Genomic DNA, 115,343 nt, shown 5'->3' on the forward strand with positions numbered 1-115,343 from the left:
GCGGCGGTGACCAGTGCGGCCGAACCGGTGGCCAGTTCGGGGTCGCGCCCCTGGTAGGCACCGAGGAAGAGCCGGTCCGGGGCGGAGTCGTTGACGGGGTAGCCGTCCAGCGTGACCAGCGGGTGCCCGACGCTCTTTGCGGCCTCGGCGAACTGACCACCCGTGATCTTCGCCGGGATCACCGACCCACCGCTCCAGGCCAGTTGGACGTCCTTCGGCAGCCCGGCGGCCAGTGCGGTCCGGTACGGCGAGGCGGCCGCCTTCTGGTAGTCCGTCGGGACCACCGTGAGCGGGATCCTCCCCTTGGTCAGCCGCTCCCTGACCTTGCCGACCAGGGCGGCCTGCGCCCGGCCGGCCGCCTCGGGGCCGGTGCCGAAGCTGCGGCGGTCGGTGGAGCAGTGCCACTCGTCGTAGCTGACGTCCAGGAACTCCAGCTGGAACGCCTCGAAACCCAGCTTCCGCAGCCCGTCCAGCTTGCCCAGCAGGGCGTCCAGGTCCTTGGCGGAGCTGTAGCAGAACGACTGGCCGGGGTCGATCGAGTAGCCGAGGGTGACGTGGTTCTGCCGGGCCCGGTCGGCCAGTTCGCGCAGCTCGGCGGCCTGCGGCTCGGGGTAGGCGTCGCGCCAGCGGGACAGCCGGTACGGGTCGCCGCCGGGCGCGTAGAGGTAGAAGTTCTGCTTGGTCCGGCCGAGGAAGTCGACCTGGGCCAGCCGCTGTTCGGCGCTCCAGGGGGTGCCCTGGAAGGACTCGGCGATGCCCCGGACGGTCGCGCCACTCGGCCAGTCCCGGACCGCCACGCCCGGGAAGCCGAGCGCGCCCGCGCCCTGCCCCTGGCCGGGCTGGACGGGCGCCAGCAGCTGCCGCAGGCTCTGCGCGGCGTTGAACGTCCCGGCGGCGTCCACCCCGGCCAGCACCACCGCGCCGTACGTGCCGCCGGTGGTCGGCAGCTGGCCGGCCGCCAGCAGGTAGCCCCCGGCGGGCAGTTCGTCGAACGAGAGCTGCTGCCCGGTCGCCGTCGCGAGGCCGCGCAGGGCCCGGTCGACCGCCCCGCCGGCCGCCTCGGTGGGCCCGCCGACGTACACCGTCAGGCTGCCCGGGGCCGGCTCGGCCGGCAGGTCGGGCAGCGAGGTGACCAGGGTCGCCCCGGCCGTCCCGAGCAGCTCCCGGACCGCGTCCAGGGCGGGCCCGTCGGCCTGGTCCGCGCTCACCAGGTTGACCGTGGGCGGCACGCTGACCGGGCGGCCGACGGTGGTCAGCTGCTGCGGCCTGGGGTACACCTGCGGGTCGGCCAGCGTGCCGAGCGGCGTCCGGGGAGCACTGCTGACGGTCCGTCCGAGCGGCGTCCCGGCGTAGGCCGCACCCGGGATCCCGACCATCAGACCGCCGACCACGGCGGCCGCCGAGAGCGTCGCGGCCAGCTGCAGCGCGGCCCGTCGCGGGCCCTGCCGACGCTCGGCCCGGACCGACGCGAGCAGCGGTTCGGTGCCCTTGAGATCCGCGATCAGCCGGTCCGCCACCTTGGGCGCCAACTGCCGGGCCGTCCGCGCCGTGGCCCGCCGGGCGGCCAGTGCGGCCGGGTGCCAGAGCACCTCACGGAGGGCCGCGCTCTGCTCGATCTGCTGCCTGAGCCGCCGTCCGGCAGCCACTGACACCCGAGCCTGCACAGGACCCTCCTCAACCTGAAAAACGTCCGGTCCAAGCCCCCGCGCCACAGCCCATCAGCAAGCCGTGCGGGTGTCAACGCCCATGCACGGATTGCCCGTTATGCCGGAAAATCCCCTATGTGTGGATTCGGTGCGCGTACCGCCGCGCGGGGCGGCGACACCTCCGTTCGGGTGACTCCGCCGCGCGGGCGCCGGGGTCGGGCGGGGTGGGCGCGGGTAGGACTGGGGAGTCCCGTACGGCTTCACTGACCCGCAGGAGCCCAAGAGTGGCCGCATACCTCGATCGTGCAACCGGCAGTCCGCAGGCCCCCGCCGAGGATCCGCCGCCGTCTCCCGAGCTGGTGGCGCTGGCCCACGCGCACGGGGTGGACAGTACGTACGACCCGGGCTCGGGGCCGGTGCCGGTGGCGCCGCACACCTTGGTGGCGGTGCTGGCCACGCTGGGGGTGGACGCGGGGAGCCCGGCGGCGGTGCGGGACGCGATCGAGCGGCACCGGGCGGAGCAGGCGGCCCGGTTGCTGCCGCCGTGCCTGGTGGTCCGGGCCGGGCGGCGGACGGCGTTGGACGTGCCGGCCGAGGCGCGGCTGGCCGTGGAGCTGGAGGACGGCGGGACCTGGAGCCTGCCGGCGGGGCGTTCGCACTGGCTGCCGGCCGACCTCCCGCTCGGCCGGCACCGGCTGACGGCCCGGATCGGCGACCGGGACGAGTCGGCCCCGTTGATCGTGGCGCCGCAGCGGCTGCCGGAGCTCGGGCAGCGGTCCTGGGGATTCCTGGCCCAGCTCTACTCGGTGCTCTCGGAGCGGTCCTGGGGGATGGGCGACCTCGGCGACCTGGCCGAGCTGGCGCAGTGGGCCGGGCACGGGCTGGGGGCGGGCTTCCTGCAGATCAACCCGCTGCACGTGGCGCTGCCCGGGGCGCCGTCCGACCCGTCGCCGTACCGCCCGTCCTCCCGCCGGTTCGCCGACCCGGTGCACCTGCGGGTCGAGGCGGTGGCCGAGTACGCCTACGCCGACCTGGGTGAACTGCCTGAGCGTGGGCGGAGGTTGAGCCAGGAGGTGCTGGCCCACGACGGGCTGGTGGACCGGGACGCGGTGCGCGCGGTCAAGCTGGAGGCGCTGGAGATCCTGCACCGGGTGCCCCGCGGCCCCGGCCGGGAGGCGGCGTACCGGGCGTTCGTCGAGCGGGAGGGCCGCTGGCTGGAGCAGTACGCGGTCTGGTCCGCGCTGGCCGAGCAGCACGGCGACAACTGGCGGCAGTGGCCCAAGGGCCTGCGCCACCCGGACAGCCCGCACGTCACCAAGGCCGCCCAGGACCTGGCCGAGCGGGTGGAGTTCCACCGCTGGCTGGCCTGGCTGACGGACCAGCAGCTCGGCACCGCCCAGCAGGCCGCCAAGGAGGCCGGGATGCCGGTCGGCCTGATCCACGACCTGGCGGTCGGCGCGCACCCGGACGGCGCGGACGCCTGGGTGCTCCAGGAGGTGCTGGCCGAGGGCATCTCGGTGGGCGCCCCGCCGGACGCCTTCAACGCGCACGGCCAGGACTGGGGCCTGCCGCCCTGGCGCCCGGACGCGCTGGCCGCCGCCGGGTACGCCCCGTACGCGGAGCTGCTGCGGGCCGCGCTGCGGCACACCGGGGCGCTCCGGATCGACCACGTGATGGGCCTGTTCCGGCTCTGGTGGGTGCCGGCCGGGCACCCGCCGACCCAGGGCGCGTACGTCCGCTACGACGCGGAGGCGATGCTCGGGGTGCTGGCGCTGGAGGCGCACCGGGCCGGCGGGTACGTGATCGGCGAGGACCTGGGCACGGTGGAGCCGGGCGTGCGGGAGGAGCTGACGGCGCGTGGGGTGCTCGGCACCTCGGTGCTCTGGTTCGAGCGGGACTGGCGGGCGGACGGCGCGGTCCTGCCACCGGAGCGCTGGCGGGCGGCCTGCCTGGCCACCCTGACCACCCACGACCTGCCGAGCACCGCGGCCCGGCTCTCCGGCGAGCACGTCGAGCTGCGGCACCGGCTCGGCCTGCTGGCCCGTCCGCTGGCCGAGGAGCAGGCCGAGGCGGCCGCCGAACTCACCGACTGGCGGACCGAACTGACCCGGGCCGGCCTGCTGCCCGAGGGCGCCGAGCTGACCGCGGAGGCGCTGTACGCCTTCCTGCTGGCCACCCCCGCCGAGCTGGTCGGGGTCTGGCTGCCCGACACGGTCGGCGACCCGCGCCCGCAGAACCTGCCCGGCACCTGGGACCAGTACCCCAACTGGCGGCTGCCGGTGGCCGACCGGACCGGACGCCCCGTCACCCTGGAGGCGCTGGCCGCGGCGGAGGGGACCGCGCGGCTCGGCGCGCTGCTCGGAAGGCGGACCCCGGGGAGCGCCGATCGGTAGGCGGCCGGTACCTTGGGAAACGTGGACAAGAGGAACGCTTTGCGAGTCGGCGCGGTCTCCGCGGTGGCGACGCTGATGATGCTGATGACGTCGCCCGCCGCCCTGGCGGCCACCCGGGACGACGGCGACGACCCGGGCAAGGGCCTGAGCACCGTCGACACCCTGGCCCTGTACGTGGCGGCCCCGCTGGTGCTGTTCGCGATCATCGCCGGCCTGGTCATGCTCCCCTCGCTCGGCAAGGGCAAGAAGAGCTGACCCGCTGACGGCACGCGCGCCGGACCCGCCGACGGCGCGCGCCACCGACACGACGAAGGACCGCCGTCCGGCTCCGAGCCGGACGGCGGTCCTTCGCGTGTTTCACCGGCGGGTCAGTGACCCAGCTCCCTGGCACCGGCCGCCCGGTCGGCGGCCTGGGCCCGGATCGCGCGCTCGACGGCCGCACGGGCCTCGACCACCATCCGGCGCAGTGCCGGGGCGGGCTCGGCCGAGGCCAGCCAGGCGTCGGTGGCGTCCAGGGTGGCCTGGCCGACCTGGCGGGCCGGGTAGAGGCCGACCACGATCTGCTGCGAGATCTCGTGGCTGCGGGTCTCGTAGATGCCCTTGATCGCGGCGAAGTACTTCGCCACGTAGGGGGCCAGCAGCTCCTGCTGGTCGGGCTGACCGAAGCCGCTGATCACGGCCTCCTGGACGTAGTTGGTCAGCTCGTCCGACTCCACCACGGAGGCCCAGGCCGCAGCCTTGGCCTCGGCGGTCGGCCGGGCCGCGCGGCAGGCGGCCGCGTGCTCCTGGCCGGCCGCGGTGTTGTCCCGCTCCAGCTCGGCGTCGATCGCCGTGGCGTCGGCCCGGCCGGTGGCCGCCAGCCGGGCCAGCAGCACCCAGCGCAGCTCGGTGTCGACGGCCAGGCCCTCGATCACCTCGGTGCCGTCCAGCAGACCGGCCAGCAGCGCGAGCTGACCGTCCGTCCGGGCCACCGCGGCGAGCGTGCGGGCCCAGGCCAGCTGGTGGTCGCTGCCGGGGGCCGCGGCGCGCAGCCGCTCCTCGGCGGCGGCGGCCCAACGCTGCAGGCCCTGCTCGCGCCAGGCCGGGTCGGTGTAGACGTCGAGCGCCAGCTTGACCTGCCGCTGGATCGACTGGACCACGCCGATCTCGCTCTCCCGGGCCAGGCCGGAGAGCGCCAGCGCCAGGTAGTCGCGGGTGGCCAGCTCGCCGTCGCGGGTCATGTCCCAGGCGGAGGCCCAGCACAGCGCGCGCGGGAGCGAGGCGGTGAAGCCGCCGAGGTGCTCGGTGACCACGGCCAGCGAGTCCTCGTCCAGGCGGACCTTGGCGTAGGACAGGTCGTCGTCGTTGAGCAGCAGCACGGCCGGGCGCTGACGGCCGGTCAGCTGCGGCACCGGGGTCTCGGCGCCGTCCACGTCCAGCTCGATCCGCTCGGTGCGGACCAGCTGACCGTCCTTCAGGTCGTAGCAGCCGATGGCGATCCGGTGCGGCCGCAGCACGGCCTCGCCCTTGGCGCCCGCGGGCAGCGCCGGGGCCTCCTGGAGCACCGAGAAGGCGGCCACGGTGCCGTCCTCGGCCAGCGTGACCGAGGGGCGCAGCACGTTGATGCCGGCCGTCTCCAGCCAGGCGCTCGACCAGGTCTTCAGGTCGCGGCCACTGGTCTTCTCCAGCGCGCCGAGCAGGTCGCTCAGCCGGGTGTTGCCCCAGGCGTGGGCCTTGAAGTACGCCTGCACGCCCTTGAAGAACTCGTCCTGGCCGACGTACGCCACCAGCTGCTTGAGCACCGAGGCGCCCTTGGCGTAGGTGATGCCGTCGAAGTTGACCATGACGTCCTCGAGATCGTTGATCTCGGCCATGATCGGGTGGGTGGACGGCAGCTGGTCCTGCCGGTACGCCCAGGTCTTCATCTCGTTGGCAAAGGTGGTCCAGGAGTCCGGCCACTGCGAGCCGGGCGCCTCGGCCAGGCAGACCGCCTCGGCGTAGGTGGCGAACGACTCGTTCAGCCAGAGGTCGTTCCACCACTCCATGGTGACCAGGTTGCCGAACCACATGTGGGCCAGCTCGTGCAGGATGGTGGCGGCCCGCGACTCGTACGCGGCGTCGGTGACCTTGGACCGGAAGACGTACTGGTCCCGGAAGGTGACCGCGCCCGCGTTCTCCATCGCCCCGGCGTTGAACTCCGGCACGAAGAGCTGGTCGTACTTCTCGAACGGGTAGGCGCAGTCGAACTTCTCCTGGAAGAAGTCGAAGCCCTGCCGGGTGATCGCGAAGATCGCGTCGGCGTCCAGGAACTCGCGCAGCGAGGGGCGGCAGTAGACGCCGAGCGGGACGACCTGGTCGCCGCTGCGGTACTCGTCGAAGACGCCCACGTACGGGCCGGCGATCAGCGCGGTGATGTAGGTGGAGATCCGGCCGGTCGGGGTGAACCGCCAGACCTGGGTCTCCCCGTCGCCGACCGGCGCCGGGGTGGGGGAGTTCGAGACCACGACCCAGCCCTTGGGAGCGGTCACCGTGAAGGTGAAGGACGCCTTGAGGTCGGGCTGCTCGAAGGAGGCGAACACCCGGCGGGCGTCCGGCACCTCGAACTGGGTGTAGAGGTAGGTCTCGCCGTCGACCGGGTCGACGAAGCGGTGCAGGCCCTCGCCGGTGTTGGTGTACGCGCAGTCGGCGACGACCTTCAGCTCGTTCTCGCCGGCCAGGTCCGGCAGCGCGATGCGGCTGTCCGCGAAGCTGTCGAGCGGCAGCGGGACGCCGTTCAGCACCAGCTCGGACACGCTCGGCGCGACCAGGTCGATGAAGCTCGCGCTGCCCGGAGCGGTGGCGCCGAACCGGACCACCGTGGTGGAACGGAAGGTACCGCCGTCGCGGGCCGAGCTCAGGTCGAGCTCGATGTCGTACGACTCCACGTGCAGGAGCGCGGCCCTGGTGCGGGCCTCCTCACGGGTCAAGTTGGTGCCAGGCACTCGCAGGACTCCTTCGTCAGGCATGGATGCCTGGCATCCTCCCACGCGGCAGGTCCGGAGCGCCCGGGGCATATCAGGTGTGCGGGGTACGCCCGGGCAACGATTCGCGTTCGATCTCCGTTCAGCGCCGGTTGGCCCTTGACGCGAGCGCGGACGGGGTGCCGACCATAGAGTTCAGAAGTTGAAGGTGGGCATTTGCGCACCGCCGCAACGGCGCGGCCCGCGCGGGGCGGTCGAGTCCCCGCGCCCAGGAAGGGTGAATCATGTCGATGGACACACCGGGATCGCAGTCCTCGCTGCACCGGGCCAATCTCGAACGGGTGTTGCGGGCGGTCCGGATGGCGGGCTCGCTGACCCAGGCGGAGATCGCCCGGTCCACCGGACTCTCCGCGGCCACGGTGTCCAACATCGTCCGGGAACTGAAGGAGGTCGGCACCGTCGTGGTGGCCGACACCTCGTCAGGCGGCCGCCGGGCGCGCTCGGTCTCGCTCAGCGGGGACGCCGGCATCGTGGTCGGGGTCGACTTCGGCCACACCCACCTGCGGGTGGCGGTGGGCAACCTGGCGCACCGGGTGCTGGCCGAGGAGAGCGAGCCGATCGACGTGGACGTCTCGGCCAAGCAGGGCTTCGACCGCGCCGAGGCGCTGGTGGAGCGGCTGTTGGCGCAGGCCGGGTTCAAGGCGGACAAGGTGGTCGGCGTCGGCCTCGGTGTGCCGGGCCCGATCGACCAGGAGACCGGCGCGCTGGGCTCCACCGCGATCCTGCCGGGCTGGACCGGCATCGCGCCCGGGCGCGAGCTCGCGCAGCGGCTGGGCATGGACGTGCACGTGGACAACGACGCCAACCTGGGCGCGCTGGGCGAGTTGGTCTGGGGCGCCGGCCGGGGGTTGACCGACCTGGCCTACATCAAGGTGGCCAGCGGCGTCGGCGCCGGTCTGGTGATCAACGGTCAGATCTACCGGGGCCCCGGCGGCACCGCGGGCGAGATCGGCCACATCACGCTGGACGAGGCAGGTCCGGTCTGCCGCTGCGGCAACCGGGGGTGCCTGGAGACCTTCGTCGGCTCCCGGTACCTGCTCAATCTCTTGAACGCCAACCACCCGGGGGAGCTCACCCTGACCAAGGTGGTGCAGCTGGCCCAGCAGGGCGATCTCGGCTGCCGCCGGGTGATCGCGGACGCCGGCCGCCAGATCGGCAGCGGGGTGGCCACCCTGTGCAACCTGCTGAACCCCCGTCGGGTGATCCTCGGCGGAGACCTCGCCGAGGCCGGTGAGCTGGTGCTTTCCCCGATCCGGGACTCCGTGGCGCGGTACGCCATCCCGTCCGCGGCACGCCAGCTCTCGGTGGTCCCGGGCACCCTGGGCGGCCGGGCCGAGGTGCTCGGGGCGCTCGCCCTGGTGATGAGCGAGATGGGCGAATCCGGCGCAATCCGGCAGACCTCCTCGGTCGGCGCCTGACACCGGAAATCGCTCTCCGGCGTCCGGAAAAGGCGAAGCCGAGGCCTTTTGGTCTCGGCTTCGCCTTCAGGAAGATAACGAAAGGGTTCGGATCGGCGTTCAACTGGTTTTACTTATTGACGACAAGTGAGCCCCGAGGGTTGACTCCACCTCACCTCGCCGCAACGTTGCGGCTCCGTCAGGGAGGCACCCCCACCATGAACGCAATGATGCGTCGCGCAGTCATCGGCACCGCTGCGATCACCATGGCCATCTCGATGGCAGCCTGTGGCAAGGCCGGTGACGACAAGAAGGACGGCGCCGCGTCCGGTGACACCAAGTCGATCGGTCTGCTGCTCCCGGAGAACGCTTCCTCCACCCGGTACGAGTCCTTCGACAAGCCGTTCATCGAGGCCAAGGTCAAGGCGCTGTGCGGTGACTGCAACGTCAAGTACAGCAACGCCGAGGGCTCCGCGTCGAAGCAGAAGCAGCAGTTCGACACCCTGATCGCGCAGGGCGTCAAGGTGATCATCCTGGACGCCTTCGACGCGACCTCGACCGAGTCCTGGGTCAAGGAGGCGGCGGCCAAGGGTGTCAAGGTCGTCGCGTACGACCGCCTGGCCACCGGCCCGGTCTCCGCCTACGTCTCGTTCGACAACGAGAAGGTCGGCGAGCTCCAGGGCGAGGCGCTGGTCACCGCGCTGGGCGCCAAGGCCGCCGACGCCAACGTGGTCATGATCAACGGTGACGAGGCCGACCCGAACGCCGCGTACTTCAAGTCCGGCGCGAAGAAGGCCCTCGAGGGCAAGGTCAAGAAGATCGTCTACGAGGCCTCCGGTGAGTGGAAGCCCACCGTGGCCGGCCAGAAGATCGGCACCGCGATCACCAGCCTGGGCAAGGACGGCTTCCAGGCCGTCTACTCCGCCAACGACGGCATGGCCGCCGCCATCATCACCCAGCTGAAGGCCGCCGGGATCAACGTCCCGGTCGGTGGCCAGGACGCCGGCGTGGACGCCATCCAGCGGATCGTCGCGGGCGACCAGGCGTACACCATCTACAAGGCGTACAAGCCGCTGGCCGACTCGGCCGCCGAGCTCGCGGTCAACCTGCTCCAGGGCAAGGACGTCAAGGCCGTCGCCTCGGCGACCGTCGACAGCCCGACCGACAAGGGCATCCCGGCCAAGCTGCTGTCCCCGAAGGTCGTCACCAAGGCGAACATCCAGGACACCGTGATCGCCGACGGCCTCTACAAGGCGGCCGACATCTGCACCGCCGACTACGCCGCCGCCTGCACCGCGGCCGGCCTGAAGTAAGTCGGTCACGGGCCGGCGCTCCTGACGGGGCGTCGGCCCCCGCGGCGTGTTCTCGCACCGCCGCCCCTCATCGTTCTCGTACTACCCCTTCGCGCCCCGGGTCGGCGCGCGGCAGGCCGTGTCCGCCCTCGTCAGGAGTCGGTGGCACGGAATGAAGGAGATGGTTCACGTGACAGGCGCACCCGTACTGGCGTTGCGCGGAGTCTCCAAGCGCTTCGGTGCCGTCCAGGCGCTCACCGACGTCCACTTGGAGGTCCACGCGGGCGAGGTGGTCGCCCTGGTCGGCGACAACGGCGCCGGCAAGTCGACGCTGGTGAAGACCATCGCCGGCGTCCACCCGATCGACGAGGGCGTGATCGAGTGGGAGGGCCGCGAGGTCCGGATCAACCGCCCGCAGGACGCCCAGGGCCTGGGCGTCGCGACCGTCTACCAGGACCTCGCGCTCTGCGACAACCTCGACGTGGTGGGCAACCTCTTCCTCGGCCGTGAGCTGAAGAAGTACGGCACGCTCGACGAGGTCGCGATGGAGAAGCGCGCCAAGGAGCTGCTCGACACCCTGTCGATCCGGATCCCCAGCGTGCGGATCCCGATCGCCTCGCTCTCCGGCGGCCAGCGCCAGGTGGTCGCGATCGCCCGCGCCCTGGTCGGCGACCCGAAGATCGTCATCCTGGACGAGCCCACCGCCGCGCTCGGCGTCGAGCAGACCGCCCAGGTGCTCGACCTGGTCGAGCGGCTCCGCGAGCGGGGCCTCGGGGTCATCCTGATCAGCCACAACATGGCGGACGTCCGGGCCGTCGCGGACACCGTCGCGGTGCTCCGCCTGGGCCGCAACAACGGCTCCTTCCCGGTGGCGGGCACCAGCCACGAAGAGATCATCTCCGCCATCACCGGAGCCACCGAGAACGCCGTGACCCGGCGTCAGGCACGCATCGCGGAGGAAGCGAAGTGAGCACCAACCAGACCACCGAGGCCCCCGCGCCCGCGATCGACCCCCGACTGCTGGTCCGCGAGCAGGGCTTCGCCGGCTACCTCGGCGAGTTCAAGCGGAAGATGAAGACCGGCGAACTGGGCTCCGTCCCCGTGGTGCTCGGCCTGGTCCTGATCGTGGCCATCTTCCAGGGCCTGACCGGCGACTTCCTGAACGCCGACAACCTCACCAACATCACGCTCTGGATCGCGGGCCCCGGCCTGATCGCGGTCGGCATCGTGTTCGTGCTGCTGCTCGGTGAGATCGACCTCTCGCTCGGCTCGATCGCCGGTGTCTCGGCGGCCATCGCCGGTGTGCTGTCGGCCCGGTCCGGCGTGAACGAGTGGCTGTCGATCCTGATCGCGCTGGCCGCCGGTGTCGCGATGGGCGCCCTGCACGGCTTCTTCTTCGCCAAGATCGGCGTGCCGGCCTTCGTGGTCACGCTGGCCGGTCTGCTGGCCTGGAGCGGTCTGCAGCAGTTCGTGCTCGGGGACAAGGGCACCGCCAACGTGCTCAACAACGGCGTGATCGCCGACCTCGACCACTACTTCATCGGTGACGGCGACATCGCCGCCACCTGGATCTTCGCGCTGGCCGGCGTCGGCCTCTTCCTGGCCGGTCAGCTGCTGGACAGCCGCCGCCGGGCGGCCGCCGGGCTGCCGTCCCGCCCGGTCAGCGAGATCGCCCTGCGCACCGGTGTGATCGCCGTGATCGCGATCGCCGCCGCGTACACCCTGAACCAGAGCCAGGGCCTGCCGCTGCCGCTGGTGATCTTCCTCGGCATCGTGGTGGTCACCGACTTCGTGCTCCGCCGCACCGCCTACGGCCGGCAGATCTTCGCCGTCGGCGGCGGTATCGAGGCGGCCCGCCGGGCCGGCATCAACGTCGCCTGGGTGCGGATCTCGGTCTTCATGATCTCGGCCGGCATGGCCGCGCTCGGCGGACTGTTCATCATGAGCCAGCAGGGTTCCGCCGACAAGGCGCTCGGCAGCGGCAACGTGCTGATGAACTCGATCGCCGCGGCGGTCATCGGCGGCACCAGCCTGTTCGGCGGCCGGGGCAAGACCTGGTCGGCGCTGCTCGGCATCCTGGTGATCCAGTCGATCATCACCGGCCTGGACCTGGTGCACGTGAACCAGTCGATCCAGTACATGATCACCGGCGCGGTGCTGCTGGCGGCCGTGGTCCTGGACTCGGTCTCCCGCCGGACCCAGAAGTCGTCCGGACGAGGTTGACCTCTTCCGCCCATGTGAGGCTCGGCACTCGAACCAATCGGGTGCCGAGCCTCGTCATGTCGGTCAACACCGGTCAACCCCAGGCGCGCTGCGCGGTGTCCGGCAGTCGGACATTAGACTCGGGCAGTCGAGCCCGACCGACCCAGGGCCGGAGCGGCTCGACACCAGGGGCAGCGAGGCCCGGCAGGCCGTCCGCGGCCCGAGAACTTTGAACAAGGAGGAACGGGTGGCGCTGCTGACCCGCATTCGGGGACCGCGCGATCTCGACCGGCTCACCCCGGCGCAGCTGACCGCGCTGGCCGAGGAGATCCGTACCTTCCTGGTCGAGGAGGTCTCCAAGACGGGCGGCCACCTCGGTCCGAACCTGGGCGTGGTCGAGCTGACCATCGCGCTGCACCGGGTCTTCGACTCGCCGCGCGACCGGATCCTCTTCGACACCGGCCACCAGAGCTACGTGCACAAGCTGCTCACCGGGCGGCAGGACTTCTCGCAGCTGCGGATGAAGGGCGGCCTGTCCGGCTACCCGTCCCGCGCCGAGTCCGAGCACGACGTGATCGAGAACTCGCACGCCTCCACCGTGCTCGGCTACGCGGACGGCCTGGCCAAGGCCAACCAGCTGCAGGGCCACCACGACCGTCCGGTGGTCGCGGTGATCGGCGACGGCGCGCTGACCGGCGGGATGGCCTGGGAGGCGCTGAACAACATCGCCGACGCCAAGGACCGCCCGCTGGTGATCGTGGTGAACGACAACGAGCGTTCCTACTCGCCGACCATCGGCGGCCTGGCCAACCACCTCGCCACCCTGCGCACCACCCAGGGTTACGAGCGCTTCCTGTCCTGGGGCAAGGAGGCGCTGCAGCGCACCCCCGTGGTCGGGCAGCAGCTGTTCGAGACCCTGCACGGCGCCAAGAAGGGCCTGAAGGACTTCATCGCGCCGCAGGGCATGTTCGAGGACCTCGGCCTCAAGTACATCGGCCCGATCGACGGCCACGACCTGACCGCGCTGGAGTCCGCCCTGACCAAGGCGCGCGGCTTCGGCGGCCCGGTGATCGTGCACTGCCTGACCGAGAAGGGCCGCGGCTACCACGCCGCCGAGAACAACGACGAGGACCGCTTCCACGCCGTCGGCGTGATCCACCCGGAGACCGGCCTGCCGATCAAGACCGCGGGCAAGGACTGGACCTCGGTCTTCGCCGAGGAGATGGTCGCCCTCGGCCGGGAGCGCAAGGACATCGTCGCCATCACCGCCGCGATGCTGCACCCGGTCGGCCTGGCCCCGTTCGCCAAGGTCTTCCCGGAGCGGACCTTCGACGTCGGCATCGCCGAGCAGCACGCGGTCACCAGCGCGGCCGGCCTGGCCACCAACGGCCTGCACCCGGTCTTCGCGGTCTACGCGACCTTCCTGAACCGGGCCTTCGACCAGGTCCTGATGGACGTCGCGCTGCACAGGCTCGGCGTCACCTTCGTGCTCGACCGCGCGGGCGTCACCGGGACCGACGGCGCCTCGCACAACGGCATGTGGGACATGTCGATCCTCCAGGTCGTCCCGGGCCTGCGGCTGGCCGCCCCGCGCGACGCCGACCAGCTCCGCGCCCAGCTGCGCGAGGCGGTCGAGGTGGACGACGCCCCGACCGTGGTCCGCTACTCCAAGGGCAGCGTCGGCCCCGCCGTCCCGGCGGTCGGCAAGGTCGGCGGCATGGACGTGCTGCGGGCCGCCCCCGAGGGTGAGGGCGAGGTGCTGATCGTCTCGGTCGGCGCGATGGCCACCACCTGCCTGGAGGTCGCCGACCTGCTCGCCGCCCAGGGCATCACCGCCACCGTGGTGGACCCGCGCTGGGTCAAGCCGGTCGACCCGGCGCTGCCCGGCCTGGCCGCCGAGCACCGGGTGGTCGTCACGGTCGAGGACAACGGCCGCGCGGGCGGCGTCGGTTCCGCCGTGGCCCAGGCCCTGCGGGACGCCGGGGTGGACCTGCCTCTGCGCGACTTCGGCATCCCCCAGGAGTTCCTGGACCACGCCACCCGGGACCAGATCCTGAACGAGATCGGCCTCACCGCCCCGGCCATCGCCGAGAAGGTCGCCAAGCTGGTGGCCCGGACGGCCGCGGCGCGGGTCTGAGAGGCGGTACCCCTGGGGGCGCGGGGCTCTGCACAGTTGCGGCTCCGCCACGGGGCGCGCAAATGTGCAGAGCCCCGCGCCCCCGGGGGTATCACGCTCCACCGAAAATAGGGTCGCGCCGGTGGCCGACGGCCCGTCACACTTCTGTCCGATCGTCACATCGAATGGCCGGACCCGGGCGTTGGCCCACGGCCCCGCCCGGTAGGTTGTCAACGTGCCCAACGCCGTCTCACGACCACTCGCCACCCTGACCGGGCGGCTGCCCGAGCGCGTCCGGACGGGGTACTGGACCAGAGTCGTGCCGGTGCTGGCGGTGCTCGCCACCGTCACCCACATCCCCTCCTTCCTCCGCCCGGTGTGGAGCCCCGACGAGGGCTACCTGGCCACCCAGGCGCGGATGCTGGCCGACGGCGGCGTGCTGTACGACACCGTGGTGGACCGCAAGCCCCCGCTGCTGCCCTGGCTGTACGAGGCGTGCTTCGCGCTGTTCGGCTCCACCTCGCTCTGGCCGCTGCGCACCCTGGCGATCGTGGCCCACCTGGCCACCGCGATCCTGCTGGCGTCGATCGCCCGGGGCCGCTGGGGCAACCGGGCGGGCGCGGTGGCCGGCGGGCTCTACCTGCTGGTCTCGATCGGGCTGTCCCCCGAGGACACCCAGGCGGCGACCTTCGAGGTCTTCATGCTGCCCGCGATGGTGGCGGCGTTCCGCTACGCCGAGCGCCGCCGCTGGCTGGCCGCCGGGATCGCGGTGGCGCTCTGCTCGCTGACCAAGCAGACCGGCGGCGCGGTGATGCTGCCGGTGCTCTGGATGCTGTTCCAGGACGCCCGGCTGCGCGGGGTGCGCTGGCAGCCCGCGCTGTTCAAGGTCGGCTTCGGCTTCGCGCTGCCGATAGCGCTGGTCGCGGTGATCCTCACCAAGCCCAAGGGCTTCCTGTTCTGGGTGGTCACCGGCAGCGGCGACTACGCCTCGATGGGCGGGGCCTGGCTGCAGATGTCCGGCCGGGCGCTGGGCAACTCGGCGATCCTGCTGGCGGCCTGTCTGGGCTTCCTGGCACCGCTGGGACACCGGCTCTGGCTGCGGCTGCGGCACGGCGCGCTGCCCACCGTCCGGGGCGAGGAGCACGGTGCCACCTCCGACCTCTGGGTCTGGCTGCTCTCCTCGGTGGTGGCGGTCAGCACCGGCTTCCACTTCTTCGGCCACTACTACCTCCAGCTGATGCCCCCGCTGGTGCTGCTCGGCGTCGGCGCGGTGACCACCTCCTCGATCCGCTGGCGGCCGGTGCTGGTGTACAGCACGGTCGCGGCGACGGCGTTCTGGGGCCTCGCGGTGTTCTGGCCGGGCCAGCGGCTGGACCACTCCAGCGAGGTGGCCAGCACGATCGCCGAGCAGACCACGGCCAAGGACACCGTGCTGGTCTGGGGCATGCACCCGGAGCTGTACTGGCTGTCCGACCGACGCCCGGTCACCCGCTACCTGACGGCCGGTTTCCTGACCAACTTCAGCGGCGGCAAGGACGGCAAGGACGTCGGCGAGCAGTTCAGCATGGCGAACGCCTGGCAGACCTTCGACCAGGAGCTGGCCGACAAGGGCTTCCCGGAGATCGTGGTGGACGACTCGGGCCTGGCCCCGTACCAGCCGGTGCACATCCCCCGGATAGAGAGCCTGCTGGAGACCCGCTACGAGGTGGTCGCGGTCAACGCGGACACCGTGATCTACCGGCTCAAGAAGTAACGTCCCGTCAGGACGCCGGAAGGCCGGTGGCCCGGACCCCTCGTGGGGGTCCGGGCCACCGGCCTTCCGGCTGACGGTCCGACTACTCCGGGACGGAGGCCAGGCCGGGAGCCAGGAACTTCTTGCCGTTCACCCGCTCCGAGACGCCCGCCCGGTCCAGGTACGGGGTGATCCCGCCGAGGTGGAAGGGCCAGCCCGCGCCCGTGATCATGCAGAGGTCGATGTCCTGGGCCTCGCCCACGACGCCCTCGGCCAGCATCAGGCCGATCTCCTGGGCCACCGCGTCGAGCGAGCGGTCCAGCACCTGCTGCTCGGTCAGCACGCTGTCGCCGAAGGTCAGCAGCGCCAGCACCTCGGGGTCGAGGACCTGCTGGCCGTCCACCCAGACGTAGAAGCCGCGCTTGCCGGCCTTGACCACCTTGCCGAGGTTCTCGGAGACGCCGAAGCGCTCCGGGAAGGCCCGGTTCAGGGTCTCCGAGACGTGCTGCGCGATGGCCGGGCCGACCAGTTCGAGCAGGACGATCGGGGACATCGGCAGGCCGAGCGGCAGCACGCCCTTCTCGACCGTCTCGATCGGGGTGCCCTCGTCGATGATCGCCTGGATCTCGCCCATGAAGCGGGTCAGGATCCGGTTGACCACGAACGCCGGGGCGTCCTTGACCAGCACGGCGGTCTTCTTGAGCTTCCTGGCCACGCCGAAGGCGGTGGCCAGCGAGGCGTCGTCGGTCTGCTCGCCGCGGACGATCTCCAGCAGCGGCAGGATGGCGACCGGGTTGAAGAAGTGGAAGCCGACGACCCGCTCGGGGTGCTGGAGCTTCGAGGCCATCTCGGTGACCGAGAGGGAGGAGGTGTTGGTCGCCAGCACGCAGGTCGGCGAGACCACGGCCTCCAGGTCCGCGAAGACGGTCTGCTTGACGCCCATCTCCTCGAACACCGCCTCGATCACGAAGTCGGCGTCGCCGAAGGCCGCGGCCTTGTCCAGCGAACCGGTGACCAGGGCCTTCAGGCGGTTGGCGTTGTCCGGGTTGACCCGGCCCTTGGCCAGCAGCTTGTCGATCTCGGCGTGCACGTAGCCGACGCCCTTGTCGATCCGCTCCTGGTCGATGTCGGTGAGCACCACCGGCACCTGGAGCCGACGGGCGAACAGCAGCGCCAGCTGGGAGGCCATCAGGCCCGCGCCGACGACGCCGACCTTGGTGACCGGACGGGCCAGCGCCTTGTCCGGCGCACCGAACGGACGCTTGGCCCGGCGCTGCACCAGGTTGAAGGCGTACAGGCCCGCGCGCAGCTCGCCGGTCATGATCAGGTCGGCCAGCGCCACGTCCTCGGCGTCGAAGCCCGCCTGGAGGTCCTGGTCCTTGACCTGCTCGATGATGTCGAGCGCCTTGTACGCGGCCGGAGCGGCCCCGTGCACCTTGGCGTCGGCGACCAGCCGGCCCCAGGCGACGGCGTCGTCCCAGGCCTTGCCCCGGTCGATCTCCTCGCGCTCCACCACGGTCGCGCCGGTGAGCACCTTGGCGGCCCACAGGATCGACTGCTCCAGGAAGTCGGCCGGCTCGAAGATCGCGTCGGCGATCCCCAGGTCGAACACCTCCTGGCCCTTGAGCTGCTTGTTCTGGCTCATCGAGTTCTCGATGATGACCTTGATCGCCTTCGAGGGGCCGATCAGGTTCGGCAGCAGGGTGCAGCCGCCCCAGCCGGGGACCAGGCCGAGGAAGACCTCGGGCAGCGAGAAGGCCGGGACACCGGAACTGACGGTGCGGTAGCTCGCGTGCAGGCCGACCTCGACGCCGCCGCCCATCGCCGCGCCGTTGTAGAAGGCGAAGGTCGGGACGGGCAGCGCGGCGATCCGCTTGAAGACGTCGTGGCCGCCCTTGCCGATGGCCAGCGCGTCGCTGTGCTCCTTGAGCACCTCGACGCCCTTGAGGTCGGCGCCGACCGCGAAGATGAACGGCTTGCCGGTGATCGCGGCGGCGACGATGTCACCCGCGGCGGCCTCGGCCTCGACCTGGTCCAGCGCCTCGGACAGCTTGGCCAGCGAACCCGGGCCGAAGGTGGTCGGCTTGGTGTGGTCGAAGCCGTTGTCCAGGGTGATCAGCGCCAGCTTGCCGGCGCCGAGCGGCAGGTCCAGGTGACGGACGTGCGCGGTGGTGACCACCTCGCCCGGGAACAGCTCGGCCGCGCGCTTCAGCAGCTCAGTGGTGCTCATGGTCACTTACCACCCTCGAAGTGCGGGTTCTCCCAGATGACGGTGGCGCCCATGCCGAAGCCGACACACATGGTGGTCAGGCCGTAGCGGACGTCGGTGCGCTGCTCGAAGCTGCGGGCCAGCTGGTTCATCAGGCGCACGCCCGAGGAGGCCAGCGGGTGACCGAAGGCGATCGCGCCACCGTACGGGTTCACGCGCGGGTCGTCGTCGGCGATGCCGTAGTGGTCGAGGAACGCGAGCACCTGGACCGCGAACGCCTCGTTGACCTCGAAGGCCTGGATGTCGTCGATCGTCAGACCGGCCTTGGCCAGCGCCTTCTCGGTCGCCGGGACGGGACCGATGCCCATCACCTCGGGCTCGACGCCGGCGAAGGCGTACGAGACCAGACGCATCTTGACCGGGAGACCGAGCTCCACGGCGACGTCCTCGGCGGCGAGCAGCGAGGCGGTCGCACCGTCGTTCAGACCGGCCGAGTTGCCCGCGGTGATGTTGCCGTGCGGGCGGAACGGGGTCTTCAGACCGGCCAGCGACTCCATCGAGGTGCCCGGGCGCATCGGCTCGTCCGAGGTGGCCAGACCCCAGCCGGTCTCGCCGGCCTCGGGGTTGGTGTTGCGGATCGTGATCGGCACCAGGTCCGGCTGGATGTCGCCGTTGGCGTACGCCTTGGCGGCCTTCTCCTGCGAGCGGACCGCGTACGCGTCGCAGCGCTCCTTGGTGATGTGCGGGAACCGGTCGTGCAGGTTCTCCGCGGTCATCCCCATGAACAGGGCGGACTCGTCGACCAGCTTCTCCGAGACGAAGCGCGGGTTCGGGTCCACGCCCTCGCCCATCGGGTGCCGGCCCATGTGCTCGACGCCACCGGCGACCACGACGTCGTACGCGCCGAAGGCGATGCCGCCCGCGGTCGCGGTGACGGCGGTCAGCGCACCGGCACACATCCGGTCGATGGAGTAGCCGGGGACGGACTTCGGCAGACCGGCCAGCAGGGCGGCGGTCCGGCCGATCGTCAGGCCCTGGTCGCCGATCTGGGTCGTGGCCGCGATGGCGACCTCGTCGATCCGGTCGGTCGGCAGGCTCGGGTTGCGGCGCACCAGTTCACGGATGCACTTGACGACCAGGTCGTCGGCGCGGGTCTCGTGGTAGATGCCCTTCGGGCCGGCCTTGCCGAACGGGGTGCGGACGCCGTCAACGAAGACGACGTCCCTCGAGGTACGAGGCACGGGGGCTCTCCTCCCAGGGGACATGACGTTGGGTGGCAGACCACGTCCCATGACGGAGCGGCTCTGCTTCACCGCCATGCTACCCGCCGGTAACTACCTTGCCCATAGCCGCCACCCCATGTGTCTCCGATCACTGCCGGTCAGGCATCGGCCGTCAGGGGCTCGGGGAACGGCGACGCCGACCCCAGGAACGTCACCCGTACGGAAGTGGGTCAGGTCCGCGCGTGTCTGAAGCTCAAGACACGCGCGGACCTGACCCACTTCCGTACGGGTGTCACCCCCGAGGCATTGCCTACTCGGCAGGGGCGGGCACCCGGGCGTTCACGAACGCGTCCGCGATCACCGGGGCGACCAGGTCGACCTGCCACTGGCGGGCGCCGAGCTTGCGCAGGGCGGCCCCGACCGACGCGGCGTCGGGCTCGGCCGGCGGCTCCCAGGAGACCCGGCGGACCAGGTCGGGGGTGATCAGGTTCTCGGCCGGCACGTTGTGCTGCTCGGCGAGCTCGGAGACGGCCGCCCGCGCGCCGGAGAGCCGGGCCGCCGCGATCGGGTCCTTCTCGGCCCAGGCGCGCGGCGGCGGCGGACCCTCGTGCGGCGCGGTGGACGGCGGCAGCTCGGCCTCCGGGATCTCCCGGGCCCGCTGCAACGCGGCCATCCACTGGTCGAGCTGACGGCGGTTCACCCGGGGGCCGAAGCCCTGGACGGCCTGCAGCGCGGGGACGTTCAACGGCATCGCCAGCGCGGCGTTCACGATCGCCACGTCGGAGAGCACCCGCCCGGGCGAGACGTCCCGCTCGCGGGCGATCCGGTCCCGGGCCAGCCAGAGCTCGCGGACCGCGGCCAGCTGCCGGCGTCGGCGGACCTTGTGCAGCTGGGAGGTCCGGCGCCACGGGTCGGTCCTGGGGGCGGGCTTGGGCGCCGCGACGATCGACGCGAACTCCTCCTTCGCCCAGCCGAGCTTGCCCTGGGCGTCCAGCTCCTGCTCGAGTGCGTCGCGCAGCTCGACCAGCACCTCGACGTCCAGGGCCGCGTAGCGCAGCCACGGCTCGGGCAGCGGGCGGGTGGACCAGTCCACCGCCGAGTGCTCCTTGGCCAGCGAGAGGCCGAGCACGTTCTCGGTCATCGGGCCCAGGCCGACCCGGGGGAAGCCCGCGATCCGCCCGGCCAGCTCGGTGTCGAACAGCTCCCGGGGCTTCATCCCGACCTCGGCCAGGCAGGGCAGGTCCTGGGACGCGGCGTGCACCACCCACTCCGCGTCGGCCAGTGCCTCGCCGAGCTCGGAGAGGTCCGGGCACGCGATCGGGTCGATCAGGGCGGTGCCCGCACCGGCCCTTCGGAGCTGGATGAGATAGGCGCGCTGGCCGTAGCGGTAGCCGGAGGCCCGCTCGGCGTCGACAGCGACCGGGCCGCTGCCCGCCGCGAAGGCGGCGATGGTCGCGGCGAGCGCGGTCTCGTCCACCACGACGGGCGGGAGCCCCTCCCTCGGTTCGAGGAGCGGGACCGGGGCTGTCTCTTCTGGGATGGCTACGGCGTCGGTCACCCACCAAGGGTACGACGGTACCCGCACACCGGAAGGTCCGCGGACTGGTCAGCCCCGCTCCAGACATATGCCATCCCCGGCCGGGCACCTGTACTCGGGCTCCGCCAGGCACCACCAGGGGCTCGGGGAACTGCGACGCCGGCCTCGGAAAAGGGCACGCGTGCGTAGCTGGTCAGGGACTTTCGCAGTGACCCGCACGCCAGATCTCCTCGCAGTTCCCCGAGCCCCTGGACCGTAGATGCTCGGGCGCCTGCCTATGGCGCAGCCCCGAGCCCCTGAGCGCGCGCCAAAGGCAGGGGCCCGGAGGAAACGTTCCTCCGGGCCACCACCTGCGGTGCTTCCGGGCCGTGGATCGGCTGACGGAGTGTCGGCTGACCAGGGATCAGTGGATGATGCCGGTCCGCAGCGCCACCGCCACCATGCCGGCCCGGTCGCCGGTGCCCAGCTTGCGGGCGATCCGGGCCAGGTGGCTCTTCACGGTGAGTGCGGAGAGGCCCATGGCCACGCCGATGGCCTTGTTGGACTGGCCTTCGGCCACCAGCCGGAGCACCTCGACCTCGCGGCCGGAGAGCTCCCGGTAGGTGGTGGGCTGGACGCCCGGAGCCCCGGGGGCACCGGGAGCGCCCGGAGCACCGGCCGCACCGGGCATCCCCGGCATGCCGGGACGCCGCATCCGGCCGGCCAGGCCACCGGCGCCGATCGGCAGACCGGGGCGGCCGGGCATGGCCACGTTGGTCCGGGTGCCGGTGACCACGTAGCCCTTGACGCCGCCGGCCAGTGCACTGCGCACCGCGCCGATGTCGTCGGCGGCCGACAGGGCCAGGCCGTTGGGCCAGCCCGCGGCCCTGGTCTCGGCCAGGATGGTCAGGCCGGAGCCGTCCGGGAGGTGGACGTCGGCGACGCAGATGTCACGCGGGGTCGAGACCCGGGGGCGGGCCTCGGCGATGGAGGAGACCTCGATGACGTCCCGGACACCGAGCGCCCAGAGGTGCCGGGTGACGGTGTTTCGGACGCGGGGATCAGCGATGACCACCATGGCGGTGGGCTTCGTCGGACGGTAGGCGACCACGCTTGCGGGGTGTTCGAGAAGGACCGACACCGTGCCTCCTGGGGGAGTGGCGGACGGAACCCCGATGGGGGCGGTCGGAGCGTTCCGCGTTTGGAAAGGGTCACAGACACCTTCGGCATCATCAGTGCCCGGCTTTAGCGAATGATCACGATCTGGTGAGTAACAATACGGACAAATCGCGCAGGTGACTGATACGACATGCCCTGGAATCGAACGAAATCGGTCGCGTTCGGAGCCGGAACGACCAGCTCCTGCCGATCAATTGACAGTCCGCGCAGTACAGGTCACGCCCTGTCAGCCCTGGGGGTGGTGTTCGGCCCGCTCGCGGACGAAACACTCCTGGAGGGGAGAGCGCGAGGTGTCAGTGGGAGCGCGGACGGCGCCGCGCGGGCATCGGGACCACTCCGCCGAGTGACGGCGCGTCGGCCAGCGAGAGCGGTGCCGGTGTGGTCGGCGGCAGCCCGGCGCAGACGCAGAGCAGGTCGGCCCAGGCGGCCAGGTGCCGGTCGAACCGGCCGTCGGCGGGGGTCCAGGAGGCCCGGATCTCGATCTCGGTGGACGGCTCCCGGTCGCCGAGGCCGCCGAAGTACTGCGAGGCGCACCTGGTCACGGTGCCGCTCGGCTCGACGTACCCGGCGCCGTGCGCGCCCAGCGCGTCGGTCAGCCAGGCCCAGCCGACGTCCGAGAGCATCGGGTCGCCCGCCATCTCCGGCTCCAACTCGGCCCGGGTCATCGAGACCAGCCGGAACTCGCCGTTCCAGGCGTCCTGCCCGGCCGGGTCGTAGAGCAGCACCAGCCGGCCGTCGGCCAGCTCCTCGCCGTCCACCTCGACCGTCGCGGTGAGCGCGTACGTGAAGGGGGCCATCCGCCGGGGTGCCGGAGCAGGGGAGAGCTCGATCTCGGGACGCAGCCGCGCCCCCGCCAGCGCCTCGACCGCATCGCGGAACTCGATCGGCGCCGACTCCTTGCCTGTTCCGCCACCTTGTGCGGGGTGCCCGCCGACCGCTGCCATGACCGAGAGCCTAGGTCGGCCGGGCCCGCAATCCGAGTAATTTCGGCCGGTGTGGCGTGACGGTTGTCCGATCGTGCCTTGGACCGCCCGGTAGTTGGGGCCGGCGAAGGGGGTCGAGGGCGGCTCCGCCGGTGCCCGTCCGGTCCTGGAGGAACCCACGAGCGGTTGGTGACGGCCGGGCCGGGGGCGCGTGCGAAGATTTGGGCGTGAGTGAGACAACCGCAGCCCAGTCCGGTCAGCAGCCCGCCGCGCGCCGTGGCGCCGCGCACGACTCCGCGTTCCTGCGCGCCGCCCGCCGGGAGCCGGTGCCGCACACCCCGGTCTGGTTCATGCGCCAGGCCGGCCGCTCCCTCCCCGAGTACCTCAAGGTGCGCGAGGGCATCCCGATGCTCGACTCCTGCATGCGGCCCGAGCTGGTCAAGGAGATCACCCTGCAGCCGGTCCGCCGGCACAAGGTGGACGCCGCGATCTTCTTCAGCGACATCGTGGTGCCGCTCAAGGCGGTCGGCATCGACGTGGACATCAAGCCCGGCGTCGGCCCGGTGATCGCGGACCCGATCCGCAGCTTCGCGGACCTGGAGCGGCTGCGCCCGCTGGAGCCGTCCGACATGCCGTACATCACCGAGGCGGTCGGCCTGCTGGTGGACGAGCTCGGCTCGACCCCGCTGATCGGCTTCGCCGGGGCCCCGTTCACGCTGGCCAGCTACCTGGTCGAGGGCGGCCCGTCGAAGAGCCACGAGAAGACCAAGGCGATGATGTACGGCGCCCCCGAGCTGTGGGCCGCGCTGGTCGACCGGCTCGCCGACATCACCTCGATGTTCCTGAAGATCCAGATCGAGGCGGGCGCCTCGGCGGTCCAGCTGTTCGACTCCTGGGTCGGCGCGCTCGCCCCGGCGGACTACCGCCGTTCGGTGATGCCCGCCAGCACCAAGGTGTTCGACGCGGTCGCCGGGTACGGCGTGCCCCGGATCCACTTCGGGGTCGGCACCGGTGAGCTGCTCGGTCTGCTCGGCGAGGCCGGCGCGGACGTGGTCGGCGTCGACTGGCGGGTGCCGCTGGACGTGGCCGCCGAGCGGGTCGGCCCCGGCAAGGCGCTGCAGGGCAACCTCGACCCGGCGGTGCTGTACGCGCCGACCGAGGTGGTGGAGGCCAAGGCCCGCGAGGTGCTGGACGCCGCCGCCGCGGTGGGCGACACCGGCCACATCTTCAACCTCGGCCACGGCGTGATGCCGAGCATGGACCCGGACGCGCTCAGCCGGCTGGTCGACTTCGTGCACCGCAGCTCGGCGCGCTGAGCCACCGGCCCGGCCGACGGTCCGTCACCTCGACGGACCGTCGGCCGGGCTCCGCTCACTCCGCCGGGTCGTGCTCCGGCCGCTCCGGGACGACCGGCGCGGTGGGTACGGCCGTGGTCCGGGTGCGGCGGCGCAGCCACCAGAGCAGCGCCCCGACCGGTCCGAGCACCAGCAGGAACGGCGCGACCGCCGCGACCGCCATCAGCAGGCCGCGGACGACCGCCACCAGCACGTGCCAGCCCCCGCTCAGCGCGCCGCCGACCGACGCCCAGAAGCCGTCCTTCCGCTCCGCCGCCTTCGGCGCCGGGCCGGACCCGGCGAACACCTGGAGCGTGATGGTGGACAGCGAGGTCCGCGCCGTGAGCCCCTGCCGGCGCTGCTGCAACGACTCCAACTCGGCCTCGCGGCGGCTCAGTTCGCTCTCCAGCGAGACCACCTCGGTCAGCGTCTTGGCCTCCGCCATCAGCTTCCGGACCCGGTCCACACTGGCCTGCTGGGTCTTCAGCCGGCTCTCCACGTCGGCCACCTGCTCGGTCAGGTCGTCCGCCTGGCTGCTCCGGGAGAGCACCTCGCCCATCCCGGCCAGCCGGTCCAGGCTCTGCTGGTAGGTCGCCGAGGGCACCTTGAGGGTCAGCCGGGCGTCCGTCGTCGCACCGTCCCCGCCCTTGCCGCCGAGCTGCTCGCCCGCGACGTAGCCACCGGCCGCCGTGGCCAGGTCCCGGGCCTCCGCCAGCGTCCTGGCCACCTCCTTGCTGCGCAGTGTGAGCTGGGCGGTGTACGCGATCAGCCGCGGGGCCACCGGGGCCTCGGTGGCCCCCGCCGGGGCGGCGGAAGCCGCGGCCGCCCCCGACTTGGCGTCGCCCGCGGTGGCGGGAGCCCCCGCGGCCGGTGCCGCGCCCTCGGCCATCTTCTGGGTCTGGGCCTGCGGCGCGGCGGCCGTGTCCGAACTGCTCCTGCTGTCCCCGTTCGCCCCGCACCCGCTGAGCAGGACCGTCACCGCCGTGGCCGCCCCCGCCAACGCCAGCCCGGCCCGCCGTCTTCCGTACCCCGTGCCCGCCATGGTCCGAATCCCTCCCTGGAACGACTCCGTCCCGCCTTGGACGCGGCCCGCCCCGACCGGGATCCGCCCCGGCGATCGCAACTCGGTCACGGCCCGGTCGCGTTGCGGTCAGGCGTCGCCGAACCGTGTCCGCTCAGCGGGCCACCTCGGCCGCCAGGTACTCCTCCCAGCTCCGCACCCCGTCCGCGTTCGGTGTGGTCAGCGCGCCGCTGCGGAAGCCGGCCCCGGCGCGTCCCGGCACCCGGACGGCCAGCACCCGCCGCCGCTTCCCGGCGGCCGCCAGCCAGCTCTCGGCCAGCCGTTCGGCCGGGTACACCGTCGGCCCGCCCAGTTCGGGCGCCTGCCCGACCGGTGCCCCCTGCGCCAACTCGACCAGTCGCTCGGCCACTTCGCGCTGGTCCACCGGCTGGCAGACCGTGCCGCTCGGCACCAGCAGCAGCCCCGGCAGCTTGGACAGCGCCCCGAAGGCGGAGTCCAGCAGGGTCGGGAACTGGGTGGCCCGCAGATTGCTCCACCCGATCCCGGAGTCCGCGAGCAGCCGCTCACCGGCGAGCTTGATCCGGTAGTAGAAGTACGGGATCCGGTCCACCCCGACGATCGAGATGTTCACGACGTGGCCCACCCCGGCGGTCCGGGCCGCCGCGAGCAGCCGCTCGAAGCCCGGCAGGTCGTTCTTCGGGTGCCGGATGTCGGTCGCGCAGTGGATCACCGTCCGCACCCCGGCGAACGCCGCCGCCAGCCCGTCCCCGGTCAACAGGTCCCCCCGCACCCACTCCACGCCCTCGCCCACCGGCAGCTCCGCCCGCCGGGTCAGCGCCCGCACCGGCATCCCCAGCGCCCGCGCCCGTGCCACCACCTCCCGCCCCAGCACCCCGGTCGCCCCGGTCACCAGCACCACGTCCGCCATGACTGCCTCCCTCGATCGACACTTCTGCGAGGAGGACGGAACAGCCCACGGGTTTGTGACAGCCTTGGGTCATGAGCGTGCTGCCCGAGTGGATGTACCCACCGCGTGAAGAGGGTTGGTGCGCGGAGGACCTCGACAGCCTGACCGAGGCACCCCCGCACACCGAACTGATCGACGGAGCACTGATCTTCATGATGTCTCCCCAGCGAGCTTGGCACGGACGGGTCGTGACGGCCCTGACGGTCACCTTGGATGCCATGGCGCCGCAGGGAGTCAGCGTCGAGCGGGAGGACGGTCTGCCGGTGGTGCACGTCTACGAGCTCGATGTGCCGACCGGCGGCTATGTGGCGACGGGGATCTTCCGGGGCGAGCTGACCCGGCCGGTGCCGTTCCCGGTCACCCTGGACCTGGCTGCTCTGCTGACCGGGCGACGTCCTGATTGACGGGATTTGCGGCGGCTCTGCGAGACTGCGGGACATGGCAGAGACGCGGGTCGTGGTGATCGGTGGCGGTATCGCGGGGCTGACCGCGGCGTGGCTGGCGAGTGGGACGGCGCAGGTCACGCTGCTGGAGGCGAGCGGGCGGTTCGGCGGGAAGCTGTGGGGCGGTGAGGTCGGCGGGGTCCGGGTGGACCTCGGGGCCGAGTCGATGCTCGCGCGGCGTCCTGAGGCGGTGGAGCTGGCCCGGGAGGTCGGGCTGGCGGGGGAGTTGGAGCCGCCGACCACGGCGAAGGCGGCGATCTGGACCAGAGGGGCGCTGCGGCCGCTGCCGGGCGGGCAGTTGATGGGCGTACCGGGGGATCTGACGGCGCTGGCGGCGTCCGGGGTGCTCACCGCCGAGGGGGTGGCGCGGGCCGGGCAGGAGGGTGCGGCCGAGGTCGGGGCGGACGTCTCGATCGGGTCGTACGTGGCCGCGAAGCTGGGCCGGGAGGTGGTGGACCGGCTGGTGGAGCCGCTGCTCGGCGGGGTGTACGCCGGGCACGCGGACGAGATCTCGCTGCGCGCGGCCGTCCCGGCGCTGCTGCCGATCGCCCAGCGGGGCGGTTCGCTGGCCGCCGGGGTGCGGGAGCTGATCGCCCGGCCGAGCAACGGCGGACCGGTGTTCCAGGGGCTGCGCGGCGGTCTCGGCACCCTCCCGGAGGCGGTCGCCGCAGCCTGCCGGAAGAACGGGGCCGAGCTGCGCACCGACAGCCCGGTGCAGGAGCTGCGCCGCACTCCCGAGGGCTGGCGGGTCGTCAGCAACGGCGAGGTGCTGCACGCCGACGCGGTGGTGCTGGCGGTGCCGGCCCCGCAGGCGGCGGCGCTGCTGGCGGCCGACGTCCCCGGTGCGGCGGCCGAGTTGACCACGGTGGAGTACGCGGGCATGGCGCTGGTGACGATGGCGTTCCGGCGGGCCGACCTGGACGCGGCGCCGGCCGGCAGCGGCTTCCTGGTGCCGCCGGTGGACGGCCGGCAGATCAAGGCGTCCACCTTCTCCTCGAACAAGTGGGGCTGGCTGGAACGTTCGGCTCCCGACAGCTTCCTGCTCCGCACCTCGCTCGGCCGGCACCGGGAGGAGGCCGCGCTCGGCCGGTCGGACCAGGAGCTGGTGGCCCGCTCGCTGGCCGACCTGGCCGAGGCGGTCGGCCTGCGGGCGAAGCCGTACGACAGCGCGGTGACCCGCTGGGCCGGCGGGCTGCCGCAGTACCCGGTCGGGCACCTGGACCGGGTGGCCCGGATCCGGGCGGCGGTGGCGGGGGTCGGCGGCCTGGCGGTGTGCGGGGCCGCGTACGACGGGGTGGGCATCCCGGCCTGTGTGGCCAGTGCCCGGCGCGCCGTCAACGAGGTGTTGACCCCGGGCGCCGGTGCGCCCGTCACGGAAGGGAGAATGGGCGCATGACTGAGTCCACTGAACAGCAGCCCGCGAAGAAGAAGGCCCGCGACCTCAACCAGGTCATCCGCTACACCATGTGGTCGGTGTTCAAGCTCAAGACCGAGCTGCCCGAGGACCGGACCGCGCTGGCCGCCGAGGTCGACGAGCTGTTCGCCCAGCTCGCCGCCAAGGACGTCACGGTGCGCGGCAGCTACGACGTCTCCGGCCTGCGGGCCGACGCGGACCTGATGATCTGGTGGCACGCCGAGGACTCGGACGACCTGCAGGAGGCGTACAACCGCTTCCGCCGCACCGCCCTGGGGCGCCGGCTGGAGCCGGTCTGGTCGAACATGGCGCTGCACCGCCCGGCCGAGTTCAACAAGTCGCACATCCCGGCGTTCCTCGCCGACGAGGAGCCGCGCGACTACGTCTGCGTGTACCCGTTCGTGCGCTCCTACGAGTGGTACCTGCTGCCGGACGACGAGCGCCGCGCGATGCTCGCCGAGCACGGCAAGATGGCCCGGGGCTACCCGGACGTGCGGGCCAACACGGTGGCCTCGTTCGCGCTCGGCGACTACGAGTGGCTGCTCGCCTTCGAGGCGGACGAGCTGCACCGGATCGTCGACCTGATGCGCGACCTGCGCCCGTCCCGGGCCCGGCTGCACGTCCGCGAGGAGGTCCCGTTCTACACCGGCCGTCGCAAGCCGATCGCGGACCTGCTCAACGGCCTGGCCTGACCGGTGCGAGCCGGGCCCGGGTGACCGGGCCCGGCTCACGGTGCGTCAGAACGCCTCAGAACGCCGAGGTGTAGGCGGTCAGGAACGGGGACGCGACCGGCGACCCGGTGGTGCTGAAGCAGATCGTCGAGAGCTTCACCGTGCCCGCGCTCCGGGTCCACGGCGTGGTGAGCCCGCACCAGCCCGGGCCGGAGCCGTACGCGGTGGCCTGCGCGGTGTCCGGGACGACGGCCACCCCGGGCAGGGTGACGGTGTACGGCGACGAGCCGGCCAGCGTGTTCACCGCGCCGCTGGAGTTGAAGTTGGTCGCCGCGGGCACCCCGCCGTTGAACCACAGGTAGCCGAAGGACTTCGGCGGGAACGCCGGTCCGTGCACCGCCCGTTTGAGCGAGTAACTCAGCGTCCACTGGGTGTCGTACGGGGCGTTGACCGCGTTGAAGCAGGTCACCACCACGGTCTGTCCGGTCGACCTGGGCACCCAGTCGGCCACCTTGCAGCGTGCACCCTGCACCGGGTCCATCGCGGTGACCTCGATGTTGCCGGCCTGGGTGGACAGCCCGAGGCCGGGCAGCCAGGCCTTCCAGATCCCGGTCGAGCCGTGGCTGACCGAGTTGACCCCGCCGGCCGAGTTGTACTGGGCGAGCACCGCGCCGCTGACCGCCGAGTAGGTGTAGCCGTAACTGCCACCGGCCGGTGCGGGCACCCCGCTGCTGGTCGTGTAGAGCACGGTGAACAGGCTGTTCACGGGGGCGCCGCCGAGCTTGTGGCAGTTCACCGCGACGTCCTGCCCGGTGCCCGCGGTGGACCAGCCCTTGATCTGGCACCAGTCACCGGTACGGCCGACCGCGGTCACGTGGGCGATGCCGCCCGGCCCGGCGATCAGCGGGAAGTGCACCACGTACTTGCCGACCGCGAGCTGGTCCACCTTGACCGGGTTGGCGGCGGGGGAGGGCCAACTGCCCCACTGCCTGGTCAGGTCGGGGACGTATCCCGGAGGTGGGGTCGGGTTGTCCAGGAACGCGAAGCCCCAGCGGTCCGGCACGGCGGCCCGGGCCACCCCCGCCGTGGGCAGGGCGGCGGCCAGTAACGCGGCCAGCACGGCCAGGACGAGCAGGACGGCGCGGACGGGTCTGACGGAGCGTACGGACGGTGCGACGGTGCGGCCGGGCATGGGCGTACTCCCTGGGGTGGTGAGGACGGGTCTGCGGCTCGCGCGGCCTGACGGCGCCTCACATCGTAGGAGCGCACATCCGTTCGGCCCAGGCCACCGGCACGATCCGGTGGGCGGTTGTCGGCCTTTGCGGAACCCGTCCCACCACCCCTGTGGGGACCCACCGGTCCCTCGGGCCCCGCCGCCCGCCCGTCGTCCGTCCCCGCCCGCCCCGGCGCTCGTCCGGCGCCCCTGCACTCCCCACCCCGGGGCGCGGGACGATGGCCGGAACGCAACTCCCGGCTCTGCTAACGGAGTTCGACGGCGCTGGTGCCGCCCCCGTAGCGGCTCAGCCGGATCAGCCGGGTGCCGTCGAGGTACGAGATGCCGGTCGGGCTGTAGTACCCGTACCGTCGCTTGGCCCGGACCTTGCCGGTGCCCAGGTCCAGCAGGGTCACCCGGGTGGGTGTCCCGGGCACGTGCGACGAACCGGGTTCCTGGGGTGTGGGCACGTAGGAGTGGAGTGCCAGCACCGAGTCGCCCGCCGGCAGCAGGCCGAGCAGCTCGCCGTCCGACTTCCAGTGCCACCGGACCGTGCCGTCCCGGTGGTCGAGCGCCGTCACGTGCAGGTCGCTCCCGTAGCTCGGCCGGGTCGGCACCAGCAGCAGGTCTCCCGCCCGGACCATCGGCAGCTCCTGCTCCAGCAGGCCGCTGTCGGTCAGGTGGAACTCGAACTTTTTCCCACGCAATGGGAGTTGAGTCGGTACCTCACCCTCGGAACCGAACAGGAACAGCGCGTCCTCCGGTGCGTGCACCCCGGCTCCGGTGACCGCCAGGACGAGTGGGGCGCCGTGCACCACCCGGGCCGATTCGACCTTGCCGCCGAACGGCACGGGAGTCTCCGCCAGCACCCCGCCCCGCTCCAGGTCGAGCCGGCGAACCGTGATCTCCCGCTCGGTGTGCGCGACCTGGAGCACGTCGGACCCGGAGGCCACCACCTCGAAGGAGGTGGAGTCGGGGTCCGCCCACGGCGGCTGCAGCGGCGTCCCGGTCCGCAGGTCCAGGGTGACCGCCCACCGGCCGGTCTGCAGCACGGCCCGCCCCGGGACCAACGCCGGCGCCCGCGCGGCGGGACCGCTCCAGCGGTACGGGGTGTTCGAGTAGGGATCGTCGACGGTCAGCCGGTACGACCAGAGCTCCTTGCCGGTGCCGACCTCGATGCCGACCGCCGTGGTGCGTTCCCGGTCGCTGCCCTCCTTCACCAGCACCGCCACCGCCACGCCGTCGACCACCTGGTCGCTCATCGCGCTGAGCTCGGCCCACTTCGGGGTCGGCCAGTTCCAGGCGACCTCGCCGTCGGTGGTCCGGACCGCCTGCAGCCCGGTGGCCAGTCCGCCGACCACCAGCCCGGGCACGGCCCAGCCACCGATCAGCCAGATCGCCCGGCCCGGTCGGGCGGTGGAGGTCCAGGCGGTCGGCAGCCGCCGGAACCGGCGGCGGCGGAGCAGGTCGGCGAGCGGCGGTGCGGTTTCCACGGGTGTCCTGTCGGGAGGTACGGGTGCTGGTCAGTTCCGCAGGGCGGCCCGGAGGCGGGCGTCCGGGAGTGCAGCCGGGCCCACCACGGCGACGGCGGTGAGGAGTTCGCGCTCGGCCGCGTCCGGCAGGCCCGGGGGCGGTTCGTCGGGGGCACCCGCCTGCTGCGGGAGGCGGGCGGCGGTCAGCAGCTCCTGGCCGGCCGGTGTGGCCCACCGGGTGTACGGGTGGACGTCCACCCGGGCCATCAGCAGGGTGCCGCTGGTCAGGATGATCGGCAGCGAGAACCAGGCCACCGCCGACCCGGCGTCACCGGTGCCGGGGGCCGCCACGGCCAGCGCGGCGCCGAGCAGGGCCACCGACAGCAGCAGTGCCTGTCGGACCTGACGGACCGCCAGCGAGGTGCTCTCCCGGACCGTCCGGGGGGTGGCCAGCCCGGCCTGGACCAGACGGCCGCCGATCTCCAGCACGATCGGATGGTTCGCCAGCCGGTCCCGGAGCTCGCCGGTGCGGCACTGGCCCTCGGGGCCGATCGCGGCGATCAGCGCGCGCTCCAGCCGGCTCCGGCCGTGCGGGTCGACCACCGAGGTCCACCCGGTGTGGGCCAGGTGCAGCCGCCCCCGGCCGGTCATCAGCACCAGGGCCAGCTCGACCACCCGGACCGGTCCGCCGGCCAGGTAGGCGGTCTCGTAGAGGCCCACCCCCACCGGCTCCACGGGGTGCGACCGGGCCGGTCCGGCCAGCGAGTCCGCGGTGGCTGCGGCCCGGACCAGCCGCAGGCAGGAGAGTACGGCCGCGAGCAGGGCAGGGACGAGCAGGAGCAACCACATGGCCTTGTTCTAGACCGGTACCTGCGCCGAGGGAAAGGGTTCCCGGACTGCGGTACCGAACTGTGACTGTCCGTCCGGTCCGGCGGCGGGGTCAGTCGCCGCCCCCGCCGGAACCGCAGCTCGAACCGCAGCCGTGGCCGCCGCTCGCGTACGCCGCCCCGCCGTCGCCGTAGGCCGTCCCGCCGGGGTCCGCCGACCAGTCGGCGGGGGCGGCGGCGGGGTCCTCGGCCAGCGTGCCGTAGAGGACCAGCTCGGCGATGGCCGAGCCGTGCTGCTCACCGGAGTTCGGGGCCGAGCCGAGCGTCGGGGTGCTGGGCCGGGCGGCCCGACGACGGGCCGCGGACGGCCCGGCGGCGGCCCGGTCGGAGCCCGGGCGGGCGGTGCCGGTGCGCAGGTGCTCCAGCTGCTCCCGGCCGGCCCGGGTCAGCCGCCCCCGGCCCGGGGCGGTCAGGTGCCGGTGCAGCAGCCCGGCCGGCAGCAGGACCAGGAAGGCGAGCAGCGGCAGCAGGCCGTCGCCGGGCGCGAGCAGCCGCCGGACCACGGCGGTCACCGCGAGCGCGGCCGCCAGACCGAGCGCGCCGATCAGCAGCCGGTGCGCTCGGCGGGAGGTCCGCAGCCGCCGGGGCTCGTGGAGCAGGCCCCGGTCGGTCAGCCGCTGGTCGATCCGCCCCAGCTGACGGCTGGTCAGCACCGCCCGCCGCAGGGTGGCCGGGTGCGCCCGACCGCTCGGGCCGACCACTCGGATCAGGTCGGCCTCGACCGGGTCGTGCGAGGTGCGGTCGGTCAGGGTGGCCTGGCCGAAGCTGGGGACGATCAGGCGCCCCTCCTGCTCCATCCGGGCCAGCACGGTGTCCGCGACCCGGACCGGCCCGCCGGCCAGGTAGGCCACCTCCAGCAGCGGCAGCCCGTTCTGCGGGGTGCGCTGCCGGTTCTTCGGGTGCTTCAGCCGTCGGTCGGCGACCGCGGCCCAGAGTCCCGTGACAGCCAGCAGGCTGATGGCGGTGACGAGTTCGGCGTACTGCATGTGGATCATCCCCCCGGTCGGTCGGCCCTGGGTCAGCTGCCGCAGCTGCTTCCACCACAGCTGCTCGACGAGCCACAGCTGGAGGAGCTCGACGAGCCGCAGCTGCTGGACGAGCTGGACGAACCGCAGCTGCTGGACGAGCCGCAGCTGGAGCCGCCGGAACCACAGCTGGACGAGTCGCCGGAGCTGCCCGGGTCACCCGAGGAGCACCAGGTGGTCGACCCGCTCGAGTCCGAGGAGCCGTTGGAGCCGGTGGTGGAGGCCGTGCGGGCCGCCATGGCCGCCCGCAGCTCCTCGTCCTCCAGGGCGCCCACGCCCTCCAGCGCCAGCGCGCCGACCACCACGGCGCCACCGACCATCGCCAGGTCGTGCGGCTGCCACGGGCGGGCGCCGGTCCGCATCAGCTCCAGCTGCCGCACCCCGGCCGGGGTGATCCGGCTCCGCTCGGGCCGGGTGGCGGCCAGCCAGAACAGGCCGACCAGCAGCAGGCCGAGGAACGGGAAGAACGGCGCGACCTCGGTGCCCTGCTCCAGCAGGGACGTCCCGAACCACTGGACCGCGGCCACCACCCCGAGGGCGAACACCAGGAAGGTGGCGAACCGCAGCAGGTTCCGGGCGGCCATCGCCTTCCGGTACAGCTCGGGGCGCCGCATCAGCCCCCGGGCGGCCAGGCCGTCGCCGATCCGCTGGACGTGCTCACTGCGGCTCACCGCCCGGCGCAGCGAGGACAGTTCGGCCCGGCCGGACCCACCGGCGGCGGCGATCAGCACCGCCTCGACGGCGTCCCGGGCGCTCCGGTCGGTCAGTGTGACCTGGCCCGACCGCGAGACGATCAGCCGGCCCTCCTGCTGCATCCGGACCACCACGGTGTCGACCACCCGGGCCGGGCCCCCCGACAGGAACGCGGTCTCCAGCAACGGCAGCCCCCGCCCCGGCAGACCCTGGGGCTGCGGGACGTGGCGCAGCCGGCGCAGGGCGCGGGACGCGTTGACGCCCGCCAGTAGCACGGCGCCTGCGGCGACGGCGTATTCGGTGTACCACATGGACTTTCCCCCGTGTCTTCGGTTCTCTGCTGCTCAACTTTTTGCAGGTGCTCGACCGCCTACGGCGCCAGGGGCTCGGGAACTGCGAGGAGGTCTGGTGCCGGGGTCACTGCGAGAGTGCCTGACCATTTACGGACGGATCACCTTGCAAGGGCCGGCGTCGCAGTTCCCCGAGCCCCTGGGCGGTGGACCCGGCGCGGTTCAGTTGCGGTGCCACCAGCGTTGGGACGGGCCCTTCGGGCGGAGGTGGCGTTCCAGGGCGGGACGCCAGGTCGCGGTGGGTTCGGCGGTGAGGGCCCACTCCGCGAAGGCGCGGGCGTCGGTGCGGTAGCCCCCGGCCATCGGGTGGGCGGTGGCGTACCGCAGGAAGAGCGGGCCGTACTCGTGACCGAGGATCAGTTCCAGGGTGGGATCGACCCGGGAGACCGTGTCGCGCCGCTTCGCGGCCAGACCGTGGATCTGAACCCGGACCCGCTGCTCGTCGAAGCCGGCCGGGATCGGTCCGCCGGCCACCAGTGCGGTGAGCAACTCGCCCTGGCGACGAGCCAGTTCGGCGCGGGCCAGCACCAGCTCCGGATCGCCGGTCCTGATCAGGTACTCGTCGTGCTCAGACATGGTGCGGCGCCCCTTCCAGGACCCGGCGGATCGCGTCCAGTTCACCCGCCAGCTCGGCGGGCGGCGGGAAGTTGTCGTCCCGCTCCAGCAGTACGCCGGGCGGTACCGCCCGGGCGCGGAGTTCGGCCAGTACGGCCAGCACCGGTTCGGTGACCGGGTGGGCGTGGGTGTCGTGCCAGACGCCGTCCCGTTCGACGCCGCCCGCGACGTGCACGTAGGCGAGCGCCTCCAGCGGGAGGCGGTCCAGTTCGGCGGCCACGTCCAGGCCGAGGTTGACCCGGTTGGTGTGCAGGTTGGCCACGTCGATCAGCAGTCGGACGCCGGTCCGTTCGACCAGCTCGGCCAGGAACTCGCCCTCGGTCAGCTCGTCCTCGGGCCAGCCGAAGTGGGCCGCGATGTTCTCCAGGGCGAGCGGCACCGGCAGCTCCTGCTGGGCGATCCGGACGTTCTCGGCGATCACCCGCAGCGCGTCCCGCGAGCGCGGGACGGGCAGCAGGTGCCCGGCCTCCAGGCCGCCGGCCCGGACGAACGCCAGGTGCTCGGTGACCAGCGGTGCGCCGAGCGCGGTGGCGGTCACCGCGAGCCGCTCCAGCCGGGCCCGGTCCGGGAGTTCGGCCCCGCCGAGGCCGAGCGCGACCCCGTGCGGGACCACCTGGACGCCGCGCTCGCGCAGCACCCGCAGCGACTCGGGCAGCAGGCCGGCCCGGAGCTCGTCCGGGCAGAGGTTCTCGGCGACCACCTCGACCCAGTCCAGGCCGGGCAGCCGCTCGACCAGGGTGTCGATCTCGGAGCGCCAGCCGAGGCCGACCCCCAGTGCGAGTGCGGTTGAAGTCATCCGACGCCCCCTTCGGAGGGCTCGCCGGAGAGTCCGGCGGAGTGTGGTCTCAGGGCGGAACCGGCGGCGTCCTCGCGCGCCGTCCCGTTGCTAGAGGGTGTATCCCCGGGGGCTCGGTGCCAACCCGGGAACGGCATTCTCAGAGCTGAACTTGAGCTTTCTTCAGCCCAGCCGAATATTCAGTGGCCGGGGGGCGGACGGCACCTTACGGTGAGCGTCCCATGACGCTGATCATCCGTGATTTCCGCCCCTCCGACGCCGAGGCCGCAGCGGCCTCCTACAGCGCCGGCCGCCCGCACCTGATGGTCACCCCGGCGGCCGTCCGCCACCAGGTCGCCAGTGCCGCGCCCGAGCAGCACTACCGTTTGCCGGTGGGCGAGTTGGACGGTGCGGTGGTCGGCTCCGGGCGGGTCGGCGTGCACGCGTCCAGCGGTGCCGAGGGGCAGGGCTTCGCCAATCTGAGCGTCCTGCCGGCAGCCCGGGGCAAGGGCGTCGCGACGGCCCTGCTGGCCGTCGCCGAGGAGCACCTGGCCGGGCACGGGGCGACCCGGATCCGGGCCTGGGTGGACGACGAGCCGACCGCCGTGGCCTTCGCCGAGAAGCACGGCTTCGAGCGCGGCCGCTGCGCCCACTTCGCCCACCTGGACCTGACCGCGCCGCTGCGCCCGGTACCGGAGCTGCCCGCCGGGGTCGAGCTGCGCACCGCCGCCGACTACCTCGACGACCCGCGCCCGCTCCACCTGGTCGACGTCGAGGGCTCCCAGGACGAGCCGGGTGACCTCGACCTGTCGGACCTGGGCTACGAGGAGTGGGTCGCCGAGGTCTGGGAGCGCCCGGACCTGGACCGCGAGCTCACCACCGTCGTGGTGGCGGACGGCCGGGCGGTCGCCTTCAGCGCGGTGCACAGCGACGGCGGTACCCGGTACTGGTCCGCCTTCACCACCGCCTCGGCCGGGTACCGGGGCCGGGGCCTGGCCAAGCTGGCCAAGACCGACTCGCTGCATCGGGCCCGGGCCCGTGGTCACACCGACGCGTACACCAACAACGACGCCACCAACGCACCGATGCTGGCCATCAACGACTGGCTCGGCTACCGGCGTTGCGCGAGCGAGTGGGTCTACCTCAAGCAGCTCCGAGCCGAGCAGCTCTGAGGCGGGTCAGCCGACGTCCACCCCGTGGGCGCGGGCCAGGCCCGCCAGGCCGTCCGACCAGCCCTGGCCGACCGCGCGGAGCTTCCAGCCGCCCCGGTGCCGGTAGAACTCGGCGACCAGCATCGCCGACACCTCCGGGTCGGCCGGCGGCCGGAAGGTCCAGGCCGAGCCGTCCGCCGCGCTCACCGACAGCCGGGCCGCCCGGAGTTCGCCGCAGGTCGCCGAACCGTCGGCGTCCATGTTGACCGAGACCGCCACCCGCTCGACCGCCGTGGGCAGCGCCGTCAGCCGCACCGTGGCGCTCTCGCCGTGCCCGTCCGGCCCGTCCTGCTCCTTCGGACCGAGCGTCACCGCGCCGTCGGCGGCGGACGGTTGGTGGTAGAAGACGAAATCCTGGTCGTCCCGCACGGTGCCGGCCGCGGTGAGCAGCAGCAGGGTCAGGTCGGTCTCGGGCCCGGCGGCGTCGAAGCGCACCGAGAGCTCGGCCGCCGCCGGCTCCGGCAGCGGCGCGTTCTGCCCGGGCAGCAGCTCGACCGGCTCCGGCCGCGGGAGCAGGACGGTCGGCTCCTGGCCAGGCAGTCCGAGCTCCTCCCGCGGCAGCAGCACGGTCGGGGCGGCCTGCCCCGCGTCCGGGGTGCCGCCGAGCCGGCCGGCCAGGCCGTGCTCCCGGAGCAGCCCGACCAGCATCGGCCCGTCCACCAGGGTCAGCGGTTTGCCCTCGACCCAGCGGTACGAGTCGGGGCCGAACCCGGAGGTGGTGACCAGGATGCCCTTGGTGGCGCCGTGGTGGACCCGGGTGGCGTCCAGATCGCGCACGGCGGTCGGGTCGACCGTCCGGCGGTAGCGCTTCGCCTGGATGACGATCTGACCGCCCGTCACCGGATCCGGGTCCTCGGCGATCACGTCGACGCCCTGGTCCCCGCTCCGGGCGGTGGTCCTGGTGCGGAAGCCGCGCCGCCGGAACAGCTCGGCGATCAGCTCCTCGAAGGCGATCGGGTCCAGCTCGAACAGATCGGGGTCGTCCTCGGCGTCCTGCCGGTGGTCGGCGTACCCGCCGGTGTCGGCGGCCAGCCGGTCGGTGGGTACCGGCTCCAGCTTCTCCGGCCGGGCCGACAGCCGGCCGCGCAGCCCGTCCAGCAGGCAGTCGACCGGGGCCACCCGGTCCAGCGCGACCGCCCGGAACTCCTCCCGACGGACCGTCACCGCGACCAGGTACCGCTGCTCGTCCCGCCCGCTGGCCGGATCGGTGCCCTCGACGTAGCCGTTCAGGACCACCGAGGCGAGCAGTTCACCCTGATCGGCCCGGAACAGCTCGGCGAGCACCCGCAGCGCGCACTGGGCCAGCAGCTCGCGGTAGAGCGCCTTGCGCTCACCGGCGGGCCTGGCGACCTCCGCCTCGCGGTCGTCGCTCTTCACGTAGCGCACCCGGGCGACCGCCGGGACGCAGTCGGGCCCCGGCAGTTCCCAGTCCACCACCAGCTGCCGGGCGGACGGGTCCCAGCCGAGCGCGCCGTCGCAGGGGAACTCCTCCGGCCAGTTCTCCCGGGCCCGCAGCACCGTCTCGAACAGCTCCACCACCGCGTCGGGCGCCCCGGCGGCCAGATCGGCGGTGAGCCGGGCGGCCTGCCGGGACCGGTCGGCGGCCAGCCGGTGGTTCTTCGCCACCCAGGCGTCGTACTGCGCCCGGTAGTCCGCCAGTCGGCGCAGCCGCTCGTCCTCGGCCTGCCTGGCGCCGTACCAGTCCTGCTCGAACCGCGCCCTGGCCTGGGCGGCCTGCTGGTCGTACTGCTGCCGGGCGACCGGGTTCAGCGCCTGCAGACCGGTCGGCTGGGGCACCAGGTAGTGGCTCTGGTCCGGCATCGCCACCGGCCGGCCGAGCGGCCCGGGGTCGAACGGCGGGGGCCGGAACGCGACCTGCGGCTCCGTCAGCCGGAACGGCCGGCCGGCCAGACCGGTGGCCAGCACCGACCGCAGCCGGGCCACCTGCTCGTCCAGCTCCGCCGTCCGCCGGGCGGCGTCGCCCTCCCGCCCCTGCTGGTACGCCCGCAGCGCCGCCCGCTCGCCCTGCGCGGCGGCACGCTGCGCCTCCCGCTGGGCCCGCTCGTACTGGCGCTGCGCGGCGGCCGCGGCCCGGTGCCTGGCCTCCTGCTCGCGGGCCTGTTGGCGCTGCGCCTCGGCGATCATGGCCAGTACCCCGTGGCTCCGCTGCCTGGCCATGACCGTCCCTTCCCCACCTGACTGTTGATCAAGTCTGGCACGGGCGGCGGACACGCAGAAGGCCCGGGGCTGTGCTGTTGTGCGGCTCCGCCGCGGGCGCACGTGGTGCACCACCAGGGGCCCGGGGCTGTGCTGTTGTGCGGCTCCGCCGCGTGGGCGACGCCGGCCTTTTGGCACGTGGTGCACCACCAGGGGCTCGGGGCTCTGCTGTTGTGCGGCTCCGCCGCGTGGGCGACGCCGACCTTTTGGCACGTGGTGCACCACCAGGGGCTCGGGGAACTGCGACGCCGGCCTCCGAAAAGGTCACCGTTGCGTAGGCGGTCAGGCACTTTCGCAGTGACCCGCACGCCAGATCTCCTCGCCCACGCGGCGGAGCCGCACATCAGCAGAGCCCCGAGCCCCTGGGTAGTCGACCGCTGAGCGCCTGCTTACAGCGCAGCCCCGAGCCCCTGGACCGTAGATGCCTGAGCACCTGCCAAAAGTGCGGCCCCGAGCCCTGGCCAGCGCTACTCCGTCGGACGGAGCGTCAGCGAGATGCTGTTGATGCAGTACCGCTGGTCGGTCGGGGTGTCGTAGCCCTCGCCCTCGAAGACGTGGCCCAAGTGACCGCCGCAGCGGGCGCACCGGACCTCGACCCGGCGGGTGCCGAGCGTGTTGTCCTCGATGTACTGGACCCGGTCCTCGGCCAGCGGCGAGTAGTAGGACGGCCAGCCGCAGTGGCTGTCGAACTTGGTCTCGCTGCTGAACAGCTCGGCCCCGCAGGCCCGGCAGCCGTACACGCCGACCGTCTTGGTGTCGGTGTACTCGCCGACGTACGGACGCTCCGTCCCGGCCTCGCGCAGTACGTGGTACTCGGCGGGGCTGAGCTGCTCGCGCCACTCGGCGTCGGTCTTCTCGATCTCGTAGCTCACGGTCGCTCCTCCAGATGGGTCAGGCAGAGGGTGCAACGCCCGCGAGGCACGCCACGATTTCCGGCCCCAGGTTCGTCACGTCGCCGGCGCCCATGGTGAGCAGCAGATCGCCGGGGCGGGCCAGTCCGGCCAGCACCCCGGGGGCGGCGGCGAAGGTGTGCTCGGCCCGCACGTCGGCGCCGGCCCGGCGGGCCGCGTCGATGATCAGCTCACTGGTGACGCCGGGGACCGGGTCCTCCCGGGCGGGGTAGATGTCCAGCACCACCGAGGCGTCGGCCAGCGCCAGCGCCTGCCCCATCTCCTCGGCCAGCTGCTGGGTCCGGCTGAACAGGTGCGGCTGGAAGACCACCAGCACCCGGCCCTCGGTGGCCTCCCGGATCGCCTCCAGGTCGGCCACCATCTCGGTCGGGTGGTGCGCGTAGGAGTCGATCACCTGGACCCCGCCGGCCTCGCCCTTGAGCTGCAGCCGCCGCCGGACCCCGGTGTACGCGCCGAGTGCCTTGGCCAGCTCGGCGGCCGGGACGCCCAGGGCGACCCCGGCGGCCAGCGCGGCCACCGCGTTGTGCGCGTAGTGCCGACCGGGCACCGAGACGGTGAAGGTCAGTTCGGCGCCGTCGATCAGCACGGTGACCTCGCTGGTCATCCCGTGCGGGCGGACCGCGAGCACCCGGACGTCGGCGTCCTCGGCCGCGCCGTAGGTCACCACCCGGAGCCCGCCCAGCCCGCGCACCCGGCCGGTCAGCTCCCGGGCGCCCTCCTGGTCGGCCGAGACCACCAGGGTGCCGCCGGGAACGATCCGGCCGACGAAGGTCTCGAACGACTCGTGGATCTCCTCCATCGAGGCGTAGTTGGCGTGGTGGTCCAGCTCCACGTTGAGGATGATCGCCACCTCGGGTGCGTACTTGTGGAAGCTGCGGTCGCTCTCGTCCGCCTCCGCCACGAAGATCTCGCCGGCCCCGTGGTGCGCGTTCGATCCCGGCGCGTCCAGGTCGCCGCCGATCGCGTACGAGGGCTCCAGGCCGAGCTCGGCCAGGCTGACCGCGAGCATCGAGGTGGTGGTGGTCTTGCCGTGCGTCCCGGCCACCGCGAGCGCCCGGCGGCCGCCCATCAGCGCGGCCAGCGCGTCCGAGCGGTGCACCACCGGGATGCCGCGCTCGCGGGCGGCGGCCAGCTCCGGGTTGTCGGCCCGGATCGCGCTGGAGACCACCACGCTGCTCACCCCGGCCGGGACGTTCTCGGCCGCGTGGCCGACCGCGACCCGGGCGCCGAGCTCCCGCAGCGCGAGCACGGTCTCGGACTCCTTGGCGTCGCTGCCGGAGACCCGGGCGCCGCGCACCGCGAGGATCTTCGCCAGTCCGGACATGCCCGCGCCACCGATGCCGATGAAGTGCGGGGCGTGCAGGTCGTGGGCGGCGTCGTTCAAGGAGGTCTCCGTACCTGGGGGGATTCGGGGCAAGGACGAATCGTCCTCGCGGGCGTTCCGCAAGGACGATTCTGCACTACCGACGGTGGGGCTCAGGAGTCGCTGGCGAACAGCTTGAGCACCGGGACGCCCACCTTGTGCCGGGCCCGGGAGGCCCAGTCGCGGTGGAAGAACTCCTCCACGAAGTGCGGCGAGGTCAGCACCAGCACCTCGTCCGCCCCGGTCTCCTCGACCACGGCGCGCACCTTGTCCAGCGGGTGCTCCTCGACCACCTCGCCGACCGCCTCGGCGCCCGCCGCCCGCAGGTGGCGCAGGCTGTGCTCCAGTGACTCGCCCGCCAGGGTGGGGTGTTCGCTCTCGTCGTGCTCGTGCACCGCCTTGTCGAGATGGCCGAGTGCCACGTCGTCGAGTGCGCGGAGCAGTTCGTCCTGCTTGCCGCGCGGTTGCATCAGGACGACGAAGGAGACCTTCTCCTCGCCGTGGAGCGTGGTGACCAGCTCCACGTCGGCGTCGGAGAGCGCCTTTTCGATCATCAGTACGGTCTTGAACACGTGAGTCCCTTCGCAGTTGCAGGCCCCCGGGTCCGGTGTCCCTTCCCATAGTGCCCGGAGGATGCTTTCCTCACGCTGCGCACGCGCCACATGGGCCACGTGCGAGTCGGATCACAGGGAAGAGCGGGATGGTCCGGTCGGCCGCAGGTAACGGGTGAAGAGGAAACCTTTCTGCTCGATCAATGAGACCAGCCGCATCGACTGCGTGTCAGACATTTCCGCATTGTGGAGGATTCGTGGTGCCTCGCCCCCCGTGAGCAACGGGGCCAGCGAGAGGCACAGCTCGTCCAGCAGCCCGGCCGCGGTGAGCTGCCCCAGCAGCCGGGGCCCACCCTCCGTCAACTGCCTGGTCCAGCCCCGCTCGGCGAGCGCCGCCAGTGCGGTCGGCAGGTCCACCGACTCCTCGCCCGCGACGATCAGGTCGGCCACCTTCGCCACCTCCCGGCGGGCCTCGGCGGGGGAGTCCTCGGTGGTGATCACCACCGTCCGGACCACCGGCTCGGTGAACAACGGCGTGCTCAGGGCCAGTCCGAGGCTCCGGCTGACCACCGCGATCGCCGGCGCGGGCGGCTGCCCGGCCGCCGCCCTGGCCGCCGCGAACCCGGCCCGCGCCCGCGCGGGCCGGTACCCCTCGGCCCGGACCGTCTCGGCCCCCACCAGCACCACGTCGCTGAGCGCCCGGAGCACCCCGAAGATCCGCTTGTCGGCATCCCCCGACAGCCCCTCGGAGAGCCCCTCCAGCCGGGCCCCGCCGTCCAGCCCGGACACCATGTTCGCCCGCAGCCACGGCCGCCCGTGGTTCACCTGGTCGGGGTACGCGTAGACCTCGGCGAGCGCCTCCAGGGAGTGGAGATCGTCACGCGGGTTGCCGGTGGGGCTGATCAGCTGCTGCATGAGTTCGAGTCTTCCACGGGCAGTACCCTCTACTAACGTGCCCGCTGCCTCCCGCCCCGATGCCATAACGACCGCGACGTCGTCCGCGACCCCGATCGCGCTCACCGACCGCCGACCGGTGGTCCCGGCCGAGCGCCTGGTCGCCGAGATGGTCCCGCCGCCGCGGTTCGCCGGTGTCAGCTTCGGCAGCTACCTGCCCGACCCGACCCAGCCCAGCCAGTACGAGGCGGTCCAGGTCCTGGAGGAGTTCGCGGCCGGCATCTCGGCCGCCGCCACCCCGGCCAAGAAGGGTTGGTTCCGCCGCGCGGCCCCCGCCCCGGCCGGCCCCGCCGGGGTCTACCTGGACGGCGGCTACGGCGTCGGCAAGACCCACCTGCTCGCCTCGCTCTGGCACGCCACTCCCGGGCCGAAGGCGTTCGGCACCTTCGTCGAGCTGACCAACCTGGTCGGTGCGCTCGGCTTCCAGCAGGCCGTCCAGACCCTCTCGGGCCACCGGCTGCTCTGCATCGACGAGTTCGAGCTCGACGACCCGGGCGACACGGTGCTGGTCTCCACCCTGCTCGGCCGCCTGGTGGAGAACGGCGTCAAGCTCTGCGCCACCTCCAACACGCTGCCCGAGAAGCTCGGCGAGGGCCGGTTCGCCTCCGCCGACTTCCTGCGCGAGATCCAGGGCCTGTCGGCCCACTTCCGCCCGCTCCGGATCGACGGCCAGGACTACCGCCACCGCGGCCTCCCCGCCGCCCCGCCGCCGTACACCGACGAGACCGTCACCGAGCGCGCCACCACCACCCCGGGGGCCTCCCTCGACGACTTCGACGCGCTGCTGGAGCACCTGAAGGCCGTCCACCCCAGCCGCTACGGCGCCCTGCTCGACGACGTCGGGGCGGTCTTCCTGCGCGGCGTCCACCAGGTCGACGACCAGTCCACCGCACTGCGCCTGGTGGTGCTCGCCGACCGGATGTACGACCGCGAGCTGCCGATCACCGCCTCCGGCCTGCCGTTCGACCAGGTCTTCCCGCCCGAACTGCTCAAGGGCGGCTACCGCAAGAAGTACCTCCGGGCGATCTCCCGCCTGGTCGCGCTGGCCCGCGACAGCGCCGCCTAGAGCCCTCCGGGCAGGTTGGCAGGGGCTCGGCCTTTGGCAGGTGCTCCGGATCTACGGTCCAGGGGCTCGGGGCTCTGCTGATGTGCGGCTCCGCCGCGTGGGCAACGCCGGCCCTTGCAAGGTGATCGTCGCGTAGGTGGTCAGGCACTTTCGCAGTGACCCGCACGCCAGATCTCCTCGCCCACGCGGCGGAGCCGCAGATCAGCAGAGCCCCGAGCCCCTGGGTGGCGGACCGCTGAGCGCCTGCCAAAGGTGCAGTCCCGAGCCCCTGTGACGCAGGTCACCCCGATGGAAGAACCCGCAGGCAGGATCGGGCGTCTGGCTGGTGTGAGAACACGCAGGAGAGCACTGGACGAGCTGGACGAGGAACGCCTCCTCCGGCTGGTCGCGAAAGGCGACCGAGCGGCGTTCGACGAGCTGTACCGGCGCACGTCCCCGTGGCTCGCCGTGCGGCTGCGCCGCCGCTGCGCGGACGAGCAGATCGTCGCCGAGGTGATGCAGGAGACCTACCTGGCGGTCTGGCGCGCGGCCGGCGCGTTCGCCGGAAGCGCGGTCGGCGGCTCCGCCGTCGGCTGGCTGTGGACGATCGCGGCCCGCCGCCTCGTCGACGCGTTCCGGCGCCGCGCCCACCACGCCGAACCGCCGGTCGCCGCCGCCGAGCGGGCCGTGGTGCCCGCGGCCGAGGACGAGGTGCTCGACGGGACGGTCGGCGGTGACGTCGGCGACGCCCTGCGGCGGCTGGCGCCGGAACTCCGGCAGGTGCTCCAGGCCACCGTGCTCGACGGGCTCTCCGTCCGGGAGACCGCCGTCCTGCTCAGACTGCCCGAAGGCACGGTCAAGACCCGTGCCCGCCGGGCCCGGATCGCTATGCGGGAGGCACTGGCATGAGCGCGGAGCATGCGTCGAAGCGCTTGATCGACGACTACGCGGGTGGGCGGACGGAACTGCCCGCGGACACGCTGTGGGCGCTGGAGGCCCATCTGGAGGGGTGCCCGGAGTGCCGGGGCCGCCTGGCGGCCTCGGTGGCCACCGAGGCACCCGGCCTGGCCGCCCTGGTCGACACCGTACGGGCCGGGCTTGAACCGCGGCTGGTCACGGTCGCCCGGGCACCGGCCTGGCGTCGGCGCCCGAGGTGGGTGTCGGCCTGGCTGACACCGGCGATGGCCCCGTGGCTGGCGATGACCGTCGCCGTCACGCTGGTCGCGCTGCTGCTGGACGAGGCCGGGCCGCTGGACTTCTTCGGCGGCACCCCGCTGCTGTCGCTGGTCGCCCCCGTGCTGCCGCTGTGCGCGGTCGCCGCCTCGTGGTCGCGTGCCCTGGACCCGGCGCACGAACTGACCGCCTCCACCGCCCGGGCCGGCCTGCCGCTGCTGCTCAGACGGACCGTCTCGGTCCTGGTGGTGGTCCTCCCGCTGCTCCTGGTGGTGGGCCGGCTGACCGGGACCATGACGGCCGCTCAGTGGCTGCTGCCCGCACTGGCGTTCACCTCCGCGGCCCTGGCACTGGGCAGCGTGATCGGGGTGACCCGGGCCGCCGCCGTGCTGGTGGCCGGCTGGGGCGCCGTGATCGCGGCGTCCACCTGGGCCACCGACGGCTCCCCGCTCGTCCTGCGGTCCGGGCAACTGCCCCTGTGGGGGCTGGCCCTCGCGCTCGGCTGCGGCGCCGTGATCGCCCGAAGAGGCGCGTACGCGGTGCCGCGCAACCATCGTTGACCCTCGAAAGGGACCCTCGCATGACACGCACGACGGGCGCGACCGACCTCGCGCCGAGGACCTACGCCTGGCAGATCCGAGCCGCCGGCCTGCAGGTACGGGCCGGCCGGACCAAGATGGCCGTCGACGGGCTCGACCTCTCGCTCGGCATCGGTGCCCACGGCCTGCTGGGCCCGAACGGGGCCGGCAAGACCACCCTGATCCGCGCCCTGGCCACCGTGCTGCGCCCGGCCGGCGGCGAGCTCGAACTGCTCGGCCACCCCATGGGCGGGCTGGGCGACCTCCGGGCGCTGCGCCGCCGGATCGGGTACCTGCCGCAGGAGTTCGGCTACTACAAGCGCTTCACGGTGCGTGAGTTCGTCGAGTACATGGCCTGGTTGAAGGAGGTCCCGAAGCGGGAGATCCCCGGAGCCGTCCAGCGCGCCGTCGAACGGGTCGGGCTGGCGGACCGCGCCGACCACCGGATGAAGACCCTGTCCGGCGGCATGGTCCGCCGGGCCGGCATCGCCCAGGCCATCGTCAACGACCCCGACCTGCTGCTGCTGGACGAGCCGACGGCCGGCCTGGACCCGGCCCAGCGGATGCGTTTCCGCGAGCTGCTCCAGGAGCTGGGCCGGGAGGCCTGTGTGGTGGTCTCCACCCACCTGGTCGAGGACGTCGCGGCCGCCTGCTCCGACGTGGTGCTGTTCGCCGACGGGCGCCTGGTCTACCAGGGCACCCCGGAGGTGCTGGCCGCGGCCGGTGGCCCCGAACACCCCGGCGACAGCCCGCTGGAGCGCGGCTACTCGGCGCTGCTCAGCCACTCCGAGCAGCCGGGAGGTTCCTGGTGAACGGACGTGTGCTGGGCATCGAACTGCGGCGCTCCGCCGCCCCGTGGGCCGGGATCCTGGTGTTGGCCGGCAGTCTGGCGATCTTCTGCCTGATCGACGCGGTCTGGTGGCGGGGCACCGCCGGGTGGACGGCCCAGTGGACCTCGATGGCCCTGTGGACCAGGAGCCTGCTGAGCTTCTGGTGGCCGCTGGTGGTGGGCCTCGGGGCGCTGTACGGGCTGCGCGACGCGCGCTCCCGGACGAGCGAACTGCTGACCACCACCCCGCGACCGGCCTGGCAACGGGCGGCACTGCCGGCCGGTGCGACGGCGCTCGCGCTGGCGGTGGGCTTCGGCCTGCTGGTCCTGGTCGGCGGGATCCTGGTGGCCGTCCACGGCACCGGCTACCTGCCGCTCGGCTGGCTGCCGATCTCACTGGTGGCGGCACTGGGTCTGGTGGCCGGTGCCCTGTTCGGGATGGGCGTGGCGCGGGTGCTGCCCTCCGTCCTCACCCCGCCGGCCCTGGCGGTGGGCGTCCTCGCGCTGACGGCCATGTTCCTGCGGCAGAACGCCGAGGGGGAAGTGCCGTCCGGCCTGGGGTCGAACCGGCTCGCCCAGCTGTCACCGGCGACGGTGGCACCCCGGGAGATGCTGCTGACCCTGTCCGGCTCGGTGCACCTAGGCCAGACGGTCTGGCTGCTCGGCCTGCTCGCCACCGGCTTCGCGCTGCTGGCGGCCGCGTCCCGCCGGGCCAGGCTGCTCGCGCTGACCCCCGTCCTGGCCGGTGCCGCACTGGCCCTGCTGGTCCTGCCGAGCGACCCGCGCGACACCTACGTGATCGACCGGACCGCCGCGAGCCTGGTCTGTGACGGCCCGGTCTGCGTGACCGAGGCGAACCGGTACCGCCTCGCCGAGCTCGCCCCCCGCGGCAAGGAGGCGCTGGCCGTCCTGCGGAACGTCCTGGGCGACCGGGCACCCGACGCGGTGCGGGAGGACACCGCGCTGCGCGCGCTCGGCGAGGACCGGCCCGTCACCGCCGGCGTGGTGCTGGTCGACTTCGACGAGACGGTGATCGCCAAGGCCACCGGCAACGACCTGACCCGGGCCCTGATCGCCCAGGGCCTGGCGCCGAACTGCCACGGTCACAGCCCCTGGGAGGGCGGTGGCACGGAGGACGTCGCCGTCCAGGGCCTCGCCGCCAGCTGGGCGCTCGGCGAGCCCCGCCCCGTCCCGCTGGAGCAGCCGGGCGACGACGAGTACGCCCGCCGGACCTGGTCCGAGGCCGAGGCCGCCTGGACGAAGCTGACGGCCGCGCCGTCCGCCGAGCAGCGCACCAGGATCGCCCAGGTGCGGGACGCCGCCGTCTCCTGCGAGCGGAACCTGCTGCTGCCGGTGCTGGCCGGGGAGGCGACCCGATGAGGTGGCTGACCCTGTACGCACGCTCCCGCCAACTGTCGCTCTCGGCCGCCCTGGTCCTGTTCGGCGCCCTGCTGGCCCTGCTTCTCGCCGACGGCGGCGACGACGGCACGGGGGACGTGCCGCTCGCCATCCTGCTCCTCACCGCGAACGTGACGGCCGCCACCATCGGTCTGGCCGGGCAGGACGCCGCCCTCGACCGGACGGCCGCGATCCGCTGGGTCCTCCGGCGGGCGGTGCACGTGCTGCTGATCGGAGGGTTCGCCGCCGCGGTGCTGCTGGCGGTCCAGGCGGCCGGCCCGGAGCTCGCCACCACCACCCTGGTGGTCCGGGACGCCGCGGGCCTGGTCGGCCTGGCCGCCCTCGGGGCCACCCTGTTCGGCGCCGTGTACGCGTGGATCCTGCCGACCTGCTGGCTGGCCTTCACCTACCTCGCCCCACCCCTGCCCGGCCTCGCGGGCGAGGTGGGCAGCTGGATGGTCCTGTCCCCGGCCACCACGGTCTCCACCGGGACCCCCTGGGCCCTCCTGGCGACCGGCACCCTCCTGTACGCCCTGGCCGGCCCGCGCCGCTGACCTTTTTTGCAGCTGCTCGGCCGCCTACGGTCAGGGGCTCGGGGCTCTGCTGATGTGCGGCTCCGCCGCGTGGGCGACGCCGGCCCTTGCAAGGTGATCGTCGGGTGGGTGGTCAGGCACTTTCGCAGTGACCCGCACGCCAGATCTCCTCGCCCACGCGGCGGAGCCGCACGTCAGCAGAGCCCCGAGCCCCCGGGCCGTAGCACCGGAGCACCTGCCAACAGTGCAGCCCCCGGCACGGCAACTGCGAGTCAGTTGTCGGTGCGGAGTCGTACCGTGGACCCCGTGCGTCCCATCACGAGTATCGAGCGGTCCGTGGCGCCCTTCGAGGTCGTCAGCCCCTACCAGCCCAGCGGTGACCAGCCGGCGGCCATCGCCGAGTTGGAGCGCCGCATCCGCGCAGGCGAGAAGGACGTCGTCCTGCTCGGTGCCACCGGCACCGGCAAGTCGGCGACCACCGCCTGGATGATCGAGAAGTTGCAACGCCCCACCCTGGTGATGGCGCCGAACAAGACGCTGGCCGCCCAGCTCGCCAACGAGTTCCGCGAGCTGCTGCCGAACAACGCGGTCGAGTACTTCGTCTCGTACTACGACTACTACCAGCCCGAGGCGTACGTCCCGCAGACGGACACCTACATCGAGAAGGACTCCTCGATCAACGAGGAGGTCGAGCGGCTGCGCCACTCCGCGACCAACAGCCTGCTCACCCGCCGCGACGTGATCGTGGTCGCCTCGGTCTCCTGCATCTACGGCCTCGGCACCCCGCAGGAGTACGTCGACCGGATGACCCAGCTGCACGTCGGCGAGGAGGTCGACCGGGACGCGTTGCTGCGTCGATTCGTCGACATGCAGTACACCCGCAACGACATCGCGTTCAGCCGGGGCACCTTCCGGGTCCGGGGCGACACCATCGAGATCTTCCCGGTCTACGAGGAGCTCGCGGTCCGGATCGAGATGTTCGGCGACGAGATCGAGGCCCTCTACACGCTGCACCCGCTGACCGGCGAGATCATCAGCCAGGACGAGTCGATGTACGTCTTCCCGGCCTCGCACTACGTGGCCGGCCCGGAGCGGCTGGAGCGCTCGGTCAACGACATCGAGAAGGAGCTGGAGGAGCGGCTGGCCGTGCTGGAGAAGCAGGGCAAGCTGCTGGAGGCCCAGCGGCTGCGCATGCGCACCACGTACGACCTGGAGATGCTCCGGCAGATCGGCAGCTGCTCCGGCATCGAGAACTACTCGATGCACTTCGACGGCCGCTCGCCCGGCTCCCCGCCGAACACGCTGATGGACTACTTCCCGGAGGACTTCCTCCTGGTGATCGACGAGTCGCACGTGACGGTCCCGCAGATCGGCGCGATGTACGAGGGCGACGCCTCCCGCAAGCGCTCGCTGGTGGACCACGGCTTCCGGCTGCCGTCCGCGCTGGACAACCGCCCGCTCAAGTGGGAGGAGTTCCTGGAGCGGGTCGGGCAGACGGTCTACCTGTCGGCGACCCCCGGCAAGTTCGAGCTGGCCCGGGGCGAGGGCACGGTGCAGCAGATCATCCGTCCGACCGGCCTGATCGACCCCGAGGTGATCGTCAAGCCGACGGAGGGTCAGATCGACGACCTGGTGCACGAGATCCGCAAGCGGATCGAGAAGGACGAGCGGGTCCTGGTCACCACCCTCACCAAGAAGATGTCCGAGGACCTGACCGACTACCTGCTCGGTCTGGACATCCGGGTGCAGTACCTGCACAGCGACGTGGACACGCTGCGCCGGATCGAGCTGCTGCGCGAGCTGCGGGCGGGCAAGTTCGACGTGCTGGTCGGCATCAACCTGCTCCGCGAGGGCCTCGACCTGCCCGAGGTCTCGCTGGTCGCGATCCTGGACGCGGACAAGGAGGGCTTCCTGCGCTCCGGCACCTCGCTGATCCAGACCATCGGCCGGGCGGCCCGTAACGTCTCCGGCCAGGTGCACATGTACGCGGACCGGATCACGCCCTCGATGGAGCTGGCGATCGGCGAGACCAACCGGCGCCGGATCGTCCAGCAGGAGTACAACACCAAGCACGGGATCGACCCGCAGCCGCTCCGGAAGAAGATCGGCGACATCCTGGACACCCTCTCCCGGGAGGATATGGACACCGAGGAGCTGCTCGCCACCGGGTACCGGCAGGGCGGCAAGGGCAAGGCCGCGGTGCCGGCCCTGGGCGCCGGGCGCAAGCCGGCCAAGAGCCTGCCCGCCGCCGAGCTGGCCGATCTGATCCAGCAGTTCACCGACCGGATGCACGCGGCCGCCGCCGACCTCCAGTTCGAGCTCGCGGCCCGCCTGCGGGACGAGATCGGCGAGCTCAAGAAGGAACTCCGGCAGATGCGCGAGGCCGGGATGGCTTAGACCGCCCGGCACCCCTCAGGCAGCCCCTAGCACAGCGCCCGCTACCCCGTGGCCCGAGTCGTGATCCGCGCCACGGGGTAGTCCTTTGCAGGGGGCCGGTGCCCGCAGGCTCTAGGGTGGTCCGTGGGCAAAGCCCGTGCAGGGGGCCTCGGCCGGGGGACGGCAAGGGGGTGTTCCGCCGTTGCGTCGGTCCGGGTGTGGCCGGGGCTGAGGAGAGAGGGCAGTTTCGTGTCGGTGCATCTGACCAAGGGACAGCGGGTCAGTCTTCAGAAGAGTTCGGGGGAGTCGCTCACGGTCGTCCGGATGGGGCTGGGGTGGAAGGCCGCGCCCAAGCGCGGGCTGTTCGGCTCCCGGACCAGGCAGATCGACCTGGACGCCTCGGCCCTGTTGTACGCCGAGCGCACTCCGTCCGACGTGGTGTTCTTCCAGCACCTGAACAGCAACGACGGCTCGGTCCGGCACACCGGGGACAACCTGGTCGGCGGGGCGGGCTCGGAGGACGACGAGTCGATCCTGGTCGACCTGGCCCAGGTGCCGGCCCACATCACCCAGGTGGTGTTCACCGTCAGCTCGTACACCGGGCAGAGCTTCGCCGAGGTCCAGCAGGCGCACTGCCGGCTGGTGGACGAGAGCACCGACCAGGAGCTGGCCCGCTACGAGCTGACCGGCGGCGGTCCGCACACCGGGCAGATCATGGCCAAGGTCTACCGGGACGGCACCGGCGGCTGGGGCATGCAGGCGATCGGCGCTCCGGCGAAGGCGCGGACGTTCCAGGACATGCTGCCCGCGATCGAGCCGTACCTCTGAACCTCTGACCAGCGGCTCAGGAGTCGCTCTTTACCTTCTTTACCTTCTCTTGGGTTTTCTGTTAGGCTCGGCGGCAGCGGAGGGGAGTATTCCCCCGCAGCGTTCCCGTCATCACGGTCGCCGTCGTCGGCGCCCCGGGGCGCTGGTCCGATCCGGCCGAGCGTGGCCGACGGGCGGAAGAGACCTCCGGCAGTGACGATGTGTGTCTCGCCTACCTGCCGGAGGAGCAGCTAGTGGACGTTTCCGTAGGTCTTTGGGTCGGCACGATCGGGGTCCTGATCGCCCTGGTCGTCGCCGACTTCTTCATCGGTGGCCGAAAGCCGCACGAGGTCTCCATCAAGGAGGCCGGGGTCTGGACCGCGGTCTGGGTCGCCCTGGCCGTGATCTTCGGCGGGTTCCTCTGGTGGTACGGCGGCTCGCAGCCCGCCGGTGAGTTCTTCGCCGGGTACATCACCGAGAAGTCGTTGAGCGTCGACAACCTCTTCGTCTTCATCCTGATCATGGGCAAGTTCGCGGTGCCCCGGATCTACCAGCAGCGCGTGCTGATGGTCGGCGTGATCATCGCGCTGGTGCTCCGCGCGGTCTTCATCGCCGGTGGTGCCGCGCTGGTCTCCGAGTTCTCCTGGGTCTTCTACATCTTCGGCGCCTTCCTGATCTGGACGGCGTACAAGCTGGTCGCGGAGGCGATGGGGGACGACGGGGAGGAGGAGTTCGAGGAGAACCGCCTGCTCAAGTCGATCGAGAAGCGGTTCCCGTCGACGGACCAGTACCACGGCACCAAGCTGACGATCAAGCAGAACGGCAAGCGGCTGATGACGCCGATGCTGATCGTGATGCTCGCGATCGGCACCACCGACGTGCTGTTCGCGCTGGACTCGATCCCGGCGATCTTCGGCCTGACCCAGGACCCGTACATCGTGTTCACCGCCAACGCCTTCGCGCTGATGGGTCTGCGCCAGCTGTACTTCCTGATCGGTGGTCTGCTGAAGAAGCTGGTCCACCTCAGCTACGGCCTGTCGGTGATCCTCGGCTTCATCGGCGTGAAGCTGGTGCTGCACGCGCTGCACGAGAGCGGCGTGCACGTCCCCGAGATCGGCATCCCGCTCTCGCTCGGCGTCATCGGCGGCGTGCTGGTGATCACCACCATCACCAGCCTGATGGCCTCCCGCAAGCAGGAAGCGGCCGAGGCCGCGGCCGAGAAGGACGAGATCGACGCCTGACGTCCGATCACCCGAGGGGCGCCCCCGGACCGACCGGTCCGGGGGCGCCCCCGTTCGCGTGCTCAGCCGTTCAGTGCCGCCGCCTCCAGCTGCTCGGCCGGCACCAGACCGGCCACGGCCGGGGGCTCGGTCGGCTCCAGCAGCCGGCTCGGGGTACCGTCCACGCCGACCGGCAGGTCGCCGTCCAGGGTGATCCGGCGGACCAGCCGGGGCTGGTCGCCGTAGTCGTTGACGGCGTAGTGCTGGGTGGCCCGGTTGTCCCAGATCACCACGTCGCCGACCTGCCAGTCCCAGCGGACGGTGTTCTCCAGCCGCTCCACGTAGCGCTGGAACAGCTCCAGCAGCGCCCGACTGTCGGCCCCCGAGACGCCCACGATGCGCTGCGCGAAGGCGCCCAGCAGCAGGCTCTTCTCGCCGGTCACCGGGTGCACCCGGACCACCGGGTGCTCGGTCTTGAACGCGGTGGAGACGAAGACCTGCCGGAACAGCGCGGCGATCTCCTTGTTGTCGGCCAGCTCGGGGGTGAGCGCCAGCGAGGCCGCGTAGTCGTAGTCGTTGGTGTGCACCGCCCGCAGGCTCTCGGCCAGCGCCTTGAGCGGCGCGGGCAGGTCGGCGTACGCGGCGGCGGTGTTGGCCCAGACCGTGGAGCCACCGGCCTCCGGCAGCTCCAGCGACCGCAGGACGGACGCCTTCGGGTAGGACGGCACGAAGGTCACGTCGGTGTGCCAGTTGTTGGCGCGGACGCCCTTGGTGGCGTCCAGCTCGAAGATGTACCGGCCGTCCGCGCTCGGCACCGTCGGGTGCCCCACCGGGTGGCCGAGCAGCCGGGCGAACGCCTCGTGCCCGGCGTCGTCCAGGTGCCGCTGGCCCCGGAAGAACAGCACCTTGTGCCGGTACAGCGCGGTCTCGATCGCGGCCACGGTCTCCGGGTCGAGCGAACCGCTCAGCTCGATGTCGTGCACGACGGCACCGATCCGGCCGGCGGCGGGAGTGAGACGAAGGTCGATGGCGGCGGTGGTCATGGCTGTCCTCCAGAACAGGGTGCGGAACAACTCCCGCCCCGGGCAGCCGGATCGGGCCCGGGCGGGTGGGGGAGAAGAACGAGTACGAGGTCAGACGGCGAACGGGCTGCGGCGACAACAGCAGCCGGCACGGGGAAGCGGACAGCGGCGGGTCATCGTCTTCCCCTCTCGTCAGGCGGTTCGAATTGCGTTCATCGTTCCGCACCCGTCTGGCAGCGGTGTTGCGGCGGTATGAAAATCTCCCGGCCGATGCGGAAGGCCCGCTCCCCGGTGGGGGAACGGGCCTTCCGCATCGGGGTCACCAGCCGCGCTCGCGCCACTCCGGCAGGTGGGGGCGCTCGGTGCCGAGCGTGGTGTCGTTGCCGTGGCCCGGGTAGACCCAGGTCTCGTCCGGGAGTACGAAGAGCTTCTCGGTGACGTCCCGGTACAGGCTGTCGAAGGCCGCCGGGTCCTTCCAGGTGTTGCCCACCCCGCCGGGGAACAGGCAGTCCCCGGTGAACAGGTGCGGGTGGCCCTGCGGGTCGTCGTAGACCAGCACGATCGCGCCCGGGGTGTGCCCGACCAGGTGACGGACGGTCAGCTCGACCTGCCCGACCCGGACGGTGTCGCCGTCGTCCAGCAGCCGGTCGGTCGGGACCGCGATGCCGGGCGCGTCGATCCGGCCGGCCGCCGTCCGGGCACCGGTGGCGGCGACCACCTCGGCCAGCGCGCCCCAGTGGTCGCCGTGCTGGTGGGTGGTGACCACGGTGGCCAGCTGCGCGCCGACCGACTCCAGCAGCACCGGCGCGTCCGCCGCCGCGTCGATCAGCAGCTGCTCGTCGGTGGCGCGGCAGCGCAGCAGGTAGGCGTTGTTCTCGTACGGGCCGACCGCGATCTTGGTGATGATCAGATGGGCCAGCTCCCGCACGTCCGGCGGGCCGCCGACCTTCACCGCTCCGTGGTACGTCATCGCGCCGCTGCTCCTCGCTCGTACTTGACCTGAAGCGCCATCATCTCCCCTCAGCCCATCGGCGGGAGCTCCGGCAGGGCGGAGTGGTCCAGCTGCTCGCCGTCGCGGCGGACCACCAGGCCGGTCCCGTCCGAGCGGCCGGACAGCCAGGCGGTCAGCCCCCGGACCGGGCCCTCGACGGCGAGCTGCGCCGGGCCGTCGCCCAGGGTGGCCCGCCGGTCGGTGTCGGTGGCCGTCAGGGTGAGCGTCGGCAGGCCCTCGACCTTGGCGAACTGCTCGGCCAGCCGGGCGAGTTCCTGCTCGGCGAAGCCGGTCGGCCACTGCCGGGGGGTGTAGTCGGCGCCGAGGTCGACCAGGTGGTACTCGATCTCCATCTGCCGCTTCGTCGGCAGCTCGTGGGCCGGGAAGAGGTAGCCGGAGCGGTGTCGGATCTGCACCGTCCAGGCCTCGTCGGGCAGCAGCGCGGCGGCCGCGACGAAGCGCTCGTGGCTGGCGGCGAGGTCGGCCAACTGCTCGGCCAGCGGGCGCGGCGCGCCGAGCGCGATGTCCTCGTCCCGGGCGGTGGGGGAGGCGTACTGCAGGATCTCCCGGCCGGTCCGGGCGCCGGTCAGCAGGTTGACCAGCGAGTCGGCGTTCCGGGCCAGGTGGGTCAGCACGTGCCCCTTGGTCCAGCCGGGCAGTGCGGACGGCTCGCCGACCGCCTCGGGGGTGAGGTCGCCGGTCTCCCGCAGCAGGGTCGCGGTGGACTCCTCGACGGAGCGCAGCCCGGCGGCCGCGAGCGCCGCCGCGCGGTCGGCGGCAGTGCCGGAGTCGGTGGTGGAGTCGGTCATGTTGCGGCCTCCGAATCGGTGTGCTGTCGGGCGTTGCCCCGAGGGGGCGTGGCTCGTTCACATCGTGACGGTACCGGGCTGCCCGGCGCTGAACAGGGGGTTTTCCGGCTGGATTCGGGCCGGGGCCCGGGCGGGCGTCACCCGATCGGGTGGACTCGGCTGGACAGGCTCGATATTCGAACGCCTGAGCTAGTAGGCTGACTGGCGCACACTGGAAGAATTCATCCGATTGCGCTTGTTGGTCCCAGCAGTGGGCCACGCAGCCCTTCCCAGCCACCTCCCCCGGAGAAAGGCGCCAGAAGCAGTGGCCGACCGCCTCATCATCCGCGGTGCTCGCGAGCACAACCTCAAGAACGTCTCGCTGGACCTGCCGCGGGATTCCCTCATCGTCTTCACCGGCCTCTCCGGCTCGGGCAAGTCCTCGCTCGCTTTCGACACGATCTTCGCGGAGGGCCAGCGCCGCTACGTCGAGTCGCTCTCCTCCTACGCGCGCCAGTTCCTCGGCCAGATGGACAAGCCCGACGTCGACTTCATCGAGGGCCTCTCCCCGGCCGTCTCGATCGACCAGAAGTCCACCAACCGCAATCCGCGCTCCACCGTCGGCACCATCACCGAGGTCTACGACTACCTCCGGCTGCTGTTCGCCCGGATCGGCAAGCCGCACTGCCCGCACTGCGCCCGCCCGATCGCCAAGCAGTCCCCGCAGGCGATCGTCGACCGGGTGCTGGAGCTCAAGGAGGGCACCCGGTTCCAGGTGCTCAGTCCGGTGGTCCGGGAGCGCAAGGGCGAGTTCGTCGACCTCTTCGCCGACCTCCAGTCCAAGGGGTACGCACGCGCCCGGGTGGACGGCGTCACCGTCCAGCTGACCGAGCCGCCGACGCTGAAGAAGCAGGAGAAGCACACCATCGAGGTGGTCATCGACCGCCTGACGGTCAAGGAGAGCGCCAAGCGCCGCCTGACCGACTCGGTGGAGACCGCGCTCAAGCTGGCCGGCGGCATGGTGGTGCTCGACTTCGTCGACCTCCCGGAGGAGGATCCGGAGCGCGAGCGGATGTACTCCGAGCACCTCTACTGCCCGTACGACGACGTCTCCTTCGAGGAGTTGGAGCCGCGCTCGTTCTCCTTCAACTCCCCCTTCGGCGCCTGCCCCGACTGCTCGGGCCTGGGCAACCGGATGGAGGTCGACCCGGAGCTGGTGATCCCGGACGAGGAGAAGTCGCTCGACGAGGGCGCCATCCACCCGTGGTCGCAGGGCCACACCAAGGAGTACTTCCAGCGGCTCACCGACGCGCTCTCCGGCGAGCTCGGCTTCCGCACCGACATCCCCTGGGCCGGGCTGCCCGCGCGGGCCAAGAAGGCGCTGCTGTACGGGCACAAGACCCAGGTCGAGGTGCGCTACAACAACCGCTACGGGCGCGAGCGTTCGTACACCGCGCCGTTCGAGGGCGCGATCCCGTTCGTGACCCGGCGGCACTCCGAGTCGGAGAGCGACAGCAGCCGCGAGCGCTTCGAGGGCTACATGCGCGAGGTGCCCTGCCCGACCTGCCGGGGCACCCGGCTCAAGCCGGTGATCCTGGCGGTCACCGTGCTCGACAAGTCGATCGCCGACGTCTCCGCGATGTCGATCGCCGACTGTGCCGAGTTCCTCGGTGCGATGAAGCTCAACGCGCGGGACAAGCAGATCGCCGAGCGGGTGCTCAAGGAGGTCAACGAGCGGCTCCGCTTCCTGGTCGACGTCGGTCTCGACTACCTCTCGCTGAACCGCGCGGCCGGCACCCTGTCCGGCGGCGAGGCCCAGCGGATCCGGCTGGCCACCCAGATCGGCTCCGGCCTGGTCGGCGTGCTCTACGTGTTGGACGAGCCCTCGATCGGTCTGCACCAGCGGGACAACCACCGGCTGATCGAGACCCTGGTCCGGCTCCGCGACATCGGCAACACGCTGATCGTGGTCGAGCACGACGAGGACACCATCAAGACCGCGGACTGGGTGGTCGACATCGGCCCCGGCGCCGGTGAGCACGGCGGCAAGGTGGTGCACTCCGGCTCGCTCAAGGAGCTGCTCACCAACGAGGAGTCGATCACCGGCCAGTACCTCTCCGGCCGCCGCGCCATCCCGACCCCCGAGATCCGCCGCCCGCGCGACAAGAAGCGGCAGATCATCGTGCACGGCGCCCGCGAGCACAACCTGCGGGACGTCACGGTGGCCTTCCCGCTGGGCACCTTCACCGCGATCACCGGGGTGTCGGGCTCGGGCAAGTCGACGCTGGTCAACGACATCCTCTACACCCACCTGGCCCGGGAGTTGAACGGGGCGCGCAGCGTCCCCGGCCGGCACACCCGGGTCACCGGCACCGACCTGGTCGACAAGGTCGTGCACGTGGACCAGTCGCCGATCGGCCGCACCCCGCGCTCCAACCCCGCGACGTACACCGGCGTCTTCGACAACGTCCGCAAGCTGTTCGCGGAGACCCAGGAGGCCAAGGTCCGGGGCTACCTGCCCGGCCGGTTCTCGTTCAACGTCAAGGGCGGCCGCTGCGAGCACTGCTCCGGTGACGGCACCATCAAGATCGAGATGAACTTCCTGCCCGACGTCTACGTCCCCTGCGAGGTCTGCCACGGCGCCCGCTACAACCGGGAGACGCTGGAGGTGCACTACAAGGGCAAGTCCATCGCCGAGGTGCTGGACATGCCGATCGAGGAGGGCATGCACTTCTTCGAGGCGGTCCCCGCGATCCACCGCCACCTACGCACGCTGAACGACGTCGGCCTCGGGTACGTCCGGCTCGGCCAGTCCGCACCGACGCTGTCCGGCGGTGAGGCGCAGCGCGTCAAGCTCGCCTCCGAGCTGCAGAAGCGTTCCACCGGGCGGACGGTCTACGTGCTGGACGAGCCCACCACCGGCCTGCACTTCGAGGACATCAGCAAGCTGATCAAGGTGCTGGACGGTCTGGTCGAGAAGGGCAACACGGTCATCGTCATCGAGCACAACCTCGATGTGATCAAGACCGCCGACTGGGTCGTCGACATGGGCCCCGAGGGCGGCAGCGGCGGCGGCATGGTGGTCGCCGAGGGCACCCCGGAGGAGGTGGCCGCCGTCCCGGCGAGCCACACCGGCAAGTTCCTCCGCGAGATCCTGGCGGGCCGGGTCTCGGACGCGGCGGTCCCGGCTCCGGCCAAGGCCCCGCGGAAGCGGGCCGTCGCGAAGAAGAAGTAGCACCACTCCGGCGGGAGCCGTCGTACCGGGTTGCCCCGGTACGACGGCTCCCCCGGTTTTCCCCGCATAGACTGCGGCCGGTTCCGCCCGTACCGTCCACCCGCTGAGGGAGCGTCACCGATGACCGAGTCCACCCCCGCACCCACCCGCCGGACCGTGCTCTGCGGCGCGGCCGCCGTCCTGGCCGCCGGCGGGGGTGCCGTCGCGGTGACCGGCTGCGGTTCGTCCGCCTCCTCCGACAGTGGCTCCGGCGGTGCCGCGGCCGCCCCGGTGACGGTCGGTGCCGCGGCCGACGTGCCGGTCGGCGGCGGCAAGGTCTACCGGGACGCCAAGATCGTCATCACCCAGCCGATCGAGGGCCAGTACAAGGCGTTCAGCGCCAAGTGCACCCACGCCGGCTGCATCGTGGACCAGGTCAAGGACGCCCAGATCCAGTGCCCCTGCCACGCCAGCCACTTCGCGGTCGCGGACGGCGCGGTGACAGCGGGGCCGGCCCCGAGCCCGCTGCCGGCCTACCAGGTGACCCTGAAGGACGGCGCCTTCCAGGTGACCAAGTAGGCCGCGCGCGAACGGGCGGTTCCCCGGTGCCCGGACCCCCGTACCGGGCACCGGCACCTGAGGATCATCCTGCGGGGTGGATCCGGGTGGGGGACAGGGTTTCAGGGGTGCCTTAAAGGTGCAGTCTGAAACGGACGGGGGGAAGCCGTGTTACGTGTCCATCTGACCACCGACGATCTGCTCCGGGTCCGGGTCGCGCCTTCGGTCGGGCCGCTGGCCGAGGCGTACCACAGCCTGGAGGCGCTGACCGGGCCGGGCGGCTGGGCCCAGTTCCGGCCCTGGCGGCAGAAGTTCGGCGGCAGCCGGCTGGTCGAGACGATCCGCCCGCTGGCCTCGCTGATACCCGGTCCCGGCCCCTGCTTCGACCTGGGGGCGCTGACCGGCACCGGCTCCTCCGTCGAGCAGGGCCTCGAGCAACTGCTCGGCGCTCCGGACGAGCTGGTCCGGCTGGAGCTGGGCAACATCTCGACCCCGCAGGCCGACCCGCGCTGGATCCGGTCCCTGATGGAGGGTGACCTGACCGCCCGTCGGCAGCTGGCCGACGCGGTGGCGGCCTGCCACCGCTTCACCGTCGGTCCGTACTGGGGCCGGATCCAGGCCCACCTGGACGCCGTCCGGGCCGACCTGGCCCGCACGCTGCTGAGCGGCGGGGTGGAGCAGCTGCTCGGCACCTTCTGCGCCCCGACCATCCGCTGGCGGTCACCGGTGCTGGAGATCCGGTACCCGGACGCGGTGGAGGTGCACCTCGGCGGCCGGGGGCTGGTGCTGGCCCCGATGGTCTTCCTGGCCGACCCGCCGGTGCTGCTGACCGACTCGCTGGACAGGGACGCCCCGGCGGTGCTCGCCTTCCCCACCCTCCGGGACCCGCTGGTCGGCGCCCGGCTGTGGAGCGAGGACCCGGCCGCCCGCCAGTCGCTCACCGCGCTGCTCGGCCGCACCAGGGCGGCCGCCCTGGAGATCGTCACCGAGGGCTGCACCACCACCGAGCTGGCCCGTCGCCTCAACGTCTCCCCGGCCTCGGCCAGCCAGCACGCCACGGTGCTGCGCAACGCCAACCTGATCACCACTCAGCGCCGGGGCGGCGCGGTGCTGCACACCGTCACCCCGCTCGGCGTCGAGCTGCTCAACCGGACGGTCGGCGGCCCGGCCCCGGCCCCCGCCCCGGCGGCCGCCCGGTTCAGCGCCTAGCGCGGACCGAGCCGGACATACCGCGCGCAGCTGACACGGCGGCCCCGGCTGTCGGGCGTGATCGGTACGGTAGGGGCATGGCAGACCCTTCCACCTACCGGCCCGCACCCGGGGCCATCCCGACCTCGCCCGGGGTCTACAAGTTCCGCGACATGCACGGGCGGGTCATCTACGTGGGGAAGGCGAAGAGCCTGCGGCCCCGGCTGTCCTCGTACTTCCAGGACGTGGCCAACCTGCACCCGCGCACCGCGACCATGGTGACCACGGCCGCCGCCGTGGAGTGGACGGTGGTGGCCACCGAGGTCGAGGCGCTGCAGCTGGAGTACTCCTGGATCAAGGAGTTCGACCCCCGGTTCAACGTCAAGTACCGGGACGACAAGAGCTATCCGGAGCTGGCGGTCACCCTCAACGAGGAGTACCCCCGGGTCCAGGTGATGCGTGGCGCGCACAAGAAGGGCGTGCGCTACTTCGGCCCGTACGGCCACGCCTGGGCGATCCGCGAGACGGTGGACCTGATGCTCCGGGTGTTCCCGGTCCGGACGTGCTCCAACGGGGTGTTCAAGCGGGCCCGGCAGATCGGCCGGCCCTGCCTGCTCGGGTACATCGGCAAGTGCGCCGCGCCCTGCGTCGGCAAGATCTCGGCCGCTGAGCACGTCGAACTGGCCGAGGAGTTCTGCGACTTCATGGCCGGGCGGACGGGCAACCACCTGCGCCGGCTGGAGCAGGAGATGCAGCAGGCCGCCGCCGACCTGGAGTACGAGAAGGCCGCCCGGCTGCGCGACGACCTCGGCGCGCTCCGCCGCGCCATGGAGAAGAACGCGGTGGTGCTCGGCGACGGCACCGACGCCGACCTGTTCGCCCTCGCCGAGGACGAGTTGGAGGCGGCCGTGCAGATCTTCCACGTCCGCGGCGGCCGGGTGCGCGGCCAGCGCGGCTGGGTCACCGACAAGGTCGAGGACGTGGACACCGCCGGGCTGGTCGAGCACGCGCTCCAACAGCTGTACGGCGGCGGCACCGAGAGCGTCCCGCGCGAGGTGCTGGTCCCTGCCCTGCCCGAGCCGTTGGCCCCCGTGCAGGAGTGGCTGACCGGCCTGCGCGGCGCCCAGGTGGACCTGCGGGTGCCCCAGCGCGGGGACAAGAAGGACCTGATGACCACCGTCCAGCGGAACGCGCAGCAGTCGCTGGTGCTGCACAAGACCAAGCGCGCCTCCGACCTGACCACCCGGAGCCGGGCGCTCCAGGAGATCGCCGAGGCGCTGGAGCTGGACTCGGTGCCGCTGCGGATCGAGTGCTTCGACATCTCGCACCTGCAGGGCGAGGACGTGGTGGCCTCGATGGTGGTGTTCGAGGACGGGCTGGCCAGGAAGAGCGAGTACCGCCGGTTCCAGATCAAGGGCTTCGCCGGGCAGGACGACGTCCGGTCGATGCACGAGGTGATCACCCGCAGGTTCCGCCGTTACCTCCAGGAGCGCGAGCAGACCGGCGAGTGGGCGGTCGAGGAGCCGGCGGAGGAGCCGCGGACGGACGAGCTGCGTACCGAGGACGGCCGCCCGAAGCGGTTCGCCTACCCGCCGCAGCTGCTGGTGGTCGACGGCGGCCAACCTCAGGTCGCCGCCGCCCGCCGCGCGCTGGACGAGCTCGGCATCGACGACGTCGCACTCTGCGGGCTGGCCAAGCGACTTGAGGAGGTCTGGCTGCCCGGCAGCAGCGACCCGGTGGTGCTGCCGCGCTCCAGCGAGGGCCTCTACCTGCTCCAGCGGGTCCGCGACGAGGCGCACCGGTTCGCCATCACGTACCAGCGCAGCAAGCGGGCCAAGCGGCTCACGGCGGGGGAGCTGGACTCGGTCCCCGGGCTCGGCGAGACTCGCCGCCAGGCGCTGCTCAAGCACTTCGGTTCGCTGAAGAAGCTGCGGGCGGCCACGGTGGCGGAGATCTGCGAGGTGCCGGGGATCGGTCTGCGCACGGCGGAGACTGTTGTCGCGGCGTTGGCTGCCCGTACACCGGTCGCCCCCGCCGTGAACACCGCCACCGGCGAGATCATTGAGGACAGTACCGAGGAGACGCCGTGACGGCCGACGCCGCCCGTCCGACGCTCCGGCAGAATCACCGAGAACGGGGATCAGAAGTGACAGTGGCCGATGTGGGAGACAGCGCCCCGGAGCTGGTGATCATCTCCGGCATGTCCGGAGCGGGCCGCAGCACGGCGGCCAAGTGCCTGGAGGACCTGGGCTGGTTCGTGGTGGACAACCTGCCGCCCGCCCTGATCCCGACCATGGTCGACCTCGGCGCCCGCTCGCAGGGCGCGGTGCCCCGGATCGGCGTGGTGGTCGACGTCCGGGGCCGGAAGTTCTTCGACGACCTGCTGACCTCGCTGGAGGAGCTGGCGAAGCGCGGGGTCCGGCTCCGGGTGGTCTTCCTGGAGTCCTCGGACGACGCCCTGGTGCGCCGCTTCGAGTCGGTCCGCCGCCCGCACCCGCTGCAGGCCGACGGCCGGATCGTGGACGGCATCGAGCGCGAGCGCGACCTGCTCCGCGAGCTGCGCGGCGAGGCCGACCTGGTGATCGACACCTCCGACCTGAACGTCCATCAGCTCCGGGCCAAGCTGGACGCCGCGTTCGCCGACAACGACGAGCCCGAGCTGCGCGCCACCGTGATGTCCTTCGGCTTCAAGTACGGCCTGCCGGTCGACGCCGACCTGGTGGTGGACTGCCGGTTCCTGCCCAACCCGCACTGGGTCCCCGAGCTGCGGGCCCGCACCGGCACCGACCCCGACGTGGCCGGTTACGTCTTCGAGCAGCCGGGTGCGAACGAGTTCCTGGACGGTTACGCAGAGCTGCTCCGGATCATCACCGAGGGTTACCGCCGGGAGGGCAAGCGGTACATGACGCTTGCCGTAGGCTGCACCGGTGGGAAGCACCGCAGCGTAGCGATGTCGGAGCGGCTGACGAAGCGTCTGATCGCGGACGGCGTCGAGACGGTGCTGGTCCACCGCGACATGGGCAGGGAGTGACCCCGGGGGTGTGACGGTGGCGCCCCGGCGGTCGCTCTGACAGACACAAGGGGCGCCGCCGCCACCAGGCGGCGCCGATGAACAGAACGTGGGGTCGGTGTGACGGCATACTCGCCAACGCGGCAGCACAAGACCGTCGACCGGGCCCAGAACGCAGCGGGCCGGACCAGAGGCGCGCCGCGACCCAAACCCATCAGCGTGGCAGCGCTCGGCGGCGGCCAGGGCCTGTCCGCCTCGCTCTCCGCGCTGCGCCGGCTGACCACCGAGCTGACCGCCGTGGTGACCGTCGCCGACGACGGCGGCTCCAGCGGCCGGCTCCGCGCCGAGCTGGGCGTCCTGCCGCCCGGTGACCTGCGCAAGGCGCTGGCCGCGCTGTGCGGGGACGACGACTGGGGCCGGACCTGGTCCGAGGTGCTCCAGCTGCGCTTCACCGGCGACGGCGACCTCGGCGGCCACGCGGTCGGCAACCTGCTGATCGTGGCGCTCTGGGAGAAGCTCGGCGACCCGGTGGAGGCGCTGAACTGGGTCGGCCGGCTGCTCAACGTGCACGGCCGGGTGCTGCCGATGTCGGCCGTCCCACTGGACATCGAGGCCGTGGTCCGGGGCCACGACCCGCTGCTGCCGGGCGAGTTGAGCTCGGTCCGGGGCCAGGCGAACGTGGCCGTCACGCCCGGTACGGTGCAGTCCATCCGGCTGCTGCCGGAGCAGCCGCCGGCCGTCCCGGAGGCCGTCGAGGCGGTGCTGGAGGCGGACTGGGTGGTGCTCGGCCCCGGCTCCTGGTTCACCAGCGTGCTGCCGCACCTGCTGGTCCCCGAGCTGGCCGACGCCCTGGTGCGGACCAGGGCGCGCCGGCTGCTCACCCTCAACCTGGCCCCGCAGCCGGGCGAGACCGAGGGCTTCACCCCGCAGCGCCACCTGGAAGTGGTCGCCGACCACGCTCCGGAGCTCGCGGTGGATGCGATCCTGGTGGACGAGCGCGCCGTCACCGGCGGCGCCTTCGGCCAGGCGGACCTGGCCGGGCTCGAGAAGGCCGCCGAACGGATGGGCGCCGCACTGGTGCTCGACCGGGTCGCCGCCGCGGACGGCACGCCGCGACACGACCGGGAGCTTCTGGCGGCTGCGTACGACCGGATTTTCCGGACACATGGAAGGATCGGCCCATGGCGATGACGGCAGCGGTGAAGGACGAAATCAGCCGGCTCCCCGTCACCCGGGCCTGCTGCCGCAAGGCTGAGGTTTCGGCGATCCTCCGATTCGCGGGCGGGCTGCACATTGTGAGCGGCCGCATCGTGATCGAAGCGGAGCTGGACACCGGCATTGCGGCCCGGCGGCTGCGCAAGGACCTGCTGGAGATCTTCGGACACTCCTCGGATCTGGTGGTGATGGCCCCCGGCGGGCTGCGACGCGGCAGCCGGTACGTGGTGCGGGTGGTGAAGGACGGCGAGTTGCTGGCCCGGCAGACCGGGCTGGTGGACGGACGTGGGCGGCCGATCAGGGGCCTGCCCCCGGCCGTGGTCTCGGGCGCGACCTGCGACGCGGAGGCCGCCTGGCGCGGGGCCTTCCTGGCGCACGGTTCGCTCACCGAGCCGGGGCGGTCCTCCTCCCTGGAGATCACCTGCCCGGGCTCCGAGGCGGCGCTCGCCCTGGTCGGCGCGGCCCGCAGGCTGGGCATCCCGGCCAAGGCCCGCGAGGTCCGCGGGGTGGACCGGGTGGTGATCCGGGACGGCGACGCGATCGGCGCGCTGCTCACCCGGCTCGGCGCGCACGAGTCGGTGCTGGCCTGGGAGGAGCGCCGGATGCGGCGCGAGGTCCGGGCCACCGCCAACCGGCTGGCCAACTTCGACGACGCGAACCTGCGCCGTTCGGCCCGCGCGGCGGTGGCGGCCGGCGCCCGGGTGCAGCGGGCGCTGGAGATCCTCGGCGAGGAGGTGCCGGAGCACCTGGCGGCGGCCGGCCAGCTCCGGATGCAGCACAAGCAGGCCTCGCTGGAGGAGCTGGGCGCGCTCGCCGACCCGCCGCTCACCAAGGACGCGGTGGCCGGCCGGATCAGGCGCCTGCTGGCGATGGCCGACAAGCGCGCCTCCGAGCTCGGCCTGCCGAGCACCGAGGCCAACCTGACCGACGAGATGGCGATGAGCTGACGCAGTCTCATCTTCCGAACGGCCGGTGTCCGCATCGCGGGCACCGGCCGTTCCGCGTTCGAACCGCCCGGCGGATCGCCACTGGGCCGTTCGGGCAGCAGGACCAACTGCCCTGCGGCACAGGGACCGAAGCCCTGAATAGTGGTGTTCGAGCCCCCGGGAGGCGCCGGAGACGGTGAGGCGATGTGCCCCGGCCACCTTGGGAGAGGTAGGGTCATGGGTGGTCGGGGACATCCCATTTCCACCCCGTCGGCACAGTCCGGCGCACCTAACGAGGAGATCGGTTCGTGACGATCCGGGTAGGCATCAACGGATTCGGCCGCATTGGCCGCAACTTCTTCCGTGCGGTTAAGTCCCAGGGCGCGGACATCGAGATCGTCGGTGTCAACGACCTGACCGACACCAAGACCCTGGCTCACCTGCTCAAGTACGACTCGATCCTGGGCACCCTCCAGGGCGAGGTCAGCCACACCGCCGACAGCATCACCGTCGACGGCCACACCTTCAAGGTGATCGCCGAGCGCGACCCGGCCAACCTGCCCTGGGGCGAGCTGGGCGTGGACATCGTGATCGAGTCCACCGGCATCTTCACCAAGGCCGACGCTGCGAAGAAGCACGTCACCGCCGGTGCCAAGAAGGTCATCATCTCGGCCCCCGCGACCGACGAAGACGTCACCATCGTGATGGGCGTCAACGACGAGAAGTACGACGCGGCGAACCACACGGTCATCTCCAACGCCTCCTGCACCACCAACTGCGTGGCGCCGATGGCCAAGGTTCTCCAGGAGAACTTCGGCATCGTCAAGGGCCTGATGACCACGGTGCACGCGTTCACCAACGACCAGGTCACCCTGGACTTCCCGCACAAGGACCTGCGCCGTGCGCGCGCCGCGTCCATCAACATCATCCCGACCTCGACCGGTGCCGCCAAGGCCACCGCGCTGGTCCTGCCGGAGCTCAAGGGCAAGCTGGACGGCACCTCGCTGCGCGTCCCGGTCCCGACCGGTTCGATCACCGACCTGGTCGTCACCCTCGAGCGCGAGGTCACCGTCGAGGAGGTCAACGCCGCCTTCCAGAAGGCGTCCGAGGGCTCCCTCAAGGGCATCCTGCAGTACACCGAGGACCCGATCGTCTCCTCCGACATCGTGAACTCGCCGTTCTCCACGATCTTCGACTCGCTGATGACCATGGTGCAGGGCAACCAGGTCAAGATCTTCGGCTGGTACGACAACGAGTGGGGCTACTCCAACCGCCTGGTGAACCTGACCACCCTCGTCGGTGGCCAGCTCTGAATCCAGCGGAAGCTGACGTGATGTGAGGGAGGGCCCGGACGAAGACCGTTCGGGCCCTCGCTCTGCGTTCCCTCTCGCTTCATCGGTGGCCCGCCGCAGTGCCTCCGCCACTTTTTCTCCCCAGGAGATTCGAAGACCGTGAAGACCATCGAAGACCTCCAGGTCGACGGCCAGCGGGTGTTCGTCCGCGCCGACCTGAACGTGCCGCTCTCGGACGGCCGGATCACCGACGACGGCCGGATCCGCGCCGTCGCCCCGACCATCGCCAAGCTGGTCGCGGCCGGCGCCAAGGTGATCGTCGCCTCCCACCTGGGCCGCCCCAAGGGTGCGCCCGACCCCCAGTACTCGCTCGCCCCCGTCGCGGTCCGCCTCGGCGAGATCCTCGGCCAGTCCGTCGCCTTCGCGACCGACACGGTCGGCGAGAGCGCGAAGGCCACCGTCGCCGCCCTGGCGAACGGCGAGGTCACGCTGCTGGAGAACCTGCGCTTCAACGCCGGCGAGACCGCCAAGGACGACGCCGAGCGCGGCGCCTTCGCCGATCAGCTGGCCGAGCTGGCCGACCTCTACGTCGGCGACGGCTTCGGTGCGGTGCACCGCAAGCACGCCTCGGTCTTCGACCTCCCGGCCCGGCTGCCGCACGCGGTCGGCGACCTGATCGCCACCGAGGTCGGCGTGCTCAAGCGCCTGACCGACGAGGTCGAGCGCCCGTACGTGGTGGTGCTCGGCGGCTCCAAGGTCTCCGACAAGGTCGGCGTGATCGACAACCTGCTGGGCAAGGCCGACCGCATCCTGATCGGCGGCGGCATGGCCTACACCTTCCTCGCGGCCCTGGGCCACGAGGTCGGCATCTCGCTGCTGCAGAAGGACCAGATCCCGGTCGTCCTGGAGTACCTGGAGCGCGGCAAGGCCAACGGCGTCGAGTTCGTCATCCCGGTGGACGTGGCGATCTCCGCGAGCTTCCCCGACACCAGGACGCACGCGCCGGTCACCGACTTCGAGGTGGTCGACGCGGACAAGATCCCCGCGGACAAGGAGGGCCTGGACATCGGCCCGAAGACCCGGGAGCTGTTCGCCGCGAAGCTGGCCGACGCGAAGACCGTGTTCTGGAACGGTCCGGTCGGCGTCTTCGAGCACCCGACCTTCGCCGAGGGCACCAAGGCCGTCGCGCAGGCGCTGCTCGACAGCGACGCGTTCACCGTGGTCGGTGGCGGCGACTCCGCCGCGGCCGTCCGCATCCTGGGCTTCGACGAGAAGAAGTTCGGGCACATCTCGACCGGCGGTGGCGCGAGCCTCGAGTACCTCGAGGGCAAGACCCTGCCCGGTCTCGCCGCCCTGGAAGGCTGAGCACATGACCGAGCGTCTCCCGCTGATGGCGGGCAACTGGAAGATGAACCTCAACCACCTCGAGGCCATCCAGCACACCCAGAAGCTGGCCTTCGCGCTGGCCGACAAGGACTACGAGGCCGTCGAGGTCGCCGTCCTGGTCCCGTTCACCGACCTGCGCTCCGTGCAGACCCTGGTGGACGGCGACAAGCTGAAGATCAAGTACGGCGCCCAGGACCTCTCGGCGCAGGACTCCGGTGCCTACACCGGTGAGATCTCGGGCCCGATGCTCGCCAAGCTGAAGTGCACCTTCGTGGCGATCGGCCACTCGGAGCGCCGGCAGTACCACGGTGAGGACGAGGACATCGTCAACGCCAAGGTGAAGGCCGCCTACCGGAACGGGATCACCCCGATCCTGTGCGTCGGCGAGCCGCTGGAGGTCCGCAAGGCGGGCACCCACGTCGAGCACACCCTGGCCCAGCTCGACGGCGCGCTCCGCGAGGTCTCGGCCGAGCAGGCCGAGACCATCGTGGTCGCGTACGAGCCGGTCTGGGCGATCGGCACCGGCGAGGTGGCCACCCCCGAGGACGCGCAGGAGGTCTGCGCCGCGATCCGGGTCCGGCTCGGCGAGCTGTACTCGGCCGAGCTGGCCGGCAAGGTCCGGGTCCTGTACGGCGGTTCGGTCAAGTCGTCGAGCGCGGCCGGCCTGATGGCCAAGCCCGACGTGGACGGTGCGCTGATCGGCGGTGCCTCGCTGGACGCCGACGAGTTCGTCAAGATCGTGCGCTACCGTGAGCAGGCAGTAGGCTAACGCCACCCTGGCAACGTAGGCTTTGGGGCCGGACCGCTTCGAGCGGCCCGGCCCCTTCGCCGAAGATACGAGAGATTGGTCCCGCTGTGGTTCTCGGGTTCACGATTGCGCTGATCGTCTTCAGCATGCTGATGATCCTCCTGGTGCTGCTGCACAAGGGGAAGGGCGGCGGTCTCTCCGACATGTTCGGTGGTGGCGCGATGTCCACCGGCGGCGGCTCGGCCGTGGCCGAGCGCAACCTCGACCGCATCACCATCATCGTCGCGCTCGGCTGGTTCGCCTGCATCGTGGTGCTCGGTCTGGTGCTCAAGTACAAGAGCTGAGCCCGGCCTTCGGTCAAGCTTTCGCACACATCTGACGCTCCGTCGATCCGCGGCTTATGCTCGGAACGGTGAAGTGCCGGAGGTGGTGCGGACAGATCCTTAACCGCTGCTTACACTAGGACGACTTCGCCACCGTCCGTCGGCCTCGGCCGGGCGGCAGTGGATATCGGCTGCCGTCCTGTCGTCGACACCGGGCACGGGTGAACGGCCCTCTCCGGGCAGCGGCCGAGATCGCATCGCACCAGCACGCAGGGAGTCAGACCGTGGCAAGTGGCAACGCCATTCGTGGCAGCAGAGTCGGCGCCGGCCCGATGGGTGAGGCGGAGCGCGGCGAGTCCGCCCCCCGAAACCGGATCTCCTTCTGGTGTGCCAACAAGCACGAGACCAAGCCGAGTTTCGCCGCCGAGGCGGTCATCCCGGACACCTGGGACTGCCCCCGCTGCGGTTTCCCGGCCGGACAGGACGAGCACAACCCGCCCGCCCCGTCCCGGAACGAGCCCTACAAGACCCACCTCGCGTACGTCCGCGAGCGCCGCACCGACGCCGACGGCGAGGCGATCCTGGCCGAGGCGCTCGCCAAGCTCCGAGGCGAGATCTGAGAACCACCCGACGGGGTCGGGCCGTTGTGACGGCCCGGCCCCGTTCGTGCTGTCCGGGTGACGGACGAGGGACGGCAAGGGCCCGGCTCCGCCTCGCGGAGCCGGGCCCTTCCTGACGCTGCCTCAGGCGGAGGCGGGCGGGTAGAGCTGCGACGGGATCTTGGCCGCCGCCGTGCGGTCGAGCAGCCAGAGCGTGCGGCGGGTGCCGTACGCGCCGGAGGCGGGGGCCTGGATCTCGCCGGGACCGGTGAGGGCCAGCGCGACCGCGTCGGCCTTGTCCTCGCCCGCCGCCAGCAGCCAGACCTCGCGGGCCGCCCGGATCGCCGGGAGGGTGAGCGAGATCCGGACCGGCGGGGGCTTCGGGGCGCCCCGGACGCCGACCACGCTCAACTCGGTCTCCCGGACGCCGGGGTGACCGGGGAACAGCGAGGCGACGTGGGTGTCCGGGCCGACCCCGAGCAGCAGCACGTCGAAGGCGGGCACCGGCCCGCGCTCGGCGGCCTTCGCCAACTCCCCGGCGTAGCGGGCCGCGGCGGCCTCCACGTCGGAGCCGTCGACGCCGTCCGAGGCGGGCATCTCGTGCACCCGGGCCGGGTCGAGCGGGACGGCGTCCAGCAGTTCGGCCCTGGCCTGGACGGCGTTCCGGTCCGGGTGGCCGGCGGCGACGAAGCGCTCGTCGCCCCACCAGAGGTCGAGCCGGGCCCAGTCCACCGCGTCGCGCGCCGGGGAGGCGGCGATCGCGGCGAGCAGGGCGTTGCCGTTCCGACCCCCCGTCAGCACCACCGAGGCGGTGCCGCGGGCGGCCTGGGCGTCCACGATCCGGGTGATCAGCCGGGCCGCGGCGGCCTGCGCCATCAGCTCCTTGTCCCGGTGGACGACGAGCTGCGGGACGGTGGTCACGAGCCCGCCTTCTTGGTGGCGCGCTTGGCCGGGGCCTTCTTCGCCACCGCCTTCTCGGCCGGCGCGGCCTTCTTGGCGGTGGTCCGCTTCGCGGCGGGCTTCCCGGCGGCCGGCACCTTGGCGGTGACCCGGGCCGGGGCGGCCACGGCCGCCTCGATCACCGGGGCGGGTGCGGCGGCCTCGGTGGCCGGCTCCTTGAGCGCGTCCACCGGGGTCCGCACCGCGGCCGCGTAGATGTCGTCCGGGTCGAGCCGGCGCAGCTCCTCGGCGATCAGCTCCGAGGTCTCCCGCCGCTTGAGCGCGACCTGACGGTCCGGCGCACCGGGCATCGAGAGCGTGCCCATCAGGCCGTCCGGACGGTCCAGGACGATGTCGCCGCCCTTGGTCCGCAGGGTGACCGAGGTGATGCCGGGGCCGCCGGTGACCACCCGTTCGACGGGGATGTGCAGACGGTTCGTCAGCCAGAGGCCGAGCAGTTCGACGCTCGGGTTGTACGACTCGCCCGCCACCACGGCCGAGGTGATCTCGACCGGGCGCTGGTCCAGGGCGGCGGCCAGCATCGAGCGCCAGCCGGTGATCCTGGTCCAGGCGAGGTCGGTGTCGCCGGGGGTGTAGCTGGCCGCCCGCTGGGCGAGCTGGCCGACCGGGGACTCGGCGGTGACCGCGTCGGTGATCCGGCGCTGGGCGATCGCGCCGAGCGGGTCCTGCGCCGGGTGCTGCGGGGCGTTCTCCGGCCACCAGACCACCACGGGGGCGTCCGGCAGCAGCAGCGGCAGCACCACCGACTGGGCGTGCGCGACGAGTTCGCCGTGCATCCGGAGGATGACGGTCTCGCCCGAGCCCGCGTCGGAGCCGACCAGGATCTCGGCGTCCAGCCGGGTCTCGGCCCGGGCCCGGGGCGAGCGCCCGGCCCGCTTGATGACGGCCAGGGTGCGCGAGGGGTGCTCGCGGGAGGCGTCGTTGGCGGCCTTGAGGGCGTCGTACGCGCTGCCCTCGTCGGTCACGATCACCAGGGTGAGCACCATGCCGGCCGCGGTCGAACCGCTGGCCCGGCGGGCGTCCATCAACGCAGCGTTGATCTTGCTGGACGTGGTGTCGGTCAGGTCGATCTTCATGGGCGCCGCCAGCTCCTGCCGTCTCGTGCCAGCATCTCGTCCGCCTCGGTCGGTCCCCAGGTGCCTGAGGGGTACTGGGCGGGCTTGCCGTGGGTGTCCCAGTACTGCTCGATCGGGTCGAGGATGTCCCAGGACAGCTCGACCTCCTGGTGACGGGGGAACAGGTTGGCGTCGCCGAGCAGCACGTCCAGGATGAGCCGCTCGTACGCCTCGGGGCTGGACTCGGTGAAGGACTCGCCGTAGGCGAAGTCCATCGTGACGTCCCGGACCTCGAAGGAGGTGCCCGGCACCTTGGAGCCGAACCGCACCGTGACGCCCTCGTCCGGCTGCACCCGGATCACCAGGGCGTTCTGCCCCAGCTCCTCGGTGGCGTAGGAGTCGAACGGCAGGTACGGGGCGCGCTGGAAGACCACCGCGATCTCGGTGACCCGGCGGCCGAGCCGCTTGCCGGTGCGCAGGTAGAACGGCACGCCCGCCCAGCGGCGGTTGTTGATCTCCAGCTTGATGGCCGCGTAGGTGTCGGTCTTGGAGTTGGGGTCGATGCCGTCCTCGTCCAGGTAGCCGACCACCTCCTCGCCGCCCTGCCAGCCGGCCGCGTACTGGCCGCGCACGGTGTGCTTGCCCAGGTCCTCGGGGAGCTGCACGGCGCTGAGCACCTTGAGCTTCTCGGCCACCAGCGCCTTGGGGTGGAACGACGCGGGCTCCTCGATGGCGGTCAGCGCCATCAGCTGGAGCAGGTGGTTCTGGATCACGTCGCGGGCGGAGCCGATGCCGTCGTAGTACCCGGCCCGGCCGCCGATCCCGATGTCCTCGGCCATGGTGATCTGCACGTGGTCGACGTACGACCGGTTCCAGATCGGCTCGAACATGGTGTTGGCGAAGCGGAGCGCCAGGATGTTCTGGACGGTCTCCTTGCCGAGGTAGTGGTCGATCCGGAAGACCTCGTCACGGGGGAAGACCTCGTGCACGATCCGGTTCAACTCCTGGGCGCTCTCCAGGTTGTGACCGAACGGCTTCTCGATCACCGCGCGGCGCCAGGAGCCCTGCGGCGGGTCGGCCAGGCCGTGCTTCTTCAGCTGCTGGACCACGTTGGGGAAGAACTTCGGCGGTACCGAGAGGTAGAAGGCGAAGTTGCCGCCCGTCCCCTGGGCCTGGTCGAGCTCCTCGATGGTCTTGCGCAGGGTGTCGAAGGCGTCGTCGTCGTCGAAGGTGCCCTGGACGAACCGCATGCCCTTGGCCAGCTGCTGCCAGACCTCCTCGCGGAAGGGGGTCCTGGCGTGCTGCTTGACCGCGTCGTGGACCTCCTTGGCGAAGTCCTCGTCCTCCCACTCGCGGCGGGCGAAACCGACCAGCGAGAAGCCCGGCGGCAGCAGGCCGCGGTTCGCCAGGTCGTAGATGGCGGGCATCAGCTTCTTGCGCGACAGGTCGCCGGTGACCCCGAAGATGACCAGGCCCGACGGCCCCGCGATGCGCGGGAGCCGTCGGTCTGCGGGGTCACGTAGCGGGTTGGAGGGCACGGGCGGGGGATCGCCCTGCTCGACCTCCGGGTATTCGTTGCTCACTGTTGGGGCTCCGCTTCCGTGAACGTGCTTGTGAGCAGGTGTCAGTTCTCGTCGGCGAAGGACGCGAGGGAGGCGGTGACGGTGTCGAGCAGCTCGATCCAGGACTGCTCGAACTTCTCCACGCCCTCGTCCTCCAGCACCTGCACCACGTCGTCGTAGTCCACGCCGGCCGCCGCGATGGCGTCCATCAGGGCCTGCGCGTCGGCGTAGTTGGGGGTGATGGTGTCGCCGGTGATCACGCCGTGGTCGCCGGTGGCGTCCAGGGTGGCCTCGGGCATCGTGTTCACCGTGCCGGGGGCGACCAGCTCGGTGACGTACAGGGTGTCCGGGAGGTTCGGGTCCTTCACGCCGGTGGAGGCCCAGAGCGGACGCTGCGGCTTGGCGCCGGCCGCCTCCAGCGCCTTCCAGCGCTCGCTGCCGAACACCTCCTCGTACGCCTGGTACGCCAGCCGGGCGTTGGCCAGCGCGGCCTTGGAGCGGAGGTTCTTCGCGTCGCCGCCGATCTTGTCCAGGCGCTTGTCGATCTCGGTGTCCACCCGGGACACGAAGAAGGAGGCGACCGACTCGATCTGGGACAGGTCCAGGCCGCCGGCCTTGGCGGTCTCGAGACCGGTCAGGTAGGCGTCCATCACCGCGCGGTAGCGCTCCAGCGAGAAGATCAGCGTGACGTTGACGCTGATGCCCTTGCCGAGCACCTCGGCGATCGCGGGCAGGCCGGCCTTGGTGGCGGGGATCTTGATCAGCACGTTCGGGCGGTCCACCAGCCACCACAGCTGCTTCGCCTCGGCGACGGTGGGCGCGGTCAGGTGCGCCAGGCGGGGGTCGACCTCGATCGAGACCCGGCCGTCGCGGCCGTTGCTGGCGTCGTAGACCGGGCGCAGCACGTCGGCCGCGTCCCGCACGTCCGAGGTGGTGATCATGCGGATCGCCTCGTCGGTGGTGACCTTGCGGACCGCCAGGTCGCGCAGCTGGGCCTGGTAGGCGGCGCTGCCGCCGCCGATCGCCTTCTGGAAGATGGTCGGGTTGGTGGTGACACCGACCACGTGCTTGCCCTGCACCAGCTCGGCCAGGTTCCCGGAGTTCAGCCGGTCCCGGCTCAGGTCGTCCAGCCAGATCGCCACGCCCTCGTCGCTGAGGCGCTTCAGTGCGTCAGTCATGGTGCTACTTCCTCTTTTTCGGTTGGACAGTCAGACGGGGCCGGGCGCCCGAAGGCACCCGACCCCCCGGGATGGTGACTAGCGCGAGATGGCCTCGACGGTGCGCAGCGAGGCGCGGGCGGCGTTGGCCACCGCGTCGGCGGTCAGGCCGAACTCGCGGAAGAGCACCTTGTAGTCGGCCGAAGCACCGAAGTGCTCCAGGCTGATGATCCGACCGGCGTCGCCGACCAGCTCACGCCAGCCCTGCGCGATGCCGGCCTCGACCGAGACCCGGGCCCGGACGTTCGGGGGCAGCACGCTGTCCCGGTACGCCTGGTCCTGCTCGTTGAACCACTCGATCGACGGCATCGACACGACGCGGGTCGGGATGCCGTCGGCCTCCAGCTCCTCACGCGCGGTGACCGCGAGCTGGACCTCGGAGCCGGTGCCGATCAGGATCACCTTCGGCGCCGCGTCGCTGGCCTCGGCCAGCACATAGCCGCCCTTGGCGGTGCCCTCGGCGGAGCCGAAGACCTCGCGGTCCCAGGTCGGCACGTTCTGCCGGGTGAGGGCCAGGCCGACCGGGCCCGGGTGGCTGGTCTGCCGCTCCAGGATGGTGTGCCAGGCGACCGCGGTCTCGTTGGCGTCGGCCGGGCGGACCATGGCCAGGCCCGGGATGGCGCGCAGCGAGGCCAGGTGCTCGACCGGCTGGTGGGTCGGGCCGTCCTCGCCGAGGCCGATCGAGTCGTGCGTCCAGACGTAGGTGACCGGCAGCTTCATCAGCGCGGCCAGCCGGACGGCCGGGCGCATGTAGTCGGCGAAGACCAGGAAGGTGCCGCCGAACACGCGGGTCCTCCCGTGCAGCGCGATGCCGTTCATGGTCGAGCCCATGGCGTGCTCGCGGATGCCGAAGTGGATGGTCCGCCCGTACGGGTTGGCCGACTTCAGCGGATTGCCCTCGGGCAGGAAGGAGCTGCCCTCGTCGATGGTGGTGAGGTTGGACTCCGCGAGGTCGGCCGAGCCGCCCCACAGCTCCGGGATCACCGCGCCGAGCGCCTTGAGGGTGTCGCCGGACGCCTTGCGGGTCGCGACCTCCTTGCCGGCCGGGAAGACCGGGACGGCCTTCTCCCAGCCGTCGGGCAGCTCACCGGCGGTGATCCGGTCGAACTCGGCGGCCCGGGCGGCGTCGGCCTCGCGCCAGGCGTGGAAGCCCTTCTCCCACTCGTGCCGGGCGGCCTTGCCGCGCTGCACGACCTCGCGGGCGTGGTTGATCACCGCGTCGGTGACCTCGAAGGTCTTCTGCGGGTCGAAGCCCAGCACCTTCTTGGTGGCCGCGATCTCGGCCTCGCCGAGCGCCGAGCCGTGCGCCTTCGCGGTGTTCTGCGCGTCGGGGGCCGGCCAGGCGATGATCGTGCGCATCGCGATGATGGACGGGCGCGAGGTCTCGGCCTTGGCCGCCTCCAGCGCGTTGGCCAGCGCCGGCACGTCGATGTCGCCGTCCGACTTCGGGGTGACCCGCTGGACGTGCCAGCCGTACGCCTCGTACCGGGCCAGCACGTCCTCGGAGAAGGCGGTGTCGGTGTCGCCCTCGATCGAGATGTGGTTGTCGTCGTACAGCGCGACCAGGTTGCCCAGCTTCTGGTGGCCGGCCAGCGAGGAGGCCTCGGCGGAGATGCCCTCCTCCAGGTCGCCGTCGCTGACGATGGACCAGATGGTGTGGTCGAACGGGGAGGTGCCCGGGGCGGCCTCCGGGTCGAACAGGCCGCGCTCGTAGCGGGCGGCCATCGCCATGCCCACCGCGTTGGCGATGCCCTGGCCGAGCGGCCCGGTGGTGGTCTCGACCCCGGCGGTGTGACCGTGCTCCGGGTGCCCGGGGGTGCGGCTGCCCGCGACCCGGAACGCCTTCAGGTCGTCGAGCGAGAGCCCGTAACCCGACAGGTAGAGCTGGGTGTAGAGCGTCAGCGAGGTGTGCCCGGGGGAGAGCACGAAGCGGTCGCGGCCGACCCAGGCCGGGTCCGTGGGGTCGTGGCGCAGGAAGCGCTGGAAGATCAGGTACGCCGCGGGGGCCAGCGACATGGCCGTCCCCGGGTGTCCGTTGCCGACCTTCTGGACCGCGTCCATGGCCAGGACCCGGGCCGTGTCGACCGTCCGCTGATCCAGCTCGGTCCACTCGAAAACGTTCGGCGTGGTGCTCACCCTGTCTCAGGGCTCCTTCCGTATATGAAGAGTGACCCCGTGAGGGACCGGTCGGCCACGTCGCTGTGGGCCTGACGTCTCGTTGGTTCCGGTCACGGAGGGTTGATCCCGCTTCTCTGTGCGAGCCTACCGCCCGGGCGGACCTTCACCCTGCGTGGCGGGACAACCAGGACTTTCCGGCTCCGATTCCCGAATACCGTGTCACGTGCGGCCCCGTCCTACCCTCGCTCGGATCGGCCCGCTCGGCGCGTCCACGGAGCAAGACGGGGGACGGGGCGGTTTGCGGTGATTCACCCGGCGGTGTGCGGTTCCGCCTCGCCGGAGGACCCCGGGGCCGATCGAGGTATATGGAGCGTCTAAGGTGGCGTGGTACGCGCAGCGCGGACGGATCGGCTCCATCTGGTTCCGAGGACGCCTGTGAAGATTCATCGTGAGTTGGGGTGTCCGTGACCGCCGTTGAATCCCGCCCTGCCGGGGTGGTGGGGACGACTCCCGCGCGCCGGCCGCTCGGGGCCCGTGTCGGGGCGTTCGTCGCACTGACCAAGCCTCGGATCATCGAGCTGCTGCTGATCACCACCGTTCCGGTGATGTTCCTGGCGCAGCGCGGTGTCCCCGATCTGCTGCTGGTGCTCTGGGTGGTGATCGGCGGTTACCTCTCGGCCGGCGGCGCCAACGCGCTCAACATGTACATCGACCGCGACATCGACGCGGTGATGACCCGTACCGAGCGCCGCCCGCTGGTGACCGGCATGGTCTCGCCGCCGGAGGCGCTGGTCTTCGGCATCGCGCTGGCGATCGCCTCGACGGTCTGGCTCTGGCTGCTGGTCAACCCGCTGGCCGCCGGCCTCGCGCTGACCGCCCTGCTGTTCTACGTCTTCGTCTACACGCTGGGCCTGAAGCGGCGGACGGCGCAGAACATCGTCTGGGGCGGCATCGCCGGCTGCATGCCGGTCTTCGTCGGCTGGGCCGCGGTGACCGACTCGGTGTCCTGGTCCGCGCTGGTGCTGTTCCTGGTGATCTTCTTCTGGACGCCGCCGCACTACTGGCCGCTCTCGATGAAGGTGCGGGACGACTACGCCCGGGCCGGCGTCCCGATGCTGCCGGTGCTCAAGGGCAACCTCGCGGTGGCCCGGCAGATCGTGGCGTACTCCTGGGTGATGGTGCTGGTCTCGCTGGCGCTCTGGCCGCTGGCGCACACCAGCTGGCTGTACCCGGTCTCGGCCGTGGTGCTCGGCGCGTTCTGGCTCAAGGAGGCGCACGGACTGCACGCCCGCGCCAAGGCCGGGCTGGTCGGGGCCAAGCTGAAGGAGATGCGGCTGTTCCACTGGTCGATCACCTATCTGACCCTGCTCTTCGTGGTCATCGCGGTGGACCCGTTCATCCCCTGACGCACCGTCGGAGAAGGGCCCTGCCTCGTCGAGGCAGGGCCCTTTCTCATCGCCCGGGCAGCTCGCTCGGGCCGACGTGCCCGTCCAGCCAGGCCATCAGCGGCTGCGAGGCGCGCAGGAAACCGGCGATCCGGTCCAGCGCCCGCGCGGTGCCCAGCCAGGCGGCCGGCTCCCACTCCTGCCAGGCCACCAGGCCCTTGTTGCGCAGCAGTTCGATCCTCGGGTGGTCCTTGGCGAAGCCGCGCGGGGCGGTCTTCAGCGCGTCCCGGCCGTGCACCTTCGGCCCGGCGGCCTCGACGGCGGCGATCACCCGCAGCAGCTCGGCGCCGCTGACGTCCTCGGCCACCGCCGCCCGGTACCGGGCGAGTTGGTCGGTGGCCAGCTGGTACATGCCGTTGCCGCAGGCCAGCCCGTCGGCGGAGAGCTGGATGTAGCCGCCGCCCTGCAGATAGCCGCCGACGTGGGTCTTGTACGGCGACTTGTCGGCGCTGAACCGGACGTCCCGGTTCGGCCGGAAGATCTTCCCGGGCCCGAACTCCGGCTCCAGGGCCTCCAGCAGGGCCGCCATCGGGGCCCGGACGTCCTGCTCGTAGCGCGACTTGTGCGCCTGCCAGAAGATCCGGGAGTTGTCGGTCTCCAGCTGCTCGTAGAACTCAAGGGCCTCGGCGGGCCAGCCTTCGAAGGTCACACCGCCACCCTATGTGGCCTGCTCCACACGCCGCTCCCGTCGCCAGTGCGACTACTCATCGGTAGCATGCCGGACATGAGCAGCGCAGAGACCGCCACCACCGCCGCGCCGGACGCCCGTGCCGAGCGCCGCGCCAAGCGCATCGCCAAGCACATCCGGAGCTTCGCCGAGCAGCACGGCGGCAGCGCCGAGGGCGTCGTCGAGTACGTCGGCGGCATGGCCACCCGGATCGTGCTGGTCGGCGCGGACGGCTCCTGGGGCGACCAGGTCGCCCCGACCTACGCCGTCGGCCGGCGGGCGGCCGAGCTGGCCGGGCTGAAGCTGCACGACGACTTCGAGGGCGAGCTGGCGCTCAGGGTGCGCACCAGCGCCTACGAGTGGAAGCGGATGGCCGGTATCCAGATCGGCGGCTGACGGTACGTCGAAGGCCCGGACCCGGTGATCGGGTCCGGGCCTTCCGCGTCGGTCCGTCAGGCGTCCTGCAGCTCCTGGGCCGGGACGACGGGGGCGGGCAGCTCGGCCCGGCGGCGCAGCGCCAGCGGGATGCGCAGCGCGGCGATCCAGACCAGCGCGGCGCCCAGCATGTGCAGGCCGACCAGGATCTCGGGCGCGTCGGTGAAGTACTGGACGAAGCCGATCAGGCCCTGCGCCAGCAGTACCACCAGCAGCTCCTTCGCCCGGGCCCGGGCGGCCGGCGGGGCCTTGACGGCGGCGAACACGAAGATCGCCGCGATCGCCAGACCGAAGGAGAGGAAGGCCAGGTCGGTGTGCAGCTGGGCCAGCCGGTCGTAGTCGATCGGGATCCGGTACACCGGCTTGCCGTCCGAGCTGGAGGCGCCCGGGTGGTGACCCGCGCCGGTGACCAGCGTCCCCGCCACCACCAGCAGCCCGATCGCCAGCACCAGCACGTTGGCCAGCCGGGTCACCGGCAGGCTCACCAGCGGCTCCGGCGCGCCGTCACCCTCCTTGGCCCGCTCCCAGGTCAGCAGCGCGACCCAGACCAGGCCCAGCGCGGCGATCAGGTGCGCACCCACGATGTACGGGTTGAGCCCGGTCAGCACGGTGATCCCGCCCAGCACGGCGTTGCTCATCACCAGCCAGAACTGCGCCCAGCCCAGCTTGGTGATGCTCCGTCGCCACGGAACGGGGGTCCCCCCGGCCGAGGGCTGGGGGAGGCAGCGGGCCGCCAGGGTGACCCAGGCGACCGCCGCGCACAGCACGTAGGTGAGCATCCGGTTGGTGAACTCGATGACCCCGTGCAGGCCCATCTCGGCCGTCGGGGTCAGGCTGTCGGCGGTGCAGCGCGGCCAGGTCGAGCAGCCGAGCCCGGAGGCGGTGAGCCGGACGGCGCCGCCGGTCATCACGATCACCACGCTCATCACCAGTGCGGCGAGCGCGGCCCGCCGGACGGTCGCGGCGGTCGGCTGCCAGCGGGCGGCGAGGAGGGAGGAGGGGGTATGCACGGGAATCACTGTAATTCGCCTGACAGATGATCAATGCGCACCCCCCTCCGCTGCGCCACCGGCAGGTCTCAGCCGGCCCGGCGGCGGCCCTTGATCCGGCGGGGCCAGGGGAACAGCCGGGGCGAGCGCCCGGCGGCCAGGTCCTCGACCCAGCCGAAGGTCAGCACGAACAGGGCGATCAGTGGCAGCGCGACCAGGAACTGTGGATAGCGGGTGTTCAGCAGCCAGGCCAGGTTGGCCGACGCCCAGTCACTCCGCCAGGCCAGGTCGACGATCGGCACCGAGAGCTCCAGGGCCATGGTGTGCCAGAGGTAGACGCTCACCGCCCGGGCGTTGAGCAGGCTGATCAGCCCGTTCCAGCGTTGCAGCGGCCCAGGCCAGTTCTGCCAGGACGGGCTCAGGTGGAGCAGCAGCAGGACGAAGCCGAACGACCAGACGGCCTGCGCGATCGGCACGCCCTCCAGGTCGCCGATCTCGGTCGGGTCCTCCACCGGACGGCTGCTCAGCCACCAGTAGCCGGCCAGCATGATCAGCGGGGCGATCGAGGGCGCGACGTACTGCGGCAGCTTGCGCAGCAGGCCCTCCTGGTGGGCCATCCCGAGCACCCAGCAGGAGCCGAAGGTGGTGAAGTCGGAGAGGGTCTCCCAGATCCGGCCGTCCTGCGGGACCAGACCGGAGCAGAGCGCCATCGCCAGCGGGGTGAGGATGGTGACCACCGGGAAGCGGCGCAGCGCCTTCAGCATCAGCGGCGAGAGCAGCACGTACCAGAGGTAGGCCCGGAGGTACCAGAGCGGTACCCCGACCTGCTCGGCCCAGCCGGGCTCCAGCAGGCCGCCGAAGCCGGACAGCGTGCCCTCGGCGAACGGCGGGGTGCTCAGCGGCATGATCCAGAAGGCCAGCTTGCCCCACCACCAGCCGGGGTGGCCCTCGGCGTTCGGACCCCAGCCGTCCAGCAGGCTCAGGCCGATGGTGATCACGCCGAACAGCCAGAGCGGCGGCAGCAGCCGGCGCAGTCGGCCGCGGATCACGGTGACCGCGGGACGGCTCAGCGAACGGGCCATCAGCGAGCCGGCCAGCGCGAACATCACGCCCATCGAGGGGAAGACCAGCGGCAGCCAGGCCCAGCTGAAGTTGTGGTAGATCACCACCCGGAACAGCGCCAGCGCGCGCAGCAGGTCCAGGTAGCGGTCCCGGCCGCCCGAGCGGGGCTTGGGGGCGGGCGGCTGCTCGTCCACGGGCTGCGGCGCGACCAGCGGTTCCGGCTGCCGGGGCTGCGGGACGCGGAGCTCCATGGTCTCGATGTGCTGCGGGAACGAGGACACGTCACACCTCCACTACGGAGGCCGAGACCTCACCGGTCCGCCGGGGTGTCCGGTCGGCCGGGACCGGTGCCGGATCGGGGGGCGTGGAAAGCTCGGGAGACATGACGGTTCGGCCCTTCGCGGCGGAGGCAGGCGTCGGGAGAGCCGCGACTGAACCCTGCCCGGCCGACCGTAGTCGACCCCGACGACCTGATTCGGAGTCAATGTCCGCTCTGTACTGGTCTGCGTAAACCTTGTAATCGGATCGAAATTACGCACACCCTCCGACCGGACGTCCGTGGGTTGCCCGCCCGCTCGGCCCCGCCGGGCAAAACGGATGTGCGGGACAGAAAGGGCATTGGTCTTGACCAATGCCCGGGGTGATCGACAGAGTGCGGCCTGAGCCATACCTGTTTGGCCGCACCTACAGCGGAGATCCTGCACATGCGCATATCCGTACCCGCCGCCGCGCTCGCGCTCGGTGGCTCCCTGGCCCTCGGCGCCCTGGTCGCCCCTGCGGCCCTCGCCGTCCCGGCCGCCGAGAACTGCCGCACCTTCGGCACGGCCAACCTCTACGGCGAGTTCGTCGAGGGGAACGACACCCACACCCCCGACGCCGAGGGCGCGGTCGCGATCGGCGGCAACGCCGACTTCACCGGCGGCTTCTCGGTCGGCAACGAACTGACCGCCGACCAGGTCGCCAAGCTCCCGGGCGGCAACGCCCTGGTGGTCGGCGGCAACCTGACCGGCAACGTCCAGGTGATGAAGGGCAACGGCGTCTACGCCGGCACCCTCAACGGCAAGGCCGAGGCGCACGCGGGCACCGTCACCAAGGGCGCCTCGCCGATCGACTTCGCGGCGGAGTTCACCAAGCTGCGCTCGCTCTCCGCCGAGCTGGTCAAGCCCGGTGCGGGGACGATGTCCCTGGACGGCGGCAAGCTGACCCTGACCGGTACGGACGCGACGCTGAACAGCTTCGTCCTCCCGAAGCACATGCTCACCGGGGCCAAGGAGTTCTTCCTCAAGGTGCCGGTCGGCTCCGTGACGGTGATCAGCTCGGTGGAGGACGCCTACGACCAGGACCAGGCCGGCACCACCGGCTTCTTCCTCTGGGACGAGGCCACCAAGAGCTACCTCAACGACGACAAGCTGCAGAGCGCGGCCGGCGGGAAGATCCGCGAGAAGCTGCTCTGGAACTTCCCGAACGCCACCAAGGTGACCAAGAAGAGCGGCAACGCCTGGCCGGGCAGCGTGCTCGCCCCGAATGCCGCCTTCGACCTCGGCAGCGGCGGCCCGGTGAACGGCTCGGTGATCGCCAAGTCGCTGACCGGCAAGGGCGGTGCGGAGACCCACCACTACCCGTTCACCGGCTGCCTGCCGACCACCGTGGTCGAGACCACCCCGCCGGCCACGCCGTCCGCGAGCCCCAGCGGCACGCCGTCCGGCAGCCCGTCGCCGAGCCCGAGCGGCTCGCCCACCCCGAGCGGCAGCGGTTCGCCGACCCCGGGCGGCAGCGGCAGCCCGTCCGCCTCGGTGCCCGGCACGCCCGCCCCGAGCCCGTCGGCCCCCGGCAACGGTGGCGGCGGTCTGGCCTTCACCGGTGCGAGCGGCATCCTGCCGCTGACCGTCGGTGGCGTGCTGGTGCTCGGCGCCGGCGTCGGCATCGCGGTGGCCGCCCGCCGTCGTGGCGCCCGCCGGGCCTGACGCCCCGGCAGCACGGTACGCACACCCGCCGATCGGTCCTGATCGGCGGGTGTGCGTTTTTCGTCAAGTCCGGCAGGTCGTCGGCCGACCGCGGGTAGAGTCCGCCCCCGAAGGTCCGTACGAGGGTCAAAGCCCTTGTCGGACAAGGTCGTTCGGGAGGGAAGAACACGATGGCAAGGCTGCGCGGAATACCCGGCGGGCTGCTCGCGGGCGCGGTGGGGCTGGGGGCGCTCACCCCGCTGCTGCTGGCCGGCAGCGCGGCGGCGCACACCTCGGAGTGGACGCTGAGCTGCGACAAGGTCAGCATCAAGGTGGCCAGCTACAACCCGCAGTTCACCAACCGGATCACCCTCACGGTGGATGGCGAGAAGCTGCTGGACAAGAAGGAGTTCGGCGCCTCGTTCAGCCAGGACTTCCCGGTCAAGGCGCACACCGCGGACCTGCCGGTGGTGCTCACCATCACCACCGACGAGGAGCCGAAGAACCCGGTCACCAAGACCGGCACGGTCACCCCCTGCCCGCCGCCGTCACCCTCCCCGACGCCGACGCCGCCGAAGGTCACGCCCACCCCGGCCCCCTCGGTGAGCAAGCCGGCTCCGCCGAAGCCGACCGGCCCGCAGCTGGCCGAGACCGGCGGCGGCAGCAACGCCGGGCTGATCGCGGCGGCCGGTGGCGGGGTGCTCGTCGTCGGCGGCGCGCTGGTGTTCCTCAGCCGTCGCCGCTCGCGCTAGTCACTCCCAGCGGAAGAACCGGGCCGCCAGGCCCAGGCCGACCGCTGCCCAGGCGCCGAGGATGCCCAGGTCCGCCCAGGGCATCCCGGCGCCGTCCTGCAGGACGGTCCGCAGCCCGTCCGAGAGCGCGCTGATCGGCAGCAGCTCCAGCACCGGCCGGACCGCCGACGGGAACTTCGACAGCGGGACGACCACGCCGCCCGCCAGCAGCAGCAGCACGAAGACCAGGTTGGCCGCGGCCAGCGTGGCCTCCGCCCGGAGCGTGCCCGCCATCAGCAGCCCGAGGCCGGAGAACGCGGCGGTGCCCAGCACCAGCAGCGCCACCACCGAGAGCGGGCTGCCCTGCGGCGACCAGCCCAGGCCGAGCGCGATCACCGAGAGCAGCGCCACCTGGAGCAGCTCGGTGACCAGCACGCAGCCGGTCTTCGCGGTCAGCAGCGCCCAGCGTGGCAGCGGTGAGGCGCCGAGCCGCTTGAGCACGCCGTACCGCCGCTCGAAGCCGGTGGCGATCGCCTGCCCGGTGAACGCGGTGGACATCACCGCCAGCGCCAGCAGCCCCGGCGCCAGGAAGTCGACCCGCTTGCCGGGCCCGGTCACGTCGACCACGTCCACCGCGCTGAACAGCACCAGCAGCACGGTCGGGATCACCACGGTGAGCAGCAGCTGCTCCCCGTTGCGCAGCAGCATCTTCGTCTCGAACGCGGTCTGCGCCAGCAGCATCCGGCCGACCGGCGCGGCGCCGGGCCTGGGTTCGTACGTGGTCATCGGAGCTCCCGGCCGGTCAGTTCGAGGAAGACGTCTTCGAGGCTGCGCCGACGCACCGTCAGGCGTTCGGGCATCACCCCGACCGAGGCACACCAGGCGGTCACGGTGGCCAGCAGCTCCGGCCCGAGCGGGGCCTCCACCCGGTACGAGCCGGGGGTCGGCTCGGTGGCCGAGGCGCCGTCCGGCAGCACCTTGTGCAGCGAGCCGAGGTCGAGCCCGGCCGGGCCGTCGAAGTGCAGGCTGCTCTCCGAGCCGCCCCGGCAGAGCTGCTCGACGGTGCCTCCGGCGATCACTCGGCCGCCGTCCACGATCGCCACCTCGTCGGCCAGCTGCTCGGCCTCGTCCAGGTGATGGGTGGTCAGCACCACGGTCACGCCGTCCCGGCGCAGGTCGCGGACCAGCTCCCAGGTGGCCCGGCGGGCCTGCGGGTCGAGCCCGGCGGTGGGCTCGTCCAGGAAGACCAGCTCCGGGCGGCCGACCACGGCCATCGCCAGGGCCAGCCGCTGCTGCTGGCCGCCGGAGAGCCGGCGGTAGGTGGTCCGGCCGCAGGAGCCGAGGCCGAGCCGCTCGACCAGGGCGTCCACGTCGAGCGGGTGGGCGTGCAGCTTCGCGGTGTGCCGGAGCATCTCGACCGCACGGGCGCCGGGGTAGACGCCGCCGGCCTGGAGCATCACGCCGACCCGGGGGCGGAGCGCGGCGGCGTCGGCGACCGGGTCGAGGCCGAGCACCCGGACCGTCCCGGCGTCGGGGCGGCGGAAGCCCTCGCAGGTCTCGATCGTGGTGGTCTTCCCGGCGCCGTTCGGCCCGAGCACGGCGGTCACGGTGCCGCGCCGGACGGTCAGGTCGAGCCCGTCCACCGCCGTCTTCGGCCCGTACCGCTTCACCAGGCCGGTCACCTCGACCGCAGGTTCGCTATCCATGCCCCGGAGTCTATGAGGCCACCCGTAGGGGCTGTCTCCCGGTTCCCGTCGGATCAGGGAGACAGCCCCTACCACCCCTACCGTGGGCCGGGTTGATCGTTTGCGCAGGTCAGGCAACAGGTCAGGTAAGGCTTACCTGCGTGATTGACGCCACCGAGGCGTCGTGGATCACGGGTTGTCCCTCTGGAATGAATTACGCAACAATCGTGTTGTGAAAAACATGCGCGAGTACGCCCAGCAGCCGGAGGCCGAGTCGGCCCCCGGTTCTGTGCTGCCCGCAGGCGAGGGGGACGGCCACCGGGCCACCCGGGACAGGGTCGCCCGGTCGATCCTCGACCACGGTCCCTCCTCCGCCGCCGACCTGGCCACCCGGCTGGGTCTGACCTCCGCCGCGGTCCGTCGGCACCTGGACGGCCTGGCCGCCGCAGGGCTGGTGGACGCCCGTGAGCAGCGGGTCTACGGCAGTCGTGGCCGGGGCCGCCCGGCCAAGGTCTTCGCGCTCACCGAGTCCGGCCGGGACGCCTTCTACCAGGCGTACGACCAGCTCGCGGCCGACGCGCTGCGCTGGATCTCCGAGGCGGTCGGCGGCGGCAAGGCGGGCGAGGAGGCGGTCACCGCCTTCGCCCGGGCCCGCTTCGGCCGCCAAGGCGAGCGCTACCGCGACGCACTGGAGCAGGCCGGGGAAGGCACCCGGACGGAGGCGCTCGCGCAGGCGCTGAGCGCCGACGGGTACGCTGCCACGGTGCGGCGAGTGCCCTCGGGAGCCTCTCCGGCGGCTCCGGTCGGCGCCCAGCTCTGCCAGCACCACTGCCCGGTCGCGCACATCGCCGAGCAGTTCCCGCAGCTCTGCGAGGCGGAGACCGAGGTCTTCTCCCAGCTCCTGGGCACCCATGTGCAAAGGCTGGCCACCATCGCCCACGGCGACGGGGTCTGCACCACCTATGTGCCGGCACCCGGTGCCGCATCGTCAGCAGGCGTCCGCCCGCTGCCCGGTGCAGTGCCGACTGCCGGTACGTCTACTCCATCCGAACCTGCGTCCGCGCGGAGGAACCTCGCATGACTGACACCGTTTCGCACCCCGAGCTCGATGGTCTCGGCACCTACGAGTACGGCTGGTCCGACCCGGACGCCGCCGGTGCCACCGCCAAGCGCGGGCTGAGCGAGGAGGTCGTCCGCGACATCTCGGCGAAGAAGTCCGAGACGGAGTGGATGCTCAACCTGCGGCTCAAGGGCCTGAAGCTGTTCGGCAAGAAGCCGATGCCCACCTGGGGCTCGGACCTCACCGGCATCGACTTCGACAACATCAAGTACTTCGTCCGCTCCACCGAGAAGCAGGCCGAGTCCTGGGAGGACCTGCCCGCCGACATCAAGGCGACGTACGACAAGCTCGGCATCCCGGAGGCGGAGAAGCAGCGCCTGGTCGCCGGTGTCGCCGCGCAGTACGAGTCCGAGGTGGTGTACCACCAGATCAACGAAGAGCTCGAGGCTCAGGGTGTGATCTTCATGGACACCGACACGGCGCTCAAGGAGCACCCGGAGCTCTTCAAGGAGTACTTCGGCACCGTCATCCCGACCGGTGACAACAAGTTCGCCGCGCTGAACACGGCGGTCTGGTCCGGCGGCTCGTTCATCTACGTGCCGAAGGGCGTGCACGTCGAGATCCCGCTGCAGGCCTACTTCCGGATCAACACCGAGAACATGGGCCAGTTCGAGCGGACGCTGATCATCGTCGACGAGGACGCCTACGTCCACTACGTCGAGGGCTGCACCGCCCCGATCTACTCCTCGGACTCGCTGCACAGCGCCGTGGTCGAGATCATCGTCAAGAAGGGTGGTCGGTGCCGCTACACGACCATCCAGAACTGGTCGAACAACGTCTACAACCTGGTCACCAAGCGCGCCGTGGCGTACGAGGGCGCGACCATGGAGTGGGTCGACGGCAACATCGGCTCCAAGGTCACCATGAAGTACCCGGCCGTCTACCTGATGGGCGAGCACGCCAAGGGCGAGACCCTGTCGATCGCCTTCGCGGGCGAGGGCCAGCACCAGGACGCCGGCGCCAAGATGGTGCACATGGCGCCGAACACCTCCTCCAACATCGTCTCCAAGTCGGTGGCGCGTGGCGGCGGCCGGACGTCCTACCGCGGTCTGATCGAGATCGGCGAGGGCTCCAAGGGCGCCAAGTCCAACGTGCTCTGTGACGCGCTGCTGGTCGACACCATCTCCCGCTCGGACACGTACCCGTACGTGGACGTCCGCGAGGACGACGTGTCGATGGGCCACGAGGCCACCGTCTCCAAGGTCAGCGAGGACCAGCTCTTCTACCTGATGAGCCGTGGCATGACCGAGTTCGAGGCGATGGCGATGATCGTCCGTGGCTTCGTCGAGCCGATCGCGCGTGAGCTGCCGATGGAGTACGCGCTGGAGCTCAACCGGCTGATCGAGCTGCAGATGGAGGGCTCCGTCGGCTGACCGGCCGTACGCAGTCCACCACCGCATCCCTTAGGAAAGAGAGCAACACGACAGCCATGGCTGACGTTCAGAACACCACCGGCTCGACGACCGCCGGTTCGATCGAGGTCGGCACGGCCGGAGCCGGTGCCCAGCTGGCCGGGCCCGGCACCGGCCGGGCCACCGTGCAGCAGCCGATCGACGCGCGCGTCGCGGTCAAGCCCTCGTACGACGTGACCGACTTCCCGGTGCCGACCGGCCGCGAGGAGGACTGGCGGTTCACGCCGATGCACCGCCTCCTCGGCCTGCACGACGGCACCGCGGCCGAGGGCGCGGCGGGCACCGACAAGGTCGAGCTCGCGCTGCCCGAGGGCGTCACCGCCGAGACCGTCGGCCGCGACGACGCCCGGCTCGGCAAGGCCGGCAAGCCGGTCGACCGGGTCGCCGCGCAGGCGTTCAGCGCCTTCACCCAGGCGCTGGTCGTCACGGTGCCGCAGGACGCCGTGCTCACCGAGCCGGTGAAGATCGACGTGCACGGCGAGGGCGGCGTCGCCTTCGCCCACGTGCTGATCGAGGTCAAGCCGTTCGCCGAGGCGGTCGTGCTGCTCAACCACACCGGCTCCGGCGTCCGCGCCGCCAACGTCGAGCTGGTCGTCGGCGACGGCGCCAAGCTCACCTTCGTCTCGGTCCAGGACTGGGACCGGGACGCGGTGCACGCCGCCCAGCAGACCGCGCTGATCGGCCGGGACGCCTCGCTCAAGTCCGTCGTGGTCACCTTCGGCGGCGACCTGGTCCGGCTGCACCCGCGGGTCAACTACGCGGGCCCCGGCGGCGAGGCCGAGCTGTACGGCCTGTACTTCGCGGACGCCGGCCAGCACCTGGAGCACCGCCTGGTGATCGACCACGACACCCCGCACTGCCGGTCGAACGTGGTCTACAAGGGTGCGCTGCAGGGCAAGGACGCGCACGCGGTCTGGGTCGGCGACGTGCTGATCCGCGCCGCCGCCGAGGGCACCGACACCTACGAGCACAACCGCAACCTGGTGCTCACCGACGGTGCCCGGGTCGACTCGATCCCGAACCTGGAGATCGAGACCGGCGAGATCGTCGGCGCCGGCCACGCCTCCGCGACCGGCCGCTTCGACGACGAGCAGCTCTTCTACCTGCAGTCCCGCGGCATCCCGGCCGACGACGCCCGCCGTCTGGTGGTCCGCGGCTTCTTCGCCGAGCTGGTCCAGCAGATCGGCGTCGCCGAGATCCAGGACCAGCTGATGGCGAAGATCGAGGCCGAGCTGGAAGCGACGGTCTGACCCGATGACCTTTCTCCGAGCCTGCTCGCTGGCCGACTTGGCGGAGGACACCCCCAAGCGCGTCGAGCTGAACGGCGTCCCGGTGTCGATCGTCCGCACCGAGGGCGAGGTGTTCGCGATCAACGACATCTGCTCGCACGCGAACGTCTCGCTCTCCGAGGGCGAGGTCGAGGACTGCGCGATCGAGTGCTGGCTGCACGGCTCCAGCTTCGACCTGCGCAGTGGCAAGCCCTCGGGCCTGCCCGCGACCAGGCCGGTCCCCGTCTACCCCGTAAAGATCGAAGGGGACGATGTGCTCGTCTCCGTCAACCAGGAGTCCTGAGTACATATGGCAACGCTTGAAATCCGTGACCTGCACGTCTCCGTCGAGACCGAGAGCGGCCCCCGCGAGATCCTCAAGGGCGTCGACCTGACGGTCAAGCAGGGCGAGACCCACGCCATCATGGGCCCGAACGGCTCCGGCAAGTCCACCCTGGCCTACACGCTGGCCGGTCACCCGAAGTACACCGTCACCAGCGGCTCGGTGCTGCTGGACGGCGAGGACGTGCTGGAGATGACCGTCGACGAGCGCGCCCGGGCCGGCGTCTTCCTGGCCATGCAGTACCCGGTCGAGGTCCCCGGCGTCTCGGTCTCCAACTTCCTCCGCACCGCCGCCACCGCGATCCGCGGCGAGGCCCCCAAGCTGCGCACCTGGGTGAAGGAGGTCAAGGAGGCGATGGCCACCCTCCAGATGGACCCGGCCTTCGCCGAGCGGAACGTGAACGAGGGCTTCTCCGGCGGCGAGAAGAAGCGCCACGAGATCCTTCAGCTGGAGCTGCTCAAGCCGAAGATCGCGATCCTCGACGAGACCGACTCCGGCCTCGACGTCGACGCGCTCCGCCAGGTCTCCGAGGGCATCAACCGGGTCGCCTCCTCCGGCGAGGTGGGCACCCTGCTGGTGACCCACTACACCCGGATCCTGAAGTACGTGAAGCCCGACTTCGTGCACGTCTTCTCGGCCGGCCGGATCGTCGAGTCCGGTGGCGCCGAGCTCGCCGACAAGCTGGAGAACGAGGGCTACGCGGCATACGTGAAGGGTGGCGCTTCCGAGTGACAACCCATGACTCGGCGCTGGCCGAGGCACAGGAGTTCGGCGACGCGCTCCGCAAGGACTTCCCGATCCTGCAGCGCGTGCTGCACGACGACAAGCCCCTGGTCTACCTGGACAACGCGGCGACCTCGCAGAAGCCCCAGCAGGTGCTCGACGCGCTGAACGGCTACTACGAGCGGCACAACGCCAACGTGCACCGCGGCGTGCACGTGCTGGCCGAAGAGGCCACGGCGCTGTACGAGGGCGCCCGTGACAAGGTCGCGGCGTTCATCAACGCGCCGAGCCGGGACGAGGTGATCTTCACCAAGAACGCCTCCGAGTCGCTCAACCTCGTTGCCAACATGCTGGGTTGGGCCGAGGAGCCGTACCGCGTCGACGCCGACGCCGAGGTGGTCATCACCGAGATGGAGCACCACTCCAACATCGTGCCGTGGCAGCTGCTCTCGCAGCGCACCGGCGCGAAGCTGAAGTGGTTCGGCCTGACCGACGAGGGCCGGCTCGACCTGTCGAACATCAACGAGCTGATCAACGAGAAGACGAAGATCGTCTCCTTCACGCTGGTCTCCAACCTGCTCGGTACCGTCAACCCGGTCGAGGCCATCGTCCGGCGGGCCCAGGACGTCGGCGCGCTGGTGCTGATCGACGCCTCGCAGGCGGCCCCGCACATGGTGCTGGACGTGCAGGAGCTGGGCGCCGACTTCGTCGCCTTCACCGGTCACAAGATGCTGGGCCCGACGGGCATCGGCGTGCTGTGGGGCCGGCAGGAGCTGCTGGAGGACCTCCCGCCGTTCCTCGGCGGCGGCGAGATGATCGAGACGGTCACCATGGGCGCCTCGACCTACGCCCCGGCCCCGCACAAGTTCGAGGCAGGCACCCCGCCGATCGCCCAGGCGGTCGGCCTCGGTGCGGCCATCGACTACCTGTCGACGGTCGGCATGGACCGGATCGCCGCGCACGAGCACACCCTCACCGAGTACGCGGTGCAGCGGCTGCTCGAGGTCCCCGACCTGCGGATCATCGGCCCGCGCACGGCCGTCGACCGGGGTGCGGCGATCTCCTTCGTGCTCGGTGACATCCACCCGCACGACGTCGGCCAGGTGCTCGACGAGCAGGGCATCGCGGTCCGGGTCGGTCACCACTGCGCCCGGCCGGTCTGCCTGCGGTACGGAATTCCGGCGACCACCCGGGCGTCGTTCTACCTGTACTCGACGCCGGCCGACGTCGACGCACTGATCGACGGCCTGCACCACGTCCGGAACTTCTTCGGCTGAGGGGTGAGCGCGGAATGAAGCTCGACTCGATGTACCAGGAGATCATCCTGGAGCACTACAAGAACCCCCACGGCAAGGGGCTGCGGGACGGCGACGCCGAGGTGCACCACGTCAACCCGACCTGCGGCGACGAGATCACCCTGCGGGTGCGGCTCGACGGCGCCGTGGTGGCCGACGTCTCGTACGAGTCCCAGGGCTGCTCGATCAGCCAGGCCAGCGCCTCGGTGCTGAACGACCTGGTGGTCGGCAAGTCCGTGGGCGAGGCGCAGGCGATCCAGGAGGCCTTCCTGGAGCTCATGCAGAGCAAGGGCAAGGGCGTGGGCGACGAGGAGGTGCTGGAGGACGCGGTCGCGTTCGCCGGCGTCTCCAAGTTCCCGGCCCGGGTCAAGTGCGCGCTGCTGAGCTGGATGGCCTGGAAGGACGCCACCGCCAAGGCGCTCGCCGAACACCCCGCCGTCTGACGACCCTTAAGGAAACACTCATGAGCGACACCGAGGCCGGCACCCCGGCCGAGGCGGCGGCGCCCTCGACCGAGGGCCCGACCGTCATCGTCGGCACCACGGCCGGCACGGTCTCCGTCGAGGACCTGACCGAGGCCCTGATGGACGTCGTCGACCCCGAGCTGGGCATCGACGTCGTCAACCTGGGCCTGATCTACGGCATCCACATCGACGAGTCCGACGTGGCCACCATCGACATGACCCTCACCTCGGCGGCCTGCCCGCTCACCGACGTGATCGAGGACCAGGCCAAGACCGCCACCGACGGTCTGGTCCAGGACCTCCGGATCAACTGGGTCTGGATGCCGCCGTGGGGCCCGGACAAGATCACCGACGACGGCCGCGACCAGCTCCGCGCGCTCGGCTTCAACGTCTGAGCAGCTGTCACAAAGGCCCGACCCTCCACCCGGAGGGTCGGGCCTTTCTGCTTCTGCGGGATCGGTTGCACCAGCAGTTCCCCGCGCCCCTACCCGGTCTTGCGCAGGACCGCCCCGGCGAGGCCGAGGCAGGCGGCAGCCGCGACGCAGGCGAAGCCGCTGACGGCCGGGAGCAGCCCGTACCGCTGGGTCAGGGCGCCGACGGCGACGATCGGGAGGGAGGAGCCGAGGTAGACGATGACCCAGAGGGTGGAGAGCTCGCTGCCGCGCCGTTCGGGGTTCATCGCGGCGACGGCGGTGGTGAAGAGCGAGCGGAAGGCCACACCCTGGCAGGAGCCGCCGAGCACGCTGCCGAGGAAGAGCAGGGCCGGGGTGCCGGTGTAGAGGGCGGTGACCACCAGGGCCAGGCCGGTCGCCAGGCCGGCCATGCCGAGGGCGATCACCAGCCGGTCGGCGGTGGGCGGCACCAGCAGCTGGGCGGTGGCGGAGGAGCCGAGCAGCAGGGCGGCCACCACCGCGCCGGTCAGCGAGGAGGTGGTCCCGAGCAGCTTGGCCGAGAAGGCCGGGGCCAGGCTGAGGTAGACCCCGAAGACCGCGTACGAGGCGAAGCCCGCGCCGGAGGCGAGCAGGAACTCGCGGCGCCCGGTGCGCGGCAGCCGCAGCCGCTGCGGGCGCAGGTGGGCGGGGGTGGTGATGCGCGGCGGTGCGGCGGGCGGCCGCTGCCGTCCGGGCATCCTGGGGTGCACCAGGGCGAGCGGGACGCAGAGCGCCAGCAGCCCGATGGCGTGCAGCAGGAACGGCGTCAGCAGCGGGTGCTCGCCGGAGGAGAGGGTGGCGCCGACCACCGGGCCGAGGGCCACCCCGCCGGCCGAGCAGGCCAGGGTGAGTTTGGCGGCCAGCGTCGGGTGGTCGGGCAGCAGGTCGCCGAGCGCGGCGCCGGCCGCGCCGGTGGCGAAGCCGACCGCGACGCCCTGGACGGCCCGGCCGAGGGCCAGCTGCCAGAAGCTGCCCGCGGTGGCGAACAGCACGTCGCCACCGGCGGCCAGGGCCACGGCGGGCAGGATCATCGCGCGCCGGCCGAGGTGGTCGGACCAGTGGCCGACCGCCGCCAGCACCGGGACCAGGGCGAAGACGTAGACGGTGAAGAGGACGGTGGTGTCGAGCGCGGTCAGGCCGAGCTGCCGCTGGAGCACCGGGTAGATCGGGGTGGCCAGGTTGGCCCCGATCAGCAGGAGCAGCAGGGCGGCGGCCACCAGGCCGACACGGATGCCGCGCAGCGCGTTCCAGCGGCTGATCGCGGCGAGCTGGAGCTGCGTACGTGGTGCGAGCTCCAGGGGGAGCAGGGCCTCCGAGAGTCGGCGTCCTTCGAACTGTGCGGTGGACAGTCGGGCGCCGGCAGGGGAGAGGTCCGCCATGGCAGGGGTCTCCTGTGGCCGGGCACCACCGTGGGCCGGCCCGGGCCTGGGGTGGTGGCCGGACGGTGGGCCCTGGTGGGGCGGGGTGTGCGGGGCGGGCTTCGTTGCCCGATGGCCGGTACCAGGGTTGTGCACCGTTCCTGGTGCAGGATACGTGGTCAGCGGGGTGCGCCGGCCCGGTCCCGGGTGTCGGCTCCGCCACGTCGTCAGGTGGCGGGCGGACTGTGTCAGGTACCGAGGGCGACGCGGTGACTTCGGCGTGCGACTCCGGCAGGCCGGGGCCGGTACGGATACGCTGAGCTGATGGACCGCCACCCAGACGGTTCCTCGGGCAGTGACCACCGCCACCACGGGAGACCTCGCAACGATGTCCGGACGCAGCAGCAGCACCCCTGACAACCCGTCGGCCGACCCGGCGGACAGCGCGGCTGCCGAGCGCCTGCTGCCGGCCGACTACGACCTGGCCGACCTGTACGGGGCGTTCGCCGCGCACGGGCAGGACGAGGACGAGGACGACGCGGCGGTCCTGGTGCCCCCGATCCAGCTGCCCTCCGATCGGGAGCTGGCCGAGGCCGCGCTCGCGGTGCCGCTGATCGCGCACGCGCTGAAGCTGGCCCGCTGGGCCGCACCGCACCGCCCGGTGGACGAGTTCGGCGACCTGGTCGGCGAGGACCGGGCGCCGGCCGCCGACCTGCTCGGGCTCGGCGAGGGCGAGGAGGCCGAGGTCGAGGCGATGCGGGCCTGGTCGCTGGCCTGCGACCTGGACCTGGTGGAGATCGGCACCACCGAGGCGGGCGAGCACGTGGCCATCCCCGGCCCGGACCTGGAGCCGGCCGAGGCGGGCGACGAGGACACCGTCCTGGAGCTCTGGCTGACCGCCGCCGGGATCGTCCGGGAGCTGGCCGCCGAGGCGGACTCGCTGGACCTGGACGACGAGGAGGCCGAGGCCGAGGAGGACGACGAGGAGCGGCTCGCGGCGGTGGAGGAGTCCCGCAAGGCGGCGGCCGAGCTGCTGGACGAGGCGCTCCAGGTGCTCTACGAGACCACCGCCTTCGCCGAGCCGGGCGAGGAGACCGTGCCGCTCGGCGTGCTGGCCGCGCTGCTGGTGGTGCCGGAGGGCGAGGAACCGGACGAGGAGCTGCTCGGCGACATCACCGATCTGATGATCACTCTGGACCCGATGCTGGCCGACCTGGCCGAGCTGGGCCTGGTGGAGCACCAGCCGATCGACCCCGAGCTGTTCGAGGAGGAGGACTCCCCGGTCGGCGAGGGCGAGCTGAGCGACGAGGAGTCGGCCCGGTTCGGGCTGGTCCGGCTGACCCCGCTGGGCCAGTTCGCGGTCCGGCAGTGGCTGCTCGAGGAGGGCTACGACGCCCCGCTGGTGGGCGAGCTGGCCCAGGGCGACGCCGAGTCGCTGCTGCGCGCGATCTCCGAGACCGCGAACGTGCTGCCCGAGCGCGAGGTGCTGGTCTGGCTGGCCGGCCGCGATCCGGAGACCGCGGCCCGGGAGCTGCTGGAGGCGTCCCGGGGCACCGACCCGTACAGCCCGGTCCGGCGGCTGCTCAGCCTGCAGGCGCTGGAGGTGATCGGCGAGGCGGCCCGCCCGGCCGCGGTCGAGGTGCTGGACGACCCGGAGCTGGGCGGGGCGGTCCGGGCCTGGCTGCACGGGCAGGGCCAGCAGGTGACGGCGCCGGAGCGCGGCGTGGTGCTGTGGACGCTGGTGGACAGCTTCGCGGCCCAGCTGCTGACCAGCGAGGGCGAGGCCGAGGTGCTGCACCGGCTGATCGCGGAGCTGCCGGTGACCGACAACCCGGCCAGCTACTTCGGCGAGCTGTGGCGGGTCCGGCACCCGTACACGGCGGACGTGCTGGAGGCGATCGGCGAGCTGCACCTGAACCGTACGGTGGCCAAGGAGGCCCGGAAGGCCGCGTTCAAGGCCCGCTCGCAGCAGAACGGCTGACGGCGGCTGGTCTGACGGCGGGTCAGGCCGGGTCGGCCAGCCGCCGGCGCAGGCCCCGCCGGCCGGCCCGCATCATGGCCGCGTGGTTGGCCAGGAAGAGCGGGCGGGCCACCGGGGCGAGCCGGCGCATCAGCTGCTTGGCCGGGCGGACCTCCTCCTCGAAGACCGCCCGGCTGCCGGTGCCCTCGGGGTGGACCGTCCAGCGGGACCAGCCGACCAGGTCGCCGGTCAGGTCGGCGGTCAGGGTGAACGCCGCCTCGTCCTGCTCGCGCTCGGTGGCGGTCAGCAGCAGCCGGTACGGCAGCACCGAGCGGATCACCAGCTCGCCGCTGTGGTCGGTCAGCCGGCGCACCGAGCGCACCTGCGGCCACCACTGCGGGTAGCGCTCGACGTCCCGGAGCAGGCGGTAGACCCGGAGCGGTTCGACCGGGAGCCGCCAGACCGAGGTCAGCAGGTAGTGGTTGGTGTCCACGCCGGCTACGGCAGGTCGAGCTGGCCGGCTTCGGTGAACGGGAAGAACGGGTTGTGCGCCAGCTCCCAGAGGTGCCCGTCCGGGTCCTCGAAGTAGCCCGAGTAGCCGCCCCACTCGGTGGCGGCCGGAGGCTTGACCACGGTGGCGCCGGCCTCGACCGCGACCTTCAGGGCCGCGTCCACCTGCTCGGTGGACTCGAGGTTGACCGCCAGCGTGACGCCGCGGAACGAGGGCTCGCCGATCGCCGGGACGCCCGCGTCGGCGGCCAGCTCCTCGGTCGGGAACAGGCCGAGCGCCGAGTCCGCGGTGCGGAACCAGACGATGCTGTCGTTGGAGGCGGCGGAGCGCGACCAGCCGAGCGCCTGGTAGAAGGCGGTGCTGGCGGCCAGGTCGGTCACCCCGAGGGTGACGATGCTGATCCGGGCGGGGAAGGCCGGAGTGGCTGCGGTCATACCTTCCAGAGTAGGCAAGGCTACTGACAATCCGGGGCGGACGGGGCCGGGACGCCGGGCTGCCAACCGTACGAGCGAAGCTGATGGCCCAGCAGACCCGGGCCCCGTATCGTGGGGCGGACGCGGCGCGGGGTGCCGGGCCAGGCCCGGTGCGGTCGGTCGTGAACGACGGTCAGGCGAGCACGCGGGGGTGCGGCAGAGGATGACGAGGCAGAACGCGACCAGGCCCCAGGAGCCCGAGGACTACTACGCCGACCACGAGGAGCACAGCCGTCGGGTGCTCGCGGACGCGGACTTCCCGGTCTACGGGGTCGACCGTTCGGAGCGTGGCCCGGGCCTGCACCGGGCCGACCCGGCGCGCGCCGGGCTGGGCGCGCCCCTCGCGATCCCCGATCCGCCGGAGGACAGCGACGCGCTCGCCGAGTACGAGGTGCGGAACGGCCGGCTGGGCTGGGTCGAGGTCCGCTCGGGCGACTGGAGTTCCGCCGACGGCCCCTATGTGACGGTCCGTACCTACCGCCCCGGTGCCGAGCAGCAGCCGCTGCCGGAGCTGGAGGACGTGGTCGAGGACGAACGCGACCGGGTCTACGAGCAGTTGGAGATCGACGAGGGCGACGGCCCGGGTGCGGTCCGGGCGCTGCGGGAGTGGATCACGGTCGAGGGCGAGCCCCGGGCGGTGCAGATCCACGAGGACCGCCGCCCTGAGGGCGAGACCCCGGCCCCGGTCTGGGCGGGCCGGCTGCGGGTGGACGGCGTGACCGTCCAGGTGACCGGGCGCGGTGTCCCGCCGGGCGGGGTGGAGCTGCGCCGGATCGAGGATTTCGAGAAGTACGTGCTCGGCCGTACCGACCTGATGCGCAAGCTGGCCCGCCAGCAGGCCCAGCGGGCCATCCTGGAGGAGCGCGAACTCCCGCCGGTGGCCGGGCTCGAGGCGCACCGGGCGGTGGTCGAGCACGCGGTGCACGAGGCGGTGGCGCTGGCCGCGCAGGCCCGGGCCCGGCGGGTGCCGAGACTGCCCCGGCGGCTGCGCGGCGAGGCCGGCGCGGTGCGCTGGGAGGCGGCCGTCCGGCAGCAGATGCGGCTGGCCTCGGAGAGCAGGGACGAGGCGGGCGACGCGGTCACCGCGATGGTGAACCACCTGACCAGGCTGGCCCAGAACACCGACTGGGCGATCGGCACGCCGGAGGGCCGGGCCGCCGTCGAGGAGGTCATCCGGTTCACCGCGTTCGCCAGCGAGGTGCCCAGTCTCCCGGCCCAACGGGCCTGGGAGCGGCTCTGGTTGGGCGGCGCACCGCGCACCCCGGGCAGTGCGCCGGTGACCGAGGAGGCCTGGTTGACCGCCTGGGAGCAGTGGCGGGTCGAGCGGGTCGAGCGCTGACCGGTCGGCGGGGCCCGGAAACTGACGGACCGTATCCGAGGTGACGATGTCCCGTCCGTTTGTTCGGATACGGTCCGCAAATCACCACCCGATGGCGGTGTCGGGTTCACCCGGGGTTCACTGCGGCCCCGGAGTCTGCTGGTCGGCGGCGGCCCACCCCGTCGTCACCGAGCGCGCCGTCGGCCGGGACCGTCCGGACAGCGGCCTCACCTCACAGGAGTGCCTACATGTCGCTGTCCCGTCGGGACTTCGTCAACCGTTCCACCGCCATCGGGGCCGGCGTCCTGATCGCCGGCAGTGCCGAGGTGCTGGCCACCGCTCCCGGCGCCATCGCCGCGCCCTCCGGAGGCGAGACCCCCGCCGCCGAGTCCGCCGAGGCGGCCCGCCGCGCCACCGGTTACGGCGAGCTGATCGCCGACCCGAAGGGCGTCCTCGCGCTGCCCCGCGGCTTCAAGTACCAGGTGATCACCCAGACCGGTGTGACCAAGCTGGTCACCGGCGAGTCCACCCCGAGCAACCACGACGGCACCGCCTCCTTCGAGGGCAAGCACGGCGCCACCCTGCTGGTGGTGAACCACGAGCTGGCCGGCGCCCGCGCCAACTGGCCGCACCCGGTGCCGCTGCTGGACGGCTACGTCTACGACTCCGGCGCGGCCGGCGGCTGCACCGTGGTCGAGGTCAAGCGGGGCGGCAAGGAGGTCCGCGAGTGGGTCGGCATCGCCGGCACCGCGACCAACTGCGCCGGTGGCGCCACCCCGTGGGGCACCTGGCTGTCCGGTGAGGAGACCGAGGACAAGGCCGGCAAGAACGGCTTCCTCAAGGACCACGGCTACATCTTCGAGGTCGACCCGAACGACCAGGCGGCCAACCGCGACCCGCAGCCGATCAAGGCGCTCGGCCGGTACGCCCACGAGGCGGTCGTGGTGGACCAGAAGCGCGGCCACCTCTACCTGACCGAGGACGCCTCGAACCCGAACGGCCTGCTGTTCCGCTGGACCCCGCCGGCCGGCTTCAAGCACGGCAAGGGCAAGCTCCGCAAGCTGGCCGCCGACGCGGGCAAGCTGGAGGCGTTCAAGGTCTTCGACTCGCACGGCACCTTCATCGACGACCTGTCCCGGGTCACCAAGGTCGGCACCACCTACGGCGTGGACTGGGTGAACGTCCCGGACCGCGACGCCAAGACGGTCTCCGTGCGCAAGCAGTTCACGGAGGGTCAGGTCACCCGCGCCCGCAAGCTCGAGGGCATGTGGTGGGGCGACAACGGCTTCTACTTCGTCTCCAGCTACGCCCGCACCGAGAGCCCGGGCGCGGCGCACGACGGCCAGGTCTGGTTCTACAACCCGACCCGTCGCACCATGACCCTCAAGCTGCTGCTCGGCGTCAACACCGACGTGATGGGCGACCACGGCAACTACGACGGCCCGGACAACATCACCGTCTCGCCGTACGGCGGCCTGGTGATCGCCGAGGACGGCGAGGGTGTCTCGCACCTGTTCGGCACCACCGAGGAGGGGCGGACGTACCCGATCGCCCGTAACGACCTCAACATCGGCACCGCCGAGAAGCCGGAGTTCAGCGAGTTCACCGGGGTGAACTTCTCCGAGGACGGCGAGACCCTGTTCGCCAACATCCAGGTGCCCGGCATCCTGGTCGCGATCACCGGCCCGTGGTGGCGGCTGCGCCACCGCAGCGGCCACGGCTACAACGACTGATCACCGCGCACCGACGGCTGATCACCGCGCACCGACGGCTGCCCGCCGACCGCTCCGGTCGGCGGGCAGCCGTCGTCTCAGGGGTGCCCCTGGTCCGGCTCGGCCGGCAGCCTGAGCTGGAGCATCGCCAGCAGCCGCTGCTGCGGCTGGGCCAGGTCGATGCCGGTCAACTGCTCGGCCCGGCGCACCCGGTAGCGCAGCGTGTTGGGGTGGATGTGCAGGGCGTCGGCCGCCACCCTGACCTCGCCGAGCGCGTCCAGCCAGGCCAGCACCGACTCGGCCAGCCGGGTGCCGTGCCGCAGGTCGTACCCGGTGAGCGCGGTCAGCCGGGGGTCGCGCAGGCCGCCGCGGTCCTGGAGCAGCGCCAGCACCTCGCTCACCAGCACCTCGGCCTGCACGTCGATCAGCGCCGCCACCTCGGTGGCCACCCCGCCGCGCCCCATCGCGTCCAGGATCCGGTCGGCCTGCGCCCGGGACTCGGGCACCGCCGCCAGCCCGTCCACGGTGGAGCCGATCGCCGCCCGCAGCCGCACCCCGAGGTGCTCCCGGGCCGCCGCCACCGCTTCCTGCGCCCAGTCCCGGACGGTGGCCATCGGCAGCCCGGCGGGCAGTTCGGGCAGCAGTACGTACACCCGGGAGTCGATCGGGGCGAGCAGGGCCGAGCGGTGCCGGGCCGCGGTGTGCACCGAGATCAGGCCGGTCACCTCGGCCCGGGTGAGCTCCAGGTCGGACCCTTCGGACGGTGAACTCGCCGCGTACGCCAGCACGGTGGCCGGGCGGCGGAGCTCCAGGCCGAGGTGGGTGGCCAGCGACTGCGGCCCGGTGGAGCCCTCCAGCAGACCGGTCAGCAGGGTCTGGGTGAGCCGGACGTCGGCCGACAACTCCCGCCGCCGACGGACCAGTTGGGCGGCCGCCACCCGGGCCGCGCCGACCAGCGCCTGGTCCGCCAGCGGGGCCAGCGGCCGGGAGCTCTCCTGCACCCAGATGGTGCCCAGCGGCTGCGCCCCGGCCCGGATGCCGATCGCCAGCCGGCGCCGGATGCCGAGCTCCGGGTGCGGGTCGATCCGGATCACCGTGTCGGAGCTGCGCAGGTGCTGGAAGATGCCCCACTCGCGGAGCTTGGACAGGTACGGCTCGGGCCCCTGCCAGCCCAGGATGGAGAGCCGCCGCAGGTCGTCCACCTCGTCGCTGTCCGAGGAGCGCGAGTACGCCAGCACCCGGCTGGAGGTGTCCTCGATGCTGACGATCCCGCCGGTCAGCGCGGCCACCGTCTGGGCCAGCGAGAACAGGTCGCCGGTGTTGTGCTCGGCGGTCTCCGGGGCGTCCGGGCCGGCGATGATCGCCCGGGCCAGCGAGTCCAGGTGCTCCCAGCGGGTCTCCCGGCGCACGCTCAGCAGTGCCACGCCCGCCTCGGTGGCCGCTTCGCGCAGCGCGTCCGCCTGGCCGGGGGCGTCCAGCTTCACCGCGACCGCCGCCGCCTTCGCCCGCCCGGCCGCCCGCAGCGCGGGCAGTGCGGCCCGGCCGCGCGCGCCGATCGCCAGCACCAGCTCGCCGGGCTGCGCGGTGGCCGGGTCCTCCGGATCCAGGATCGCCACGTCCCGCACCGGGACGTCGAGACCGGCCGGCGCCGCCTGCAGCTCGACCAGCGGCTCGCCCAGCGCCATCAGCAGTTGGCGCAACGGCAGTCCCGGGCCGGTCATCGGCCCGCCCTCGTGGATTCCCCGGTCTGTGTCGGCACGGAACCGACTTTAGTCGCGTTCCGGACAGCTCTTCATCCGGTCCGACAACTCCGAACGGATGACTTTGGCCGCCTGGCCAATCTGTTGCCCGGGGCGGCCGGGCTAGCGTTTGGTCGTGGCCGGAGTGCGACCCTCACCGGCCTTCCCGTGACGAGAAGGAGAGCGCGCGCTCATGGATGCTGTGACCCAGGTCCCCGCGCCGGTGAACGAGCCGGTCCACAGCTACGCCCCGGGGAGCCCCGAACGGGCCCGGCTCGAGGCCAAGCTGAAGGAGCTGGGCGGCCAGGAGCCGGTCCAGCTGACCATGACGATCAACGGGGAGCGCCGCATGGGCGGCGGCTCCGAGTTCCACGTCGTCCAGCCGCACAACCACGCGGCACGGCTCGGCACGCTGCGCAACGCCACCCAGGACGACGCGCGCGAGGCCATCGACACTGCCCTGGCCGCAGCCCCGGCCTGGCAGGCGCTCTCCTTCGACTCCCGGGCCGCGATCTTCCTGAAGGCCGCCGACCTGCTGGCCGGCCCCTGGCGCGAGACGCTGGCCGCCGCCACCATGCTCGGCCAGTCCAAGACCGCGCAGCAGGCGGAGATCGACACCCCCTGCGAGCTGGTCGACTTCCTGCGCTTCAACGTGCACTTCGCCCGGCAGATCATCGCCGAGCAGCCGATCTCCTCCGAGGGCGTCTGGAACCGCAGCGACCACCGTGCGCTGGAGGGCTTCGTCTACGCGATCACGCCCTTCAACTTCACCGCCATCGCGCTCAACCTGCCCACCGCCCCGGCCCTGATGGGCAACGTGGTGCTGTGGAAGCCCTCCCCGACCCAGCAGTTCTCCGCGCACCTGCTGATGCAGCTGCTGGAGGCGGCCGGTCTGCCCAAGGGCGTCATCAACATGGTCACCGGTGACGGCAAGGACGTCTCCGAGGTCGCGCTCAAGCGCCCCGAGCTGGCGGGCATCCACTTCACCGGCTCCACCGCGACCTTCCAGCACCTGTGGCGCGAGGTCGGCGCGAACATCGCCAACTACCGCAGCTACCCGCGGATCGTCGGCGAGACCGGCGGCAAGGACTTCCTGGTCGCCCACCCGTCCGCCGACCCGGCGGTGCTGAAGACCGCGATGACCCGCGGCGCCTTCGAGTTCCAGGGCCAGAAGTGTTCGGCGCTGTCCCGTGCCTACGTCCCGGCCTCGCTCTGGGCCGAGATCAAGGACGACTTCCGGGACGAGGTGGACGGCCTGACCATGGGTGACGTCACCGACCTGACGAACTTCATGAGCGCCGTCATCGACGACCGCTCGTTCGCCAAGAACAAGGCCGCGATCGACCGCGCCCAGGCCGACCCGGCCGTCGAGGTGCTGGCCGGCGGCACGTACGACGACTCGGTCGGGTACTTCGTCCGCCCGACCGTGCTGGTCTGCTCCGACCCGGCCTCCGAGTACTTCAAGGACGAGTACTTCGGCCCGATCCTCTCGGTCCTCGTCTACCAGGACGACGAGTACGACGCGATGCTGACCCAGATGGAGTCGGTCTCCAGCTACGCGCTGACCGGTGCGATCATCGCCCAGGACCGCGAGGCCGTCCAGCACGCGATGCTGAAGCTCCGCAACGCGGCGGGCAACTTCTACATCAACGACAAGCCGACCGGCGCCGTGGTCGGCCAGCAGCCCTTCGGCGGTGCCCGGGCCTCCGGCACCAACGACAAGGCCGGCGCCAAGCAGAACCTGATGCGCTGGACGTCGACCCGCTCGATCAAGGAGACGTTCGTCCCGCCGACGGACTACCGCTACCCGCACATGGGCTGACCAGCCCACCCGTCGCCTGCCGCCACCCTTCTTGGGACGCGCTGCGCGCGGCACCTCCCTGGGGCGGCGGCAAACACCCTCAGCCGCCGCCCCGCCCCCTTCTTCCTCCGCTGAAACATCGCCAGGAGTACCGATGCTCCGTTCCGCCCTCCTCGCCGCCTCCCGCTCCCCGCAGGTGCGCACGGTCGTCGAGAAGTTCCCGCCCACCCACGCGATAGTCGAGCGCTTCGTCGCCGGTGAGCAGCTCGACCAGGCGGTCACCGCGACCGACGAACTGATCGCCACCGGCCGCAAGGTGACCCTGGACCACCTGGGCGAGGACACCAAGGACGCCGAGCAGGCGGCCGGCACCGCCGAGGCGTACGAGCACCTGCTCAGCGCGCTCAAGGACACCGGCCTGGCCGCCGACGCCGAGGTCTCGGTCAAGCTCTCGGCGGTCGGTCAGTTCCTGCCGGTGGACGGCGAGAAGATCGCGCTGGAGAACGCCCGGCGGATCTGCGCCGCGGCCGCCGACGCGGGCACCACGGTCACCCTGGACATGGAGGACCACACCACCACCGACTCCACCCTGTCGATCGCCCGCGAGCTGCGCGCCGACTTCCCGTGGCTCGGCGTGGTGCTCCAGGCGTACCTGCGCCGCACCGAGGCGGACTGCCGCGACCTGGCCACGGCCGGGTCCCGGGTGCGGATCTGCAAGGGCGCCTACAAGGAGCCCGAGTCGGTCGCCTTCCAGGGCAAGCACGAGGTCGACCTCGCGTACGTCCGCGCCCTCAAGGTGCTGATGGCCGGCGAGGGTTACCCGATGGTTGCCTCGCACGACCCGAACATGATCAAGATCGCCGGTCAGCTGGCCGAGTGGCAGGGCCGTGGCCGGGACAGCTTCGAGTACCAGATGCTCTTCGGCATCCGTCCCGAGGAGCAGCTCCGGCTCGCCGAGGCCGGCAACACCATGCGGGTCTACCTCCCGTACGGCCAGGAGTGGTACGGCTACTTCATGCGCCGGCTCGCCGAGCGCCCGGCCAACCTGACCTTCTTCCTGCGCGCGATGGCCACCCGGGGCTGACGGGTGACGGCCGGAGGGGCCGGGGGCGGCGACCGCCCCCGGCCCCTCCGGCGTCCGGTCAGAGCATCGCGCCGGCCGGCTTGACCATCGCGCGGGCGGTCTTGGCGCTGACGTACTCGCCGATCGCGGTCATCACCCACTCGCCGGAGTACTGCCTGACCAGCTTGCACATCACCACGCCGGTCTGCGCCTCCGAGGAGGTCAGGTCGAAGCGGACCAGCTCCTGGCCGGAGCCGGCGTCCAGCAGGCGGCAGTAGGCGTTCTGGACGGCGGTGAACTTCTGGCCGGAGAAGGAGTTCACCACGAAGACCAGGCCGCAGACCTCCGGCGGCAGGCCCTCCAGGTGGACGGTGATCGACTCGTCGTCGCCCGCGCCCTCGCCGGTGAGGTTGTCCCCGGAGTGCGCGATCGCGCCGTTGAAGATCGAGAGCTTCATGAACCAGGCGGTCTCGATCTTGTTCCGCTGGGCGTCGAAGGCGATGCAGGAGGCGTCCAGGTCGACGTTGCGGCCGCCGGCGGCCGGCTCCCAGCCCAGGCCCATCCGGACCGCGGAGAGGAACGGCTTGCCGTTCTTCTCCAGCGAGACCGAGCCGCCCTTGGCCAGGCTGACCTTGCCCTTGTCCAGGGTGACCTTGGTGAGCGAGGCCGGGACGGCGGGCGGCGTGACCGGCTTGGGCGGCGCGGAGGCGCCGGCCGGTGCGACGGGGGCGGCCGCCGGCATCGGCGGCGGCGCGGGGGAGTCGTCCACCGAGACGCCGAAGTCGGTGGCGATCCCGGCCAGCCCGTTGGCGTAGCCCTGGCCGACCGCGCGGACCTTCCAGGCGCCGGCCCGCAGGTAGATCTCGACCACCACCAGGGCGGTCTCCCGGGTCAGCCGGGGCGGGGTGAAGGTGACCAGCACCGCGCCGGTGTCGGCGTCCCGCAGGGTGGCGGTCGGCTCGGTGCCCGCGAAGGTGGCCCCCGCCTCGTCCAGGCTGGCCGTCACCACGATCTTCTCGATCCCGGCCGGCACCGCGGCGGTGTCCACGGTGATCGCGTCGGGCGAGCCGGTGGAGGCCGGACGGTGCGTCACGCCGGGCCCGTTCGGCGCGTTGAAGAAGACGAAGTCGGCGTCCGAGCGGACCTTGCCGGACTCGGTCAGCAGCAGCCCCGAGACGTCCAGCGCCTTCGGTGCGGTCACCTCGACCGTCACCCGGGCCGCGGTCAACGGTGCGTTGCCGCCCTGAGTCAGGACCGTCGTCACTGTGCTCCTCCTGATACGCGCTCAACTGTCCGGTGTACCTGCCCCGAGCCTAGCCAACGGACGGCCCGTCCGACCCGGCCAGGCACCGTGTGGCGACCGCTCTCTCCCGCCGGGGAGAGGCTCTCAGCGGAATGCCCTTGAACGGGCCGCCGAGCTGGGGAAGCATGCAGGGATGCCAGCTCTCCAACGTACCGAGGCACGCACCCGTGCCCGACTCCTCCAGGTGCACGGCTACGCCATCGACCTCGACCTGACCCGGGGCGAGACGGTGTTCGGCTGCACCACCGTGATCCGGTTCGGCAGCGCCGAGGCCGGTGCCGAGACCTTCCTCGACCTCCGGCCGCGGACCCTGCACCGGGCCGTGCTGAACGGCACCGAACTCGACCCGGCCGCCCTGGACGGCAACCGGCTGCGGCTCACCGGCCTGCTGGCCGAGAACGAGCTGCGGCTGGAGACCGACCAGGACTACTCCAGCACCGGCGAGGGCCTGCACCGCTACACCGACCCCGCCGACGGCGCGGTCTACCTGTACGCGACCTGCGGGCCCGACCTGGCTCCGCTGGTCTTCCCCTGCTTCGACCAGCCCGACCTCAAGGCGCCGCTGACCGTGGCCGCCACCGCCCCGGCCGACTGGACGGTGCTCGCCAACGGCGCGGGCAAGCAGGTCGCCGCCGGGCGCTGGGAGTTCGAGCCCACGCTGCCGATCTCCACCTACCTGTTCACCGTGGTGGCCGGCCCGCTGCACTCGGTGTACTCCGAGCACGACGGCATCCCGCTCGGCCTGCACGGCCGCCGGGCGCTGGCCGCCGACCTGGACCGGGAGGCCGCCGAGCTGTTCGAGGTGACCGCCGCCTCCTTCGACCGGCTGCACCAGCTCTTCGACCAGCGCTACCCGTTCGGCCGCTACGAGCAGGCCTTCATGCCCGAGTTCAACTGGGGCGCGATGGAGAACCCGGGCTGTGTGGTGTTCGCCGAGGACATGCTCTTCCACTCCGCGCCGACCGAGGCCGAGCGGACCACGCGGGCCATGGTGGTGGCGCACGAGATGGCCCACATGTGGTTCGGCGACCTGGTCACCCTGCGCTGGTGGGACGACATCTGGCTGAACGAGTCCTTCGCCGAGTACCTGGGCTACCGGGTGACGGCCGAGGCCACCCGCTTCACCAGCTCCTGGAGCGGCTTCGCGGTCAAGCGCAAGGGCTGGGGTTACGACGCCGACCAGCGCTCCACCACCCACCCGATCGCCGCGAGCGGGGTGGAGAGCGTCGCCGAGGCGATGAGCAACTTCGACGGCATCTCCTACGCCAAGGGCGCCGCCGCGCTGCGCCAGCTGGTCGCCTGGCTGGGCGACGAGGCGTTCTTCGCGGGCATCAACGAGCACTTCGCCAGGCACCGCCTCGGGAACGCCGAACTCTCGGAGTTCCTGGACGTGTTGGCGCAGAGCAGCGGCCGGGACGTGCACGGCTGGGCCGAGCGCTGGCTGCGTACCAGCGGGGTCGACACGCTGCGCCTGGCGGTGCGGCACGACGGCGAGCGGGTGCTCTCGGCCGAGCTGGTGCCGGACGGCAGCCGTCCGCACCTGGTCGGCCTGGGCGTCTTCGACCTGGACGGCACCGGCCGCCCGGTGCTGCGCGAGTCCTTCGAGGTGGAGGTCGAGCCGGGTCGGCCGACCGCCCTGCCGCAGCTGGCCGGCGCCCCGCGCCCGGCCCTGCTGCTGCCCAACTTCGGCGACCTCAGCTGGGCGAAGATCCGACTGGACGAGGACTCCTGGCGGACCGTCGCCTCCGCGCTCTCGCGGATCGAGGACCCGCTGACCCGGGCGGTGCTCTGGGAGCACGCCCGGGACCTCACCCGGGACGGCGAACTGCCGCCCGCCGCCTACCTGGACCTGGTCGCCGCGCACCTGCCCGGCGAGCCGGTGGACGCCATCGTGGAGGCGGTGCTGACCTTCTGCCGGCTCCGCCTGCTGCCCTGCCTGGCACCGGCCGACCGGCCGGCCGCCGAGGCCCGGGTGGCCTCGGCGGCCCGGGAGCTGCTGGCCCGGCCGGAGGCCGACCAGGGGCTGCGGCTGGCGGCGCTGAAGTCCGCGATCGAGAACGCGACCGGCCCCGAGCAGCTCGCCGAGCTGGAGGGCTGGCTGGCGGACGGCGCGTACGGGACGGAGCTCAGCGCCTCGCTGCGCTGGGCCGGGCTGGTCCGGCTGGCGGCGCAGGGTGTGATCGGCGAGGAGCGGATCGCGGTCGAGCTGGCCGCCGACCCCGGGCTGACGGCCTCCGAGGGGGCCGCCCGGGCCCGGGCCGCGCTGCCCGAGGTCGAGGCCAAGGAACGGGCCTGGGCGCTGCTGTTCGACTCGGCGGGCGGGCTCTCCAACGCCCAGCTGAACGCGACCGCCCAGGGGTTCTGGCAGTCGGGCTCCGAGCAGGTGCAGGGCGCCTACCTGGAGCGCTACTTCGCCGAGATCGGGTCGGCGGGTGCGCGGGGTGACATGACCGCCCGTCTGCTGGCCGGCAGCCTGTTCCCGACCGGACAGTCCACCCCGGAGGCCGTCGCGCTGGCCGAACGGACGCTGGCGGACGACGGGTTGAGCCCGGCGCTGCGCCGGGTGCTGACCGACCAGGTGGACGACCTGGCCCGGGCGGCCCGGATCCGGGGCTGACCGGTCCGTGGTGGCCCGGGGCGACCCGGGTCACCACGGGACCCCACCAGCTCAGGGACTCAGCCGAAGACGCCCCGGACGGCCACCGCGCGCGGCTCGTCCTGCAGCCCGAACGCCGAGGCGGTCCAGGTCTCCTCGGGCACCGGGACCTGACGGGTGACCGGCGGGTCCACCGGGGAGGCCGCGCCGTGCACGGCGAAGACGTACGTGCCGGGCTCGACGTCCAGGCCCGGGGCGAGGGTGAAGCGGTAGATCACCGTGCCGCGGTCCTGGAGCACCGTCACCACGGTGCCCGGCAGGTTGCTCCAGGGCAGCGTGCCCGGCAGCGCGGTCGGCCGTTCGAGCCGGAACTCGACCAGCAGGGCGGTGACCGCCGAGGCCACCTTCAGTTCCAGGGTGTGCCGGGTGCCCGAGAGGCCGAGCGGCCGACGCTCGGCGAGCCCGGTCAGCACCTCCGGCGCCTTGGCGACCGGGGCGCCGTCGGGCGGGGCGGCGGCGATCGGCGGCCGGGTGGGGCTGTGGTCGGGCACCGGGCCGAGGGTCGGCGCGGTCGACGGCTCGGCGGGGCCCGACGCGGCCGGGGAGCCGGCCGGCACGGTGGCGCCGGTGGTCGGCGACGGCGCGGCCGAGCTCCGGGACGGCGAGGGCCCGGCGGTGACCGGGCGGGCCGGGGGCTGGCTGGTCCTGGCCGTGGGGACAACGGTGGTGGCCGTCGGTTCGGGCGTGGCCGGGATGCCCGCCGCCTGCTGCGGGACCGAGTCCGGGCTCGGGGCGGGCGGGCTGGCGCCGACGCTGGAGATCCGGGGCGGTCGGCCGACCTGCTGCTGCTGGCTGACCAGCCAGGTGGTGGCCACACTGATCCCGACCACGGTGGACATCGCCATCGCGGCACCGGAGAACCGGAAACCGGGCAGCCGGAAGCGGGCCCCGACCGGCTTCGGCCGACCGTGCCTGGCCTGCCGCTCGCCGGGCTCGGCGACCCGCACCGTGCCGCTCTCCTCGCGGAGCATCGACTCGCCCCCTCCCCACCGTCCGGGCATGACACCGCCCGGGCGTGGGCAGAGTGCTGGAGAGACTACCAGCGGTCACCTGACGGTCCGCCAGGCCCGGGGTGAAACAGCTTGGTGACACTTCCGCTCCGTCAGCTCGGCCTCCTCCGACGGCTGTTGGGAGCGGTTGCAACCTCCTTGCAACCGTTGCAAGGACGGGCGCACTGCAGCAGGCTGGGCTGAACCCCAGCCGCCTCGGAGAGATCGTCATGCCGCGCGACCCACTGTCAGCAGCCTCGAACCCGCCGTTCGCCGCCACCCCCACGGGCGACGAGGCGGTCCGACCCGACATCGTGCCCGGGCCGGTGGAGGAGATCCTGATGTTGCGGATCGCACTTGACGAGGACTCGGTGGGCGAGGTGCGCACCCGGTTCCGCTACGACCCGGACCGGCCTTACGAGGTGCTGCTCACCTTCCACCTGGGCCGCTCGGACGAGGCGGACTGGGTGTTCTCCCGTGACCTGCTCCGGGACGGCCTGCAGAGCCTGAGCGGCCAGGGCGACGTCAAGCTCTGGCCCGCGTACTGCCCCTGTCACGGCTCGACCCTGCACCTGGCGCTCGAATCCCCGCACGGCCAGGCCCTGTTGGAGGTCTCCAAGCCCCGGGTCAAGGCCTGGCTGGACCGCACCTACGCCTGTGTCTCGGCCGAGGACGAAGCGGCCGCCGGGCCGACCGACGACCAGCTCGCCGCCCTGCTCGCGGAGAGCTGACCGGCCCTACGGCCAGGCGCTGACGCAGCCCGCCCCCGGCAGCTGGAGCGTCCCGCGCAGCAGGTCGGCCCGCAGCTCCCGGACGGCCGGGGCGGAGGAGGTCGGCAGCAGGTCGTACGGGTCGTCCGGCGGCAGCACCGAGACCTCGGCGGACCGGCTGAGCCGGTACGGGCGGTGGTCCAGCAGCCCGCCCAGGTAGCGCCGCAGCCGGGACACCTCGGCCCGGACGGTGACCGTCCTGGCCGGGTCGCCGAACAGCGCCTCGGCGAGCTGGGCCGCGCTCAGCCCGTCCCGGTGCACCGCGAGCAGCAGGACCAGCTCGGCGTGCCGGGGGCTGAGCGCGTGCGACCAACTGCCCACCGCACCACGGACGCCCAGCTCGGGCCGGGTGCTCCGGCGCAGGTCCAGGGTGAGCCTGGCGCCCTCGGTCTGCTCGGCCAGCGCGTCCGCACCGGTGCCGCCGTCGAGCGGGCGGATCAGCCAGCCGTCGGCCAGCGGTTCCACCGCGCACTCGCCGATGCTGGGCAGCCAGAGCCGGGGCGAGGAGCCGAGCCCCTCGGCCGGCAGCCGGAGCCGGGGGACCGGTGGCAGACCGACGGTGGCGGCCGTCCAGCCCGCGCTGTCCACCACCAGGGCCGGCTGGTCGACCCGGGCCAGCAGCGGGGCGGCCACCGTGCGCAGCTGGTGCAGCGCCTCCAGCTGACGGGCCCTCAGCTCGGCCTCGGCCAGTCGGGCGGCGGTGGCGGCGAGCGGCAGCAGGTAGGGCGCCATCGAGTGGGCCGGGCCGCTGAGGTTGACCGCGCCGAGCAGCTGCCCGGTGCGCGGGTCGTGGATCGGGGCGGCCACGCAGGTCCAGCCGTGGTGGCTGCGCAGGTAGTGCTCGGCGGAGTGCACCTGCATCGGACGGCGGACCCGCAGGGCCATCCCGATCCCGTTGGTGCCCACCTCGTCCTCGACCCAGCGGGCGCCGGTCTCGAAGCCGATGCCGTCGGCGGTGCGCAGCAGCGGGCGCTCGCCCTCGTGCCAGAGCACGTGGCCCTCGCCGTCGCTGATCGCCAGGATCAGCGGGACTCCGGTGGTGGGCAGCAGCAGGGTGGAGCGGAGCACCGGGAGGATGTCGGAGAGATGGGTCTCCCGGCGGCGGTGCTCGACCTCGGCCAGGCTCAGCCGGTAGGCGTTCCGGCCGCGTTCGGGGTCCAGCCCGAGCCGGCGCAGCCGCTCCCAGGAGTCCCCGATCTCCGGCCGGGGCTCGGAGACCTCGGCGTCACCCGACATCGTCCGGTCGTGCAGGCGGGCCAGATCGAGGGCCTCCGGGGTCCGGCGAGGCTGCGGGACCGCGCGATGACTCTCCAGCAAACCGGTGCCTCCCCGTCCCGTGGTGTCCCGAGACAGGGTACGGCCGTCGGCCCGTCGATTGGGGGGCTTGGCAAATCTTTCGACCGTTCGGTATGGAGAAGATCCGACCGGGTCGGCCCGATGTTGTCTGTACAACTCTTGAGGGGCGGTTAATCTCCGCGCCGCCGTTCGGACGTCCGTAGGACACCTGGACGCTCCAGTCTGGCCGCCATGAGAGTCATCGTCGTAGGAGCGGGCGTGCTGGGCACCATGCACGCCTGGCAGGCCGTCGAGCGCGGTCACGAAGTCGTCCACCTGGAGCGCGAGAGCGAGGCGCGGGGCGCCTCGGTGCGCAACTTCGGCCTGGTCTGGGTCAGCGGCCGGGCGGCCGGGGAGGAGCTGGCGGTGGCCCTCCGGGCCCGCGAGCTCTGGGAGGGCATCGGCGCCAAGGTGCCCGGGCTGCACTTCCGGGGCAACGGCTCGCTCACCGTGGTCCGGACCGAGGCCGAGCTCGCGGTGGCCGAGCAGGCCCTGCTGCGGGACGACGCCGAGGCCCGGGGCTACCGGCTGCTGGACGCCGCGCAGACCCGGGCGGCCAACCCGGCCCTGCGCGGCAAGCTGCTCGGTGCGCTGCACTGCGACCGGGACGCCGCCGTCGAGCCCCGGATCGCCCAGCCCGCGCTGCGCGCCGCGCTGGAGGCCACCGGCCGCTACACCTTCCTGCCCGGGCGCGAGGTCCGCGAGGTGGTCGGGGAGAACGCGGTCCGGGACGACCACGGGCAGACCCACCAGGGCGACCTGGTGATCCTCTGCACCGGCGCCTGGCTCGGCGGCCTGGTCCGCGAGCTGGCTCCCGAACTGCCGGTCCGCAAGGTCCGGTTGCAGATGATGCAGACCGACCCGCTGGGCGAGCCGCTGACCACCTCGGTGGCCGACGGCGACAGCTTCCGGTACTACCCCGCCTTCGCCGGCCCCGCGCTGGAGGAGCTGCGCGCCGCCCAGCCGCAGGGGCCGGTGGCGGCCGAGCACAAGATGCAGCTGCTGATGGTCCAGCGCCAGGACGGCGGTCTGACCATCGGTGACACCCACGAGTACGACCAGCCGTTCAACTTCGACGTGGTCGAGGAGCCGTACGAGCACCTGGCCGCCGTGGCCGAGGACCTGCTCGGCCGGCCGCTGCCCCGGATCAGGCACCGCTGGGCCGGGGTGTACGCGCAGTGCGTGGACACCACCCGGGTGGTGCACCGCGAGCAGCTGCGCAGCGGCGTCTGGCTGGTCACCGGGCCCGGTGGGCGCGGGATGACCTGCTCGCCTGCGATCGCCGAGACCACCGCCCAACTCGCCAACCTGTAAGGGTAGTTCTGCAATGACTGACATCACTCTGGTCGTGCTCGACATGGCCGGCACCACCGTGGCCGACGACGGTCTGGTCGAGCGCGCCTTCCAGGCCGCCGCCGACGGGCAGGGCGTCGAGGCCGGCAGCCCGGAGCACCAGCGGATGCTGGCGCACGTCCGGGCCACCATGGGCGAGTCGAAGATCTCGGTCTTCCGCCACCTGTTCGGCGCGGAGGAGAAGGCCCAGCAGGCCAACGTGGACTTCGAGGCCGCCTACCACCGGCTGGTCGACGACGGCCACTGCGCGGCGCTGCCGGGCGCGGCCGAGGCGATCGCCGAACTGCGCGGTGCGGGCCGCAAGGTGGTGCTCACCACCGGCTTCTCCCGGGCCACCCAGGACCGCATCCTGACCGCGCTCGGCTGGCAGGACATCGCCGACCTGACGCTCTGTCCGGCCGAGGCCGGCCGGGGGCGCCCGTACCCCGACCTGGCGCTCACGTCGCTGCTGCGGACCGGGACCGACTCGGTCCGGGAGCTCGCGGTGGTCGGTGACACCGGCTACGACATGCTGACCGGCGTCCGCTCCGGCGCCTCGGTGGTGGCCGGCGTGCTGACCGGTGCGCACGACCGGGAGCGGCTGCTCGCGGACGGGGCCACCCACGTGCTCGGCTCGATCGCGGAGCTGCCCGCGCTGGTGCTGGCCGGCTGACCCTCCCGGAGGTCCGGCCCGGGGCGGTGGGAGCCCCGGACCGGACTGGACCGGGTCGGGTCGGCGGCGACGGTGGGTCGGCCGCCGGCCCGGCCCGGGACGCTGGGTCAGCCGCCGGCCGGGTACCTGATCGGCATCGCGTCGGTCAGCCCGGGCGGCACCACCGCGACCAGTAGGGCGGTCAGTCCGGCGGGGCCCGCGTGCAGCACCGCTCCGCTGTCCAGCGGGCAGACCGCCAGCGCGTTCCGGCGCAGCGGCAGGGTGCTGCCGTCGGGGGTGACCAGGCGGCCGCCGCCGCTGACCACGAACCAGATCTCCTCGGTCCCGGCCCGCCCCCGGCCGTCGATCCGGCTGCCCGGGGTCAGCACCAGGTGGTCCACCGCCTCGGTCTCGCTGTGGAAGAAGCCGCGCCGGGCCAGCGACTGCCCGGTGCCGCGTACGGCGCTGTCGCGCAGGGTGAGCGGGGCCTGCCCCGTCCGAGAGATGATCATGTCGGGCTCCCGTCGGTGATCCGGCGGCCGTCCCGGGCGTTCGGCACCCCCAGGCTGGCGGCGAAGAACCGCAGCGGCAGCCCGTCGGCCAGCAGGGTGACCTCGCTGCCGAGCGGCAGGGTGACGCCGGTGCCGGGCGCCAGCGCCACCTCCGTCCGGCCCGCCCTGGCCCGGCCGGTGCCGTTCAGCACGAACAGGGTGTGCTCCCGGTCGTCGGACCGGAGGGTCTCCTGCTCGCCGGGGCCCAGGGTGACCAGCCGGGCCTCCCGGAGCGGGCCGCTGAGCAGGGTGGTGAGGTCGGCCGGACCGTGCGCCTCGAGGTCGATGACGGTGGCGGTGCTCATGAGGTGCCTTCCGGAGTGACTCGGATCGCCCGTCAGCGTGGTGGCGACGGGCGGGCTGATGACTTCGATGACGATCCAGTCCAGGTCCTCGGTGCCCGGGTTGTTCAGCCGGTGCCTGGTCCCGACCGGGTTGGTGATCAGGGTGCCGGGACCGACCGGGTGCAGCCGGCCGTCGAGCAGCAGCTCCCCCTGGCCGGAGACCACGAAGTAGAGCTCCTCGGTCCGGCTGTGGTGGTGCACGCCGCACTCGGCCCCGGGCGGCAGGGTGGAGATCTCGATCGCCTCCCAGGTGCCCTCCAGACCGCGCCTGCGGGCCAGGCACTTCCAGCGCGCGACGGCCTGGCCGCCGTGCATCGCGTACACGTCGGAGGCGCCGCCGGGCGCCGCGACGATCAGTTCGTCGGCGTACTCGACCGCCGTGACGGGGTGGGTCGACCACATGCCGTTCTCCTCCTCG

At 72.2% G+C, this 115,343-nt stretch carries 96 protein-coding genes and 1 pseudogene (1 of these 97 running past the window's edge); 55 read left to right on the forward strand and 42 right to left on the reverse strand.

All coding sequences use genetic code 11. The features are described from left to right. Positions 1-1,646, reverse strand: partial view of a beta-N-acetylglucosaminidase domain-containing protein gene (locus OHV05_RS24815; RefSeq protein ID WP_405019612.1) — the 5' end (the start) only. 2,104 nt of this gene lie to the left of the window's left edge; only the first 1,646 of its 3,750 coding nucleotides appear in the window; it begins with the start codon at positions 1,644-1,646; its stop codon lies beyond the left edge, outside the window. Between the two features lie 284 nt (positions 1,647-1,930). Between OHV05_RS24815 and malQ the strand changes: the two genes are divergently transcribed. Together malQ and OHV05_RS24825 are read left to right on the forward strand one after the other, a co-directional pair. After that, the gene (malQ, locus tag OHV05_RS24820; RefSeq protein WP_405019613.1) at positions 1,931-4,039 is read left to right on the forward strand and encodes a 4-alpha-glucanotransferase; all 2,109 of its coding nucleotides are present in this window, start codon (positions 1,931-1,933) and stop codon (positions 4,037-4,039) included. Between the two features lie 21 nt (positions 4,040-4,060). Then, complete coding sequence (locus OHV05_RS24825) at positions 4,061-4,294, forward strand: hypothetical protein (protein ID WP_405019614.1); 234 nt, start codon at positions 4,061-4,063, stop codon at positions 4,292-4,294. 113 nt (positions 4,295-4,407) lie between these two features. Here OHV05_RS24825 and pepN (OHV05_RS24830) read toward each other — a convergent pair whose 3' ends face one another. Further along, positions 4,408-6,999 carry an aminopeptidase N gene (gene pepN, locus OHV05_RS24830; RefSeq protein ID WP_405019615.1) on the reverse strand — a complete coding sequence of 864 codons (2,592 nt, stop codon included), beginning with the start codon at positions 6,997-6,999 and terminating at the stop codon, positions 4,408-4,410. Between the two features lie 269 nt (positions 7,000-7,268). On the opposite strand from pepN (OHV05_RS24830), the gene OHV05_RS24835 reads away from it, so the two are divergent. From OHV05_RS24835 to OHV05_RS24860, 6 genes are all read left to right on the forward strand, one after another. Next, positions 7,269-8,456: an ROK family protein gene (locus tag OHV05_RS24835; RefSeq protein ID WP_405019616.1), complete on the forward strand. Its 1,188-nt coding sequence runs from the start codon at positions 7,269-7,271 to the stop codon at positions 8,454-8,456. A gap of 197 nt (positions 8,457-8,653) precedes the next feature. After that, positions 8,654-9,748, forward strand: a complete 1,095-nt coding sequence (locus tag OHV05_RS24840; protein WP_405019617.1) for a sugar ABC transporter substrate-binding protein — start codon at positions 8,654-8,656, stop codon at positions 9,746-9,748. Positions 9,749-9,908: 160 nt separating this feature from the next. Continuing rightward, a complete protein-coding gene (locus OHV05_RS24845; RefSeq protein WP_403035975.1) occupies positions 9,909-10,697 on the forward strand; it encodes an ATP-binding cassette domain-containing protein in 789 nt (262 codons plus the stop codon). Next, positions 10,694-11,950, forward strand: a complete 1,257-nt coding sequence (locus OHV05_RS24850) for a sugar ABC transporter permease (RefSeq protein ID WP_405019618.1) — start codon at positions 10,694-10,696, stop codon at positions 11,948-11,950. Before OHV05_RS24845 ends, OHV05_RS24850 begins: the two co-directional genes overlap by 4 nt. A 226-nt stretch (positions 11,951-12,176) precedes the next feature. After that, positions 12,177-14,066: a 1-deoxy-D-xylulose-5-phosphate synthase gene (dxs, locus tag OHV05_RS24855; RefSeq protein WP_405019619.1), complete on the forward strand. Its 1,890-nt coding sequence runs from the start codon at positions 12,177-12,179 to the stop codon at positions 14,064-14,066. Positions 14,067-14,280: 214 nt separating this feature from the next. Then, complete coding sequence (locus tag OHV05_RS24860; protein ID WP_403035982.1) at positions 14,281-15,798, forward strand: ArnT family glycosyltransferase; 1,518 nt, start codon at positions 14,281-14,283, stop codon at positions 15,796-15,798. Positions 15,799-15,880: 82 nt separating this feature from the next. Here OHV05_RS24860 and OHV05_RS24865 read toward each other — a convergent pair whose 3' ends face one another. The 5 genes from OHV05_RS24865 to OHV05_RS24885 all read right to left on the reverse strand — a co-directional run bounded on the left by OHV05_RS24865 (position 15,881) and on the right by OHV05_RS24885 (position 22,848). Continuing rightward, a complete protein-coding gene (locus tag OHV05_RS24865; protein WP_405019620.1) occupies positions 15,881-18,007 on the reverse strand; it encodes a 3-hydroxyacyl-CoA dehydrogenase NAD-binding domain-containing protein in 2,127 nt (708 codons plus the stop codon). 2 nt (positions 18,008-18,009) lie between these two features. Beyond that, a complete protein-coding gene (locus tag OHV05_RS24870) occupies positions 18,010-19,227 on the reverse strand; it encodes a thiolase family protein (protein ID WP_403035987.1) in 1,218 nt (405 codons plus the stop codon). A gap of 292 nt (positions 19,228-19,519) precedes the next feature. Then, entirely contained in the window at positions 19,520-20,767 is a 1,248-nt protein-coding gene (locus OHV05_RS24875) for a ribonuclease D (RefSeq protein ID WP_405019621.1), read from the reverse strand. 382 nt (positions 20,768-21,149) lie between these two features. Next, the gene (locus tag OHV05_RS24880; RefSeq protein WP_057229902.1) at positions 21,150-21,866 is read right to left on the reverse strand and encodes a response regulator transcription factor; all 717 of its coding nucleotides are present in this window, start codon (positions 21,864-21,866) and stop codon (positions 21,150-21,152) included. Between the two features lie 331 nt (positions 21,867-22,197). After that, positions 22,198-22,848 carry a DUF3000 domain-containing protein gene (locus tag OHV05_RS24885; protein ID WP_405019622.1) on the reverse strand — a complete coding sequence of 217 codons (651 nt, stop codon included), beginning with the start codon at positions 22,846-22,848 and terminating at the stop codon, positions 22,198-22,200. 206 nt (positions 22,849-23,054) lie between these two features. On the opposite strand from OHV05_RS24885, the gene hemE reads away from it, so the two are divergent. Beyond that, a complete protein-coding gene (gene hemE / locus OHV05_RS24890; protein ID WP_405019623.1) occupies positions 23,055-24,143 on the forward strand; it encodes a uroporphyrinogen decarboxylase in 1,089 nt (362 codons plus the stop codon). 55 nt (positions 24,144-24,198) lie between these two features. Here the strand turns inward: hemE and OHV05_RS24895 are convergent, their stop codons facing one another. Then, positions 24,199-25,203 carry a DUF4349 domain-containing protein gene (locus OHV05_RS24895; RefSeq protein WP_405019624.1) on the reverse strand — a complete coding sequence of 335 codons (1,005 nt, stop codon included), beginning with the start codon at positions 25,201-25,203 and terminating at the stop codon, positions 24,199-24,201. 133 nt (positions 25,204-25,336) lie between these two features. Beyond that, positions 25,337-26,110, reverse strand: coding sequence for an SDR family oxidoreductase (locus tag OHV05_RS24900; protein ID WP_405019625.1), 774 nt, complete (start codon positions 26,108-26,110; stop codon positions 25,337-25,339). Positions 26,111-26,181: 71 nt separating this feature from the next. Between OHV05_RS24900 and OHV05_RS24905 the strand changes: the two genes are divergently transcribed. The 3 genes from OHV05_RS24905 to hemQ are packed head-to-tail and all read left to right on the forward strand — an operon-like array spanning position 26,182 to position 28,698. After that, positions 26,182-26,553: a hypothetical protein gene (locus tag OHV05_RS24905; protein WP_405019626.1), complete on the forward strand. Its 372-nt coding sequence runs from the start codon at positions 26,182-26,184 to the stop codon at positions 26,551-26,553. A gap of 34 nt (positions 26,554-26,587) precedes the next feature. Continuing rightward, the gene (gene hemG, locus OHV05_RS24910; RefSeq protein WP_405019627.1) at positions 26,588-27,988 is read left to right on the forward strand and encodes a protoporphyrinogen oxidase; all 1,401 of its coding nucleotides are present in this window, start codon (positions 26,588-26,590) and stop codon (positions 27,986-27,988) included. Next, a complete protein-coding gene (gene hemQ / locus OHV05_RS24915) occupies positions 27,985-28,698 on the forward strand; it encodes a hydrogen peroxide-dependent heme synthase (protein WP_405019628.1) in 714 nt (237 codons plus the stop codon). Before hemG ends, hemQ begins: the two co-directional genes overlap by 4 nt. Positions 28,699-28,753: 55 nt before the next feature. On the opposite strand, the gene OHV05_RS24920 is transcribed toward hemQ, so the two are convergent. From OHV05_RS24920 to OHV05_RS24945, 6 genes and pseudogenes are all read right to left on the reverse strand, one after another. After that, on the reverse strand, positions 28,754-29,869 hold the full coding sequence (locus OHV05_RS24920; protein WP_405019629.1) for a hypothetical protein: 1,116 nt from the start codon (positions 29,867-29,869) through the stop codon (positions 28,754-28,756). A gap of 287 nt (positions 29,870-30,156) precedes the next feature. Next, entirely contained in the window at positions 30,157-31,383 is a 1,227-nt protein-coding gene (locus OHV05_RS24925) for a PQQ-binding-like beta-propeller repeat protein (RefSeq protein ID WP_405019630.1), read from the reverse strand. A gap of 30 nt (positions 31,384-31,413) precedes the next feature. Beyond that, the gene (locus OHV05_RS24930; RefSeq protein WP_405019631.1) at positions 31,414-32,211 is read right to left on the reverse strand and encodes a TIGR04222 domain-containing membrane protein; all 798 of its coding nucleotides are present in this window, start codon (positions 32,209-32,211) and stop codon (positions 31,414-31,416) included. Positions 32,212-32,302: 91 nt separating this feature from the next. Then, positions 32,303-33,244, reverse strand: coding sequence for a TIGR04222 domain-containing membrane protein (locus tag OHV05_RS24935; RefSeq protein ID WP_405019632.1), 942 nt, complete (start codon positions 33,242-33,244; stop codon positions 32,303-32,305). A gap of 23 nt (positions 33,245-33,267) precedes the next feature. Continuing rightward, positions 33,268-34,278 (reverse strand): TIGR04222 domain-containing membrane protein, encoded by a 1,011-nt coding sequence (locus OHV05_RS24940; protein WP_405019633.1) that lies wholly within the window; start codon positions 34,276-34,278, stop codon positions 33,268-33,270. Positions 34,279-34,479: 201 nt separating this feature from the next. Then, a pseudogene (locus OHV05_RS24945) lies at positions 34,480-35,728 on the reverse strand (DUF692 family multinuclear iron-containing protein). A gap of 221 nt (positions 35,729-35,949) precedes the next feature. Between OHV05_RS24945 and OHV05_RS24950 the strand changes: the two are divergent. Beyond that, on the forward strand, positions 35,950-36,879 hold the full coding sequence (locus OHV05_RS24950; protein ID WP_405019634.1) for a GNAT family N-acetyltransferase: 930 nt from the start codon (positions 35,950-35,952) through the stop codon (positions 36,877-36,879). Positions 36,880-36,885: 6 nt separating this feature from the next. On the opposite strand, the gene OHV05_RS24955 is transcribed toward OHV05_RS24950, so the two are convergent. The 5 genes from OHV05_RS24955 to OHV05_RS24975 form a co-directional block, all read right to left on the reverse strand. Next, positions 36,886-39,096: a restriction endonuclease gene (locus OHV05_RS24955; RefSeq protein WP_405019635.1), complete on the reverse strand. Its 2,211-nt coding sequence runs from the start codon at positions 39,094-39,096 to the stop codon at positions 36,886-36,888. 506 nt (positions 39,097-39,602) lie between these two features. After that, complete coding sequence (msrB, locus tag OHV05_RS24960; RefSeq protein ID WP_403036024.1) at positions 39,603-40,007, reverse strand: peptide-methionine (R)-S-oxide reductase MsrB; 405 nt, start codon at positions 40,005-40,007, stop codon at positions 39,603-39,605. Between the two features lie 19 nt (positions 40,008-40,026). Then, a complete protein-coding gene (murC, locus tag OHV05_RS24965) occupies positions 40,027-41,409 on the reverse strand; it encodes a UDP-N-acetylmuramate--L-alanine ligase (protein ID WP_405021535.1) in 1,383 nt (460 codons plus the stop codon). Between the two features lie 113 nt (positions 41,410-41,522). Beyond that, positions 41,523-41,981, reverse strand: a complete 459-nt coding sequence (locus OHV05_RS24970; RefSeq protein ID WP_405019636.1) for an indole-3-glycerol phosphate synthase — start codon at positions 41,979-41,981, stop codon at positions 41,523-41,525. A 111-nt stretch (positions 41,982-42,092) separates the two neighbouring features. Then, positions 42,093-42,875: a pyrimidine reductase family protein gene (locus tag OHV05_RS24975; protein ID WP_405019637.1), complete on the reverse strand. Its 783-nt coding sequence runs from the start codon at positions 42,873-42,875 to the stop codon at positions 42,093-42,095. Between OHV05_RS24975 and zapE the strand changes: the two genes are divergently transcribed. From zapE to OHV05_RS25020, 9 genes are all read left to right on the forward strand, one after another. Continuing rightward, on the forward strand, positions 42,874-43,980 hold the full coding sequence (gene zapE, locus OHV05_RS24980) for a cell division protein ZapE (protein ID WP_405019638.1): 1,107 nt from the start codon (positions 42,874-42,876) through the stop codon (positions 43,978-43,980). The two genes, OHV05_RS24975 and zapE, sit on opposite strands and share 2 nt — an antisense overlap. A 288-nt stretch (positions 43,981-44,268) precedes the next feature. Then, positions 44,269-44,868: an RNA polymerase sigma factor gene (locus OHV05_RS24985; protein WP_403036035.1), complete on the forward strand. Its 600-nt coding sequence runs from the start codon at positions 44,269-44,271 to the stop codon at positions 44,866-44,868. After that, positions 44,865-45,692: a zf-HC2 domain-containing protein gene (locus OHV05_RS24990; protein WP_405019639.1), complete on the forward strand. Its 828-nt coding sequence runs from the start codon at positions 44,865-44,867 to the stop codon at positions 45,690-45,692. Before OHV05_RS24985 ends, OHV05_RS24990 begins: the two co-directional genes overlap by 4 nt. Positions 45,693-45,712: 20 nt before the next feature. Next, a complete protein-coding gene (locus OHV05_RS24995; RefSeq protein WP_405019640.1) occupies positions 45,713-46,522 on the forward strand; it encodes an ABC transporter ATP-binding protein in 810 nt (269 codons plus the stop codon). Next, positions 46,519-47,919 (forward strand): hypothetical protein, encoded by a 1,401-nt coding sequence (locus tag OHV05_RS25000; protein ID WP_405019641.1) that lies wholly within the window; start codon positions 46,519-46,521, stop codon positions 47,917-47,919. The genes OHV05_RS24995 and OHV05_RS25000 overlap by 4 nt, the downstream gene beginning before the upstream one ends. Next, positions 47,916-48,491, forward strand: coding sequence for a hypothetical protein (locus OHV05_RS25005; protein WP_405019642.1), 576 nt, complete (start codon positions 47,916-47,918; stop codon positions 48,489-48,491). Before OHV05_RS25000 ends, OHV05_RS25005 begins: the two co-directional genes overlap by 4 nt. A gap of 285 nt (positions 48,492-48,776) precedes the next feature. Then, positions 48,777-50,867 (forward strand): excinuclease ABC subunit UvrB, encoded by a 2,091-nt coding sequence (uvrB, locus tag OHV05_RS25010; protein ID WP_405019643.1) that lies wholly within the window; start codon positions 48,777-48,779, stop codon positions 50,865-50,867. Positions 50,868-51,095: 228 nt separating this feature from the next. Further along, the gene (locus OHV05_RS25015; RefSeq protein ID WP_403036052.1) at positions 51,096-51,674 is read left to right on the forward strand and encodes a TerD family protein; all 579 of its coding nucleotides are present in this window, start codon (positions 51,096-51,098) and stop codon (positions 51,672-51,674) included. Between the two features lie 233 nt (positions 51,675-51,907). Further along, a complete protein-coding gene (locus tag OHV05_RS25020) occupies positions 51,908-52,894 on the forward strand; it encodes a TerC family protein (RefSeq protein ID WP_405019644.1) in 987 nt (328 codons plus the stop codon). A 62-nt stretch (positions 52,895-52,956) separates the two neighbouring features. Here OHV05_RS25020 and OHV05_RS25025 read toward each other — a convergent pair whose 3' ends face one another. From OHV05_RS25025 to OHV05_RS25035, 3 genes are all read right to left on the reverse strand, one after another. Then, positions 52,957-53,916 carry a TauD/TfdA dioxygenase family protein gene (locus OHV05_RS25025; protein ID WP_405019645.1) on the reverse strand — a complete coding sequence of 320 codons (960 nt, stop codon included), beginning with the start codon at positions 53,914-53,916 and terminating at the stop codon, positions 52,957-52,959. 298 nt (positions 53,917-54,214) lie between these two features. Then, the gene (locus OHV05_RS25030; RefSeq protein ID WP_403036060.1) at positions 54,215-54,865 is read right to left on the reverse strand and encodes an MBL fold metallo-hydrolase; all 651 of its coding nucleotides are present in this window, start codon (positions 54,863-54,865) and stop codon (positions 54,215-54,217) included. Positions 54,866-54,915: 50 nt separating this feature from the next. Continuing rightward, positions 54,916-55,695, reverse strand: a complete 780-nt coding sequence (locus tag OHV05_RS25035; protein ID WP_405019646.1) for a maleylpyruvate isomerase family mycothiol-dependent enzyme — start codon at positions 55,693-55,695, stop codon at positions 54,916-54,918. 304 nt (positions 55,696-55,999) lie between these two features. Here OHV05_RS25035 and uvrA point away from each other — a divergent pair, with 304 nt between their 5' ends. From uvrA to OHV05_RS25095, 12 genes are all read left to right on the forward strand, one after another. Continuing rightward, on the forward strand, positions 56,000-58,909 hold the full coding sequence (gene uvrA / locus OHV05_RS25040) for an excinuclease ABC subunit UvrA (RefSeq protein ID WP_405019647.1): 2,910 nt from the start codon (positions 56,000-56,002) through the stop codon (positions 58,907-58,909). Between the two features lie 120 nt (positions 58,910-59,029). After that, the gene (locus OHV05_RS25045) at positions 59,030-59,467 is read left to right on the forward strand and encodes a Rieske (2Fe-2S) protein (protein WP_405019648.1); all 438 of its coding nucleotides are present in this window, start codon (positions 59,030-59,032) and stop codon (positions 59,465-59,467) included. A 147-nt stretch (positions 59,468-59,614) separates the two neighbouring features. Further along, positions 59,615-60,655 (forward strand): ArsR/SmtB family transcription factor, encoded by a 1,041-nt coding sequence (locus OHV05_RS25050; protein ID WP_405019649.1) that lies wholly within the window; start codon positions 59,615-59,617, stop codon positions 60,653-60,655. A 77-nt stretch (positions 60,656-60,732) separates the two neighbouring features. Further along, positions 60,733-62,724, forward strand: coding sequence for an excinuclease ABC subunit UvrC (uvrC, locus tag OHV05_RS25055; RefSeq protein ID WP_405019650.1), 1,992 nt, complete (start codon positions 60,733-60,735; stop codon positions 62,722-62,724). Between the two features lie 56 nt (positions 62,725-62,780). Then, entirely contained in the window at positions 62,781-63,665 is an 885-nt protein-coding gene (gene rapZ / locus OHV05_RS25060; RefSeq protein ID WP_403036073.1) for an RNase adapter RapZ, read from the forward strand. Between the two features lie 192 nt (positions 63,666-63,857). Continuing rightward, on the forward strand, positions 63,858-64,835 hold the full coding sequence (gene yvcK / locus OHV05_RS25065; protein ID WP_405021536.1) for a uridine diphosphate-N-acetylglucosamine-binding protein YvcK: 978 nt from the start codon (positions 63,858-63,860) through the stop codon (positions 64,833-64,835). Continuing rightward, a complete protein-coding gene (gene whiA / locus OHV05_RS25070) occupies positions 64,826-65,806 on the forward strand; it encodes a DNA-binding protein WhiA (protein ID WP_057240357.1) in 981 nt (326 codons plus the stop codon). The genes yvcK and whiA overlap by 10 nt, the downstream gene beginning before the upstream one ends. Before the next feature lie 287 nt (positions 65,807-66,093). Next, positions 66,094-67,098 (forward strand): type I glyceraldehyde-3-phosphate dehydrogenase, encoded by a 1,005-nt coding sequence (gene gap / locus OHV05_RS25075; RefSeq protein WP_057240355.1) that lies wholly within the window; start codon positions 66,094-66,096, stop codon positions 67,096-67,098. Positions 67,099-67,236: 138 nt separating this feature from the next. After that, positions 67,237-68,442 carry a phosphoglycerate kinase gene (locus OHV05_RS25080; RefSeq protein ID WP_403036077.1) on the forward strand — a complete coding sequence of 402 codons (1,206 nt, stop codon included), beginning with the start codon at positions 67,237-67,239 and terminating at the stop codon, positions 68,440-68,442. A 4-nt stretch (positions 68,443-68,446) separates the two neighbouring features. Continuing rightward, positions 68,447-69,232: a triose-phosphate isomerase gene (gene tpiA, locus OHV05_RS25085; protein WP_403036080.1), complete on the forward strand. Its 786-nt coding sequence runs from the start codon at positions 68,447-68,449 to the stop codon at positions 69,230-69,232. A gap of 86 nt (positions 69,233-69,318) precedes the next feature. Further along, a complete protein-coding gene (gene secG, locus OHV05_RS25090; RefSeq protein WP_403036083.1) occupies positions 69,319-69,555 on the forward strand; it encodes a preprotein translocase subunit SecG in 237 nt (78 codons plus the stop codon). A gap of 263 nt (positions 69,556-69,818) precedes the next feature. Next, positions 69,819-70,154 carry an RNA polymerase-binding protein RbpA gene (locus OHV05_RS25095; protein WP_082598926.1) on the forward strand — a complete coding sequence of 112 codons (336 nt, stop codon included), beginning with the start codon at positions 69,819-69,821 and terminating at the stop codon, positions 70,152-70,154. Positions 70,155-70,277: 123 nt separating this feature from the next. On the opposite strand, the gene pgl is transcribed toward OHV05_RS25095, so the two are convergent. The 5 genes from pgl to tkt form a co-directional block, all read right to left on the reverse strand. Next, the gene (gene pgl, locus OHV05_RS25100; RefSeq protein ID WP_405019651.1) at positions 70,278-71,054 is read right to left on the reverse strand and encodes a 6-phosphogluconolactonase; all 777 of its coding nucleotides are present in this window, start codon (positions 71,052-71,054) and stop codon (positions 70,278-70,280) included. Next, positions 71,051-72,169 (reverse strand): glucose-6-phosphate dehydrogenase assembly protein OpcA, encoded by a 1,119-nt coding sequence (gene opcA / locus OHV05_RS25105; protein WP_405019652.1) that lies wholly within the window; start codon positions 72,167-72,169, stop codon positions 71,051-71,053. The genes pgl and opcA overlap by 4 nt, the downstream gene beginning before the upstream one ends. Then, positions 72,166-73,686: a glucose-6-phosphate dehydrogenase gene (gene zwf / locus OHV05_RS25110; protein ID WP_405021537.1), complete on the reverse strand. Its 1,521-nt coding sequence runs from the start codon at positions 73,684-73,686 to the stop codon at positions 72,166-72,168. The genes opcA and zwf overlap by 4 nt, the downstream gene beginning before the upstream one ends. An 86-nt stretch (positions 73,687-73,772) precedes the next feature. After that, the gene (gene tal / locus OHV05_RS25115; protein WP_405019653.1) at positions 73,773-74,888 is read right to left on the reverse strand and encodes a transaldolase; all 1,116 of its coding nucleotides are present in this window, start codon (positions 74,886-74,888) and stop codon (positions 73,773-73,775) included. 78 nt (positions 74,889-74,966) lie between these two features. After that, positions 74,967-77,063 (reverse strand): transketolase, encoded by a 2,097-nt coding sequence (tkt, locus tag OHV05_RS25120; protein WP_405019654.1) that lies wholly within the window; start codon positions 77,061-77,063, stop codon positions 74,967-74,969. 446 nt (positions 77,064-77,509) lie between these two features. Between tkt and OHV05_RS25125 the strand changes: the two genes are divergently transcribed. Continuing rightward, positions 77,510-78,451, forward strand: coding sequence for a heme o synthase (locus OHV05_RS25125; RefSeq protein ID WP_403036100.1), 942 nt, complete (start codon positions 77,510-77,512; stop codon positions 78,449-78,451). 46 nt (positions 78,452-78,497) lie between these two features. On the opposite strand, the gene OHV05_RS25130 is transcribed toward OHV05_RS25125, so the two are convergent. Further along, the gene (locus OHV05_RS25130; protein ID WP_405019655.1) at positions 78,498-79,139 is read right to left on the reverse strand and encodes a DUF2461 domain-containing protein; all 642 of its coding nucleotides are present in this window, start codon (positions 79,137-79,139) and stop codon (positions 78,498-78,500) included. Between the two features lie 75 nt (positions 79,140-79,214). On the opposite strand from OHV05_RS25130, the gene OHV05_RS25135 reads away from it, so the two are divergent. Then, positions 79,215-79,553: a hypothetical protein gene (locus tag OHV05_RS25135; RefSeq protein WP_405019656.1), complete on the forward strand. Its 339-nt coding sequence runs from the start codon at positions 79,215-79,217 to the stop codon at positions 79,551-79,553. A gap of 56 nt (positions 79,554-79,609) precedes the next feature. Here OHV05_RS25135 and OHV05_RS25140 read toward each other — a convergent pair whose 3' ends face one another. Continuing rightward, positions 79,610-80,602: a COX15/CtaA family protein gene (locus OHV05_RS25140; RefSeq protein ID WP_405019657.1), complete on the reverse strand. Its 993-nt coding sequence runs from the start codon at positions 80,600-80,602 to the stop codon at positions 79,610-79,612. 68 nt (positions 80,603-80,670) lie between these two features. Next, positions 80,671-81,924, reverse strand: a complete 1,254-nt coding sequence (locus OHV05_RS25145; RefSeq protein WP_405019658.1) for an acyltransferase — start codon at positions 81,922-81,924, stop codon at positions 80,671-80,673. 423 nt (positions 81,925-82,347) lie between these two features. On the opposite strand from OHV05_RS25145, the gene OHV05_RS25150 reads away from it, so the two are divergent. Together OHV05_RS25150 and OHV05_RS25155 are read left to right on the forward strand one after the other, a co-directional pair. Beyond that, positions 82,348-83,607, forward strand: a complete 1,260-nt coding sequence (locus tag OHV05_RS25150; protein ID WP_405019659.1) for a choice-of-anchor A family protein — start codon at positions 82,348-82,350, stop codon at positions 83,605-83,607. A 170-nt stretch (positions 83,608-83,777) separates the two neighbouring features. After that, positions 83,778-84,338: an LAETG motif-containing sortase-dependent surface protein gene (locus OHV05_RS25155; RefSeq protein WP_405019660.1), complete on the forward strand. Its 561-nt coding sequence runs from the start codon at positions 83,778-83,780 to the stop codon at positions 84,336-84,338. On the opposite strand, the gene OHV05_RS25160 is transcribed toward OHV05_RS25155, so the two are convergent. Both OHV05_RS25160 and OHV05_RS25165 read right to left on the reverse strand, forming a co-directional pair. Beyond that, complete coding sequence (locus OHV05_RS25160; protein ID WP_405019661.1) at positions 84,339-85,103, reverse strand: ABC transporter permease; 765 nt, start codon at positions 85,101-85,103, stop codon at positions 84,339-84,341. Continuing rightward, positions 85,100-86,023, reverse strand: a complete 924-nt coding sequence (locus OHV05_RS25165) for an ABC transporter ATP-binding protein (RefSeq protein WP_405019662.1) — start codon at positions 86,021-86,023, stop codon at positions 85,100-85,102. Before OHV05_RS25165 ends, OHV05_RS25160 begins: the two co-directional genes overlap by 4 nt. A 220-nt stretch (positions 86,024-86,243) precedes the next feature. On the opposite strand from OHV05_RS25165, the gene OHV05_RS25170 reads away from it, so the two are divergent. From OHV05_RS25170 to OHV05_RS25205, 8 genes are read left to right on the forward strand one after another with little or no spacing between them, the layout of a single operon-like run. Beyond that, entirely contained in the window at positions 86,244-87,083 is an 840-nt protein-coding gene (locus OHV05_RS25170; protein WP_405021538.1) for a helix-turn-helix transcriptional regulator, read from the forward strand. Beyond that, a complete protein-coding gene (gene sufB, locus OHV05_RS25175) occupies positions 87,080-88,495 on the forward strand; it encodes a Fe-S cluster assembly protein SufB (RefSeq protein ID WP_057240325.1) in 1,416 nt (471 codons plus the stop codon). The genes OHV05_RS25170 and sufB overlap by 4 nt, the downstream gene beginning before the upstream one ends. Positions 88,496-88,551: 56 nt before the next feature. After that, entirely contained in the window at positions 88,552-89,784 is a 1,233-nt protein-coding gene (gene sufD / locus OHV05_RS25180) for a Fe-S cluster assembly protein SufD (RefSeq protein WP_405019663.1), read from the forward strand. Between the two features lie 4 nt (positions 89,785-89,788). Next, on the forward strand, positions 89,789-90,106 hold the full coding sequence (locus OHV05_RS25185; RefSeq protein WP_057240322.1) for a bifunctional 3-phenylpropionate/cinnamic acid dioxygenase ferredoxin subunit: 318 nt from the start codon (positions 89,789-89,791) through the stop codon (positions 90,104-90,106). A 6-nt stretch (positions 90,107-90,112) separates the two neighbouring features. Next, the gene (gene sufC, locus OHV05_RS25190; RefSeq protein WP_403036131.1) at positions 90,113-90,877 is read left to right on the forward strand and encodes a Fe-S cluster assembly ATPase SufC; all 765 of its coding nucleotides are present in this window, start codon (positions 90,113-90,115) and stop codon (positions 90,875-90,877) included. 17 nt (positions 90,878-90,894) lie between these two features. Further along, positions 90,895-92,145 (forward strand): cysteine desulfurase, encoded by a 1,251-nt coding sequence (locus OHV05_RS25195; RefSeq protein ID WP_405021539.1) that lies wholly within the window; start codon positions 90,895-90,897, stop codon positions 92,143-92,145. A gap of 14 nt (positions 92,146-92,159) precedes the next feature. Next, positions 92,160-92,606 carry a Fe-S cluster assembly sulfur transfer protein SufU gene (gene sufU / locus OHV05_RS25200; RefSeq protein ID WP_403036137.1) on the forward strand — a complete coding sequence of 149 codons (447 nt, stop codon included), beginning with the start codon at positions 92,160-92,162 and terminating at the stop codon, positions 92,604-92,606. A 20-nt stretch (positions 92,607-92,626) separates the two neighbouring features. Beyond that, a complete protein-coding gene (locus OHV05_RS25205) occupies positions 92,627-93,022 on the forward strand; it encodes a metal-sulfur cluster assembly factor (RefSeq protein ID WP_403036140.1) in 396 nt (131 codons plus the stop codon). An 89-nt stretch (positions 93,023-93,111) separates the two neighbouring features. On the opposite strand, the gene OHV05_RS25210 is transcribed toward OHV05_RS25205, so the two are convergent. Continuing rightward, positions 93,112-94,437, reverse strand: a complete 1,326-nt coding sequence (locus OHV05_RS25210; RefSeq protein ID WP_405019664.1) for an MFS transporter — start codon at positions 94,435-94,437, stop codon at positions 93,112-93,114. A gap of 367 nt (positions 94,438-94,804) precedes the next feature. On the opposite strand from OHV05_RS25210, the gene OHV05_RS25215 reads away from it, so the two are divergent. Next, positions 94,805-96,397: a hypothetical protein gene (locus tag OHV05_RS25215; RefSeq protein WP_405019665.1), complete on the forward strand. Its 1,593-nt coding sequence runs from the start codon at positions 94,805-94,807 to the stop codon at positions 96,395-96,397. Positions 96,398-96,419: 22 nt separating this feature from the next. On the opposite strand, the gene OHV05_RS25220 is transcribed toward OHV05_RS25215, so the two are convergent. Both OHV05_RS25220 and OHV05_RS25225 read right to left on the reverse strand, forming a co-directional pair. Further along, positions 96,420-96,869, reverse strand: coding sequence for an SRPBCC family protein (locus OHV05_RS25220; RefSeq protein ID WP_405019666.1), 450 nt, complete (start codon positions 96,867-96,869; stop codon positions 96,420-96,422). Between the two features lie 5 nt (positions 96,870-96,874). Further along, positions 96,875-97,321 (reverse strand): VOC family protein, encoded by a 447-nt coding sequence (locus OHV05_RS25225; RefSeq protein WP_405019667.1) that lies wholly within the window; start codon positions 97,319-97,321, stop codon positions 96,875-96,877. Positions 97,322-97,523: 202 nt separating this feature from the next. On the opposite strand from OHV05_RS25225, the gene OHV05_RS25230 reads away from it, so the two are divergent. Together OHV05_RS25230 and OHV05_RS25235 are read left to right on the forward strand one after the other, a co-directional pair. Then, a complete protein-coding gene (locus OHV05_RS25230) occupies positions 97,524-98,699 on the forward strand; it encodes a hypothetical protein (RefSeq protein ID WP_405019668.1) in 1,176 nt (391 codons plus the stop codon). Positions 98,700-98,926: 227 nt separating this feature from the next. Beyond that, positions 98,927-100,411, forward strand: coding sequence for an alkaline phosphatase PhoX (locus tag OHV05_RS25235; protein ID WP_405019669.1), 1,485 nt, complete (start codon positions 98,927-98,929; stop codon positions 100,409-100,411). A gap of 77 nt (positions 100,412-100,488) precedes the next feature. On the opposite strand, the gene OHV05_RS25240 is transcribed toward OHV05_RS25235, so the two are convergent. Continuing rightward, positions 100,489-102,111 carry a PucR family transcriptional regulator gene (locus tag OHV05_RS25240; RefSeq protein WP_403036160.1) on the reverse strand — a complete coding sequence of 541 codons (1,623 nt, stop codon included), beginning with the start codon at positions 102,109-102,111 and terminating at the stop codon, positions 100,489-100,491. A gap of 211 nt (positions 102,112-102,322) precedes the next feature. Here OHV05_RS25240 and pruA point away from each other — a divergent pair, with 211 nt between their 5' ends. Next, on the forward strand, positions 102,323-103,951 hold the full coding sequence (gene pruA, locus OHV05_RS25245) for an L-glutamate gamma-semialdehyde dehydrogenase (RefSeq protein WP_405019670.1): 1,629 nt from the start codon (positions 102,323-102,325) through the stop codon (positions 103,949-103,951). 133 nt (positions 103,952-104,084) lie between these two features. Beyond that, positions 104,085-105,014, forward strand: a complete 930-nt coding sequence (locus tag OHV05_RS25250) for a proline dehydrogenase family protein (protein WP_405019671.1) — start codon at positions 104,085-104,087, stop codon at positions 105,012-105,014. Positions 105,015-105,072: 58 nt separating this feature from the next. Here OHV05_RS25250 and OHV05_RS25255 read toward each other — a convergent pair whose 3' ends face one another. Next, the gene (locus OHV05_RS25255; protein ID WP_405021540.1) at positions 105,073-106,245 is read right to left on the reverse strand and encodes a TerD family protein; all 1,173 of its coding nucleotides are present in this window, start codon (positions 106,243-106,245) and stop codon (positions 105,073-105,075) included. Between the two features lie 184 nt (positions 106,246-106,429). Here OHV05_RS25255 and pepN (OHV05_RS25260) point away from each other — a divergent pair, with 184 nt between their 5' ends. After that, positions 106,430-108,913 carry an aminopeptidase N gene (gene pepN / locus OHV05_RS25260; protein ID WP_405019672.1) on the forward strand — a complete coding sequence of 828 codons (2,484 nt, stop codon included), beginning with the start codon at positions 106,430-106,432 and terminating at the stop codon, positions 108,911-108,913. A gap of 59 nt (positions 108,914-108,972) precedes the next feature. Here pepN (OHV05_RS25260) and OHV05_RS25265 read toward each other — a convergent pair whose 3' ends face one another. Beyond that, a complete protein-coding gene (locus tag OHV05_RS25265) occupies positions 108,973-109,923 on the reverse strand; it encodes a hypothetical protein (RefSeq protein WP_405019673.1) in 951 nt (316 codons plus the stop codon). Between the two features lie 248 nt (positions 109,924-110,171). Here OHV05_RS25265 and OHV05_RS25270 point away from each other — a divergent pair, with 248 nt between their 5' ends. Beyond that, positions 110,172-110,672, forward strand: coding sequence for an SsgA family sporulation/cell division regulator (locus OHV05_RS25270; protein ID WP_405019674.1), 501 nt, complete (start codon positions 110,172-110,174; stop codon positions 110,670-110,672). Between the two features lie 6 nt (positions 110,673-110,678). Here OHV05_RS25270 and OHV05_RS25275 read toward each other — a convergent pair whose 3' ends face one another. Then, positions 110,679-112,028, reverse strand: coding sequence for a GAF domain-containing protein (locus tag OHV05_RS25275; protein WP_405019675.1), 1,350 nt, complete (start codon positions 112,026-112,028; stop codon positions 110,679-110,681). A 210-nt stretch (positions 112,029-112,238) separates the two neighbouring features. Here OHV05_RS25275 and OHV05_RS25280 point away from each other — a divergent pair, with 210 nt between their 5' ends. Together OHV05_RS25280 and OHV05_RS25285 are read left to right on the forward strand one after the other, a co-directional pair. Next, positions 112,239-113,360 (forward strand): TIGR03364 family FAD-dependent oxidoreductase, encoded by a 1,122-nt coding sequence (locus OHV05_RS25280; protein WP_405019676.1) that lies wholly within the window; start codon positions 112,239-112,241, stop codon positions 113,358-113,360. A 13-nt stretch (positions 113,361-113,373) separates the two neighbouring features. After that, positions 113,374-114,051, forward strand: a complete 678-nt coding sequence (locus OHV05_RS25285) for a phosphonatase-like hydrolase (protein WP_405019677.1) — start codon at positions 113,374-113,376, stop codon at positions 114,049-114,051. 107 nt (positions 114,052-114,158) lie between these two features. Here the strand turns inward: OHV05_RS25285 and OHV05_RS25290 are convergent, their stop codons facing one another. Together OHV05_RS25290 and OHV05_RS25295 are read right to left on the reverse strand one after the other, a co-directional pair. Then, a complete protein-coding gene (locus OHV05_RS25290) occupies positions 114,159-114,542 on the reverse strand; it encodes a hypothetical protein (protein WP_403036185.1) in 384 nt (127 codons plus the stop codon). Next, complete coding sequence (locus tag OHV05_RS25295; RefSeq protein WP_405019678.1) at positions 114,539-115,327, reverse strand: cupin domain-containing protein; 789 nt, start codon at positions 115,325-115,327, stop codon at positions 114,539-114,541. The genes OHV05_RS25290 and OHV05_RS25295 overlap by 4 nt, the downstream gene beginning before the upstream one ends. Between the last annotated feature and the right edge of the window lie 16 nt (positions 115,328-115,343).

It is taken from the genome of Kitasatospora sp. NBC_00070 (genome assembly GCF_045041205.1).
Lineage (GTDB): Bacteria > Actinomycetota > Actinomycetes > Streptomycetales > Streptomycetaceae > Kitasatospora.

Bases quoted from the DNA above. Each gene is read 5' to 3' on its own strand.
- OHV05_RS25230 (WP_405019668.1), top strand. From the start codon at position 97,524: ATGACGAGGCAGAACGCGACCAGGCCCCAGGAGCCCGAGGACTACTAC.
- OHV05_RS25205 (WP_403036140.1), top strand. From the start codon at position 92,627: ATGAGCGACACCGAGGCCGGCACCCCGGCCGAGGCGGCGGCGCCCTCG.
- OHV05_RS24885 (WP_405019622.1), bottom strand. From the start codon at position 22,848: ATGGCAGCGGTCGGCGGGCACCCCGCACAAGGTGGCGGAACAGGCAAG.
- OHV05_RS25035 (WP_405019646.1), bottom strand. From the start codon at position 55,695: ATGACCGACTCCACCACCGACTCCGGCACTGCCGCCGACCGCGCGGCG.
- OHV05_RS25235 (WP_405019669.1), top strand. From the start codon at position 98,927: ATGTCGCTGTCCCGTCGGGACTTCGTCAACCGTTCCACCGCCATCGGG.
- opcA (WP_405019652.1), bottom strand. From the start codon at position 72,169: ATGAAGATCGACCTGACCGACACCACGTCCAGCAAGATCAACGCTGCG.
- OHV05_RS24985 (WP_403036035.1), top strand. From the start codon at position 44,269: ATGGAAGAACCCGCAGGCAGGATCGGGCGTCTGGCTGGTGTGAGAACA.
- OHV05_RS24845 (WP_403035975.1), top strand. From the start codon at position 9,909: ATGGTTCACGTGACAGGCGCACCCGTACTGGCGTTGCGCGGAGTCTCC.
- OHV05_RS25005 (WP_405019642.1), top strand. From the start codon at position 47,916: ATGAGGTGGCTGACCCTGTACGCACGCTCCCGCCAACTGTCGCTCTCG.
- whiA (WP_057240357.1), top strand. From the start codon at position 64,826: ATGGCGATGACGGCAGCGGTGAAGGACGAAATCAGCCGGCTCCCCGTC.
- OHV05_RS25285 (WP_405019677.1), top strand. From the start codon at position 113,374: ATGACTGACATCACTCTGGTCGTGCTCGACATGGCCGGCACCACCGTG.
- OHV05_RS25150 (WP_405019659.1), top strand. From the start codon at position 82,348: ATGCGCATATCCGTACCCGCCGCCGCGCTCGCGCTCGGTGGCTCCCTG.
- OHV05_RS24995 (WP_405019640.1), top strand. From the start codon at position 45,713: ATGACACGCACGACGGGCGCGACCGACCTCGCGCCGAGGACCTACGCC.
- OHV05_RS25210 (WP_405019664.1), bottom strand. From the start codon at position 94,437: ATGGCGGACCTCTCCCCTGCCGGCGCCCGACTGTCCACCGCACAGTTC.
- OHV05_RS25270 (WP_405019674.1), top strand. From the start codon at position 110,172: ATGCCGCGCGACCCACTGTCAGCAGCCTCGAACCCGCCGTTCGCCGCC.
- OHV05_RS24950 (WP_405019634.1), top strand. From the start codon at position 35,950: ATGACGCTGATCATCCGTGATTTCCGCCCCTCCGACGCCGAGGCCGCA.
- OHV05_RS24905 (WP_405019626.1), top strand. From the start codon at position 26,182: ATGAGCGTGCTGCCCGAGTGGATGTACCCACCGCGTGAAGAGGGTTGG.
- OHV05_RS24895 (WP_405019624.1), bottom strand. From the start codon at position 25,203: ATGGCGGGCACGGGGTACGGAAGACGGCGGGCCGGGCTGGCGTTGGCG.
- OHV05_RS25185 (WP_057240322.1), top strand. From the start codon at position 89,789: ATGACCTTTCTCCGAGCCTGCTCGCTGGCCGACTTGGCGGAGGACACC.
- OHV05_RS24990 (WP_405019639.1), top strand. From the start codon at position 44,865: ATGAGCGCGGAGCATGCGTCGAAGCGCTTGATCGACGACTACGCGGGT.
- OHV05_RS25155 (WP_405019660.1), top strand. From the start codon at position 83,778: ATGGCAAGGCTGCGCGGAATACCCGGCGGGCTGCTCGCGGGCGCGGTG.
- OHV05_RS24865 (WP_405019620.1), bottom strand. From the start codon at position 18,007: ATGAGCACCACTGAGCTGCTGAAGCGCGCGGCCGAGCTGTTCCCGGGC.
- hemG (WP_405019627.1), top strand. From the start codon at position 26,588: ATGGCAGAGACGCGGGTCGTGGTGATCGGTGGCGGTATCGCGGGGCTG.
- OHV05_RS25025 (WP_405019645.1), bottom strand. From the start codon at position 53,916: ATGACCACCGCCGCCATCGACCTTCGTCTCACTCCCGCCGCCGGCCGG.
- pepN (WP_405019672.1), top strand. From the start codon at position 106,430: ATGCCAGCTCTCCAACGTACCGAGGCACGCACCCGTGCCCGACTCCTC.
- tpiA (WP_403036080.1), top strand. From the start codon at position 68,447: ATGACCGAGCGTCTCCCGCTGATGGCGGGCAACTGGAAGATGAACCTC.
- OHV05_RS24840 (WP_405019617.1), top strand. From the start codon at position 8,654: ATGAACGCAATGATGCGTCGCGCAGTCATCGGCACCGCTGCGATCACC.
- sufD (WP_405019663.1), top strand. From the start codon at position 88,552: ATGGCTGACGTTCAGAACACCACCGGCTCGACGACCGCCGGTTCGATC.
- OHV05_RS24835 (WP_405019616.1), top strand. From the start codon at position 7,269: ATGGACACACCGGGATCGCAGTCCTCGCTGCACCGGGCCAATCTCGAA.
- OHV05_RS24920 (WP_405019629.1), bottom strand. From the start codon at position 29,869: ATGCCCGGCCGCACCGTCGCACCGTCCGTACGCTCCGTCAGACCCGTC.
- uvrC (WP_405019650.1), top strand. From the start codon at position 60,733: ATGGCAGACCCTTCCACCTACCGGCCCGCACCCGGGGCCATCCCGACC.
- OHV05_RS25225 (WP_405019667.1), bottom strand. From the start codon at position 97,321: ATGACCGCAGCCACTCCGGCCTTCCCCGCCCGGATCAGCATCGTCACC.
- sufC (WP_403036131.1), top strand. From the start codon at position 90,113: ATGGCAACGCTTGAAATCCGTGACCTGCACGTCTCCGTCGAGACCGAG.
- zapE (WP_405019638.1), top strand. From the start codon at position 42,874: ATGAGTTCGAGTCTTCCACGGGCAGTACCCTCTACTAACGTGCCCGCT.
- OHV05_RS24975 (WP_405019637.1), bottom strand. From the start codon at position 42,875: ATGCAGCAGCTGATCAGCCCCACCGGCAACCCGCGTGACGATCTCCAC.
- OHV05_RS24955 (WP_405019635.1), bottom strand. From the start codon at position 39,096: ATGGCCAGGCAGCGGAGCCACGGGGTACTGGCCATGATCGCCGAGGCG.
- hemQ (WP_405019628.1), top strand. From the start codon at position 27,985: ATGACTGAGTCCACTGAACAGCAGCCCGCGAAGAAGAAGGCCCGCGAC.
- OHV05_RS25215 (WP_405019665.1), top strand. From the start codon at position 94,805: ATGTCCGGACGCAGCAGCAGCACCCCTGACAACCCGTCGGCCGACCCG.
- OHV05_RS24940 (WP_405019633.1), bottom strand. From the start codon at position 34,278: ATGTGGTACACCGAATACGCCGTCGCCGCAGGCGCCGTGCTACTGGCG.
- OHV05_RS24930 (WP_405019631.1), bottom strand. From the start codon at position 32,211: ATGTGGTTGCTCCTGCTCGTCCCTGCCCTGCTCGCGGCCGTACTCTCC.
- OHV05_RS25160 (WP_405019661.1), bottom strand. From the start codon at position 85,103: ATGACCACGTACGAACCCAGGCCCGGCGCCGCGCCGGTCGGCCGGATG.
- OHV05_RS25135 (WP_405019656.1), top strand. From the start codon at position 79,215: ATGAGCAGCGCAGAGACCGCCACCACCGCCGCGCCGGACGCCCGTGCC.
- OHV05_RS25240 (WP_403036160.1), bottom strand. From the start codon at position 102,111: ATGACCGGCCCGGGACTGCCGTTGCGCCAACTGCTGATGGCGCTGGGC.
- OHV05_RS25170 (WP_405021538.1), top strand. From the start codon at position 86,244: ATGCGCGAGTACGCCCAGCAGCCGGAGGCCGAGTCGGCCCCCGGTTCT.
- OHV05_RS25030 (WP_403036060.1), bottom strand. From the start codon at position 54,865: ATGACGTACCACGGAGCGGTGAAGGTCGGCGGCCCGCCGGACGTGCGG.
- OHV05_RS25280 (WP_405019676.1), top strand. From the start codon at position 112,239: ATGAGAGTCATCGTCGTAGGAGCGGGCGTGCTGGGCACCATGCACGCC.
- OHV05_RS25045 (WP_405019648.1), top strand. From the start codon at position 59,030: ATGACCGAGTCCACCCCCGCACCCACCCGCCGGACCGTGCTCTGCGGC.
- tal (WP_405019653.1), bottom strand. From the start codon at position 74,888: ATGACTGACGCACTGAAGCGCCTCAGCGACGAGGGCGTGGCGATCTGG.
- OHV05_RS24900 (WP_405019625.1), bottom strand. From the start codon at position 26,110: ATGGCGGACGTGGTGCTGGTGACCGGGGCGACCGGGGTGCTGGGGCGG.
- OHV05_RS25165 (WP_405019662.1), bottom strand. From the start codon at position 86,023: ATGGATAGCGAACCTGCGGTCGAGGTGACCGGCCTGGTGAAGCGGTAC.
- pruA (WP_405019670.1), top strand. From the start codon at position 102,323: ATGGATGCTGTGACCCAGGTCCCCGCGCCGGTGAACGAGCCGGTCCAC.
- OHV05_RS24935 (WP_405019632.1), bottom strand. From the start codon at position 33,244: ATGATCCACATGCAGTACGCCGAACTCGTCACCGCCATCAGCCTGCTG.
- OHV05_RS25290 (WP_403036185.1), bottom strand. From the start codon at position 114,542: ATGATCATCTCTCGGACGGGGCAGGCCCCGCTCACCCTGCGCGACAGC.
- OHV05_RS25295 (WP_405019678.1), bottom strand. From the start codon at position 115,327: ATGTGGTCGACCCACCCCGTCACGGCGGTCGAGTACGCCGACGAACTG.
- OHV05_RS25250 (WP_405019671.1), top strand. From the start codon at position 104,085: ATGCTCCGTTCCGCCCTCCTCGCCGCCTCCCGCTCCCCGCAGGTGCGC.
- sufU (WP_403036137.1), top strand. From the start codon at position 92,160: ATGAAGCTCGACTCGATGTACCAGGAGATCATCCTGGAGCACTACAAG.
- sufB (WP_057240325.1), top strand. From the start codon at position 87,080: ATGACTGACACCGTTTCGCACCCCGAGCTCGATGGTCTCGGCACCTAC.
- OHV05_RS25265 (WP_405019673.1), bottom strand. From the start codon at position 109,923: ATGCTCCGCGAGGAGAGCGGCACGGTGCGGGTCGCCGAGCCCGGCGAG.